This is a genomic window from Acinetobacter sp. YH01025, from assembly GCF_013420185.1.
Taxonomy (GTDB): domain Bacteria; phylum Pseudomonadota; class Gammaproteobacteria; order Pseudomonadales; family Moraxellaceae; genus Acinetobacter; species Acinetobacter indicus.
In genome coordinates this window covers 230686-343925 of record NZ_VOYR01000002.1, presented here as the reverse complement: position 1 = coordinate 343925, position 113240 = coordinate 230686, and the positions used below count along the sequence as shown (strand labels likewise).

105 protein-coding genes, 1 rRNA gene, 1 other RNA gene and 3 pseudogenes (1 of these 110 running past the window's edge) are annotated in these 113240 nt (G+C 47.1%); 75 read left to right on the top strand and 35 right to left on the bottom strand.

All coding sequences use genetic code 11. The features are described from left to right. Positions 1-231: 231 nt before the first annotated feature. The 9 genes from rrf to hisC all read left to right on the top strand — a co-directional run bounded on the left by rrf (position 232) and on the right by hisC (position 8954). A 5S ribosomal RNA gene (gene rrf, locus FTT89_RS04100) occupies positions 232-346 on the top strand. A 226-nt stretch (positions 347-572) separates the two neighbouring features. Continuing rightward, positions 573-1823: an esterase-like activity of phytase family protein gene (locus FTT89_RS04095; protein ID WP_257229683.1), complete on the top strand. Its 1251-nt coding sequence runs from the start codon at positions 573-575 to the stop codon at positions 1821-1823. 145 nt (positions 1824-1968) lie between these two features. Beyond that, the gene (locus FTT89_RS04090; RefSeq protein WP_160241019.1) at positions 1969-3420 is read left to right on the top strand and encodes an RNA polymerase factor sigma-54; all 1452 of its coding nucleotides are present in this window, start codon (positions 1969-1971) and stop codon (positions 3418-3420) included. A gap of 174 nt (positions 3421-3594) precedes the next feature. Then, positions 3595-3927 (top strand): ribosome hibernation-promoting factor, HPF/YfiA family, encoded by a 333-nt coding sequence (gene hpf / locus FTT89_RS04085; protein WP_005179935.1) that lies wholly within the window; start codon positions 3595-3597, stop codon positions 3925-3927. A 136-nt stretch (positions 3928-4063) separates the two neighbouring features. Next, a complete protein-coding gene (gene ibaG / locus FTT89_RS04080; RefSeq protein ID WP_005179933.1) occupies positions 4064-4315 on the top strand; it encodes a BolA family iron metabolism protein IbaG in 252 nt (83 codons plus the stop codon). A 7-nt stretch (positions 4316-4322) separates the two neighbouring features. Then, positions 4323-5579: a UDP-N-acetylglucosamine 1-carboxyvinyltransferase gene (gene murA, locus FTT89_RS04075; protein ID WP_005179929.1), complete on the top strand. Its 1257-nt coding sequence runs from the start codon at positions 4323-4325 to the stop codon at positions 5577-5579. After that, positions 5579-6280, top strand: coding sequence for an ATP phosphoribosyltransferase (gene hisG / locus FTT89_RS04070; RefSeq protein ID WP_005179926.1), 702 nt, complete (start codon positions 5579-5581; stop codon positions 6278-6280). The genes murA and hisG overlap by 1 nt, the downstream gene beginning before the upstream one ends. Positions 6281-6464: 184 nt before the next feature. Continuing rightward, a complete protein-coding gene (gene hisD / locus FTT89_RS04065; protein ID WP_163170368.1) occupies positions 6465-7766 on the top strand; it encodes a histidinol dehydrogenase in 1302 nt (433 codons plus the stop codon). Positions 7767-7865: 99 nt separating this feature from the next. Next, positions 7866-8954 (top strand): histidinol-phosphate transaminase, encoded by a 1089-nt coding sequence (gene hisC / locus FTT89_RS04060; RefSeq protein ID WP_180061802.1) that lies wholly within the window; start codon positions 7866-7868, stop codon positions 8952-8954. A 122-nt stretch (positions 8955-9076) separates the two neighbouring features. Here hisC and FTT89_RS04055 read toward each other — a convergent pair whose 3' ends face one another. Continuing rightward, positions 9077-10414 (bottom strand): anthranilate synthase component I family protein, encoded by a 1338-nt coding sequence (locus FTT89_RS04055; protein ID WP_180172710.1) that lies wholly within the window; start codon positions 10412-10414, stop codon positions 9077-9079. Positions 10415-10663: 249 nt separating this feature from the next. Between FTT89_RS04055 and FTT89_RS04050 the strand changes: the two genes are divergently transcribed. The 6 genes from FTT89_RS04050 to FTT89_RS04025 all read left to right on the top strand — a co-directional run bounded on the left by FTT89_RS04050 (position 10664) and on the right by FTT89_RS04025 (position 18744). Continuing rightward, on the top strand, positions 10664-11632 hold the full coding sequence (locus FTT89_RS04050; RefSeq protein ID WP_168383804.1) for a DUF6160 family protein: 969 nt from the start codon (positions 10664-10666) through the stop codon (positions 11630-11632). Between the two features lie 195 nt (positions 11633-11827). Continuing rightward, the gene (locus FTT89_RS04045; protein WP_045795549.1) at positions 11828-12661 is read left to right on the top strand and encodes a C39 family peptidase; all 834 of its coding nucleotides are present in this window, start codon (positions 11828-11830) and stop codon (positions 12659-12661) included. A gap of 48 nt (positions 12662-12709) precedes the next feature. Continuing rightward, positions 12710-13879, top strand: a complete 1170-nt coding sequence (locus tag FTT89_RS04040; RefSeq protein WP_168383803.1) for a hypothetical protein — start codon at positions 12710-12712, stop codon at positions 13877-13879. Between the two features lie 12 nt (positions 13880-13891). Beyond that, a complete protein-coding gene (locus FTT89_RS04035) occupies positions 13892-15556 on the top strand; it encodes an OmpP1/FadL family transporter (protein WP_180172709.1) in 1665 nt (554 codons plus the stop codon). Next, positions 15550-16797, top strand: a complete 1248-nt coding sequence (filE, locus tag FTT89_RS04030) for a putative pilus assembly protein FilE (protein WP_180172708.1) — start codon at positions 15550-15552, stop codon at positions 16795-16797. The genes FTT89_RS04035 and filE overlap by 7 nt, the downstream gene beginning before the upstream one ends. Before the next feature lie 18 nt (positions 16798-16815). Further along, entirely contained in the window at positions 16816-18744 is a 1929-nt protein-coding gene (locus FTT89_RS04025; protein ID WP_180061801.1) for a flagellar protein FilF, read from the top strand. Between the two features lie 70 nt (positions 18745-18814). On the opposite strand, the gene FTT89_RS04020 is transcribed toward FTT89_RS04025, so the two are convergent. Next, positions 18815-19363, bottom strand: coding sequence for an NUDIX hydrolase (locus FTT89_RS04020; RefSeq protein WP_180061800.1), 549 nt, complete (start codon positions 19361-19363; stop codon positions 18815-18817). Positions 19364-19485: 122 nt separating this feature from the next. Here FTT89_RS04020 and FTT89_RS04015 point away from each other — a divergent pair, with 122 nt between their 5' ends. The 9 genes from FTT89_RS04015 to FTT89_RS03975 all read left to right on the top strand — a co-directional run bounded on the left by FTT89_RS04015 (position 19486) and on the right by FTT89_RS03975 (position 27725). Then, positions 19486-20094, top strand: coding sequence for a CoA pyrophosphatase (locus FTT89_RS04015; protein ID WP_005179902.1), 609 nt, complete (start codon positions 19486-19488; stop codon positions 20092-20094). Between the two features lie 12 nt (positions 20095-20106). Beyond that, positions 20107-20634, top strand: a complete 528-nt coding sequence (locus FTT89_RS04010; protein WP_168370235.1) for a gamma carbonic anhydrase family protein — start codon at positions 20107-20109, stop codon at positions 20632-20634. Positions 20635-20758: 124 nt separating this feature from the next. Then, positions 20759-21424 carry a tRNA (adenosine(37)-N6)-threonylcarbamoyltransferase complex dimerization subunit type 1 TsaB gene (gene tsaB / locus FTT89_RS04005; protein ID WP_005179899.1) on the top strand — a complete coding sequence of 222 codons (666 nt, stop codon included), beginning with the start codon at positions 20759-20761 and terminating at the stop codon, positions 21422-21424. Between the two features lie 12 nt (positions 21425-21436). Continuing rightward, a complete protein-coding gene (locus tag FTT89_RS04000) occupies positions 21437-22261 on the top strand; it encodes an undecaprenyl-diphosphate phosphatase (RefSeq protein ID WP_016659491.1) in 825 nt (274 codons plus the stop codon). After that, positions 22255-23082, top strand: a complete 828-nt coding sequence (locus tag FTT89_RS03995) for a class I SAM-dependent methyltransferase (RefSeq protein WP_005179895.1) — start codon at positions 22255-22257, stop codon at positions 23080-23082. Before FTT89_RS04000 ends, FTT89_RS03995 begins: the two co-directional genes overlap by 7 nt. A gap of 113 nt (positions 23083-23195) precedes the next feature. Then, positions 23196-24602 (top strand): C13 family peptidase, encoded by a 1407-nt coding sequence (locus FTT89_RS03990; RefSeq protein WP_180006995.1) that lies wholly within the window; start codon positions 23196-23198, stop codon positions 24600-24602. Between the two features lie 14 nt (positions 24603-24616). After that, complete coding sequence (gene fghA / locus FTT89_RS03985; protein WP_005179891.1) at positions 24617-25453, top strand: S-formylglutathione hydrolase; 837 nt, start codon at positions 24617-24619, stop codon at positions 25451-25453. A gap of 119 nt (positions 25454-25572) precedes the next feature. Further along, entirely contained in the window at positions 25573-26676 is a 1104-nt protein-coding gene (locus FTT89_RS03980) for a YjgN family protein (protein ID WP_168396036.1), read from the top strand. 11 nt (positions 26677-26687) lie between these two features. Continuing rightward, on the top strand, positions 26688-27725 hold the full coding sequence (locus FTT89_RS03975) for a M48 family metallopeptidase (protein ID WP_180172707.1): 1038 nt from the start codon (positions 26688-26690) through the stop codon (positions 27723-27725). A 16-nt stretch (positions 27726-27741) separates the two neighbouring features. On the opposite strand, the gene FTT89_RS03970 is transcribed toward FTT89_RS03975, so the two are convergent. After that, positions 27742-28026: a DUF2218 domain-containing protein gene (locus tag FTT89_RS03970; RefSeq protein WP_104472524.1), complete on the bottom strand. Its 285-nt coding sequence runs from the start codon at positions 28024-28026 to the stop codon at positions 27742-27744. Between the two features lie 178 nt (positions 28027-28204). Between FTT89_RS03970 and rpe the strand changes: the two genes are divergently transcribed. The 8 genes and pseudogenes from rpe (at position 28205) to FTT89_RS03930 (ending at position 35840) form a co-directional block, all read left to right on the top strand. Next, positions 28205-28891 carry a ribulose-phosphate 3-epimerase gene (gene rpe, locus FTT89_RS03965; protein ID WP_075175405.1) on the top strand — a complete coding sequence of 229 codons (687 nt, stop codon included), beginning with the start codon at positions 28205-28207 and terminating at the stop codon, positions 28889-28891. Positions 28892-29298: 407 nt separating this feature from the next. Next, positions 29299-29766 (top strand): hypothetical protein, encoded by a 468-nt coding sequence (locus FTT89_RS03960; RefSeq protein ID WP_180056333.1) that lies wholly within the window; start codon positions 29299-29301, stop codon positions 29764-29766. A 41-nt stretch (positions 29767-29807) separates the two neighbouring features. Further along, positions 29808-31622 (top strand): copper resistance system multicopper oxidase, encoded by a 1815-nt coding sequence (locus FTT89_RS03955; protein WP_180172706.1) that lies wholly within the window; start codon positions 29808-29810, stop codon positions 31620-31622. Positions 31623-31851: 229 nt separating this feature from the next. Beyond that, entirely contained in the window at positions 31852-32553 is a 702-nt protein-coding gene (locus FTT89_RS03950) for a copper resistance protein B (protein WP_286420608.1), read from the top strand. A 311-nt stretch (positions 32554-32864) separates the two neighbouring features. Next, positions 32865-33182 (top strand): quaternary ammonium compound efflux SMR transporter SugE, encoded by a 318-nt coding sequence (gene sugE, locus FTT89_RS03945; RefSeq protein ID WP_180172704.1) that lies wholly within the window; start codon positions 32865-32867, stop codon positions 33180-33182. A gap of 33 nt (positions 33183-33215) precedes the next feature. After that, on the top strand, positions 33216-33701 hold the full coding sequence (locus tag FTT89_RS03940) for a methylated-DNA--[protein]-cysteine S-methyltransferase (protein ID WP_180172703.1): 486 nt from the start codon (positions 33216-33218) through the stop codon (positions 33699-33701). A gap of 234 nt (positions 33702-33935) precedes the next feature. Then, positions 33936-34592 (top strand): annotated as a pseudogene (locus tag FTT89_RS03935) (nuclease-related domain-containing protein). Between the two features lie 153 nt (positions 34593-34745). Continuing rightward, positions 34746-35840, top strand: coding sequence for a catalase family protein (locus FTT89_RS03930; protein ID WP_104989065.1), 1095 nt, complete (start codon positions 34746-34748; stop codon positions 35838-35840). A 78-nt stretch (positions 35841-35918) separates the two neighbouring features. Here the strand turns inward: FTT89_RS03930 and FTT89_RS03925 are convergent, their stop codons facing one another. Beyond that, positions 35919-36686 (bottom strand): hydroxymethylpyrimidine/phosphomethylpyrimidine kinase, encoded by a 768-nt coding sequence (locus FTT89_RS03925; protein ID WP_016659477.1) that lies wholly within the window; start codon positions 36684-36686, stop codon positions 35919-35921. A gap of 92 nt (positions 36687-36778) precedes the next feature. Here FTT89_RS03925 and FTT89_RS03920 point away from each other — a divergent pair, with 92 nt between their 5' ends. Further along, positions 36779-37459, top strand: coding sequence for an HAD-IA family hydrolase (locus FTT89_RS03920; RefSeq protein WP_104511542.1), 681 nt, complete (start codon positions 36779-36781; stop codon positions 37457-37459). Between the two features lie 98 nt (positions 37460-37557). Here the strand turns inward: FTT89_RS03920 and FTT89_RS03915 are convergent, their stop codons facing one another. Next, the gene (locus FTT89_RS03915; protein WP_005179867.1) at positions 37558-38025 is read right to left on the bottom strand and encodes an Lrp/AsnC ligand binding domain-containing protein; all 468 of its coding nucleotides are present in this window, start codon (positions 38023-38025) and stop codon (positions 37558-37560) included. 139 nt (positions 38026-38164) lie between these two features. Here FTT89_RS03915 and FTT89_RS03910 point away from each other — a divergent pair, with 139 nt between their 5' ends. The 4 genes from FTT89_RS03910 to FTT89_RS03895 all read left to right on the top strand — a co-directional run bounded on the left by FTT89_RS03910 (position 38165) and on the right by FTT89_RS03895 (position 42552). Beyond that, entirely contained in the window at positions 38165-39418 is a 1254-nt protein-coding gene (locus tag FTT89_RS03910; protein ID WP_075167990.1) for a D-amino acid dehydrogenase, read from the top strand. Positions 39419-39440: 22 nt separating this feature from the next. Next, positions 39441-40553 (top strand): alanine racemase, encoded by a 1113-nt coding sequence (gene alr / locus FTT89_RS03905; RefSeq protein WP_180007006.1) that lies wholly within the window; start codon positions 39441-39443, stop codon positions 40551-40553. A gap of 24 nt (positions 40554-40577) precedes the next feature. Then, positions 40578-40940 carry a RidA family protein gene (locus tag FTT89_RS03900; protein WP_180172702.1) on the top strand — a complete coding sequence of 121 codons (363 nt, stop codon included), beginning with the start codon at positions 40578-40580 and terminating at the stop codon, positions 40938-40940. Positions 40941-41088: 148 nt separating this feature from the next. Further along, a complete protein-coding gene (locus FTT89_RS03895) occupies positions 41089-42552 on the top strand; it encodes an amino acid permease (protein WP_180172701.1) in 1464 nt (487 codons plus the stop codon). A 55-nt stretch (positions 42553-42607) separates the two neighbouring features. On the opposite strand, the gene FTT89_RS03890 is transcribed toward FTT89_RS03895, so the two are convergent. Together FTT89_RS03890 and FTT89_RS03885 are read right to left on the bottom strand one after the other, a co-directional pair. Further along, the gene (locus FTT89_RS03890; protein WP_005179856.1) at positions 42608-43060 is read right to left on the bottom strand and encodes a CopD family protein; all 453 of its coding nucleotides are present in this window, start codon (positions 43058-43060) and stop codon (positions 42608-42610) included. A 19-nt stretch (positions 43061-43079) separates the two neighbouring features. Continuing rightward, positions 43080-44309 (bottom strand): beta-ketoacyl synthase N-terminal-like domain-containing protein, encoded by a 1230-nt coding sequence (locus tag FTT89_RS03885; protein WP_005179853.1) that lies wholly within the window; start codon positions 44307-44309, stop codon positions 43080-43082. A gap of 276 nt (positions 44310-44585) precedes the next feature. On the opposite strand from FTT89_RS03885, the gene FTT89_RS03880 reads away from it, so the two are divergent. The 7 genes from FTT89_RS03880 to rimI all read left to right on the top strand — a co-directional run bounded on the left by FTT89_RS03880 (position 44586) and on the right by rimI (position 52438). Next, positions 44586-46034, top strand: coding sequence for an EcsC family protein (locus FTT89_RS03880; RefSeq protein WP_180172700.1), 1449 nt, complete (start codon positions 44586-44588; stop codon positions 46032-46034). A 163-nt stretch (positions 46035-46197) separates the two neighbouring features. After that, on the top strand, positions 46198-46572 hold the full coding sequence (gene rpsL / locus FTT89_RS03875) for a 30S ribosomal protein S12 (RefSeq protein ID WP_002050319.1): 375 nt from the start codon (positions 46198-46200) through the stop codon (positions 46570-46572). Between the two features lie 179 nt (positions 46573-46751). Beyond that, positions 46752-47222, top strand: a complete 471-nt coding sequence (rpsG, locus tag FTT89_RS03870; protein WP_005179845.1) for a 30S ribosomal protein S7 — start codon at positions 46752-46754, stop codon at positions 47220-47222. A 132-nt stretch (positions 47223-47354) separates the two neighbouring features. Beyond that, positions 47355-49490, top strand: coding sequence for an elongation factor G (gene fusA / locus FTT89_RS03865; RefSeq protein ID WP_180172699.1), 2136 nt, complete (start codon positions 47355-47357; stop codon positions 49488-49490). 95 nt (positions 49491-49585) lie between these two features. Next, complete coding sequence (tuf, locus tag FTT89_RS03860) at positions 49586-50776, top strand: elongation factor Tu (protein WP_163145479.1); 1191 nt, start codon at positions 49586-49588, stop codon at positions 50774-50776. A 212-nt stretch (positions 50777-50988) separates the two neighbouring features. Next, positions 50989-51870 (top strand): metal-dependent hydrolase, encoded by an 882-nt coding sequence (locus FTT89_RS03855; RefSeq protein ID WP_005179837.1) that lies wholly within the window; start codon positions 50989-50991, stop codon positions 51868-51870. A 103-nt stretch (positions 51871-51973) separates the two neighbouring features. After that, a complete protein-coding gene (rimI, locus tag FTT89_RS03850) occupies positions 51974-52438 on the top strand; it encodes a ribosomal protein S18-alanine N-acetyltransferase (RefSeq protein WP_180172698.1) in 465 nt (154 codons plus the stop codon). A gap of 19 nt (positions 52439-52457) precedes the next feature. Here rimI and FTT89_RS03845 read toward each other — a convergent pair whose 3' ends face one another. The 3 genes from FTT89_RS03845 to trxB all read right to left on the bottom strand — a co-directional run bounded on the left by FTT89_RS03845 (position 52458) and on the right by trxB (position 55058). Then, positions 52458-53273 (bottom strand): arginyltransferase, encoded by an 816-nt coding sequence (locus tag FTT89_RS03845; protein WP_005179833.1) that lies wholly within the window; start codon positions 53271-53273, stop codon positions 52458-52460. A gap of 16 nt (positions 53274-53289) precedes the next feature. Further along, the gene (aat, locus tag FTT89_RS03840) at positions 53290-54021 is read right to left on the bottom strand and encodes a leucyl/phenylalanyl-tRNA--protein transferase (RefSeq protein WP_005179830.1); all 732 of its coding nucleotides are present in this window, start codon (positions 54019-54021) and stop codon (positions 53290-53292) included. 80 nt (positions 54022-54101) lie between these two features. Then, positions 54102-55058, bottom strand: a complete 957-nt coding sequence (gene trxB, locus FTT89_RS03835) for a thioredoxin-disulfide reductase (RefSeq protein ID WP_016659465.1) — start codon at positions 55056-55058, stop codon at positions 54102-54104. Between the two features lie 247 nt (positions 55059-55305). Here trxB and FTT89_RS03830 point away from each other — a divergent pair, with 247 nt between their 5' ends. Beyond that, positions 55306-58365, top strand: coding sequence for a DNA translocase FtsK (locus tag FTT89_RS03830; protein WP_180172697.1), 3060 nt, complete (start codon positions 55306-55308; stop codon positions 58363-58365). Between the two features lie 62 nt (positions 58366-58427). On the opposite strand, the gene FTT89_RS03825 is transcribed toward FTT89_RS03830, so the two are convergent. The 6 genes from FTT89_RS03825 to FTT89_RS03800 all read right to left on the bottom strand — a co-directional run bounded on the left by FTT89_RS03825 (position 58428) and on the right by FTT89_RS03800 (position 62912). Next, positions 58428-58715 (bottom strand): PA4642 family protein, encoded by a 288-nt coding sequence (locus FTT89_RS03825; RefSeq protein WP_005179823.1) that lies wholly within the window; start codon positions 58713-58715, stop codon positions 58428-58430. 202 nt (positions 58716-58917) lie between these two features. Continuing rightward, positions 58918-59190 (bottom strand): cell division topological specificity factor MinE, encoded by a 273-nt coding sequence (gene minE / locus FTT89_RS03820; RefSeq protein ID WP_005179812.1) that lies wholly within the window; start codon positions 59188-59190, stop codon positions 58918-58920. Between the two features lie 2 nt (positions 59191-59192). Next, complete coding sequence (minD, locus tag FTT89_RS03815) at positions 59193-60005, bottom strand: septum site-determining protein MinD (protein ID WP_005179808.1); 813 nt, start codon at positions 60003-60005, stop codon at positions 59193-59195. Positions 60006-60073: 68 nt separating this feature from the next. Next, complete coding sequence (gene minC / locus FTT89_RS03810; RefSeq protein WP_005179806.1) at positions 60074-60796, bottom strand: septum site-determining protein MinC; 723 nt, start codon at positions 60794-60796, stop codon at positions 60074-60076. A 121-nt stretch (positions 60797-60917) separates the two neighbouring features. Beyond that, positions 60918-61973: a preprotein translocase subunit SecA gene (locus FTT89_RS03805; protein WP_180006904.1), complete on the bottom strand. Its 1056-nt coding sequence runs from the start codon at positions 61971-61973 to the stop codon at positions 60918-60920. An 18-nt stretch (positions 61974-61991) separates the two neighbouring features. Beyond that, the gene (locus FTT89_RS03800; protein ID WP_005179793.1) at positions 61992-62912 is read right to left on the bottom strand and encodes an acyltransferase; all 921 of its coding nucleotides are present in this window, start codon (positions 62910-62912) and stop codon (positions 61992-61994) included. 242 nt (positions 62913-63154) lie between these two features. On the opposite strand from FTT89_RS03800, the gene FTT89_RS03795 reads away from it, so the two are divergent. The 10 genes from FTT89_RS03795 (at position 63155) to FTT89_RS03750 (ending at position 73122) form a co-directional block, all read left to right on the top strand. After that, positions 63155-63805, top strand: a complete 651-nt coding sequence (locus FTT89_RS03795; RefSeq protein WP_005179792.1) for an OmpA family protein — start codon at positions 63155-63157, stop codon at positions 63803-63805. A gap of 127 nt (positions 63806-63932) precedes the next feature. Beyond that, entirely contained in the window at positions 63933-65972 is a 2040-nt protein-coding gene (locus tag FTT89_RS03790) for a UvrD-helicase domain-containing protein (RefSeq protein WP_005179787.1), read from the top strand. 30 nt (positions 65973-66002) lie between these two features. Next, positions 66003-66455, top strand: a complete 453-nt coding sequence (dut, locus tag FTT89_RS03785; RefSeq protein WP_104473366.1) for a dUTP diphosphatase — start codon at positions 66003-66005, stop codon at positions 66453-66455. A gap of 183 nt (positions 66456-66638) precedes the next feature. Beyond that, a complete protein-coding gene (locus FTT89_RS03780; RefSeq protein WP_127801487.1) occupies positions 66639-68063 on the top strand; it encodes a phosphomannomutase/phosphoglucomutase in 1425 nt (474 codons plus the stop codon). A 10-nt stretch (positions 68064-68073) separates the two neighbouring features. Then, positions 68074-68976 (top strand): acetylglutamate kinase, encoded by a 903-nt coding sequence (gene argB / locus FTT89_RS03775; protein ID WP_016659457.1) that lies wholly within the window; start codon positions 68074-68076, stop codon positions 68974-68976. Between the two features lie 114 nt (positions 68977-69090). Next, positions 69091-69903 (top strand): GNAT family N-acetyltransferase, encoded by an 813-nt coding sequence (locus FTT89_RS03770; RefSeq protein ID WP_005179781.1) that lies wholly within the window; start codon positions 69091-69093, stop codon positions 69901-69903. 86 nt (positions 69904-69989) lie between these two features. After that, positions 69990-70838: a class II glutamine amidotransferase gene (locus tag FTT89_RS03765; protein WP_075168090.1), complete on the top strand. Its 849-nt coding sequence runs from the start codon at positions 69990-69992 to the stop codon at positions 70836-70838. A 256-nt stretch (positions 70839-71094) separates the two neighbouring features. Continuing rightward, positions 71095-71550, top strand: coding sequence for a bacteriohemerythrin (locus FTT89_RS03760; RefSeq protein WP_005179777.1), 456 nt, complete (start codon positions 71095-71097; stop codon positions 71548-71550). A gap of 166 nt (positions 71551-71716) precedes the next feature. Further along, entirely contained in the window at positions 71717-72799 is a 1083-nt protein-coding gene (locus FTT89_RS03755; RefSeq protein WP_180172696.1) for a hypothetical protein, read from the top strand. Further along, positions 72799-73122 (top strand): RnfH family protein, encoded by a 324-nt coding sequence (locus tag FTT89_RS03750; RefSeq protein ID WP_005179774.1) that lies wholly within the window; start codon positions 72799-72801, stop codon positions 73120-73122. Before FTT89_RS03755 ends, FTT89_RS03750 begins: the two co-directional genes overlap by 1 nt. Positions 73123-73164: 42 nt before the next feature. Here the strand turns inward: FTT89_RS03750 and FTT89_RS03745 are convergent, their stop codons facing one another. Further along, positions 73165-73563 (bottom strand): outer membrane protein assembly factor BamE, encoded by a 399-nt coding sequence (locus FTT89_RS03745; RefSeq protein ID WP_005179773.1) that lies wholly within the window; start codon positions 73561-73563, stop codon positions 73165-73167. 112 nt (positions 73564-73675) lie between these two features. Here FTT89_RS03745 and fur point away from each other — a divergent pair, with 112 nt between their 5' ends. Further along, positions 73676-74113: a ferric iron uptake transcriptional regulator gene (gene fur, locus FTT89_RS03740; protein WP_005179771.1), complete on the top strand. Its 438-nt coding sequence runs from the start codon at positions 73676-73678 to the stop codon at positions 74111-74113. 72 nt (positions 74114-74185) lie between these two features. Here fur and FTT89_RS03735 read toward each other — a convergent pair whose 3' ends face one another. Both FTT89_RS03735 and FTT89_RS03730 read right to left on the bottom strand, forming a co-directional pair. After that, positions 74186-75304, bottom strand: a complete 1119-nt coding sequence (locus FTT89_RS03735; protein ID WP_005179770.1) for a PilT/PilU family type 4a pilus ATPase — start codon at positions 75302-75304, stop codon at positions 74186-74188. A gap of 27 nt (positions 75305-75331) precedes the next feature. Then, positions 75332-76369, bottom strand: a complete 1038-nt coding sequence (locus FTT89_RS03730; protein ID WP_160241046.1) for a type IV pilus twitching motility protein PilT — start codon at positions 76367-76369, stop codon at positions 75332-75334. A 123-nt stretch (positions 76370-76492) separates the two neighbouring features. On the opposite strand from FTT89_RS03730, the gene FTT89_RS03725 reads away from it, so the two are divergent. Next, positions 76493-77179: a YggS family pyridoxal phosphate-dependent enzyme gene (locus FTT89_RS03725; protein WP_163143431.1), complete on the top strand. Its 687-nt coding sequence runs from the start codon at positions 76493-76495 to the stop codon at positions 77177-77179. A gap of 45 nt (positions 77180-77224) precedes the next feature. Here FTT89_RS03725 and FTT89_RS03720 read toward each other — a convergent pair whose 3' ends face one another. Genes FTT89_RS03720 through FTT89_RS03710 form a run of 3 tightly spaced genes read right to left on the bottom strand, consistent with a single transcriptional unit; the run spans position 77225 to position 83191 of the window. Further along, positions 77225-78322, bottom strand: coding sequence for an acyltransferase (locus FTT89_RS03720; protein WP_104489467.1), 1098 nt, complete (start codon positions 78320-78322; stop codon positions 77225-77227). Positions 78323-78325: 3 nt separating this feature from the next. Then, positions 78326-81931 carry an AAA family ATPase gene (locus FTT89_RS03715; protein ID WP_180172695.1) on the bottom strand — a complete coding sequence of 1202 codons (3606 nt, stop codon included), beginning with the start codon at positions 81929-81931 and terminating at the stop codon, positions 78326-78328. Between the two features lie 9 nt (positions 81932-81940). Next, complete coding sequence (locus FTT89_RS03710; protein WP_180172694.1) at positions 81941-83191, bottom strand: exonuclease SbcCD subunit D C-terminal domain-containing protein; 1251 nt, start codon at positions 83189-83191, stop codon at positions 81941-81943. Between the two features lie 407 nt (positions 83192-83598). Here FTT89_RS03710 and FTT89_RS03705 point away from each other — a divergent pair, with 407 nt between their 5' ends. Continuing rightward, complete coding sequence (locus tag FTT89_RS03705) at positions 83599-84060, top strand: ABZJ_00895 family protein (RefSeq protein ID WP_035363315.1); 462 nt, start codon at positions 83599-83601, stop codon at positions 84058-84060. Between the two features lie 54 nt (positions 84061-84114). On the opposite strand, the gene thiO is transcribed toward FTT89_RS03705, so the two are convergent. Beyond that, a complete protein-coding gene (thiO, locus tag FTT89_RS03700) occupies positions 84115-85239 on the bottom strand; it encodes a glycine oxidase ThiO (protein ID WP_180172693.1) in 1125 nt (374 codons plus the stop codon). A gap of 16 nt (positions 85240-85255) precedes the next feature. Next, a complete protein-coding gene (gene hemB / locus FTT89_RS03695) occupies positions 85256-86269 on the bottom strand; it encodes a porphobilinogen synthase (RefSeq protein WP_005179750.1) in 1014 nt (337 codons plus the stop codon). 108 nt (positions 86270-86377) lie between these two features. Between hemB and FTT89_RS03690 the strand changes: the two genes are divergently transcribed. After that, positions 86378-86875 carry a thioesterase family protein gene (locus FTT89_RS03690; RefSeq protein ID WP_034597877.1) on the top strand — a complete coding sequence of 166 codons (498 nt, stop codon included), beginning with the start codon at positions 86378-86380 and terminating at the stop codon, positions 86873-86875. Between the two features lie 120 nt (positions 86876-86995). Here FTT89_RS03690 and glpK read toward each other — a convergent pair whose 3' ends face one another. Then, complete coding sequence (glpK, locus tag FTT89_RS03685; RefSeq protein ID WP_104470625.1) at positions 86996-88480, bottom strand: glycerol kinase GlpK; 1485 nt, start codon at positions 88478-88480, stop codon at positions 86996-86998. A gap of 132 nt (positions 88481-88612) precedes the next feature. Here glpK and ssrA point away from each other — a divergent pair. Continuing rightward, positions 88613-88972: a transfer-messenger RNA gene (ssrA, locus tag FTT89_RS03680) on the top strand. A 348-nt stretch (positions 88973-89320) separates the two neighbouring features. After that, positions 89321-89425 (top strand): annotated as a pseudogene (locus FTT89_RS14520) (hypothetical protein); the annotation flags it as partial. Positions 89426-89661: 236 nt separating this feature from the next. On the opposite strand, the pseudogene FTT89_RS03675 reads toward FTT89_RS14520, so the two are convergent. Then, a pseudogene (locus tag FTT89_RS03675) lies at positions 89662-90900 on the bottom strand (IS256 family transposase). Between the two features lie 189 nt (positions 90901-91089). Here FTT89_RS03675 and FTT89_RS03670 point away from each other — a divergent pair. Continuing rightward, positions 91090-91200 (top strand): hypothetical protein, encoded by a 111-nt coding sequence (locus FTT89_RS03670; RefSeq protein WP_005179737.1) that lies wholly within the window; start codon positions 91090-91092, stop codon positions 91198-91200. 139 nt (positions 91201-91339) lie between these two features. Here FTT89_RS03670 and tehB read toward each other — a convergent pair whose 3' ends face one another. Then, the gene (gene tehB, locus FTT89_RS03665; protein WP_180172692.1) at positions 91340-92206 is read right to left on the bottom strand and encodes an SAM-dependent methyltransferase TehB; all 867 of its coding nucleotides are present in this window, start codon (positions 92204-92206) and stop codon (positions 91340-91342) included. Positions 92207-92782: 576 nt separating this feature from the next. Here tehB and pgaB point away from each other — a divergent pair. The 3 genes from pgaB to pgaD are packed head-to-tail and all read left to right on the top strand — an operon-like array spanning position 92783 to position 96453. Further along, entirely contained in the window at positions 92783-94705 is a 1923-nt protein-coding gene (gene pgaB / locus FTT89_RS03660) for a poly-beta-1,6-N-acetyl-D-glucosamine N-deacetylase PgaB (RefSeq protein ID WP_257229682.1), read from the top strand. An 18-nt stretch (positions 94706-94723) separates the two neighbouring features. Beyond that, positions 94724-95983 carry a poly-beta-1,6-N-acetyl-D-glucosamine synthase gene (pgaC, locus tag FTT89_RS03655; RefSeq protein ID WP_005179732.1) on the top strand — a complete coding sequence of 420 codons (1260 nt, stop codon included), beginning with the start codon at positions 94724-94726 and terminating at the stop codon, positions 95981-95983. Positions 95984-96015: 32 nt separating this feature from the next. Next, positions 96016-96453 carry a poly-beta-1,6-N-acetyl-D-glucosamine biosynthesis protein PgaD gene (pgaD, locus tag FTT89_RS03650; RefSeq protein ID WP_180172690.1) on the top strand — a complete coding sequence of 146 codons (438 nt, stop codon included), beginning with the start codon at positions 96016-96018 and terminating at the stop codon, positions 96451-96453. Positions 96454-96554: 101 nt separating this feature from the next. On the opposite strand, the gene FTT89_RS03645 is transcribed toward pgaD, so the two are convergent. Next, a complete protein-coding gene (locus tag FTT89_RS03645; protein ID WP_016659392.1) occupies positions 96555-96752 on the bottom strand; it encodes a hypothetical protein in 198 nt (65 codons plus the stop codon). A gap of 375 nt (positions 96753-97127) precedes the next feature. On the opposite strand from FTT89_RS03645, the gene sbmA reads away from it, so the two are divergent. The 3 genes from sbmA to FTT89_RS03630 all read left to right on the top strand — a co-directional run bounded on the left by sbmA (position 97128) and on the right by FTT89_RS03630 (position 100156). Beyond that, positions 97128-98324: a peptide antibiotic transporter SbmA gene (gene sbmA / locus FTT89_RS03640; protein ID WP_168399897.1), complete on the top strand. Its 1197-nt coding sequence runs from the start codon at positions 97128-97130 to the stop codon at positions 98322-98324. A 230-nt stretch (positions 98325-98554) separates the two neighbouring features. Beyond that, positions 98555-99520, top strand: a complete 966-nt coding sequence (locus tag FTT89_RS03635; RefSeq protein ID WP_104499288.1) for a hypothetical protein — start codon at positions 98555-98557, stop codon at positions 99518-99520. Positions 99521-99655: 135 nt separating this feature from the next. Continuing rightward, a complete protein-coding gene (locus FTT89_RS03630) occupies positions 99656-100156 on the top strand; it encodes a hypothetical protein (RefSeq protein ID WP_180172689.1) in 501 nt (166 codons plus the stop codon). A 289-nt stretch (positions 100157-100445) separates the two neighbouring features. On the opposite strand, the gene FTT89_RS03625 is transcribed toward FTT89_RS03630, so the two are convergent. The 4 genes from FTT89_RS03625 to gatC form a co-directional block, all read right to left on the bottom strand. Beyond that, positions 100446-101423: a hypothetical protein gene (locus FTT89_RS03625; RefSeq protein WP_180172688.1), complete on the bottom strand. Its 978-nt coding sequence runs from the start codon at positions 101421-101423 to the stop codon at positions 100446-100448. A gap of 61 nt (positions 101424-101484) precedes the next feature. Then, the gene (gene gatB / locus FTT89_RS03620) at positions 101485-102960 is read right to left on the bottom strand and encodes an Asp-tRNA(Asn)/Glu-tRNA(Gln) amidotransferase subunit GatB (protein ID WP_180172687.1); all 1476 of its coding nucleotides are present in this window, start codon (positions 102958-102960) and stop codon (positions 101485-101487) included. Beyond that, complete coding sequence (gatA, locus tag FTT89_RS03615) at positions 102960-104438, bottom strand: Asp-tRNA(Asn)/Glu-tRNA(Gln) amidotransferase subunit GatA (protein WP_180172686.1); 1479 nt, start codon at positions 104436-104438, stop codon at positions 102960-102962. The genes gatB and gatA overlap by 1 nt, the downstream gene beginning before the upstream one ends. Positions 104439-104487: 49 nt before the next feature. Beyond that, the gene (gene gatC, locus FTT89_RS03610) at positions 104488-104802 is read right to left on the bottom strand and encodes an Asp-tRNA(Asn)/Glu-tRNA(Gln) amidotransferase subunit GatC (RefSeq protein WP_045796270.1); all 315 of its coding nucleotides are present in this window, start codon (positions 104800-104802) and stop codon (positions 104488-104490) included. A gap of 132 nt (positions 104803-104934) precedes the next feature. Here gatC and FTT89_RS03605 point away from each other — a divergent pair, with 132 nt between their 5' ends. The 6 genes from FTT89_RS03605 (at position 104935) to FTT89_RS03580 (ending at position 109691) form a co-directional block, all read left to right on the top strand. Further along, positions 104935-105981 carry a rod shape-determining protein gene (locus FTT89_RS03605; protein WP_005179708.1) on the top strand — a complete coding sequence of 349 codons (1047 nt, stop codon included), beginning with the start codon at positions 104935-104937 and terminating at the stop codon, positions 105979-105981. A gap of 16 nt (positions 105982-105997) precedes the next feature. Continuing rightward, positions 105998-106855 (top strand): rod shape-determining protein MreC, encoded by an 858-nt coding sequence (gene mreC / locus FTT89_RS03600; RefSeq protein ID WP_005179707.1) that lies wholly within the window; start codon positions 105998-106000, stop codon positions 106853-106855. Continuing rightward, entirely contained in the window at positions 106842-107336 is a 495-nt protein-coding gene (gene mreD, locus FTT89_RS03595) for a rod shape-determining protein MreD (protein ID WP_045796272.1), read from the top strand. Before mreC ends, mreD begins: the two co-directional genes overlap by 14 nt. Then, entirely contained in the window at positions 107321-107890 is a 570-nt protein-coding gene (locus FTT89_RS03590) for a Maf family nucleotide pyrophosphatase (RefSeq protein WP_180172685.1), read from the top strand. The genes mreD and FTT89_RS03590 overlap by 16 nt, the downstream gene beginning before the upstream one ends. A 40-nt stretch (positions 107891-107930) precedes the next feature. Further along, positions 107931-109385: a ribonuclease G gene (rng, locus tag FTT89_RS03585; RefSeq protein ID WP_075168139.1), complete on the top strand. Its 1455-nt coding sequence runs from the start codon at positions 107931-107933 to the stop codon at positions 109383-109385. Between the two features lie 132 nt (positions 109386-109517). Further along, positions 109518-109691 (top strand): PA1571 family protein, encoded by a 174-nt coding sequence (locus FTT89_RS03580; protein ID WP_005179698.1) that lies wholly within the window; start codon positions 109518-109520, stop codon positions 109689-109691. A gap of 108 nt (positions 109692-109799) precedes the next feature. On the opposite strand, the gene FTT89_RS03575 is transcribed toward FTT89_RS03580, so the two are convergent. After that, a complete protein-coding gene (locus tag FTT89_RS03575; protein WP_005179696.1) occupies positions 109800-111191 on the bottom strand; it encodes a wax ester/triacylglycerol synthase family O-acyltransferase in 1392 nt (463 codons plus the stop codon). A 163-nt stretch (positions 111192-111354) separates the two neighbouring features. Next, positions 111355-112089: a phosphoadenylyl-sulfate reductase gene (locus FTT89_RS03570; protein WP_160241077.1), complete on the bottom strand. Its 735-nt coding sequence runs from the start codon at positions 112087-112089 to the stop codon at positions 111355-111357. Between the two features lie 202 nt (positions 112090-112291). Here FTT89_RS03570 and thrH point away from each other — a divergent pair, with 202 nt between their 5' ends. Beyond that, the gene (thrH, locus tag FTT89_RS03565) at positions 112292-112909 is read left to right on the top strand and encodes a bifunctional phosphoserine phosphatase/homoserine phosphotransferase ThrH (RefSeq protein ID WP_075168141.1); all 618 of its coding nucleotides are present in this window, start codon (positions 112292-112294) and stop codon (positions 112907-112909) included. A 127-nt stretch (positions 112910-113036) separates the two neighbouring features. Here thrH and FTT89_RS03560 read toward each other — a convergent pair whose 3' ends face one another. After that, positions 113037-113240, bottom strand: partial view of an OmpP1/FadL family transporter gene (locus tag FTT89_RS03560; RefSeq protein WP_180172684.1) — the end only. The gene runs 948 nt beyond the window's last position; the window shows 204 of its 1152 coding nt (coding positions 949-1152); its start codon lies off the right edge, out of view — the gene reads right to left on this strand; its stop codon occupies positions 113037-113039.

The following is a 113240-nucleotide window of genomic DNA, read 5'->3' as shown; positions in this document are numbered from 1 at the left end:
TGAAGCTGACCAATACTAATTGCTCGTGAGGCTTGACTATACAACACCCAAACAGTTGTTGTATCAAGCTGAATTCTAAACTAATCCTTGATTTAGTTAATGCGACACAATAAAATTTTGACCCAATAGCCAATCCGTTAATAACTCATTTGGAACAAAGTAAGGCATTACATGCAAAAGCATCAAGCTTAAGCAAAGTAACTAAGACCCGAACAAGTCCATAACAGTTGTGCTGGCGACAATAGCAAGAGTGAACCACCTGATCCCTTCCCGAACTCAGAAGTGAAACCTCTTAGCGCTGATGGTAGTGTGGGGTTACCCATGTGAGAGTAAGTCATCGCCAGCTCATTAATTCAAAATCCCCCGAGCTTAAATAGCAGGGGGATTTTTTTATGCTTTTAATAAAGCTAAAGAATTATAAGTCCCAGAAAAGTATCTAAGCATCATGATCAAATAAATAGAAAGACAAGTATTCGGTCGCAAAAACCGGTCTTTAAATTGTCACTGAATCATCCCAACACTGTCATTTTTTCTTGTTTGAATGGTTTCCCCAATTGCTATTTTTAAACTTTATGAAAAAAAGATCTATTGGCCTTTTTATGGCCGTTGTGTTGGGCTTGAACGGATGTAATGATTCTGATGAAAAGACGCAGGTGACGCCTACACCCTTGATCAATGAGCCAACTTTGGTGGCTTTTGCAAAACTGGATGTGGCCACCTATGCAGAAGGACCAGATTCCGGTGCATATGTGACCGGTGCAAACGGAATTTTGCCGCCATTTTCTGGGCAGCCTGTGCAAGGTTTTTCGGCTGCTTTAAAAAATAATGATGGGACTTATCTGATGATGTCTGACAATGGTTTTGGCACGCAAGATAACTCGGCTGACTATCTGCTGCGTTTGCATGTGATTCAACCGACCTTTAGAACAAAAATAGCAACTAACACTGAAGTAAAGCATTTAAGTTATGTGCAGCTGCGTGATCCAAATAAACTGATTCCCTTTTCTATTGTCCATCAAGACACGGCCGAACGTTTATTAACTGGTGCAGATTTTGATCCGGAATCGATACAACGCGCACCGAATGGCGAGATCTGGATTGGAGATGAGTTTGGACCCTATTTACTCCATTTTTCTGCTGAGGGTATATTGCTGAGCCCGCCAATTCCATTACCGAATCCACTGAATCCGGCGCAAGAGCTGCGTTCACCTCAGAATCAGTTCAATAAAGAACAGCTGAATTTTGTTGAACCACTGGTACAGCGTAGCGGTGGTTTTGAAGGCATGGCGATCTCTCAAGATGGAAAATATCTGTATCCGCTGTTGGAAAAGCCATTACTGAACGATAGTTCTAATCGTTTAATCGTGTCTGAATTTGATTTGGCAAAAAAAGCCTATACAGGCAAATATTATTATTTTCCATTGCATACTAGCGCCACCGCGATTGGTGATTTTCAGCTGTATAGCCCGACTGAAGGAATTATTATTGAACGGGATGATAGTGAAAACGATCTGCTGGGCTATAAAAAGCTGATTAAAGTCACGCTCAGCACCGCTGGTCAGAATATGCAGAGAGAAGATCTGGTCAATTTGATGGATATTGCCAATCCGGATTTACTTTATGGCACTGCGCGAGCGGGCGATATTGCGACCGGTGAGCGTTTTGGTTTTCCGTTTCAGACCATTGAAGATATTGTCATTGAAGGTCCAGACCTGATTACTGTGCTGAATGATAATAACTTTCCTGGTTCAAGCGGGCGAAATGCCAATCTGGCCGATGATAATGAAATTATTCAGATCCGTTTGCCAAAAGCATTGTTCTAAATTTATCAGCAATTACAGAAGGTCACCTCGGGTGGCCTTTCTTTATGAAAATTTTTTTGTATATTTTTTAACAAAAGCATGCTATAAAAATCAAAACAGGCATAAAAATTGCTTATAAAACGCGGTATTAAAAAAGGTGGGTAGTATGAAGTTATCAGTGGGATTAAAAGTTGCCAACTCCCTGTCATTGACACCCCAGTTGCAACAGGCCATTCGTTTACTTCAATTATCAAGTTTAGAACTTGAGCAAGAAATTCAATTACAGCTCGATAGTAATCCATTATTAGAGAAAGTTGAAGAACAGGCCGATGTTGAGAGTCTGTCAGCGGCAGATACAGATCGTGATCAAAAAGATTTAACCAATGAATTAAATGCCGATCATCTGCCAGATGATTTACCGGTCGATACCGACTGGGATGATGTTTATACCCATCAGCCGACTAGTTTAGGTACGCCAGAATATGAAGAGCGTGAAGATAACCGTCAGGGTGTGCTGGGTTTAAAAGAGCATATGCTGGAGCAGATTAACCTGCTGCATTTTTCTAAAATTGACCAGCTGATTGCTTACTGCATTATTGATTCTCTGGATGATAAGGGCTTTCTGGAAAGCGATATCAGCGAGATTACTGCTTCGGTCCAGCATCTGCTCGATTCGATGGAGTATGAAGACAGCATCGAAGACGATGAAGTGCTGGTGGTGTTGAAACATATTCAACGGCTGGAGCCGGTGGGGGTTGGTTCGCGTCATCTGGCGGAATGTCTGTTGATCCAGCTGGAAAGTCTGCCGACAAATACCCCATGTCGTCAGGATGCTATGCAGTTGATGACCCATTATGAGTTATTAATCAGCAATGAAATTCCAAAACTACTCAAGCAGACCGGTTTAAACACCGATCAGCTGAAATGTGCGGTCGAGTTGCTGAAAACCTTGAAACCGCATCCGGGTATGGAGTTTGAAGATAAAGAGTCGGATTATCAGATTCCAGATGTGGTGGTGATGAAGAAAAATGACAGCTGGCAGGTACAGCTGAATCCGGATGTCATGCCAAAGCTCCGGGTTAACTCGTTTTATGCCAATATGATTCGTCGTGCCGATCAGAGTGATGACAATCAGTATTTGCGTAACCAGATGCTGGAAGCCAAAAACTTTATCAAGAGTATTGATGAGCGGCATAAAACCTTACTCAAAGTGGCAACCTGTATTGTTGAGCATCAGCGTACTTTTCTGGAAATTGGCGCAGAAGGCATGAAACCTTTGGTGCTACGCGATATTGCCGAAGAGGTCGAGCTGCATGAATCTACGGTATCCCGCGTGACCACCAATAAATATATGCTGACCCCGCGTGGCCTGTTTGAGTTGAAATATTTCTTTTCAAGTCATGTTGGCACTACATCGGGCGGTGAAGCATCGTCAACTGCGATTCGTGCCAAGATCAAAAAACTGATTGCTGAAGAGAACCTGCGTAAGCCTTTGTCTGATAACGCAATTGCCAATATTTTAAAAGAAGAGGGAATTGATGTGGCGCGACGTACGGTTGCAAAATATCGCGAATCTTTACATATTCCATCTTCTTCTGAAAGAAAAGTCTTGATCTAGTTTTGAAAATCTGCCTATTCTAGAGATTCATTATGACAACATAATGAATCTTTTTTCTATGAGGATGAGTCAAAATGATTGCATGAAGGTATCACTGAGCAGCAGTTCTGGTCCTGTACGTGAATCATTTTGATGATGACTCGTCTAATCCTAACGAAGGTGAGGGATAGAATTATGCAAATAACAATTCGTGGCCATCATTTATCAATTACACCTGCAATTGAAGAAAATATAAAAGCAAAGTTCGCGCAAATGACCAAACATCTGGATCAGGTCAATAGTATGCAGGTGAAGCTCAGTAAAGATCATCAGATCGATAAGCATTCTAAAAAAGGCAGTGCCAACCATATCGCAGAAGCGATTATCCGTTTACCTGGAACGGAGCTGTTTGCCCAGGCCTGTGCTGATGATATGTATACATCGATTAAGAAAATGTCAGAAAAATTAAAACGCCAATTAGACAAGCATCGCAAAATGCAGCTGGTTTATCAGCCTGTCGCGATTTAGCTGAAACAATCGGCAAAAAGAGGTTTTTAAAAAACCTCTTTTTTTATATATATAATGTATGTGACTAATGAATTATTTTTTTCATTTATAGTAAAATGACCGGTTTTACACCGTTGGTCCTATAAGAGGTCTTGTGATGAATAATGAACAGCTCGCTGAAATTTTAAAAGCTGCTTTTCCAGAGGCAGATGTAGTCGTTAGTGGGCAGGGTGGTAAATTTGATCTTCGTATTGTCGATGATCAGTTTGAAGGCAAACGTCTTGTTGCACGCCAACAGGCAGTGTATGCGCCGATTAATGCCTTGATCGCCAGCGGTGAAGTTCATGCGGTAACAATTAAAGCAATGACCAAAGAAGAATGGCGTAAAGCAAGCTTATTCGGAGCTTAATAAATTAATGGATAAATTTTTAATTCAGGGCGGTATTAAGCTCGAAGGTGAAGTGCGCATTTCTGGTGCAAAGAATGCAGCATTGCCATTACTGGCTGCCATGATTCTGGCCGACTCACCTATTACCCTGACCAATGTGCCTAATCTGAAAGATGTAAACACACTGGTTAAACTCATTGCGGGCCTCGGTATCACCATGTCTTATGAAGGCGATACTGTGGTGGCCGATACCTCGACCCTGAACAACCAGTTTGCACCGTATGAGCTCGTTAAAACCATGCGTGCGTCTATTTTGGTGCTTGGACCGCTATTGGCGCGCTATGGCAGTGCACAAGTATCACTCCCGGGCGGCTGTGCGATTGGTTCGCGTCCGGTCGATCAGCATTTAAAAGCTTTAGAAGCTTTAGGTGCAGAAATCCAGGTCGAAAATGGCTATGTACATGCCAAAGTCGATGGCCGCTTAAAAGGCGGCGAAGTGGTTTTTGATATGGTAACCGTAGGCGGCACTGAAAATATCTTGATGGCTGCCGTGCTGGCGGATGGTGTCACCACCATCCGGAATGCTGCGCGTGAACCGGAAATCACCGATCTGGCACAAATGCTGATTAAGATGGGTGCCAAAATCGAAGGCCTGGATACCGATACTTTGGTGGTAACTGGTGTAGAAAGTCTGCACGGCTGTGAATATGCGGTAGTGGCGGACCGGATTGAAACCGGTTCCTATCTGGCGGCGGCAGCCATTACTGGTGGCAAGATTAAAACCACGCATACCGATCCGGCCCTGCTGGAATCGGTGCTAGACAAATTTGAAGAGATGGGCGCAGAAGTCACCCGTGGGGATGACTGGATTGAACTGGATATGATGGGTAAACGTCCGAAAGCGGTCAGCTTCCGTACTTTGCCACATCCAGATTTCCCGACCGATATGCAGGCCCAGTTGATGGCAGTGAATGCCGTTGGTCGTGGTTTTGCCACCATCTCTGAAACGATTTTTGAAAACCGTTTTATGCATGTTCCTGAATTGGCACGTATGGGCGCCAATATTCAGGTTGAAGGCAATGATGCTGTGGTAACCGGTGTAGAAAAATTATCTGCAGCACCTGTCATGGCTACAGATTTACGTGCTTCGTTCTCTTTAGTGTTAGCAGCTCTGGCGGCTGAAGGGGAAACACTGATTGACCGTATTTATCATATTGATCGCGGTTATGAAAATGTCGAAGCGAAGTTACAAGGTTTAGGTGCCCAAATTAAGCGAGTAAGTTAATGAGCGATATGAGAAACGATGATCCAAACTTTGACGTAATGGGCAATTTTGATCATGGTTTAACTTTAGCATTAAGTAAGGGACGTATTTTAAAAGAGACACTGCCGCTGCTGGAAACAGCGGGCATTAACTTGCTGGAAGATCCTGAAAAATCCCGTAAGTTAATTTTTCCAACCACCCATAAACAGGTGCGTATTCTGATTTTACGTGCTTCTGATGTGCCGACCTATGTGGAAAATGGCGCAGCAGATTTAGGTGTGGCAGGTAAAGATGTCTTGATGGAACATGGCGCACAAAATGTCTATGAACCATTAGATTTAAAAATTGCCAACTGTAAACTGATGACAGCGGGTAAAGTCGGTATGGTTCGTCCAAAAGGCCGCTTAAAAATTGCGACCAAATATGTGAACCTGACCCGTCAATACTATGCCAGCCTGGGTGAACAGGTTGATGTGATCAAGCTTTACGGTTCGATGGAACTGGCACCGCTGGTCGGCCTGGGTGATTACATTGTCGATGTGGTCGATACCGGAAATACGTTACGTGCCAATGGTTTAGAACCACTGGAAGAAATCTGTAAAGTATCTTCCCGTTTAATCGTCAACAAAGCCAGTTTTAAACGTAAACAGGCGTTGTTAAATCCGATTATTGCCCAGCTAGAACAGGCTGTGGCTGATCGTGAACAGGCCAAACAGGCGTAAGTTGTTCAAATAAAAGACCGCTCTTGAGAGCGGTTTTTTATGGCGGTCTATGAGAACAGTCCTGTTAATACTTTTCTTCAATTTGAGCAAAAGTAATTTTCCATAAAAGTCCGTGGCCCAATGCGCGATTGATACCCACAAAAGCCTTGAAAACAGGTAAACTAATCTTTTCCATATCAACCTTGTGGGTAAATTGATGCGACGTTTATCGACTCAAGATCAGAACTTCAAGCAGGTGTTTGCTGACTTGTTGGCTTTTGAAACAGTGAGTGATCCAGAACTGTTAAAAACCGTAGACCAAATCATTGCTGATGTCCGTCAGCATGGTGATGCTCATGTTCTTAAATTAACTCAGCAGTTCGATCGACATCCCGCGCATCAATTTTCAGATCTAGAACTGACCCAGGAACAGCTTAAAGCCGCTTTTGATGGATTGAATCGTGAGGTGCGTGAGGCACTGGAGCTGGCTGCAGCACGTATCCGTGAATTCCACCAGGCGCAAAAGCAGGATGGCTGGACCTATGTTGATGCCTTGGGCAATACCTTGGGTCAGAAAGTCACGCCACTGGACCGCGTGGGCATTTACGTGCCGGGTGGTCTGGCGTCTTATCCATCTTCAGTACTCATGAATGCTGTTCCTGCGCATGTCGCGGGTGTGCCTGAAATTATCATGGTGGTTCCGGCGCCGAATGGTGAGTTGAATCCACTGGTGCTGGCGGCGGCCTATTTAGCGGGCGTGACACGTCTGTTTACCATTGGTGGTGCACAAGCGGTCGCGGCGCTGGCCTATGGAACAGAAACCATTCCATCGGTCGACAAAATTACCGGCCCGGGTAACCGTTTTGTCGCAGCAGCAAAACGTGCGGTATTTGGTCAAGTCGGTATTGATATGATCGCCGGACCTTCGGAAATTTTAGTTTATGCCGAAGGCGAGAATAATGCAGAGTGGTTGGCGATGGATTTATTGTCACAAGCCGAGCACGATACCGTCGCACAAGCAGTATTCATTACACCGGATGAGGAATTATTGAATGCTGTTGATGGCTGGATTGAAAAGCACCTAGAAGCATTGCCAAAAGCTGAGATCGCCCGTACCTCGATTGAAAACCGTGGTGCATTGGTATTGGTGAAGGATCGTCAGGAAGCGATTGAGTTAATTAATCAGGTGGCACCTGAACACCTGGAATTATGCATGGATGATCCGCAAGTGATGGCAGAAGATATTCGTCATGCCGGGGCAATCTTTATGGGACGTTATACCCCTGAAGCGATTGGGGATTACTGTGCTGGTCCAAACCACGTGCTGCCAACCTCAGGTACTGCGCGTTTCTCCTCACCGCTGGGTGTGTATGATTTCCAGAAACGTTCTAGCCTGATCATGTGTTCGCAAGAAGGGGTGAAAACTCTGGCCAAAACTGCGGATGTATTGGCGCAGCAAGAGAACCTGGATGCACATGCGAGATCAGCACGTTATCGTTATCAGTAATTAAAGAAATAGAAAACCTCTCCCTAGCCCTCACTTGCGCTTCATTTTAAAGCTGTGCTTTAAAACTTGCTCAGGAGAGGGAACTTTGAGAATTTAAAAATGAATATCACCACCGAACAAATGCGTTTCTGGAGTCCGGCAGTACGTGAATTAGAACCGTACGTACCGGGCGAACAACCGAAAATCCAGAATTTACTTAAACTGAATACCAATGAAAACCCGTATCCGCCATCGCCAAAAGTGGTGGAAGCAGTGCAGAAGGTACTGGCAAACTCGGCGGATGCGTTACGTTTGTATCCAGATCCGGATGCCTCCGAGTTAAAACAGGCCATTGCCAAACAGCAGCAGGTGCCGGTTGAGCAGGTTTTTGTCGGCAATGGTTCTGATGAAGTGCTGGCGCATATTTTTAAAGCCTTCTTTGTTCAGGATCTGCCGCTGTTGTATCCGGATATTACCTATAGTTTCTACCCGGTCTATAGCCAGTTTTTTGGGGTCAATACCCAGGTCATCCCTCTAAATGACAATTTTGAAATTGTGGTGGATGATTATAAGCAGCCAAATGGCGGCATTATTATTACCAATCCGAATGCACCAACCAGTATTGATATGGGCCTGGCTGCCATTGAGGAAGTGCTTCAAGCCAATCCAAACTCAGTTGTGGTGATTGATGAGGCCTATGTAGACTTTGGTGCCGAATCTGCGGTCAGCCTGGTGGAAAAATACGAGAATTTAGTGGTATGTCAAACCACATCTAAATCGCGTTCTTTGGCTGGTTTACGGGTCGGTTTTGCGATTGCCCAGCCACATTTAATTGCTGCGCTGGAAGCGGTGAAAAACAGCTTTAACTCTTATCCAATGGATCGTTTCGCGATTGCAGCAGCTGTCGCATCGTTTGAAGATCAGGAATACTTTGAAGCGCAGAACCAGAAAGTGATTGCGAGTCGCGAAACACTGGTAGCTCAGCTGGCTGAGCTGGGTTTTAAGGTATTGCCATCGAGTGCCAACTTTATTTTTGCTTCACTGCTAAGTAAAGACGCGGGTGAATTGGCAGCTGAATTGCGTGAACGTGGCATCATTGTGCGTTATTTTAACAAGCCACGGATTAACCAATTCCTTCGGATCACCATCGGTACCGATGAACAAAACCAGCGTTTAGTGGATACTTTGAAAAACGAGATTTTGGCTTAAGTGAATCCACCCTAACCCTCCTTTGATAAAGGAGGGAACTCTTCCCTCTAGAAAAGGTGAGAAACAATGGTTCTCAAGGGGAGGGATTCATAAAAAAGCGACTCAATTGAGTCGCTTTTTATTTATTCAGGTGTGTACCAGGTATTGAGTAAATCCAGCATCGCCGAAACCTTATCAAAACATTCCTGATATTCTGCATCACAATCAGAGGCAATGGTAATACCACCACCGGCCCATAACGAAACTTCGTGTTGATATTTTTGAATTGAGCGAATCAGAATATTCCAGGAACCGGTACCATCAAAATTAAAATAACCCATTGATCCGCAATAGGCCCCGCGTGGTTTGCCTTCCAGCTCTTCAATAATCTGCATGGCGCGAATTTTAGGGGCGCCAGTAATCGAGCCGCCCGGAAGTGCAGACAGCAATACATCTAGTGGATTGATCTCTGCTTTTAACGTCGCGGTGATTTCACTCACCATATGATGTACTTGTTTAAATGATTCAATATTGAATAACTTCGGCGTTTTTACTGAACCGGTTTCGGCATAGACACTCAGATCATTACGCAGTAAATCGACGATCATCACATTTTCAGCTTGATCTTTTTCAGAATTTTTTAAGGTCTGTTTAGATTGCTCATCTAATCGTGGATCTGTATAGCGTGGCATGGTGCCTTTAATCGGTTTGGTGAGGAGTTGCCGATGAGGCAGAAAATCAATAAATAATTCAGGTGAACAGCTAAGTAATTCAAAGTCATTTATTTTTAAATAACCAGCATAAGGAGCATGGGTTAGCGCCCAAAAATCAGCAGCGGTATTTAATAATAATCCTTCCGCAGAACCTTTAAATTCCTGGGTTAAATTAATCTGATAACAATCACCTGCAACAATATAATCCTGGACTTGATTAAAGGCCTGTTGATATTCAGTTTTATTCCAGCGTGCGGTACAGGCCTGAGTTAATTTAAATGAATTCTCCTGTTTTTGAGCCAACAAATTTTGAATATAAGTCAATAAAAATTCGGCTTGCTGCTCATCGCTGGTGAAATACCAGTGCCCATTTTCCAGAGTTAGAAAACTGTGAAATTGTCCTAGAAATAAACACGGTTGAGCTTTGCTTTGAGTATGAATGTGCTGTTGGGCGGCATAATCGTAGCTGATAAAACCGATCAGTCCACCTTTAAAATAACTGTCGCCAATACAACCAGTTGGCTGCAAAAAGTCATCTAAAGAAGGCGCTGCTGTTTCTTCAAGATAATGATTAAAACTGTGTTGCTTAAAATACTGCCATTTATTTTGTTGAATAAGGTAGTAATGTTTTGCCGATAAGCCAATAATCGGTTGGCCATTATTTTCTAAATAAACAAGATGTGAGAGTGAACCCAGCGCCTTTAAAATTTCTGCTGGGGTATAGGAGGATTCACAAAGTACTTGTTTGTAGAAAGATGAGGTGGCCATAAATTTGGAGAAAATCAACAATAAATATCTATTTTACCTGATTCTGCGCCAAGAAAATGCTTATGACCGTTTATCGGCAAGCTGAAAAATATGATCAATAGCAGTTGAACAAAATTTGACAGGGGGATAACTTTGTTAGTGCTATCCAGCCGCTCAAGGAAATACGTAGCAGGTTGCTAAAAACAAATAATCAACCCGCTGCACAAGAGTGGTAACAATCAAAAAAATAATACTCTTGGGAGAGTAAATATGAAAACATTTACTAAACTAGCTTTAGTATCTTCAATGGCATTAAGTGCAAATGCATTTGCAATGCAGGCAATGGATGATTCAGCACTTAGCGCAACCACAGGTCAAGATGGTTTATCGATTGGTATCGGTATTTCAAAAATTGAAATTGAAAAGCTCTTTATCCATGATAATGATGGTTTAAATGGTACCATTGATAATGCTGGTGCGATTGTTATTCAAGGGAATGGCATTGCTGGTGATGCGAATGAAAACTTTGGTATCGTCGTTGGTGCTAACTATGATGATGCAGGTGCTTATCTACTTGAATCTCGTAACTTGGCAGATTTAAAAATTGACTCTGATGCCGGTGCAGGTAGTGGTAACACAGCCTTTATTAACATCGCAGCTGATGTGTCTGGTCTGGATATTAAAATTGGTGAAATTGGTGTAACTGCTTCGGGTGTGCAAGGCAGCGCAAGCACAACCTCGACACTTCGCCGTGGTGGTGTAGATTCGAATTATAATGCCATTATTTCAGGCTTATCGCTTAAGACAGGCCCAATGTCAGCCAATATCCAGTTAGGTGCTGCGCCACAAGGGGCGATGATTAAACTGAATACTACGATGATTGGTGGTCTTGAAATTAATAATTTGGGTATTCTGGATAACTCAACGGCAAGTGCTGAGCGTGCAGCAGGTGAGATCTTTATTGAAAGTATTAAAATTGCCGATGCAGATGCTAATAACTTAACCATTACACAAGATGTGCGTGTTATGGGGGCAAGTGTCAGCAACCCGGATGACAAAGGTTATATCCAGATGATTAGCCATGGTGGTGCTAAAGATCACTATGTACAAGGTGTTCATTTAGGTAGCCGAGATGCTGCATCTATCGGTGATGTTGAAATTCAAGGTATGCAAACCTATTTCAGCCCAGCGGCTGGTCAATATCTTCCGGGGGCGGTTATCACTATTCGTGGTCACTAAGTCTTCTATTGAAAAAGCGCGTGTTTTCACGCGCTTTTTTTTACACAAAAACTGTAAAAGTTGGCAAAAATATAAAAAAATACTGTTTTTTTTCTAAAAAAAAGGTATCTTGCTAAATACATGGAAGTAGAGTTCTTACTCTAAAAATAAAAAATGAACTGGCAGAGCTGCCTGGAACTTGAAAAGTAAAAAATTATGTTAGAGATCGCATTAGGCTCGGCATTGATGTATTACGCTGCCACACAAGCCTTCGACTTAAAGGAACAACATCCGGAAACCGTACGCTATACGGAGACACTGGATTCCCGCAATTCTTCTTTTACCCGTATGCATCGTGAGCCTGTACGTATTCAACCTGCTTTACAAGATCAATTCCGGGGCATTGTACGTCAGGCTTATGACTATAGCTGTGGATCGGCCGCTTTAACCACGCTGTTAAATGGTTATGTCGGAACCCGATTGACAGAGCAGCAGACCATGAGTGGTTTGCTACGTTATGGGGAATATGAGCGCATTATTGAACGGCGTAGTTTCTCTTTGCTGGATATGAAACGTTTTGTTGCTGCATTGGGCATGGAAAGTGGCGGCTATCGTGGGGAATTTTCAGATCTGGTCAAGCAGGGCCAGCCCGCAATTGTGCCGATTTCCTATGCCGGTTTTAAGCATTTTGTGGTGTATAAGGCCTATAAGGATGGCCGGGTCTATGTGGCCGACCCGGCACTGGGGAATATCAGTTTTGATGAGCAGCGTTTTAAAGAGGTGTGGGAAAACAATACCTTGTTCCTGATTAATGTGGCGCCTGAATATCGTAAAGACTTCTTGGCTTTACAGGATAGTGATATGCGCCATGTTGAAGATGCCACTGTTAACCATCATGCCTTTGTCAATATTCAATATCCACAATTCTATATGGACAAAATTGCCGATAAAGCCTCGACCATTCGTTTAGAACGAAACATGAATCCTGAGTCAGAGAATTTCGGCGAACATCAGTACAACTTTTTAAGACTCTATTATAAAAGTAAGTAAATATTTACTTTAAAAACGAAAAAAAATTAAAAATTGGAAGGGAAGAAGATGAAATCTAAATGGATGAATAAAACCGTATTGGCCATCAGTATCCAAATGGTCTGGGGCGCAGCTGCTTATGCTGCAGAAGAGCCACAATTAGGACAAGATGAAACAGTAGAAGAGCAGCAGCTTGCGTCAGAAGCCACAGCTCCAGCAGAAAACTCAAGCCCTGAAGAAGTTAGCACTGAAGCAGTTGCTGAGGCCAATATTGAAACAGCAACAGCGACTGCACCGAGTGCTGAGCAGGCTGCATCAACTGCGTTACAGCAGCAGGAAGGGGATGCTACCAAAGAAGCCAATCTGGAAGAAGTCTTTACCTCCAATGAACGCCAATATTCCTTAATCAAAAAAGGCAATATCTCATCTTATTACGATATTGATTATACCTATTATCGTGATACGCAAATTGATATGGAAATGGCGCAAGGCCAAATCTATCAGTTGCGTGTTCAGGAAAATGCATCGCATGCATTGACCAACACCTTCACCGTTCAATATGGATTATTGGATAACCTGACCTTAACCGCCTCTTTACCTTTGGTGGCCAAGACCGATCAATTAAAAGATGCGAATACCGCGGGTCTGGGAGATATTTCTTTAGGCGCACGCTGGGAACCTTTCCCTTTAAAAGCCGGCCGTTTGCCACTAATTTTATTCGGAAATCTTTCGACCAAAACCGGTGATAGCCCGTATGAAATTAATAGCACTACCGAACTTGCGACCGGTAAGGGCTATTATTCTGCAGGGATTGGAGCCAGTACGCGTAAATATATCGACCCAGTGGTGTTATTCGCTTCGGTCTCCGCCAATTATGGTTTTAAAGAGTCGGGCTTAAACCAAGTTCGTGGCCCACGTATTATTGAGGAATTTGAGCCGGGCATTAGTGGTGGTTTCGCCTTTGGTTTTGCCTATTCCTTTAACTACGATGTTTCAATGACCATGTCGTATCAGCAGAGTTTTAATACTGGCGCTGAATTCCTCTATCACACCGGCGAAAGCTATTCTCCGGCCGATCAGACCAGTTCTACCCTAGCCATTTCTTTAGGGGTGCGCGTTTCTCCTGAAACGATTGTCAATGGTACTGTTGGTATTGGTTTGACAGAAGATGCACCGGATGTGTCTTTAGGTCTGTCTTTCCCACTCGATATTCTGGGCTTTGGTAAGAAACTTCGCTAAGAGGCTGGTCGTATGAAAATAATTCGACTTCGCCCGTTAGTGTCTGCGCTGATCTTATCGGGCTGTTCGAGTGCTGCTTTTGCACAATTGGGACAAAACCTGTCTGTCGATATCCGTTCCCTGACCATGGGCAACGCGGTCACGGCAGATCCACCGGGCATTAGTGCCATTCATTTTAACCCGGCAGCCTTAACTAAAATTGAAGGCTTGCAAACCGATGTACAAGGGGTGCTGGCGCACTTTGATGTACAGCGTGAGTTTTCTGCGCCAGCCGACTATAACGTATTTGGTTATTCCGATGATCCACTGGTCTGTCATGATGGACCGGAAATTCTGGCTGACTTTTGTACCGACTTTAAAGGTGAAGTATCGGGTGATGTGGAATATGCATCGCTGTATGTGCCGGTACTGAAAAAGTTTGTTGATCTGGGTGAAGGCATGCCACTGGCCGCACCAACAGCAGGGATTGCCTACAATCCGCCGGGGTCTAAAATCACCTTTGCTACTGCGATGTATGCGCCGTTAATTGCCGGTTTTGGTGCTGAAGATGGCAACCCAGGTAACTTCATGGGGCAGCAGGTGGCACTGGAACGGATTACCTATCTGTCACCGTCAATTGCCTATCAGGTCAATGATGAGCTATCAGTCGGGGCATCGGTGGGAATGTCCTACCAGGCCATTGCCATGAATACCGACTTGCGTTTCCCGAATGACCTGATCGGGATGCTGCGGATGATTGATGAAGTCGTCTGTACCCCGTTTAAAGAAAACTCCGATATTATTACCGATATTCTGTTGCTGGGGATTTGTAACGCACAGGAAGGCATGAATCCGTTTGGTCGTTTTGGACAAATGGATCTGGCCGTCGAGCAAAGTCTGAGCCCAAGCTATAACCTCGGGGTGTTATGGGAGCCACGTGAAGATTTCAGCTTTGGTATGGTCTATCAAAGCTCCGCCAAAATGCGGCTCAAAGGTAAATATCATATTGATAATGCCAAGGCGCCGAGTGAGCTGATTAAAGGCTTGATGTCTTCCCCAACCGGGCAAATTCTGGCGGCAATTTTAGGCTTCCCGAACTATATTCCGGCCAGTGAGTCAGGGCTGGTGGCGATGGATTTTGAATATCCAGCGCATTTCCAGGCCGGGATTAAATACAAGGTAATGCCAGATTTACAGGTGAACTTTGATGTCGGCTGGACCGATTATGCTGCTTGGGACAAGTTCAAGTTTGAATTTGACCGCCAGATTTCTGCCCTGAAAATTGCCAAATTATTGTCTGAACATGTCTCTGACAGCTCACTGGCCTTGCCGATGGGCTTCCAGTCACCATGGAGCTGGGGTATCGGGATTGAATATTCTGCTACCGACCGTTTAAAGCTGCGTGCCGGTTATGAACCACGAACCAGTGCGATTCCAGATGACAAGCGTAATACCATGGTACCCATTAATAATGCACGTCTGTTTGGTTTAGGTGTGGGCTATCGTTTTGATGCCGATACTGACCTGGATTTATCGATCGGCTTTCTGCAAAGCCGGGACAAAATTCCAGCCAATACCAGTAGCCTAGCCAACAAAGAAGGGGTGAATAACTTATTACTCAACCCGTATGCGGGACTGAATGTCAAAACCGCTAGCAACATTACAATTTTAGGTCTGAGCTATAGAACACGATGGTAAAAGTGACAAAGCGTTTATCTGGCTTGATTTGCCTGTCTTCACTCTGGGCGCTGTCTTTGGGCTCGGCCAGTGTAAGTTATGCCAATGAGTTTTATACCATTATTGGCCCGGATGGCCGGCCGATGGTGGTACAGCGTAAGGCCGAAACCCGGCCGGCCGCGAAAAAAGAAGCTGTGCCGGTAAACAAAACGCAGGCACAAAGTAGAGCATCCTCTGCTTTGAATCCGGCGCAGCCGCAAGCGCAAATTCCCGTTTCTGAACCTGTCAGAGCTCCTGCTGTTGCAATCGTACCCACAGTTAGTACTGTACCGACTCAACCAGTCACTACGGTAAAACTCACAGAAAGTATCCCACAAAAAACACCAGATACAGCAGTTGTGGAACAGCCTGTCGTCACACCAGTTGTATCGGCAACCACAAAACCGGTATCAGCTTCATCATCTCCAACGATTACATCTGTCATCCCGCAAACTGAATCTCAGAAAGTATTGAAGACTGTGCAAGCTGATCAACCAGACCGTACTTCATCTTCCGGTTTTACCGAAATGGAAGGGGAGCAGTACGTCAATAATGAATACCTGGAACACAGTGAATTTAACCTGGAGGGGAAAAAGCGTTTTTATATGATGCCGGAAGGCGTAGTTGACAGTAAATTGGGCGGTGGTGCGACCCGGGTGCAGGTGGTAGAACGTGAAAAAGGAGTCGGACAATCGGTGCTGGATCGCCTGTTCAAGAAACGCCAGCCAGAAAGTGTCAAGCCAATGGTGCTGTCATCGACTTATTATCGTATTGCACAGGCCGATGCCATCAGCAGTTTAGGCCAGTCCTGTTTTAACAATAAAAAAATTAAACATGCCAAGACCCTGGCCGTACAGAAAGACGTCAATCTCTGGCCACGTGCACCATTAACAGATGAATTTGATTATGAGGTGGTGAAGCTGGAGGGAGATTTACGCCATCTTCAGGTGAATTCATACGCTTCTAAAACCCGGCAACCTACATTTTACTGGCCTTTTGCCGTTTTTCTGGATGCGCAAGGCTGTGTGATTGAAGGTGCAGGCGGCTACAAGAGCCAGGATACTCAATCCACCTTATTGCAACATGAGCAGGTGGAAGGGGTGATTCAATTGCCGGCTCAAACCCGTTATCTTCTTTTAACCCCGCTGGCATCGGCAATCGATATGGAAAACCGCCAGTTAAGTAATCAGGGCCAATTGAAAATTATTGCCTTAGATCAATAAAAAACATGAGACATCAGGATGAAGAAATCAAATATTTTAGCCTTGAGCAGTACCGCCTTGATGATGGCACTCAGTGGCTGTGGTGGTGAAAGTGCCAATGTCATTCCAGAGCCGAATATTGTGTCGGAAATTAATGGCAGTTGTGTTAGCGGGCAAAACTGTGTGGAGTTTGCCCTGGATTATCCGGTGGATGGCCTGAATTTCACCTGTAGCAGTGATCCAAGCAAAACCTATATTACCCTGATTGCGCCAACCACCAATGCCGCCACCGGTAAATGTAGTGCCGGTGATAAAGTCCATTTCTTTATTCAGGAAAAAACAGAAAAATCAATTAATCTGGGGACAGTAAGCCTAGCTGATATTGGTCTGGCCAATTCGGTCAGTGCCAGCTTGCCGCGTTTAACCCTGCTGGATATTGCCCGTGGCTTAACCGGACAGGCCGCAACCGAACTGACCCCATCGGATTCAACTGTTCAAGTGGCACAGGCAATTACACGTATTTTACAGGCTTTATCAATTGAAAGTTCCAAGAACCAAGAACGGCCGACCATTGCCGGTGATGTGCAGCCACTTTATATTTCTGCGCTAAAAAAAGAACAGCTGGATGATATTTTGGGTTCGGTGACGCTGGAGGATTACCGTTCCGGTGCCTATGTCAGCAAGTTAAGTCCTTGGGTTGACTTGAGCACCGTCAGTGATGCGCAGGCCTCTGACGCGCTGAAAACCCTGGTTTATATGACCAACTCTGCCTCTTATCAGGCCAACTATCCGGTACTGGCTGTGGAGGGTTCGACCTTACCACAAGGTTTATATGGCTGTAATCAGGATGATTGTAAACAGAACTCGAATACCTTAAGACACCTGATTGGCCAGTTCCAGTTGATGACCGATCGCTCGGGTTATACTTTCGGTTATGGCATGCAGTGGCGTGGAACCATGTCGACCAGTAATGAAAACCCGTTATTGACCATTACGGCCGATTTCTTGAAACGTGTCCGTCCGGAACTGATGACCGCAGCGGCACAAAATAACTGGATTAATCCACTGAATGAAACGATCCAGGGGCCTTATCGTTTTAGCATCAACAGTAACCGGACTGAAGATTTTACCGTGACCCAGGGGAAACTGTATAACGATTATATGATTGCCGGCACCGAAGGCATTTATAAAACCCTGACCAAGTTCCCGACAGGAAAGCCGGAAGAATATGGCCGCTGGACCCAGACTATTGGCACGGATCAGTTTAAGGGCTCACTGGATATCTATAAATATTTTCAGGTGAATTTCCTGGATAACCGGATTTTTACTTCGGCGAAAAATGTGGCCTTGGGTGAGCGTTATATTTTCCCGTTATATGCCACTCTGAATTTCAATTTTGCTAATAATGCCGCGCCAGCAATTAAGCTCGGGATTGTGCTGGATGAGCAGGGCAATATCCGTACCGATATTGGCCCAAATCCGACCGCAACCGATCTGTCGGGGACCTGCGCAGTCGCTACAGATAGCAGCACGCCAGAGATTGTGGATAGTAATAATGTCACGCAATATCGTGTTGGTGTACTGGGAGCAACCGATCTGAGCAATCAGGCGATTACCCTGCGGATGATTCTGGCCAATCCGGTCTTTAACCAGCTGAATGGTGCCGTAATTGGTCTGAATACCCGGGTTGACAATACCCAGGGCGAGCAGGCCATGGTGGTGGGTGGTGCGCGGCTGAATATGGGTAATCTGGTCAATCATACCTCGACCCGGATTAGCCTGAGTGACTTCTCCGGCAACAATACCGTGTCATGGAGTAACCTGTATACCTTGCAGCTCAAGACTTTTACCAATCAGGATAGCAACAATGCTACGGATGCCGATAAAGAACTGGCTAAACTCACCGGTGGAACCGTGAGCATCGAAGTGGCGGACTGTTATAACCCGGAACAGGTGCGTATCCAGTAACAGCAATATATTCATTAAAATACAAAAGCCCATCTACGGATGGGCTTTTTCTTGGCGGGGATATTTATTGTTAACCAGTATGATCCAAACGCGTACCCAAGGTTTCCAGATGAGTCGGGAAATGCTGGTTTTTGCGGTCTTCAAAATAATGTCTTAAGGTATGTTCCACGCTTGGGAAGGCTAGTTCTGCCCATGGAATTTCATCTTCGCTAAACAGACGCGATTCAATAGTTTCTTCACCCGCCCCAAATTGACCTTCAATCAGCTGCGCTTTAAACAGCACATAAATCTGGCCAATCCGTGGAATGTTGTACATGCAGTACAGCTGCTCAATCTCGATTTCCGCTTCTGCTTCTTCACGGGTTTCACGTGCCGCGCCTTGTTCCATGGTTTCAAACAGTTCCATATAACCGGCAGGTAGGGTCCAGAGTCCATAACGCGGTTCAATGGCACGGCGGCATAATAACACCTGATCTTCCCACAGCACCAAAGCACCGCAAATCACTTTCGGATTCACATAATGAATACTGCCACAATGGCTGCAAACACGGCGTAACTGATGATCGCCTAAAGGAATTTTTTCCGCTGTTTTATGTCCACACGTTCCGCAAAAGTTCATATTCAGCATCAACGATAAAGTTGCTGATCAGCATAACTGAAAAAATGAACTTTGGCATCATTTCTATCCTTTTGCCCAGAATTTCAGCTATGATGAAAGTCAGGCAATCAGGATAATAAAAGATGGTAGAGCATTCATTGACACAGGAATTGCAACAGCGCTTACGCTTCTCGCGAAGTATGCGTGAGGCGCATGCGGCCGTGTTGATTGCGATTACCGATGAAGCTCAGCCGAAAGTCCTGCTGACCCGCCGTTCGGCCTATTTAAACAGCCATGCTGGCGAGGTGTCTTTTCCGGGTGGCAAGCGCGATCCGCAGGATACCAGTAATATTGTGGTGGCACTGCGTGAAGCACAGGAAGAAACCGCGCTGAATCCTTTTGATGTGGAACTGATTGGCGATTTGCCAATGCAAAAATCGCGTAATGGCATGCTGGTCAAACCCATTGTCGGCCTGATTCCACCCGAGGTGCAGCTGTCAGCGCAACCGACCGAAATTGACCGTATTTTTTTCGCCTCTTTAAAAAATCTGATGGAAGCGCCGCCAGTGCCGTATGAGGTGCGCTATGCCCATCAGTCTTTATATTTTCCCAGCATGCGTGTTGAAAATGAGATTGTCTGGGGATTAACTGCACGGATGCTGGTGGCTTTATTTCAGTATGGGCTGGATTATCAAAAAGAATGGCCATTTTTACTGAATTCACCGACGTTTCGATTTAAATCATCTAAATAGGGAATTTTAATGTTGTATAAATTTCAGGGCATTGCCCCAAAAGCATTACATCAACCATGGGATGGTTGGGTCGCCGAAACCGCAACGGTCATTGGTCAGGTCGAGCTGGGTCGGCAGGTGAGTATCTGGTTTGGCGCGGTGGTGCGTGGCGATAACAGCCTGATTCGTCTTGGAGATTTTAGTAATGTCCAGGAAAATGCGGTGCTGCATACCGATGCGGGTATTGAGATGCAGATTGGTAACTATGTCACTATCGGTCATCAGGCCATGTTGCATGGCTGTACCATCGGCGATAACAGCCTGATTGGTATTAACGCGGTGGTGCTGAATCATGCCGTGATTGGGAAAAACTGTATTATTGGCGCCAATGCGCTGATTCCGGAAGGCAAAGTCATCCCGGATAATTCGGTGGTGATGGGTTCTCCCGGCAAGATTGTAAAAACCCTGGATGAAGCAGGGGCGGCCCGCCTGAAACTGAGCGCCTTACATTATGCCGAGCACTTTCAGCATTTCCAGCAGCTGGAAAAAGTCGAACTTTAAGATACCTAAAGGCCAGTTTGAAACTGGCTTTTTTTCTGTGTGAAAGCCGGTGAAGTTCTCGCCTAGTGTCTAGGAGTGGAGTATGATAGCGGCCAGTTTTTAAAATTTAATTTTAAGGTTGTGCATGAAGTTACTGGCATTGGAAACTGCCAATGAGCAGTGTTCCGTTTCGATTGTAAATGACACGCAGGAACTGTTTTTTCAGTTGGATGAGCGCGCCAAGGCACAAACCCAAACCATTCTCCCGATGATTGAGCAAGGTTTTGCTCAGACCGAAACGGCCACTGCCGATTTAACCGCAGTGGCCTTTAGCCGTGGCCCGGGCTCGTTCAGTGGCGTGCGGATTAATGCCGCGGTGGCACAGGCACTGGCCTGGTCACATGATCTGCCGGTCATTCCAGTCTCGACCTTGCAGGCGCTGGCGCAAGCGGCTTATCGGCTAGCAGGTTTAAGCGCGGTAACAGCAGTGCTGGATGCGCGGATGAATGAAGTCTATATCGCCAGTTTCCAGTTAGATGCAGAAGGCATTATGCAGCCGGTGAGCGAAGAACAGTTATTGGGCTATAGTGATGCGGCGGCCGTAGCGCAGTCCCCATTAGTAGGCTCAGGTTCAACCTTATTGCAACAAGAACAAACACAATACAAAGACTTAAGTGCAACGGCGCAAGATATTGCTACCATTGCACGCGTATTGGCTCAACGTGAAGCATGGGTCAGTGCGGAATACGCATTACCGGTGTATTTGCGGGATAATGCTTGGAAAAAAATTCCAGAACAAGGCAAATCATAACTAGGATTTTCTATGGATTTTTTACTGCTGCTGAAAGCGGCAATTATGGGAATTGTTGAAGGAATCACAGAATTCTTACCAATTTCCAGTACCGGCCATTTAATTTTGGCTTCAGAACTGATGAACTTCTGGACCAAAGAAAAAAGTGATGTTTTTGTAATTGCCATTCAAATGGGGGCAATTGCAGCAGTGATTTATGAATACTGGACCCGGCTTTGGGGCGCAGCCACCGGCATGTTCACCGGCGAAGAAACCGGACGCCGTCTGGGCTTTGGCCTGATTCTGGCCTCGCTGCCGATTATTCTGATTGGTTTGACTTTCGGGCAAACCGTGAAAGCGATGTTGTTTAATGATATCGCCGTGGCTATTGGCCTGATTATTGGTGGTCTGATCATTATCTGGATTGAGAAGCATCCACCTCAAGTACGGGCGCAGGAAGTTGAAGACCTGACCTATAAAGATGCGATCTGGATTGGTCTGATTCAGGTACTGTCTTTAATTCCGGGCACTTCACGTTCGGGCGCGACCATTATTGGGGCGATGTTCCTGGGCGTATCACGTAAAGCGGCGACAGAATTCTCGTTCTTTCTGGGAATTCCGGTGATTATTGGCGCAGGCTTGCTGGATTTATATCAAAGTTATGATGTCTTCCAGACCACGCAGGACTGGACCGTACTGAGCGTCGGAATTATTGTTTCCTTTATCTCCGCATTAATCTTAATTCGCGCGCTGGTGGCGTATGTGGCCAAACGCGACTTTATGATTTTTGCCTGGTATCGTATTGTGTCAGGCCTTCTGATTTTACTCTTTGCATATACAGGCTGGACCTTATGGTAAGCGAACTTCGCTGCTATACCGAACCCGCATTTTTTGAGAAAGCACAGCACTATCAGGCTGTGCTTTCTTCACGTGGGGTTACCCTTCAAATTGATGTCATCGACAAACTGAATGCACGTTTTTTAAGACTGCATCCAGACATGGCGCTGTGCGTTGATGCCGATGGCCTGTGGCTATGTGCGCTGGGCATGAAAATGCAGCCAGACTGGCAGGCTGAAATTCCGCGTTTAAAACGCGCGTCATTAAAGTCAGAAATGCTGGCCCGTGCCTGTAACCTGGCGGAAAAACCGCAGCTGATTGATGCAACTGCAGGTCTGGGCCATGACAGTTTGCTGATGGCGCATTTGGGGGCTGAAGTAACGCTGGTAGAACGGCATCCGATTCTGTTTAGTTTATTGGAAGACAGCTACCAGCGCGCCCTACAGGACCCGTTTTTAAGCAAGGTTGCCGCACGCATCCACTTGGTCTTTTCTGATTCGGCTGATTACTTAAAAGCGCAGGCAGAAGCAGGGCAGGCTGTTGATGTGGTGTATCTGGATCCGATGTTTCCACAGCGTGACCAGAACCAGCAGGCGGTAAAAAAACAGGCACAAGTCAAAAAGCAGATGCAGCTGCTGCATTTGTTATTGCCGGAACATGGTGAAATGGATTTGGGCGATGCCTTGCTACCGCTGGCGCAAAAAATCGCCAAACGTGTGGTGGTTAAGCGACCACGTCTGGCGGTATATCTGGCCGGGCAAACACCGGATCATCAATGGACGGGAGATGCCTGCCGCTTCGATGCTTACTTCCAGCAGGACGCGACCAAAGTAAACGGGTAATCGCTTCAAAACTGGGCAAAGATTTGTTATATAGTTAAAAAAGAGCATTGATAATTATGACATCAGGCATAAACTAAGTCTGCACAAAGCGAGCCACTGCTAACGACAATCTTATGATCGACTTTAAACCCTCCATCAATTTTTGGCATGATTTTAAAAGCAACCAAACAGCGGGGATGTGGTTATTTTTTGGCTCGCGCCGATCTTTACAGATTGTCCGTCCTTCCATTTTGCAACTGATTTTCTGGGGCATTTTAGGCGGTCTGGCCAACACTTTATTTAGCTGGCTCAGCGCCGGTGAAACCGGTGATTTTAACCCGCAAGGTCTGGTCAGTTATGCCTTATGGCCGTTTATTGCCTTAATTGTCGGGATTTTCCTGTCCCAGCGCGTTAATAATCCACGCCTTATGCTGGTACCGGCTTTACTGTGGCTGGTGTTAGACACCCACATCGCCTTATTGCAAAGCCTGATCCAATATCTGGGCATGATTGATGTGTTGCCTTATGTGTTCTATGACTATCTGCCACTGATTTTCATGGTGCTGTTTGTCTGGCAGAGTCTGGCGGTGGTCTGGGTATTTTCCCGTGAGCTGAAATGGCCGTGGTGGGAACGTGCCCTGATTGTTCTGGCCACGCTGTTTACCCTGGTGGTGTGGCAGATGTCGGTCAAGAGCCAGCCAATCTGGAAAGTGGAAGAGGTCCCGCCGACGTTTAGTGAAGAAGCCTTTTATGCACAAAGCAAGGTACTGAATCAGGCGCTGGAGAAGATTCAGTATGGCGAATTTGCGCAATCACACTGGTATTTTCTGGGGGTGGCCGGAGCCAGTTATCAGGATGTGTTTATGTCCGAAGTCGAGCGGATTCGGGAACAGTTCGATACCCGCTTTGGCACTTTTGGCCGCTCGATGATTCTGGTAAATAACCCGATGACGCGTAATGTCACCCCGATTGCCTCACGCACCAGTATGGAACTGGCACTGCGCCGTATAGGTAAGCAGATGAATCCGGAAAGCGATGTGCTGTTTTTATACATGACCTCGCATGGCTTGCCGAACCAGTTTGAAATGGAAAATGCGCCGCTGGAACTGCAACAGGTTGATCCAAAATGGCTGCGCGATGCGCTGGATAAATCTGGCATCCGCTGGCGCGTAATTGTGATCTCGGCCTGTTATTCGGGCAGTTTTGTTTCGGCCCTGCAAAATGACAATACTTTGGTAATTACCGCATCGGCCGCAGACCGCGCTTCATTCGGCTGTTCCAACGAAGCCGATTATACCTATTTTGGCCGAGCCTTCTTTGATCAGGCCATGCGTGAAAATAACAGCTTTGCCGAGGCTTTTGCACAGGCCAAGCTGACCGTGGCAAAATGGGAGCAGGCACAAGGTTTTGAACCGTCTGAACCGCAATGGTCGATGGGTAAGAATATGCAGCTGATGTTGCCGCAACTGGAGCAGCGTTTATTCCCACAAGCCGTGGTCGCGCAGCCAAATGAAATGCCTTTAACTTTAGACAGCCCTTAAAACAGGATAAGACGATGGAATTAATACAGAACAATCGATGCTTTGATGGCGAACAGCGAATTTACCGTTTTAATTCCAGCAGCTTAAACGGGGAAAGCCGTTTTGGTATTTTTCTGCCGGCACAAGCCTTGGCCGGTCAGGACTGTCCGGCGCTTTTTTACCTGGCGGGTTTAACCTGTACCGAAGAAACTTTTGCAATTAAAGCGCATGCCCAGCGTCTGGCGGCACAGTTGGGCTTTATTCTGATTAGCCCGGACACTTCACCTCGCGGTGAGCAGGTGGCGCAGGGCGATCACTGGGATATTGGGCAGGGTGCAGGTTTTTATATTAATGCAACCCAGGCACCCTGGGCAGCGCATTACCAGATGGAACAGTTTGTTGCAGAAGAGCTGTATAAGCTGGTGTGTGAACAGTTTGCGGTGCAAACCGACAGTATTGGTATTTTCGGCCACAGTATGGGCGGCCATGGTGCGTTAACGCTAGCTTTTAAATATCCGGAAAAATTTAAATCAGTTTCTGCCTTTGCGCCGATTTGTGCGCCAAGCCAGTGCCCGTGGGGAGAGAAAGCCTTTAGTGCCTATTTAGGTGAGGATCGTCAAGGCTGGCAAGCGCATGATGCCACTGCACTGGTCCAGCAAAAAGGCAAGCAATTTGCCGATATTTTAATTGATCAGGGCCTACAGGATCAGTTCTATAGCCAGTTGAATCCGGCGCTGTTCCAGGCCGCCTGTGCCCAGGCCGGACAGCCGCTGAGCTTACGTGAACATGCCGGCTATGATCATGGTTATTACTTTATTCAAAGTTTTATTGATGACCATCTGCAATTTCATGCAGTCCAATTACAATCCTAATATAACCCATCACGCAGAACACCGCTTTCGACCTGTTGCAGGGTGAAGGCGGTCTGTGATTTTTTGTTTTTTAATTTTTAACCGTGTCTTTATTTTAAAAAATAATTATAAGGCCTGATATGCAAAACCAAGATATACATCCGACTTTTACCGCAGAGGAACAGACCCAGCTGCCGCCAGCGCTTGTCGTTGATTCACCTGAACCGCAGCTGCTTGGACAGCGCCACCCTTTTCATTTTTATGGCACTGCCATGGAATATTTCGGCATCTGGATTGTCAATATTCTGTTGATTATTGTCACGCTGGGACTCTATGCGCCGTGGGCCAAAGTACGCCGCTTGCGCTATTTTTATGGCAATACCGAATTTATCCAGCGCCGTTTCGACTTTACCGGTGTGCCGAGCAAGATCTTAATTGGCCGGCTGATTGCAATTGGCCTGTATCTGGCTATTTCGCTGTTATCCAACTACTCGGTACGCGCCACCCTGATTGGGGTACTAATCCTGTATCTGGCGGTACCCTGGCTGATTCGGGCCACCATCCGCTTTAATGCACGTAACAGTAAATTTGGTAACAGCCGCTTTTTCTTTTCCGGCACTAGCAAGAAAGCCTATATCGAATTTCTAAAAGGGATTCTGGTGTATATCTTGACCCTGGGCGTATTTTTCCCGGTGCTGATCTGGCTGTATAAGCGTTATTGCCTCGATCATCTCTATGCGGGGCAATTACAGTTTAAATTGCAGGCCGACTGGCCAGCCTATATGCGCGCCATGTATGTGCCGCTGTTTCTGTTTATCGGCTTGCTGGGAGCGGCAGCGCTGGTACTGGCCTTGCTGGCCGATTTTTCCAGTCTGAGTGCGGTGCAGTATGTCTGGATTTTTATGGGCATCTATCTGCTGGCGGCTTTATTCATCTGGCCGTTAATGCTGGCGCGGATTTTTATGACCAGCTGGAACAATACCACCCTCAGTCGTAGCCAGTTTCAGACCAGTTGCAACCAGTGGCGCTATGCCTGGATTGTGCTCAGCAACTGGATGGTGAAAATTTTAACCCTCGGCCTTATGACGCCGTGGGCGGCAATCCGTTTATATCGCTATCAGGTGGAGTCTTTAAGCCTGCATTTAAACAATGATCCGGACCTGCTGATGAACCAGTTACAGGGTGATCCAAGCGCGATTGCGGAAGAAATTAGCGATATCTTTGATATTGATGTGTCTTTATAAGGAAAGCACTGATGCAACAGATGACGGTTGAAGCCGTGTTTTATGATGGTCAGAGTGCCAAGCCTTATACTGCTCAGGTGTTGGCATCCGATGCGGACAGTATCTGGGTTCAGTATGGTGAAAACTTTGCCTTGCAGCGCCGTTATCGTTATCAGGACATGCTGCTGATAGGCGCATTGGGCCGTATCCAGCCGGTAATTGAACTCCAGGATGATGCACGTCTGGAGTTTCAGCAGCCTTTACCGGACTGGTTTCAGCTGCAGCAAAAGAATATCTATCAGTCGATCTGGAAGCTGGAGCGTACCCCCAGCCTGATTCTGTTTAGCACCATTTTTATTGTGGCGCTGGCCTTTGCCACGGTGAAGTGGGGCATTCCGTGGGCCTCGCATGTGGTGGCCAATCAGTTACCGGAAACCACCCTGAACAGTGTCGGCAATGAAGCAGAACACTATGTGCTGGAGATGACGGGTCCAAGCCGTTTAAGTGCGGCGCGCCAGCAGGCAATTTTACAGCAGTATCAGGCATTGGTGGCAGAAGACCGGCCGGCGAAACTGCTGTTTCGAGAAGGGAATCGGTTGGGTGCCAATGCGGTGGCGATTCCCAACAATACTATTATTCTGACCGATGAACTGGTTGAGCTGGCACAGGATGACCGGGAAATTCTGGGGGTGCTGGCACATGAGCAGGGTCATCTGGTCGAGCGGCATAGTCTGCAACAGGCGCTGGCCAGTTTAGGTTTTGGGGTCATCCTGATTGCGATTACCGGTGATGGCTCCGATTTAATGACCAGCCTGCCTCTGGCTTTGGTGGGTGCCAGTTATTCGCGTAATTTTGAAGCCGAAGCCGATCATTATGCCTTAACCACCATGCAGCACAAGCAGGTGCCAACCATCCATTATGCCAACCTGTTACAACGGCTGGCAGATGAAAGCGGCGAAAGCGAGCAGGGTAAGTCGGTCTGGGATTTTCTGCAAAGCCATCCGGCCACGCAGGAGCGTATTGAAGCAGTCAAGGCCTTTGAAGCCAAGCAATCTGCCGAAGTAAAATGAGCAGATCTAAGTAGGTTTAATCGGCCTGCTGCCAGTCAGCACTTAACTGTTCCTGTCCCATGCGTTGCAGATGATCCAGCACCACCTGTTCCAGCCGGTTCAGGTCGGTGTGTTCATCTAAAGCAATAATTTCGGTATAGAGCGCATCAGATTGTGGCTGTAACACAATGGTCGCGCTTGGCATCAAAATACGCAGTTCCTGTGCTGTTTCCTGTACTTCAAATTTGTGTTTCCAGTGGTTACCCAGGCGTTTGGCCAGACGGGCCGCTTGTGTGGTGGCAATATGACTATAACGTTTCATGAAAAATCCTGTTCAGTAAGCCTTAAGGCTAAGAGAAAAGAGCGCCCAGACAAAGCCGCGTGTTGCAACACAGCGTTGTAGATTTGCAATCTTGCCGCAGGTGGCCATCTGCCGCCCCAGAGCCGGGGACAATTTGTTATAATGGCGCAGTCACTCAAATACTTAGCCAGGGTCTCCCATGTCCAAGCCATATTTAATTGCGCCTTCTATTCTTTCTGCAGACTTTGCCCGTTTAGGGGAAGAGGTAGAAAAAGTGCTTGAAGCCGGTGCTGATGTTGTCCACTTTGATGTCATGGACAATCACTATGTACCCAACCTCACCTTTGGTGCTGGCGTATGTAAGGCCCTGAAAAATTATGGGATTCAGGCGCCAATTGATGTGCATTTAATGGTCTCTCCGGTGGATCGCATGATTGGCGACTTCTTGGAAGCCGGTGCCGATATTATTACCTTCCACCCGGAAGCTTCGGACCATATTGACCGTTCGCTGCAACTGATCAAATCGGGCGGTGCCAAGGCGGGTCTGGTTTTTAACCCGGCAACGCCGCTGCATTATCTGGATTATGTGCTGGATAAAGTCGACCAGATTTTATTGATGAGTGTGAACCCGGGCTTTGGTGGCCAGAAATTTATTCCTATGACCCTGGAAAAATTACGTCAGGCGCGTCAGATCATTGATGCCTCAGGCCGTGATATTCGCCTTGAGGTTGATGGTGGTGTTGGCCCGGCCAATATCCGTGAAATTGCCGAAGCCGGTGCCGATATGTTTGTGGCTGGTTCAGCGATTTTTGGCAAACCGGATTATAAAGCTGTGATTGATGAGATGCGTGCCGAACTGGCCAAAGTCGGTGCCGTGAACACCTAATAAAACTGGATAAGTTATCGGCACCCTGTGGATAACTTTGTGATTAACTCTATGGATATCTATGTTGATAACAGTATGGATAACCGGATTAATTTATAAACAGTTGTGCATCAATCGTTTGCCAATTAGACGTAAAATGTATAAAAAGGACTCAAATGAGTCCTTTTGATTTGAGTAAAAGCCCTAAAATTCCTGCTTTTTTATTCAGCTCTGCTTAAGAGTTATACTGCACAATAAATAACTTTATTATTTTATTGATATGCAAAACAATCTTCCCGGCAGCAGCGATTTAAAATTTAAAGCATTGTGTATAACTGTGAATTTCTCTATGCTGGTTTGCACAGGCGTTTAGCTGTTTTAAGCAGCTTCAACGCTGGGGTTTGGTCTTATGGGGTGAGGAAATCCTGTTGTATACACAGCGCAGACAACCGGTGTGGTTCAGCTATCTGATGGCATTTGTCATGGGATGGAGTAGTCTTGTGCTGGCGGTTGTACAACCAGCGCATGCGGCCATGCAACTGTCCAACTCTGCCGCGATCACCAGTGCGAAATCATCCCTTTCATCACCTACACCTTGTCATGCTGAAAAGGCAGATTCTCCTGTAGAACAACATCACCCAAGCCATCATAGCACCAGTCCATCTGCACAGTTACCCGACTGCGAGCAGGTACATCATCCAGAGCAGCATTTAAACTGTCAGGATTGTCCACCCCTACATTGCCAGCCGGGTCTGAGCTATCTCAAGATTGCGCTCCCTGTGCTGGAACAGGCAAGCCCGACCTTTGAGTCTGAGCCGCACTTTCATCTCTATCATGCCCAGCATTTACCCGGCTACTGGCAGGAAATCCTGCGTCCACCGAAAACCTTATCCTGACTTTAAAAACTTTTCTTTTTTTATTGTTTTAAGGATAAATCATGTCAATTCAATTGCGTCAGGCCATCGTGCTTGGCTTATGTCTGTGCGCATCGTCCTGGGGGATGGCCGCAGTCCGGGAATATCATCTGTATATTGATGAGCAGCCGGTCAAGCTGACCGGAAAAACTGTCAAAAAAATAAGTGTGAATGGCCAATTCACAGCCCCCTTGCTTGAATTTGAGGAAGGTGATGAAGCGGTGATTCATGTGCATAACCAGCTTCAAAATCGCGATTCTTCCATTCACTGGCATGGTCTGTTATTGCCGGGTGTAATGGATGGCGTGCCGGGCTTTAACGGCTTTCAGGGCATTGCGCCGAAGGGACATTTTACTTATCGCTTTCAGCTACGGCAGCAGGGCACCTACTGGTATCACGCCCATTCCAAAGGTCAGGAGCAGGATGGGCTATATGGCCCGCTAGTCATTTATCCCAAAGGCAAACAGCCTGTGGCTGCGCATGAGCAGGCCGAGCGGGATTATGTGGTGATGCTGTCCGACTTTCACGCATCTTCCAGCGACACGATTTTAAATAATCTGAAAAAGTCGGCCGAGTATTATCAGAACCAGCGTGAAACCCTGGCCGATGTGTTGCAGCAGGTGAAACAGCAGGGCCTGAAACAGACCTGGCAGCAACGTTCCATGTGGAACCAGATGCGTATGCTTAGAACCGATTTGTCGGATGTCACCGGTTATCAGTTTTTAATCAATGGCAAAACACCGGAACAGGCCTGGACCGGGCTGTTCCGACCGAATGAAAAAGTGCGTTTACGTTTTATTAATGCCTCGGCCATGTCGTTTTTTGATGTACGCATTCCGCAGCTCAAAATGACCGTCATCAGCGCTGATGGCCAGCCGGTCCAGCCGGTGCCTGTAGATGAGTTCCGGATTGGGACAGCAGAAACCTATGATGTACTGGTGGAACCAAAAGCCGGCCATTACCAGATTGAAGCAGAATCAATTGACCGTTCAGGCTTTGCCATTGGTAGTTTATTGCAACAGGGCATGCAACCACCGCCACTGCACATGCCAACCGCACGACCACGTGCGGTATTGACCATGGAAGATATGGGACATGCTGCTCATGGTGCAGAAAGTACTGCGCCACATGCGGTACATAGTGCGTCATCCACATCTTCGACCCTGCAGCATCCATCGATGACGCATGCTGCCATTAAAGAGACTGAATCTTTAACGGTAGCCGAAGATCATCCTGCAGTGCATTCATCGCATGCAACGCAGGCGCAGTCAAAATCTTCGGCCAGTTCGGTCCCTCAAGGTTGGGCCAATGCCTCAACACCCGCCGGACATAAAGCACTTCGCTATGCGGACTTAAAAGCCTTAAAGCCGCAGCCGGATACGCGCGCGCCGGTGCAAGAGCTGGTGATTCGTTTGGGCGGTACGATGGAACGTTATATCTGGACCATCAATGGCAAGAAATTTAGCGAGGCTGAACCGTTGCAGGTGGCCTATGGCGAACGGATTCGGCTGAAATTTATCAATGACAGCATGATGGCGCATCCGATGCATTTGCATGGCATGTTTATGCAGCTGGAAAATGGCCAGGCCGCTGCCGACCTGCCAAATAAACATACCCTGATTGTACCGCCTGGAAAAACCGTGAGCGCGTTATTGACCGCCGATGAGCTGGGGGAATGGGCAATCCATTGTCATCTGCTGTATCACATGAGTTCGGGCATGATGAATAAGTTAGTGGTGGCACAGGTGATGCCAGAGCAGACGGCTTCATTACCCGCAGCTCCATCTGCGCTGCCAGCTGCTGTTCAGTCTTCGGGAGATGCACATGCACATCACTAATTTTGCCCGTTTCAATCTGCTGGGAGCCATGCTGTTTGCGACACCGATGTTATCGGCGCAGACACAGCACCCATCTTCTCACGCTGCAGAACATGAAGTTGTACCGCAGACGTCAGTAAAATCTGTCGATAAACATGCACAACACAAGCAGATGATGCAGGCTGAACATCAGCAACATCAGCAACATCAGCAACATCAGCAACATCAGCAATATCAGCAATATCAGCTCATGAGCATGCCTCATCTGGTGGAGAAGGCTGCAACGGCAACAACGCATGATCACCGACAGGAGCATGGCGGGCAGTGGTATCAGTCCAGTATGCTGGAATCAAAATGGATGCAGCATGCGGGTGGACGCGGAGTGTGGCAGTCCGAGCTGGAAAGCCGGGTCGGAACGGATGAACACAAGCTGTTTTTCAAACTGCATACCCAGCAGGCCGAGTCGCAACAAGCTGAATATGAGGCACAGGTTTTATATAGCCGGATGATTTCTGATTTTTGGGATATCCAGGCTGGTGTGGCCTATCAGGAGGATCAGACTTCGGCACAGCAATGGCGTGGTGTGGTTGGCCTGCATGGGCTGGCGCCGTATTTCTTTGAATCTGAGGCCTATTTGTCGCTTGCCGAAGATCAGCAGGTGCTGCTGAGTCTGGACACTGAGCGAGATCTTTTGCTGACCCAGAAACTGATTCTGGCACCTTATTTGCAGGCCAAACTGGTACTTTCAGATGAATCGGTGCAAGCGCAGAAAACTGGTTTAAACCAGCTGCAGACCGGGCTACAGATGCGTTATGAAATCAGCAAAAAAGTCATGCCGTTTGTAGATGTGGCCTATGGCTATCATAAAGGGCTGGCCCAGACAGCTGAGCAGGATGCGACAGAATCGGAACAGGGCTGGCAATATGGCGCCGGGTTACGGTTGAAGTTTTAATCCGATCCAGCGTTTATCCATACACCGGATGGGCTTTGGTTCATCCTTTTGTTTGCTGGAGAAACGACCTATGCTCCAGCAAGCAATTTATTCACTTAAGTGAAAAAGTTTGAATCGCCTTATCTGGGTTGTGATTTTCAGTCCCTCTTGAGCTGAAGGTCATTCCCCTCCAACGGTGTTCTACTGGCAGGCGGTGGATTTTTGCTATACTGATACCGTAATTCTGGAGGAACGACCTCCCTTAAAGGTGCTGTCTTTAAGAAAAATCGTCAGGACGGCCTGACTCTATCTGAATAATGGAGGAGGGCGTGATGGCCTGGATCGTATTAATTTTTGCCGGTATTTTTGAAATTGTCTGGGCTTATTTTATGAAGCTTTCAGACGGTTTTACCAAGCTTACCCCAAGCGTTCTGACCATTTTCTTTATGGTGCTCAGTTTTGGCCTGCTGGCCTATGCCATGCGTAGTTTGCCGCTGGGCACGGCCTATACCATCTGGACCGGAATTGGTGCGGTCGGTTCTTTTCTGGTGGGTATTTTTGTACTGGGCGAGCCGGCATCGGCCATGCGTATGCTGGCGGCAGTGTTAATTATTTCCGGTCTTGTGCTGATGAAACTTTCATCGGCATAATCAAGCTAGACTAAAACTGAACAGGAGAAGGAGATGAAACTTGCATTTATGTATATGCCTTCTCCGGTCGGGCGTTTAAAACTGGTGGCCACAGACAGCGCGCTGGTCGCCGTGATCTGGGACAATGAAAATCCCAAACGGGTCCGGCAGGCCGAGCTGGTAGAGCAGCTGGATCATCCGATTTTGCTCGATGCGCAACAACAGCTGAATGAATATTTTCAGGGCCAGCGTCAGACTTTTGAACTGCCTTTAGATTTTGAAGGCACAGAATTTCAGAAAAAAGTTTGGCAGGCACTGCTGAATATTCCTTTTGGCGAAACCCGCAGTTATCGGCAAATTGCTGAGCAGGTCGGCAGTCCCAAAGCGGTACGGGCTGTCGGTGCGGCCAATGGCCAAAATCCAATTTCAATTATTGCACCCTGTCATCGGGTGATTGGCAGCGGCGGTAAACTGGTTGGCTTTGCCGGCGGATTAGACAATAAAGAGATTCTGTTAAAACAGGAACAACAACAAAAATAAATATAGATATTTTATGGTGTTGCATCGCTTAGTGCAGGCCAATAAACAGCTTAAATCAGTAAGCATCCGTTGATTAAAAAAATAGATCACTATCCAGATTGAGTGCCCTCAAGCAGATGGAATCTTTCTGTATCCACCTGATAACGAAAATTAAACCAGCATTATCATTCCTGAATGAAACACCGTTTTATGCTAGAGTCGGGTCAAGATCATCACCATTAAAATAAAACCGAAATGCATGATGTAAATATTTTGCGTATGTTGATTTCACAGCTGTGGTGGCTGTTGCTGGTTCTGCTGGGCTTGAGCCTGCTGCGGGTGTTCCTGCCGGACTTAAAAGGCAAAATCGGGGAGTGGGCTGTTCAGCGACAGGCCAAGCAACATCTGGATGAGCGTTATATTTTACTTAATGATTTGACCTTGCCCGATCAGGATGGTGGCACTACACAAATTGATCATGTGCTCTTAAGTCCTTTTAGCATCTTTGTGATAGAAAGCAAAAACTATAAGGGCTGGATTTTTGGCAGTGCGCGGCAAAAAATGTGGACCCAGAAAATTTATAAAAAGAGTGATTAATTTCAGAATCCCTTGCATCAAAATTACAAACATACTCAGGTGTTGAGTCATCTGCTGGCTGATCTGCTGGAGCCGGAACATTTACATTCAATAGTGGTATTTATGCCGGGCTGCGAATTTAAAACAGAGATGCCAAAGCAGGTATTTCAAGGGACAGGCTGGGTAAATTACGTACAGGAGTTCCAGACCGAAGTCATCTCCGCCATGCGCTTAAAACGTTTGCAATTACGACTGGAAAAAGAAGTACTGGACCCGTCCTGGCAAACCCGGCGCGCGCATGTGGCGCAGCTTAAATCCAGACATCATCAAGACTGAACCTAAGTGTCGTGTTGAGCTGAGTTGTCTACGCTTACCAAACTCTCCTGAACTGTTGAATAAGCACTATATTTTTCTGGCTCTGAGCTTGCTAGATTGGTGGATATTAGCCAATTTTTGCCAGATGTTCAGGCCGGAACAGGAGCGTTCACGATGTCAGAGCCGTATCTACTGTATACCCCGCAGGTTGAACAGGAACAGCCGAATGAAAGCCGCTTGATTGAAGATATTATCGAGCATATGGCCCAAGCCCGACAACAGGTGTTTGACAAGCATCGCCATGCAGTCCGCGATGCGCATGCCAAATCACATGCATTTCTGAAAGGTATTTTGACCGTGCCGGTGTTGCCGCCGCATTTGGCGCAGGGAATTTTTGCCGAGCCAGGACATTATGATGTGATGGTGCGTTTATCGGCTGCGCCGGGAGATTTACGCAGTGACCAGGTGCCAGTACCGCATGGCTTTGCCTTAAAAATCCTGAATGTGCCGGGCGCACGCTTACTGGCCGATGATCCGAGTGATGGTAAAAACCAGGATATTCTGATGGTGAATATTCCGGTGCTGGCCTTTGGCACGCTGCGTAAATACCAGCAGATGCTGCCCCTGGTGACACGCGCGGAACAGGCGCCCGATCCGATGTTAAAAGGCATGCGCAGTATGGCGCGCAGTTTAAATACACTGGTGGATAAAGCCGGTTTAGAAGTACCGGTAACTTTAAAAGGCTGGGCGCGCAGTCAGAACCATATTCTCGGTGAAACCTATCACACCATGGCTGCACTGCGTTATGGCGACTATATGGCAAAAATCAGTGTGGCGCCGGAATCGACCTCGGTACGTCAGCTGACCAATATTCCAATGCAGATTAGCCATGACTCCAGCATCCGGGATCTGGTCCGGGATTTCTTTAAGCACCATAGCGCCGATTATGTATTGCGTGCGCAATTATGTACCAGTCTGGAACGGATGCCCATTGAAGATGCCTCGGTATTATGGCCGGAAGAAGAATCTGCGCATCAGACCATTGGCACTTTGCATTTTCCCAAACAGGACAGCTATAGTCCGGAGCGGCGGGTTTATGCCGATGATGTGTTGTCGTTTAACCCGTGGCATGGCGTGCAGGCGCATCAACCTTTGGGTTCAATTATGCGGGTACGTAAACAGGCTTATGAACGTTCCGCCTCGTTCCGGCACCGGATGAATACCCAGCCGCGAGCCGAACCGCAGCAGCTGGATGATATGCCGGATTAAAGGGCTTCAGATTCAGGTCGAAAAAATACCTGCCATGGGGCAGGTATTTTTTATAGCAGGTATTTTTTATATTAAGGATTAAAAGCGTTTTGGAATCTTCTGACCATTCGGTACCGGACTTTCTGCCTGTTTTAGTACCCCAAACAGCCAGGTTTCAGCATAATTCACAGCGGCTTGCAGTTCATCACCTAGTGCTAAACGGCCGGCAATAAAGCTGGCCAGCGAGCAGCCCGAACCGTGGTATTCGCCTTCTAAACGCGGGCAACGGGTTTCTGAAATCAGTTCACCATCTATATATAAAGCATTGCGGATGTGATCCGGGGTATCTTCATGGCCGCCTTTAACCAAAACCGCCTTGGCACCCATCGCAAACAGTTTCTGGGTGGCCAGTTCCAGATCATCTTCACCGGTCAGGGCACGCAGTTCTACCGTATTCGGGGTCAGTAAGGTTGCCAGTGGAATCAGCTCGACAAAGGCCTTGACCAAAGTCGCCTGATCACCCAGAGAGCCACCGCTGTTGGCGACCAGAACCGGGTCCAGCACATAGTAATAGTCCGGATGTTCTCTCAAGAAATCTGCCAGCGCTGCAATATTGTCGGTGGTGCCGAGCATTCCCGATTTAACACAGCGAATTGGCAGATCGTTCACCACGGCATTGGCCTGGGCCAGTAGCAATGCTTTGGAAGTGGCTTCAAAGCCAAACACCTGCTGCGAGTTTTGCACCGTGAGGGCGGTACAGGCAATGGCCGCATGTGCGCCACTTTGACCAATCGCTTCAATATCAGCCTGTAAGCCCGCGCCCCCAGAGGGATCTAAACCAGAAAAGCAAAGTACCGTTGGACGCACATCCATATCCTTCAATCATGAATTTACGTTAGTATAGGCAACTTTGAATCAAGTCTCGAGTGTATTTCACGGTCGAAGGGGGAGAAAAATTCATGATTAAACATCTGCTGATTGATTTGGATGGCACCCTGACCGATCCAAAAGTGGGTATTACCACCTCGGCGCGTTATGGACTGGCAAAAATTGGTCATCCACTACCAGAATCTGAAAATATTGACTGGATTATTGGTCCGCCACTGAAAGCTTCACTGGCAAAAATTTTACAGGTCGAACCGAATGATGTGCTGGCGGAACAGGCACTGATGGGTTATCGCGAGCGTTTTGCCGTGACCGGTTTATATGAAAATAAGGTTTATCCGACTGTGGCGGAAACCTTGCAAACCTTGAAACTCCAGGGCTATCAGCTGTTTTTAGCCACGGCCAAGCCGACCATTTATGCACGGCAGATTCTGGAGCATTTTGAGCTGGAACAGTATTTTACCGGTATTTATGGCAGCGAGCTGAATGGTGATCGGACCCATAAAGATGAATTAATTGCCTATATTCTGGAGCAGGAACAGCTGCAGGCCAGCCAATGTCTTATGGTCGGCGACCGGGAATATGATGTGCTGGGGGCGCGACATAACGGGATTGAAGCGGTCGCGGTCGAATATGGTTATGGCACGCTGCAAGAGCTGGATCATGCTGCACCAAAAGCCCGTATTCAGCAGTTTTCCCAGTTGCCGAATGTGGTGGCTGACTTAAATAGTGCATTGGCATCCTGTCAGGCTTAATATAAAAAATCCATTCGGCTGATGCTGTATTCATCAGCCGGTGGCTGGATTTTCCATGCGCCTAATCACATCGACGGATCTATCGACTCTCTGAAACATCAGCCTTCAATATTTAAATACAGACTTTCTTTAACTTCTTCCATTACCACATAACTGTGTGAAGAGGCTGAGGCCGGCAATTTTTTCAGTAAATCGCCAAGTAAACGCCGGTAGGCGCTCATTTCTTTGAGCCGTGCTTTAACCAGATAATCAAACTCGCCGGAAATCAGATGACACTCGAGCACTTCCGGAATATCCACCAGATCTCGCGCCACCTGATCAAACACATCGCCCGATTTGGCCGACAGTTTAATCTCCAGAAATACCAGCAGTTTCTTGTCCACCAGTTCAGGATTCAGGCGGGCATAATAGCCCATAATAATGCCATCGCGTTCCAGCCGTTTAACCCGTTCCGAGCAGGGCGTGGTGGATAAATTGACCTTGGCCGCCAGCTCACTAATCGCAATCCGGCCATTGTTTTGCAGGATGTCCAAAATCATGCGATCAATCCGGTCTAATTTACGCATCTAAAAATTCCTTTATTCCAAAAAATATCCTGAAAAAATGGGCGGATTATCTGAAAATACCCACTAAAAATAGCAAAATTCACTATTGATCCGAAAATATACTAGTTAAATAAACTGGAATGTATTTGAGGTCAAGTCTATGCGTGTAATTGTGTTGGGAAGCGGTGTCATTGGGGTGACCAGCGCATATTATCTGGCGCAGCAGGGTGCAAGTGTGACGGTGCTGGATCGTCAAACCGGGCCGGCGGAAGAAACCAGCTTCGGGAATGCCGGACAGGTTTCACCGGGCTATTCAACGCCGTGGGCAGCGCCGGGGATTCCATTTAAAGCCGTGAAGTGGATGTTCCAGCATCATGCACCTTTGGCCGTGAATTTGGATGGCAGTATGTGGCAGTTACAGTGGATGGCGCAAATGCTGAAAAACTGTAATGCGCAGCACTATGCTATTAATAAAGAGCGGATGGTGCGGGTAGCCGAATATAGCCGCGATTGCCTGAGACAGTTACGCCAAGACACCGGAATCAGCTATGAAAACCGCTCTAAAGGCACGCTGCAGCTGTTCCGTAAAGATGCCCAGCTCGATGCCGTACAGCGTGACATTGAAGTATTAAAAGAAAGCGGTGTGGAATATGAGCTGTTAGACCGTGATGGTCTGGCCCGGGTTGAACCGGCTTTGGCTGCGGCCAAAGATAAACTGGTTGGTGGCTTGCACTTGCCTAATGATGAAACCGGTGATTGCTATCTGTTTACCAATGCGCTGGCCAAACTGGCACAGGAGATGGGTGTCGATTTCCAGTTTAACCAGAATGTAGAAAAACTGCTGGTTGAAGGCGACGAGATTAAAGGCGTGCTGGTCAATGGCAAAGTGCTGACCGCAGACCGTTATGTGCTGGCCTTTGGCAGTTATTCACGTGAATTCCTGAAACCGCTGCATCTGGACCTGCCGGTCTATCCGGTGAAAGGTTATTCGCTGACTGTGCCAATTGTCGATCCGGCCATGGCGCCACAATCAACAGTTCTGGATGAAACTTACAAGATTGCGATTACCCGTTTTGACCAGCGGATTCGTGTCGGTGGTATGGCTGAATTAAGCGGCTTTAACCTCGGTCTGAATCAGGATCGTCGTGCCACGCTGGAAATGGTCACCAAAGATTTATTCCCGGGTGGTGATTTACCGCAGGCCAGCTTCTGGACCGGTTTACGTCCAATGACGCCAGACAGCACCCCGATTATTGGCGGCACCCGCTATAAAAACCTGTTCCTGAATACCGGCCACGGGACTTTAGGCTGGACCATGGCCTGTGGCTCGGGCAAGTTAATCAGTGATCTGGTGATGCAGCAGCAACCGGAAATTAGCACTGAAGGCTTGTCGTTACAGCGTTACGCCGCTTAAGGTATTGATTCAAGGAAGAACGATGTCTAGACCAATTCAGGCAGTGGTGCATCTCGATGCACTGCGCCATAACCTGCAGATTGCCCGGCAGTATGCCGGGGATAGCCAAGTTTATGCCGTGGTCAAGGCCAATGCCTATGGTCATGGCATCGAGCGGGTCTATCCGGCTTTTCAGTCCGCCGATGGTTTTGCTTTGCTAGATCTGGCCGAGGCATTGAGATTACGCCAGCTGGGCTGGCAGGGTGATATTCTGTTGCTGGAAGGCATTTTCTGTCTGGAAGATTTATCAGTCTGTCAGCAACATCACTTAAGTTTTAGCATTCACAGTGCCCATCAAATTGACTGGTTACAGCAGTTCCAGCGCCAGCATCCGGAAGCACGTTTTCATGTCTATCTGAAAATGAACAGTGGCATGAACCGTCTGGGTTTTGCACCCGCCGCTTACCGGGGCGCCTTTGCCCAGTTACAGGCACTGGAAATTGTAAGCTCTATTACCCACATGATGCATTTCTCCGATGCCGATGGCGAACGTTTTGGTGCGCCGGGCATCGACTATCAGCAGCAGTGTTTTGAACAGACCATTGCCGGCCTGCCTGGCCAGCGTTCACTCTGTAATAGCGCGGCGCTGCTACGTCATGCGCCGGCCCTGCACAGCGATGTGATGCGTAGCGGCATCATGCTGTACGGCAGTTCCCCCGATTTTCCACAGCACACAATTCAGGACTGGAACCTGAAACCGAGCATGAGCCTGCGCAGTGAAATTATTGCTGTCCAGCAGCTGAAGGCTGGAGAAAGTATTGGCTATGGCTCCAGCTTTGTTGCTGAACAAGCCATGCGGATTGGCGTAGTGGCCTGTGGCTATGCCGATGGCTATCAGCGAATTTCTCCAAGCGGTACACCGGTACTGGTCAATTCGCAGCGCAGCCAGACGCTGGGTCGGGTCAGTATGGATATGCTGGCGGTCGATCTCAGCCATCTTCCTGACGCCGATATTGGCGCTGAAGTGGTGCTGTGGGGCTATTCCAGCAGTGGTGCCATCTTGCCGGTCGATGAGGTCAGTCAGGCAGCCGGTACCGTTGGCTATGAGCTGATGTGCGCCATCACCGCCCGGGTGCCGTTTGTGGTGCAGGCATAAAATTTTATTCAACAGGATCACAACATGAGTTTTCAAGATATTCAACGTATTCACAGCACTGAAGTGATGAGTGCGGCAACGGTATTTAATCAGGTGGTCTATCTGTCGGGTCAGATTCCGAAAACCACTGCCGGGCAGGACATCACTGCGCAAACGCAAGAAGTGCTGCAGACCATTGATACGCTGCTGGCCGAAACCAATAGCGATAAAAGCCGGATTTTATCTGCGCAACTCTTTTTAAAGAATCTGTCCGATTTCCAGACCGTGAATGCGCTCTGGATTGAATGGTTGCAGGGCCATGCCACACCGGCACGCGCCACCATTCAGGCGGAACTGGTCAACCCGGACTGGCTGATTGAAATTGCAGTGACCGCTGCACAGAAATAAGCCGTCTGGTTTGGTTTTCTCTCCCAGCCACTGACGCTGCGTACAGCCCAAGATAGGATTTGTTGGGATGTACAGGACCATCATTGCAGGATGACGTATGCACAGCCTGCGCTGATGGCAGGGTCAGGGCACAATAAGGATATTGAACATGACTTCCTCTCGTCACGATGACGTTCATTCGTCGCCACATGAATTACAACGCAAACTCTCCAACCGGCATCTGCAGTTAATTGCCATTGGCGGCGCTATTGGCACCGGACTGTTTATGGGCTCCGGCAAAACCATTGCCTTGGCTGGCCCGTCCATCCTGTTTATTTATATGATTATTGGCCTGATGTTTTTCTTCCTGATGCGCGCATTGGGTGAAATCCTGCTGTCCAATCTGCACTATAAATCCTTTATTGATATGGCGCATGAGCTGATCGGGCCGGGTGCGGGCTACTATATTGGCTGGTCCTACTGGCTGGGCTGGATTCTGGTCGGAATTGCCGATCTGGCAGCCATCATCAATTATCTCGGTTTCTGGCTGCCACCAGATACCACGTTTACTCCCATGGGGCAGGCGCTGATCAGTGTTGGTTGTGTGCTGTTTGTACTGGGACTGAATTTACTGACGGTCAAGCTGTTTGGTGAAATCGAGTTCTGGTTTGCCCTGATCAAGATTCTGGCCATCTTAGGCCTGATTGGTATTGGTGGCTATATGGTCTTTAACCAGTTTGCCGCGCCAGATGGCACCACTGCCAGTTTTCAGCATGTCTGGTCACATGGTGGTATGTTTCCACAAGGCGGTAACGGTTTTCTGGCCGGTTTCCAGATTGCGCTGTTTGCCTTTGTCGGGGTGGAGCTGCTGGGCACCATGGCGGCTGAAACCAAAGATCCGGAAAAGAATTTACCCAAAGCAGTCAATGCAATTCCGACCCGGATTATCCTGTTTTATGTGCTGTCTTTATTTGTGGTGATGTCGGTGACGCCGTGGAACCAGATTCCGGCAGACCGTAGTCCGTTTGTGTCGTTGTTTTTACATGCCGGTATTCCCACCTCTGCGATTATTATGAATCTGGTGGTGTTATCTTCGGTGATGTCTTCCATGAACAGCGGTGTGTTTTCGACCAGCCGCATGCTGTTTGGCCTAGCGCGTGGCCGGCAGGCGCCACAGGCGTTGGCGACCTTGTCAAAACAGGCAGTACCGGCCAAAGGTCTGCTGTTCTCCTGTCTGTTTATTATGGCCGGTGCAGCCTTGCAGTATTTTGTGCCGAATACCGTTGAAGCCTTTACCTTGGCCAGCTCGCTGTGCGTGATTCTGTTTATTAGCATCTGGGGCATTATTATGGTGTGTTACCTGCGCTATCGTAAACTGCAGCCGCAGTTACATGCTGCTTCACGCTTTAAAATGCCGGGCGGGGTGCTGATGAGCTATGTGGTGTTGGCCTTCCTGCTGTTTGCACTGGTGATTCTCAGTCTGGAGCCGGATACGCTGAAAGCACTGCTGGTCAGTCCGTTGTGGCTGGTGATTTTAACCGTGACTTACTATGGTCTATATAAACCGCGGCTGCGTAAATACCAGCAATATGCCCAGACCGAGCAATATGCCAAGTCAGAAACCCTTCGCTAGCCCACAAAAAAGCCTCGTATCAAACGAGGCTTTTTTTATCTGTTCTTCGATGGAGCTAGAACACAGGTTTCACCACCACCAGAATCACAATTGCAAATAACAGCACTGTCGGCATTTCATTGAAAAAGCGCCAGAACTTGTGTGACTTGTAATGGGCATTGCCAATCAGTTTCAGACGGTAATAACCGCAAACCAGATGGTAAATCACCAATAATCCGACCAGTGCCACTTTCAGGTAAAACCACAAGGCATCGTGGTAGTTCCGGGTGGCATCACCCCAATCTACCAGAAAGTGGGCGGTAATTAGGGTGGCAATCATGGAAGGCCACATAATTCCGCGGTACAACTTGCGTTCCATGACTTCAAAACGCTGATGACTGACCGCATCTTCACTCATGGCATGGTAAACATATAACCGTGGCAGATAGAACAGTGCAGCGAACCAGCACACCACGGCAATAATATGTAATGCTTTTACCCATAAAAAAGCATCAGAAGGTGCATCCATCGAAAATCCTATTTAGGGATTATGCATCCCATTTCTTGAAAATCAGACAAGCGTTTACGCCGCCAAAACCAAAACTGTTACTCATCACAGTATTCAATTTTGCGTCACGTTTTTCAAGTACGATATCAAAGCCTTTCGCGCCTTCATCCAGCTCGGTCACGTTGATGTTTGGCGCAATAAAGTCGTTTTGCATCATCAGGACAGAGTAGATCGCTTCCTGTACACCGGCAGCACCCAGGCTGTGACCGGTCATAGATTTGGTCGAGCTCAGGGCTGGTACCTGGCCTTCACCAAAGGCACGTTCCATGGCTTTCAGTTCAGTCACGTCACCTGCAGGGGTAGATGTACCGTGTGTGTTCACATAGTCAATCGATTCAACACCATGCTGTTTGGCTTCATCCAGCGCCATCAGGATACAGCGTGTTGCACCTTCACCGCTTGGCGCAACCATGTCAGCACCATCCGAGTTGGCTGCATACGCGACCACTTCTGCCAGAATGTTGGCACCACGTGCTTGTGCATGTTCCAGCGATTCCAGTACCAGGAAGCCACCGCCGCCGGCAATCACGAAACCATCACGGTCTGCTGAATATGGACGAGAAGCAGTTTCTGGGGTGTCATTGTATTTGGCACACAGCGCACCCATCGCATCAAACAGCAGGCTTTGTGACCAGTGATCTTCTTCACCACCGCCAGCCAGCATAAGATCCTGTTTACCCAGTTGAATCAGGTTGTAGGCATAACCAATCGCATCGGCAGAAGTTGCACATGCGCTGGTAATCGAGTGCGCAACGCCTTGCAGTTTAAAGGCAACGCCCAGGTTGGCCGTAATGGTGTTTGACATGTTACGTGGTACAAAGAATGGGCCAATTTTACGCGCGCCTTTTTCTTCCAGTAATTCCACCATTTCAACCACAGATGCAGTCGAGTTGCCGCCTGAACCACCGGCAATACCGTAACGCGGGTTACCAGCTAAATCTTCAACTTTCAGGCCGGCATGTTCAATGGCTGCTGCCGCTGCGTTATAGGCATACATTGCACACACGCCCATGAAGCGTTTTAAACGACGGTCGATATTGTCAAAATTCTGTTCTGCAGCTGCACTGACATGGCTCTTAAAATTCAGTTCAGCATAAGTCTGGTTAAAACGTGTGCCTGAAATACCATTTTGCAAAGAGTGGGTTACATCTTCTAATGTATTACCAATGCACGAATTAATGCCCATGCCAGTGATTACAACACGTTTCATCTACAGTTCCCTTATGGTGATATTATCGGGTCCAACCCTGGAGACTGTCGGCGCAAATGCCGGTGTCCAGTGCATTTCCCAAGTTTTTCAATTGGATTCATAATAACAGAAAGAATTTTGAATTCTTATGGCAAATCCTATGCCTCTTTGGGAATGACCAGATTTGGGGAGCAGACTACGTGAACATAACCAAAAGAAACACAATAAGGTTGAGATAAACGCAGACTATACCTAGTATTTAGCAATAAATCTTAAGAAAGAAAATGAGGAGCAAGAATGACAGATTCTAATAATAAGCAATCAGGCGGATTCCTCTCGAGTGCGTTTGGAGTGGCTAAAAAGCTCAGTCATACCGGCATTGACCTGGTTCAGCATGTGGCGCCCGGTTCGACCAGTAAAGAAGAGGCGGGTAGCAGTCAGGGGCGGGTGGTGGAAGGCAGTGCCAGCCCGGTATTCGGCCGCCATTCATCGCGTTATGACAATCCGCAGCAGGTACTGAAGGCACATTTGCCGCAGGTCTCACGTCAATTGCTAGGTCGTCATTATAATAAGGTCAATAATCTTGCCCATTTTGTGGCGCCTGAGTTTTCCGATAAGGTGTCGGATTACTTCTTTCACCAGCTAAATACCTTTACCTCCAATATCAGTTCGGTCGATGCAGTTTTAGATGAAGCCGGAGTACGTGACTTAGAGGAACTGACCCAGGATGTGAACCGTTCCAAGCGCATCAGCCAGGCGCTGGCAGAGCAGAATAAATGGCTGGCCTCGATTCAGGGCGCGATCACCGGGGCTACCGGCGTGATTGGAACCGCGGTAGATGTGCCGGTTTCGATGATCATGTCGTTACGTACCATCTATCAGGTTGGGCGTTCGTATGGCTTTGAGCTGAATAAAGAAGAAGGCCAGGCCATTGTGCAATATATTTTCAAACAGGTTGATCTGGGCCTGATTGCCGAAAAGCAGGCGGTCTTGCTGGGTATTAAAAGCGTGCTGAACATGCTGCAAACCCATGATGTGCATCAGTTACAGCAGCTGGTCGGTTCCAGTAATGATATGGAAGCGCTACGCAAATATCTGGTCAATGAGCAGGGCGAAATGAAATGGCAATGGATGAACTCAATGCCGAAGTTCTCGCTGTTAAGCAAATTAACCCCGGTGGCGACAGCCTCGGTCAGTGCCGCCTATAGCTGGAAGCTGGTCGAACATGTGCACCAGAAAGCGCAGGAAGTGTTCTCGCATGCCCGTGAATATCTCATTCAGCATAAAGGCAGTCAGCTGTCCCCGGTCGATGCCTATGAAAAAGCCGCAGCCTTACTGGCACAGGCCGCACCAAAATTACTGGAACAGCCAGCTGCGGCTACACCGGCCGTCGATGAGCTGAAGCTGGATCAGGATATTGAGCTGCAGCAAAACAGCACCATCTCCAAGGTGAAAATCCAGAAAAAATCGGCAGAGGAAAAACCGGAGCCGGAACAGGTCGATCAGGATATCCAGCAGGGCCTAGAGCAGCTGGCCGATAAAATGGTTGAACCGAATGCTGCAGTCGAGCCACAAAAACCGGCAATTCCACCGGAATCGATTGAGCCGGAACCTGAAGATGATGACGAGTTTGACGACACGCCACCGGCAGTGGAAGAGCCACCTGAAACGGAGGCTGAACCGCAAAAAGCAGACGCTGAGAAACCGGTAGCGAAGAAGGTTACAAAAAAGCAAAAAGCGCAATAAGGTGCTAATACCTTAAAAAGCAGTAAAATTAGCCTTTAATGCGGGAATGGTCAATATTTGCCGGTCTGTCGAATATTGACCATTTTAGTATCTTGACTTACAATTGCATGCCCTCAAAAAGTAGTATGTTTTTGGGGCTTTTTATTAACGGGAGAATTGCCACATGGCAACAACAAATCAGTTGATCCGTAAGGGTCGTACGACTTTAGTTGAAAAATCTAAAGTTCCTGCGTTGAAGGCTTGTCCACAACGTCGTGGTGTTTGTACACGTGTTTACACAACTACACCTAAAAAACCTAACTCAGCAATGCGTAAAGTTTGCCGTGTTCGCTTAACTTCAGGTTTCGAAGTTTCTAGCTATATCGGTGGTGAAGGCCATAACCTGCAAGAGCACAGTGTTGTTCTGATCCGTGGTGGTCGTGTTAAAGACTTACCAGGTGTACGTTACCATACCGTTCGTGGTTCTTTAGACTGTGCTGGCGTGAAAGATCGTAACCAGTCACGTTCTAAATACGGTACTAAACGTCCTAAGAAATAATCTTTCGAGATTAAGCTCTTAGTTCGTTAGAACTGCAATCCTTTATCGTCTCGCTTGTCTGATTTCTGCATTTATTTTGTGAATATTCAAGCGACGTATAGTAAGGCCAGCGAATGCATACGACACTTTATGCTACTGCTGGATTAACCTGAAGTGTCATATTTATAGGTAGTTTTAAAATGCCAAGACGTCGCGTAGTCGCTGCTCGTGAAATCCTTCCGGATCCTAAGTTCAGCAGCCAAACAATCGCTAAATTCATGAACCACGTAATGCAAGATGGTAAAAAATCTATTGCTGAAAGTATCGTTTACGGTGCTTTAGACCGCGTTCAAGAAAAAAACAAAGTAGACCCAGTTGAATTTTTTGAAGCTACGCTTGAAAAAGTTCGTCCTATGGTTGAAGTAAAAGCACGCCGTGTTGGTGGTGCTACTTATCAAGTTCCTATGGAAGTACGCCCATCCCGTCGTACTGCTCTAGCGATGCGTTGGTTAGTAGATGCTGCTGCTAAGCGTTCTGAAAAAACTATGGCTTTACGTCTTGCTGGTGAGTTGCTTGATGCAGCTGAAGGTAAAGGCGCAGCGGTTAAAAAACGTGAAGATGTGCACCGTATGGCTGAAGCCAACAAAGCCTTCTCTCACTACCGTTTCTAAGCGGATAAAACAGGACCTAATCAGGAGGGTGATGAATTTAGTTGTCACTAGTTTGTCATCAAAGCGCTTTAAGTTGCTATGCAGCTTAAAGCGTCCTGTTTTAAACAACAAAATTTAGGAATGCTAGAAATCATGGCACGTCAAACCCCAATTTCTCGTTACCGTAACATTGGTATCTCTGCGCACATTGACGCAGGTAAAACAACCACTTCTGAACGTATTTTGTTCTACACAGGTGAGAGCCACAAACTAGGTGAAACTCACGAAGGTTCAGCAACAACTGACTGGATGGAACAAGAGCAGGAACGTGGTATTACCATTACTTCAGCAGCTGTAACATGCTTCTGGAAAGGTATGGCTAACCAGTTCGACCAACACCGTATTAACGTAATTGACACCCCGGGACACGTTGACTTCACAATCGAAGTTGAGCGTTCTATGCGTGTTCTTGACGGTGCGTGTATGGTTTACTGTGCTGTAGGTGGTGTACAACCTCAGTCTGAAACTGTATGGCGTCAAGCAAACAAATATAAAGTACCTCGTTTAGCGTTCGTTAACAAAATGGACCGTACTGGTGCAAACTTCTTCCGCGTAGTTGAACAAATGAAGACACGTTTGGGTGCTAACCCAGTGCCTATCGTTGTTCCAGTGGGCGCAGAAGACACATTCACAGGTGTTGTTGACTTAATCGAAATGAAGTCAATCATCTGGGATGAAGCTTCTCAAGGTATGAAGTTTGAATACGGCGACATTCCTGCTGATCTGCAAGATACAGCTGAAGAATGGCGTACAAACATGGTTGAAGCTGCTGCTGAAGCATCAGAAGAACTCATGGACAAATACCTGGAAGAAGGCGACCTTTCTAAAGAAGAAATCGTAGCTGGTCTTCGTCAACGTACATTAGCGGGTGAAATTCAACCTGCAATGTGTGGTTCTGCATTCAAAAACAAAGGTGTTCAACGTATGTTGGACGCAGTGATTGAATTCCTTCCAGCGCCTACAGACGTAGAAGCGATCAAAGGTATCCTAGACGACAAAGACGAAACCGAAGGTTCTCGTGAAGCGTCTGACGATGCTCCGTTCTCTGCGCTTGCGTTCAAAATCATGAACGACAAATTCGTAGGTAACTTAACGTTCGTACGTGTTTACTCAGGTGTTCTGAAAGCAGGTAGCCCTGTTTACAACCCAGTGAAAATGAAACGTGAACGTATTGGCCGTATCGTACAGATGCACGCAAACGACCGTCACGACATCGAAGAAATTCGTGCGGGTGATATCGCAGCGTGTGTAGGTCTTAAAGATACAACGACTGGTGATACATTGTGTGACGAAAACGCAGTGATTACACTAGAGCGTATGGAATTCCCAGAGCCAGTAATTGCATTGGCTGTTGAACCTAAGACTAAAGCTGACCAAGAAAAAATGTCAGTAGCTTTAGGTCGCTTGGCGAAAGAAGACCCTTCATTCCGCGTACGTACAGACGAAGAATCTGGCCAAACGATTATTGCGGGTATGGGTGAGCTTCACCTTGACATCATCGTTGACCGTATGAAGCGTGAATTCAACGTTGAAGCGAACATTGGTAAACCAATGGTTGCTTACCGTGAAACGATCAAAAAGTCTATCGAACAAGAAGGTAAGTTCGTTCGTCAAACTGGTGGTAAAGGTAAATTCGGTCACGTATTCGTACGTTTAGAGCCGCTTGATCCTGAAGCTGGTAAAGACTACGAGTTCGCTGAAGAAGTTGTAGGTGGTGTAGTACCTAAAGAATTCTTCGGTGCTGTAGACAAAGGTATTCAAGAACGTATGAAGAATGGTGTCTTGGCTGGTTACCCAGTTGTAGGCATTAAAGCGACATTATTCGACGGTTCTTACCACGATGTCGACTCTGACGAATTATCGTTCAAAATGGCGGGTTCTTACGCATTCCGTGACGGTTTCATGAAAGCAGATCCTGTTCTTCTTGAGCCAATCATGAAAGTTGAAGTAGAAACTCCAGAAGACTACATGGGCGATATCATGGGTGACTTAAACCGTCGTCGTGGTATGGTTCAAGGTATGGACGACTTACCTGGTGGTACTAAAGCAATTCGTGCAGAAGTTCCACTGGCTGAGATGTTCGGTTACGCAACACACATGCGTTCTATGTCTCAAGGTCGTGCGACTTACTCTATGGAATTTGCTAAATATGCTGAAACTCCACGTAACGTGGCGGAAGGCATCATTGCTAAATTCCAGTCTGGTGGTAAAAAAGGTGACGACGAGTAATCTTTCGATTACTATAAGCGCAAACTAATTCATAGTTAAAAAACCTAATGCTCATGGAGTGATCCTCCATGAGTTGTTTTAAAAAGGAAGATCTCATGGCTAAGGCTAAGTTCGAACGTAATAAGCCACACGTTAACGTGGGCACAATCGGTCACGTTGACCATGGTAAAACAACTTTAACAGCTGCGATTGCTACAGTATGTGCACGTAAGTTTGGTGGTGAAGCGAAAGATTACGCTGCTATCGACTCTGCACCAGAAGAAAAAGCACGTGGTATTACAATTAATACTTCTCACGTAGAATACGATTCTCCAACTCGTCACTACGCGCACGTAGACTGCCCAGGCCACGCCGACTATGTTAAAAACATGATCACTGGTGCTGCTCAGATGGATGGTGCGATTCTTGTTTGTTCAGCGACTGATGGTCCAATGCCACAAACTCGTGAACACATCCTTCTTTCTCGTCAGGTAGGTGTACCTTATATCGTTGTATTCTTAAACAAATGCGATATCGTAGATGACGAAGAGTTAATCGAATTAGTTGAAATGGAAGTTCGTGAACTTCTTTCTACTTACGACTTCCCAGGCGACGACACTCCAGTAATCCGTGGTTCTGCTCTTGCAGCACTTAACGGTGAATCAGGTCAATATGGCGAAGACGCTGTTGTAGCTCTTGTTGAAGCGCTTGACACTTACATTCCAGAGCCAGTACGTGCAATCGACCAAGCATTCTTAATGCCAATCGAAGACGTATTCTCAATTTCTGGTCGTGGTACAGTTGTAACTGGCCGTGTTGAAACTGGTATCGTTAGAGTTGGTGAAGAAGTTGAAATCGTTGGTATCAAAGATACAGCGAAAACAACGGTTACTGGCGTTGAAATGTTCCGTAAGCTTCTTGACGAAGGTCGTGCTGGCGAGAACTGTGGTGTTCTTCTACGTGGTACTAAGCGTGAAGAAGTTCAACGTGGTCAAGTACTTGCTAAACCAGGTTCAATCAAGCCGCACACTAAATTCGACGCAGAAGTATACGTACTTTCTAAAGACGAAGGTGGCCGTCACACTCCATTCTTAAATGGTTACCGTCCACAGTTCTACTTCCGTACTACGGACGTAACTGGTGCGATCCAGCTGAAAGAAGGCGTTGAAATGGTTATGCCAGGTGACAACGTTGAAATGTCAGTAGAATTAATCCACCCAATCGCAATGGACGCTGGCTTACGCTTCGCGATCCGTGAAGGTGGTCGTACTGTAGGTGCTGGTGTAGTTTCTAAAGTAACTGCATAATCACTTCTATAGTGTGAAAAAAGCGTCCCAAAGGGACGCTTTTTTTATCTTTGCAGATTAAATTGTCTGACAATTTAACTGCAAGCTGTCCTAAACTGATATTCGCCTGACCTTAACTGCACTTATCTCCATATCAGAACCACGTAAGATAAAGCTGAAGAAAATAAATAAAAGTTTCAGGTGAGACGCTTCACTTGAAAGGAGTTGAGGTCATGAATGCTAAAGTAAATATTACCAACCGCGCAGGTGCCAGTTTCCCGGTACGTCGTATGGCGTTTGAGTTTGATCAGGTTCCAGAATACTGGATGCGAGATTCGGCAGGCCTGACACATTTTATGACCGCTTTATCCGCCCTGTTTCCAGCCGGTGAAAAATTCTTTATTGATAGTGTACGTGCAGTGCGTTACCACCCGGCAATTAAAGATAATCAGGAGCTGCAAAAAGAAATTTCAGCCTTTATTGGCCAGGAAGCCATGCATACCCAGGAGCATGTTGGCTTTAATGCCTCGGCACAAAAATATGGCCATGATGTAGAACGTTTAGATCGTTATACCGATAAAGTGATTCAAGGCGCGCGTAAGGTATTTGCCGGTGTTGGTAAACCCTTTGGCATTACCCAGGAAATGGTTGATTTGACTGCAACCACCGCACTGGAACATTTTACCGCGACCATTGCCACCCAGTTGCTACGTAATTCGCATATTCAGGAACTGATGAGCGATGACACCATGAAAACCATGTGGCTGTGGCATGCGATTGAAGAAAACGAGCATAAAGCCGTGGCCTATGATGTGTTTGAGGGTGTATTCGGTCAGGGCACCAAAGCCTATTTACTGCGCACCAGCTCACTGGTTGCCGCGATGCTGACCTTATTTGTAGTGCAAAACTATTTCCTGTTCCGTCTGTTAAAAGAAGACAAACAGCTGAATCTGGAAGCATTCAAGGCCATTTATACCTATGCCTATAGTCCGTCTAAGGGCATTATTACCGGTATGGGCCGTGAGATGCTGGCATATTTCCGCCCGGGCTTTCATCCGAACGATTTAGATACCTTCAGTCTGCTGGACACATGGAAAGCCAAATTGGGCTTCTAACGGTGTTGACTCTTGGGGCAATGAAAATTGCCCTTTTTTTTGCTCGATTTTTTATCCAGAGCTCTTATAATGCGAACTTTGTTTTGACCGATGATGAACGAAGATGATTCGTTTAATGCAACACGCTGATATTCATAGTGTATTTAACATTGAGCAACAGGTACAAAGCCATCCCTGGAGCTTGAAACAGTTTGCTGAAGCGGTAGACAGTTATCAATGTACTGTAATCGAGCAGCAAGGCCAGCTGGTCGGGTTCTGTATTTTGCAACCGGTGCTGGATGAAGCTAACCTGTTGCTGATGGCGGTTGTGCCTGACCTGCAGGGGAAGGGGCTGGGTTATCAGCTGCTGGAGCATTCGATTGCGCAGTTGCCGAATCAGCCGGTACAAATTTTTCTGGAAGTGCGTGAAAGCAATACCGCGGCTATCCGTCTGTATGAAAAAGCTGGCTTTCATCAGATTGATGTGCGCAAAAATTATTATCCAAATCCGGATGGCACACGTGAACATGCGGTTATTATGGTTAAAGCCTGTAGTGATGATTTTGCCGCGCTCTTCTCATCACCTTAATTTTTAAAATTATTGGGTTTTATTTGATAATCGAATTATTCCAACCACTGGGCAGGGTGGTCATGAGAGAGTTTCCCAATTGCCGGATTTCTTCGCTGCTTAAGCTGCGGTTAAGCCGGCGCCATTGGCCATCAATCAGTAATTCTAGCGGTACATACTGCGATTTATAATTCATTTTATTGGAATGCGGCACCCAATAGCCTAAATAAACATAAGGCAGTCCGAGTTTCTGGGTGTGTTCAATCTGCTTTAAGATCGCAAATACGCCCAAGGAGCGGCGGTTTTCATCCGGATCAAAGAAGGTATACACCGCAGACAGGCCATCATCGAGCAGGTCGCAGGTCGAGACCGCAATTAGCCGGTCTTGGTGCCAAAGCTCTAAAAAGAAACTGTCGGTGCAGCTGTGCACCAGAAATTTTTCAAACTGATCCTGACTTGGCGGATACATATCGCCATCGGCATGGCGTTCATTAATATAACGCTCATACAGCGCATAATGCTGTTCATTGGCTTCTTGGGTAGAGCGGATGGTGACGTGCAGGTCCTGATTGCGTTTCCAGGCTTTTTTCTGGGTGCTGTTCATTTGAAATTCGTGTACCGGCACGCGCGAAGACAGACATTGACGGCATAAATGGCATTCCGGCCGATAGACAAAGTCACCGCTACGACGAAAGCCCATGCGTGACAGTTCAGACAGGGTCACCACATCAATCCGGTGCGCCGGATCTAAAAACACCATGCGAGCAGATTTATCATCCAGATAACTGCAGTTATGCGGCGGCGTAATATAATATTGTAATTCGTTGAGCAGGGATTTCGGTTGATATGAATTCATGGCAATCCCTCTTTATTTATTCATCCAGTGAGTCGTTTTGCGCTATTGTTTTACTTGAAAATACACCCTCCTGGTATTTTTTCCAATCTATCGCCGGCTGTTTTACAACATCTTGTAACGATTTTAAGTATGCTTGGCGAGTTATTGTACAGGCGCCCAGACTTAATAGATGGTCATTGACCAGCTGGCAGTCAATCCAGGGCAGGGCGTTGTCGCGGCCAATCAGCATTAAGGTATAAAACGCCATTTTAGAGACATCTGTGCGCTGGCTAAACATTGACTCGCCAAAGCAGCCGCGGCCAATGGTGACGCCATACAAACCACCGACCAGCGCATCCTGCTCCCAGACTTCGACACTATAGCCATAACCGGCCTCAAACAGGTCAATATAGCCCTGAATGATGTCTTCGGAAATCCAGGTGTCATTGGCGTAGGCGCGTGGCAGCGAACAACAGCGAATCACCCGTTCAAAGGCCTGATTGATGCTAATCCGGTAATCACCTTTTTTCATGTTGCGCAGCAGTGATTTGCTTGGATGATAATCCTGAGGGCGGATAATGCAGCGCGGTTCGGGACTCCACCAGCAAATCGGATCACCGTCGGAAAACCACGGAAACAGGCCGTGGGTATAAGCTTCAAACAGGGTTGAGGGGGACAGGTCTGCACCAATACAAATCAGTCCTTCACCCTGTGGATCAGCTTCATCAGGATGGGGGAAAATAAATTGTGAGGGTGCAAGTGCGGTCATACAGCTACTCTGAATCGAAACAGATCTCTATCATACATAAAAAAGCCGCCCGGATTGGGCGGCTCGTGCTTTAGGCAAAATTATTCACCTAGGGCATCCAGATATTTTTCAGCATCTAGGGCTGCCATACAGCCTGAACCGGCGGATGTAATCGCTTGACGATAGACGCTGTCTGCCACGTCACCGGCTGCGAATACGCCCGGTACAGAGGTTTGGGTTGCGTTACCGGCAGTACCACTTTGAACCTGAATATAACCATCACGCAGGTTTAACTGGCCTTCGAACATGCCCGTATTTGGCTTGTGACCAATCGCCACGAACATACCAGATACATCTACATTCTGGGTTGAACCATCGACAGTAGATTTCAAACGTACGGCAGTCACACCAGATTGCGCATCACCCAGGACTTCATCAACCTGGTTGTTCCAGAGAATGCTGATTTTGCCTTCTTTTTCTTTGGCAAAAATATGATCTTGCAGAATTTTCTCTGAACGCAGGCTGTCACGGCGGTGCACCAGGGTCACGTGAGAGGCGATATTGGAAAGATACAGCGCTTCTTCAACTGCGGTATTACCACCACCGACTACCATCACGTTCTGGTTTTTGTAGAAGAAACCATCACAGGTGGCACAGGCACTAACACCTTGGCCCATGAATTTGGCTTCAGACTCCAGACCGAGGTATTGAGCCGTAGCACCGGTGGCAATAATTAAGGCATCACAGGTGAACTCTTCCATATCGCCTTTGAGCACGAATGGACGCACACTTAAATCGACTTCATTGATATGGTCATAGACAATTTCGGTCCCGAAACGTTCTGCATGGGCCTGCATACGTTCCATGAGCGCTGGTCCTGTCAGACCTTCCGGATCGCCCGGCCAGTTATCTACTTCTGTTGTCGTCGTAAGTTGACCACCGAGTTGTAAACCTGCAATTAAGGTTGGTTTTAAATTGGCACGTGCAGCATAAACAGCAGCACTATAACCTGCAGGTCCTGAACCTAAAATAATCAAACGTGAATGACGAGCACCCATCTGTAGCATCCTTTTATTATTGAGCAATTTATGGAATTATACGTGAAACTGTATAACAGTTGTGTGAGATTCAGTGGATATTATTGATCATAGAAATCGATTTAAGCTATATAGAAAAAGTTAACAACTGACTTCAATAATCTTGCATCTTTTTTGCTGCAACAGGTGCATAATATCTATTTTATGGCCATGCCAAACTGGCGGGTTGCACAAGAACATTTATGAAAAATTGGTTACAGGACAGTATATGACTGCGGTGTCGGGTGCTTATGCACAGCGCTTAATAATGACATTATTTTTGGTTTCATTCGGGATTTATCTGTTCCTTGCGACAGTCACCTATACCCCTTTTGATCCGGGCTGGATGCATTTGTCTAGTGATACCCAGCAGGTGTCCAATGCCAGCGGGGTCGCCGGCGCATGGATTGCCGACCTGTTGTTCGGCTTTTTGGGCTGGGCCAGTCTGCTGATTCCGCTGTACCTGTTTATTGAAGCCATTCAGGTGTGGTGGCCGCGTAGTTTCCTGAACCGTCCTTTCCGTTATGCGGCGCAGTTCTTTATTTTGCTGGCCACTGCCAGTCTATTGTATTTGTTCTGGCAAGTGCCGGCCGATACACTGGAAAATGCTTCTGGCGGGATTATTGGGTATGAACTGGGGCAGAGCCTGTCGCAGCTGCTCACTATTTATGGTGCAGCTTTTTTCCTGCTGGTGTTCTGGGGTGTCCTGTTTACACTGGCCTTTGGGATTAAATGGAACCGGACCTGGGTGACTTTAAAAGCCACGCCAGCTTATTTACAAGACCTGTTTTACCGTGATGTGCCTAAAGCTGATCAACCGGCACCGGTCGTTAAAAAAACAGTGGTGGCCGCTGCACCGGCTGCAGCCGAAGTGGTTACGCCGGCACCAGAACATCGTGAAGTCGAAGAAGCTCCGGTGGCACCAGCGGTGTCCCGTCATGAACAAGTGGCCGAGCGTCTGTTTGATGATATGGTCGAGCGTGAACAGCAGCGTTCTGCAGAGCAGGATCTGCTGGATGAAGAAGAGCAGGTCTTTGAGCAGACGGTCGAAAAAGCCCATCGCCTGACCCAGGACAGTCAGCGTGTGGTGGCAACCGGTGAAGTCTGGCGTGCGCTGAATGATGATGCTGACCAGAAGCACAGTCAGGATATTCATGAGCTGTTACGTGCTTCTCAGGATCAGATTCTGCACGCACCGAAAGATCATTTTAATGCAGTGGTCCAGCCCGTGCATGATGCACCGCCTGCATCGAATACGCCGCAGTCTAATATTGACTGGGATGATGACGAAATCTTTGATGAATTGCTGGCTGCTGTACCGAATGGGAAAGCTGCTCAGGATCTGCATAGTCCATTTAATAGTCAGTCGCAGCCTGAACCTGCACCGCACATCCAGCCGGTGCCAGACGTACAAGCGGTTGAAATGCCATCGGCTGCCACAGCGCAGTATGCAAGCCCGAAAAACCGTCTGAGTGATGAAGAATTTGAAGGGCTGGATGATCTGCTGGTTGATGATCTGAAGCCAGAAGCACCTGCCCCAAGAACTACCAGCAGTTATGCGCAGTCTTCGGCTTTTGTACAGGCGCCTATTCAGCATCAGGCTGCGGTAAGTGCCACAGCGGCTGCACCAGTGGTCAATGACGCGGTGAAAGAAGCCCTATCGAAAGAAGAATTCATTGAGGCGTGGCATGAAACTGCCGGCAAACCGCAAGAAGAAGATGAATTTGACTTTGATGCGCCATTAACCGATGCCATGGGCCGTCCAATGTCGCGTGCCATGCAGGTCGCAGAGAAACGTCGTGATTTATCACCATTGCCGGGTCTGGAGCTACTGGATAAGGTCGATCCAAATAAAAAGGTCAACTTCACCGCAGAGCAGCTGGAGCGTTTATCTGAACTGCTGGAAATCAAGCTGCAGGAATTTAATGTCAAAGCCAAAGTGGTGGAAGCGCAGCCGGGACCGGTAGTTACACGTTTTGAGCTGGATCTGGCGCCGGGGGTAAAAGCCTCGAAAGTCACCAATATTTCCCGTGACCTGGCCCGTTCCATGTCGATGGCCTCGGTACGTGTGGTCGAGGTGATTCCGGGTAAACCGTATATCGGTATTGAGGTGCCAAACAGTACCCGTGAAATGGTGCGTCTGATTGAGCTGGTGCAAACCCCGAAATTTGAAGATCAGGATGGCATCCTGTCGATGGCGATGGGTAAAGATATTTCTGGTAATCCGGTGATTACCGAACTGGGCAAAGCGCCGCATATGCTGGTTGCGGGGACCACCGGTTCGGGTAAATCGGTGGCGGTGAACTCGATGATTCTGTCGATGTTGCTTAAATACAAGCCGGATCAACTGCGTTTAATTCTGATTGACCCGAAACAGCTGGAACTGGCCAACTATAACGATATTCCGCATTTGTTAACGCCGGTAGTGACGGATATGAAAGATGCCGTCAGCGCCCTGAACTGGTGTGTCAATGAAATGGAACGCCGTTATAAGCTGATGTCATTCCTGAAAATCCGTAAACTCAGCGACTATAATCGCAAGGTTGAAGAAGCACTGGCTAATGGCGAGGACCTGATTGATCCGACCTGGAAACCGGGCGATTCAGCAACCCAGGAACGTGCACCGCGCTTGACGCCGTTACCATCAATTGTGATTGTGGCGGATGAGTTTGCCGACATGATTATGCAGGTCGGTAAAAAAGCCGAAGAAATGATTACCCGTCTGGCGCAAAAATCACGTGCAGCTGGGATTCACTTATTGCTGGCTACCCAGCGTCCATCGGTGGATGTCATTACCGGTCTGATCAAGGCCAACATCCCGACTCGCGTGGCCTTGCGCGTGAACTCAAAAATTGACTCACGGACTATTCTGGATGCTGGCGGGGCAGAAGACCTGCTCGGTCATGGTGACATGCTGTTCCTTGGACCAGGTAAAATTGAACCGGAACGTGTGCATGGTGCCTTTATTTCCGATGATGAAGTCAACCGGATTTGTGATGCCTGGCGTGAACGGGGTTCACCGGATTATGTCGATGAAATTCTGACTCCATTTGATGAAGAACCAGCGTCACGTGGTTTTGAAGATGGTGGTGATGGCGGCTCAGACCGTGATGCGCTGTATGACCAGTGTGTGGCCTTTGTGCTGGAAACCCGTAAAGTATCGGTATCGTCTTTACAGCGTAAGTTTAGCCTCGGTTATAACCGTGCGGCGCGTATTGTCGATCAGATGCAGGAGCAGGGTATTGTCAGTGAACAGGGTCCGAACGGCAAGCGTGAAATTCTGGTTTAAGCTGTTCTCGATCTTTATAAACAAAGCCCACCAATAGGTGGGCTTTTTATCGGCAGTGCGACTTAAGCAAATTTTGCCAGTACTGCCAAGAATTCTGCGCTTTGGCGCGGGAATTCTGCAATCACGTCATGAATGCGCTGTCCTTCAGGATTGGTGGCATTTACATCACGGCCATCGGCAACAAACTGGGTCAGTAAGCGCTCATAGTCTGTTGGGCGCATATGTTTAAATGCATGGTAAAGCACATGGAAATCAGCATTCACACCATGAGGAGGAAGCTGATTCAGGTAGGCAAATACACGCTCATCTGACCATTCTTCATTGAATGTTGCTGGTTGAGACAATGCCATCGCAATCTCCTGGAATAGTTTTTCGAAATGAAAAAAAGGCAAAATATGAGTTCGCAAGAGGCAAAGTGTCTTTGTGCACTTTATCTTGAAGCACAGCTTCTCGTCTTGCGGCTGGGCAAATCCTTAAAGCAATGCTTTAAGTTTGCTATTTCCGCCTCATATTCTGCCTTGATTCAATTTGCTTGACTAATCAAAAATCAGATTATCGCTCTTCAGGCAAATTGATATTCATTTCAAGCATTTCAATGTTGGCTTCAGAACGTACCGACATTTGAATGTGCTGTTCATCGACACCGCGGACATAGCGGTTCACGACCTGCATGATTTCTTTTTTCATCTGGTCAATTTTGTCCTGGCTCAGGCGGCGGCCTAAACCATTTTCAGAAGCAACAATGACTTTTAAACGATCCTTGGCGGTTTGAGCACTTGATGCTTTTTCTTCGCTGCTAAATAATTTACTCCAGAATCCTGCCATAATTACGCTCCAAATAATCGTGCTAACCAGCCTTTAGGTTTAGCAGTAATGTGACGGTATGGACGCTCTTCACCCAAGAAACGTGCCACCAGGTCATCATACGCCTGACCCGCTTCAGTTTCGCTATACAGAATGACTGGCTTACCTTCGTTAGATGCTTGCAGAACGCTTTTACATTCTGGAATTACACCTAAAGTTGGTACACGTAAAATATCTTTTGAAATATCGTCAATGGTGAGCATTTCCTGTTTATCGGCACGTTCCGGATTGAAACGTGTGATACATAAATGCTTACGGATACGTCCTTCGTTTTGTTCTACTTTTTTGGTTTTGCTGTCGAGCATGCCAATAATACGATCCGAGTCACGTACTGAAGAAATTTCAGGGTTGGTCACAATAATCGCTTCATCGGCATGGTACATGGCTAAAATGGCGCCACGCTCAATCCCTGCTGGTGAGTCACAGATAATGTAATCAAACTCTTGAGCAAGCTCATCCATGACACGTGCCACACCTTCATCGGTCAGGGCATCTTTATCACGAGTTTGAGAAGCAGGTAAAATATAAAGGTTTTCAATATCTTTATCGCGAATTAATGCTTGTTGTAAACGCGCTTCATTATTTAAAACATTCACAAAATCATAAACAACGCGACGTTCACAACCCATGATCAAGTCCAGGTTACGCAAACCCACGTCAAAATCGATAACAACAGTTTTGTGGCCACGTAGGGCTAAACCTGTTGCAAAAGATGCACTCGTTGTAGTTTTACCTACGCCACCTTTGCCTGATGTTACGACAACAATTTTCGCCACCGAATCCACTCCTGTTATGGTTTAAATCCCCCTTTTGTGTATGGGGTTTTTTGGTGTTTATTTATACATTAAAATTCCAGAGCTTCAAATACAAGCTCTTGGTTGTCATTTAGGTAAATATGTACCGGTTTTTTCGTTACGTGCGGGGGAATATCGTCCGCCACACAGTAAGTGCCTGCAATAGATACCAATTCTGCTTCTAGGGAATGACAGAAAATTCGTGCTGAACTGTTCCCACCTGCGCCGGCAATGACTCTACCACGAACGCTACCATAAATATGTATATTTCCTGAAGCAATCACTTCCGAACCGCTGTTAATACCAGCTTTCAAGATAATATCGCCCTGGTTCTGGACCAGACATTGACCGGTACGCAGAATTTCATCGTGATAAGAGGTCACATGCGAAATTCGTGCCGCTGCAGCTTCTACCACCGCGGCTTCTGCGGCAGGCGCTTCAGGTTCTGCCGGAGTTTCAATGACCTGTTCTTGGGTGGCTTTGATCTGTTGTAACTGACGATCTTGCGGAATTACCGGGAACTGGATGGCACGCGCCTGTTCCGACAGAATGCCTTCTACCACGGCCAGTGGCTGTACATTCAGATCAATCAGCAGTTGAATCAGGGCAATTAATTCCTGATCTACCGAACTTTCAATCACCGCCGGAATTTGGGGTGGAAACCCTTTTTGTAACATTGGGCTCAATTGCTGGCGGATCGCATCATGATCATCTGTATCTAAGCTAATGCGAATCGCATTGACCATTCTGCCTTTTATCCGTATGTCAGCCATAATGATTCCTTAAGACTTCTGACCTGTTCATTGTTGTCGAAGTAAATGTTGTAAATAGAGCAAATCCTAGAACAATTCGGCCGAATACTCTAGCCGAAGGTTTAAATATTTTTATTGCTGGCTATTCTTTGTCAGTTTCCTGCTCATTCAGGATCTGTTGCCACTTTTTCACTTTCACCTGTTTGCGAATGGCTTCCAGGGTTTCAAATACCGCAGATTCTACCAACGCATCAATATGCGGATTATGTTCAATCTCGATCTGGCTGACTTTGTCAGCAATATGCGCATAGGCCACATTATCTGGCAGGGTGTCATGATGGGCAAAAGGTTGAATCAGCCCTTGGGTAATATTTTCGCCCAAACGTTGGCCAATGCTTTGAATCTGCCGTTCCATACGTCCGCCGACAATTGGCAGCAGGCGCAGTAACTGGGTCAGCTCCGGGGTATCTTCAATGGCCTGACTCACCACCTGACCGACATTTTCGGCAATGCTCTGACGCTGGCTCTGCAATTCTTTACCCAAAGATTGCTGCAAGATGTCGGCCAGTGCTGCGGCCAGCAGTTTGCGGTGCTGCTCGACCAGATCATCAATAAACTGGCGATGACCAGTGCTGCTGCTCAGTTCACGTTGCAGGTTATTGACAATGGTCAGCACAATCCGGCTCGAGAGTTCTTCCATCACCAGGTTGTAATAAAAGTTGGCGCGTCGGAAGATGCTGTCCGGAATAACCTTGTAGCCATGAATATACAGGTTGTAGCCAATCGCCACGGCGCGTAATAAACGCAGAAAACGCAGCTGTGGCAGAATCGACAGCACTTCATACCAGTGCACGAAAGGGAAGAACCACCAGCGGGCATGATGCCGGAAAATAATCGCCAGGCCCCAACGTACCAGCAATTCGATAATCAGGAAGGTGGTAAACCAGCCTTCGGTAATAATGACCCAGGGACGCAGTTCTGTGCGATAAAATTGCAGTACCTCCGGCAACTGAATAAAGTTGAAAAGCCAGTCACCAAAATCACTCATCAAAATGGCATTGGCACTCAGGCAGAACAGGTTGATGAGAATTAACGCCATCATAAAGATGTCGTATACCAGCACTACTTTCCAGCTCCATGAGTCCTTTCTGACAAAGTGAAAGGAAGATTTGATCACCGGCTCTTCGCGTTTCTTCATAATGCTTTTGGTACTCGCTTACTGCTCAGCAAATTTCTGTTTCATTTCATGAATGAGCTGATCTTTCTCTGTCCAGAGTTGATGCACCCAGTCCTGAAAACGTTCCCGATATGCGGCATCTTCTTCATAATCGCCACCCAGCACCCAGTCTGGAATGTCAATTTTTCGCAGATTGACCGCAATACGCGGTACTTCGCCCAGCCAGAATTCGCCATAGCCCGGTGCGCCGTCCGGATACACAATGGTCATATCTACCAGCGCATCAATTTCATTGCCGAGAATATTCAGCGCCAAGGCCAGACCGCCAGCTTTGGGTTTCAGCAGATGCTGATATGGTGATTGTTGCTGATCATGTTTTTCCTGGGTAAAGCGCGTGCCTTCCAGATAGTTGAGCAGGGTAAACGGCTGGCTGAGCAGCTGTTCGCAGGATTTACGCGCTTCCAGCATATCGCGGTCTTTTAGCGCCGGATTTTTGGCAATCTGTTCTTTGGTATGCCGCTTCATCATCGGGAAGCCCAGAATTTTAAAGGCCTGTCCGACAAAAGGAATAAAGATCAGCTCCCATTTGGTAAAGAAACGGGTCAGCGGCATGCGGGTTAAACCGAAATACTGGTTGACGGTGGTATCGACCCAGCTCTGGTGATTACAGGTCATTAAATAACGGCCCTGCATGCTCAGTTCCAGACCATCTTCAATACTGATGTCCCAGTGGGTATTCGGTAATACATGGTCAATCAGCCAGTTGTTGACACTGAGCCAGCTGTTGGTAATCTGGATATTGGTCTGGTCGACCTTGGCCGATTTCTTGAACAATTTGGTCAGGCCCAAAGCCAGTACCGGCGGTCCATGTAAAAAAGTGCTGCCGGTAATCACTGAGCTGACCGTAAGCCCTTTTGTGATTTTTTTTAAGAGCGGTTGCTTATTGGTTTTAGATGACATAAACAGTCCTGAATATAAAAACAACTTATACGAAGTTCTGCCCAATATAATTGTTGTTTTTAAAATAAAAAAGTGTTGAAGTGAAACTGTGTAGGAATTATGGTGAACTTATGCGTAGAACAACATGAGATTATTGCAAATTGTAAATAAAAGTTTATTTATTAACAAAAAATCAATGGTCTAAGCACTTTATTTCATCCAAACTTTCCCATATACGAAAAACACAAGTAAGGAGGCATGCGATGCGTGCACTAGCAATTTCAGCAGTAGTCGGGGCAATGGTATTAACAGGTTGTCAAACCACTGGTAATAACCTGGGCGGCGTAGAATATGACAAAACCGCATTAGGAACCATTATTGGTGCGGCAGCAGGTTATGGTGTTTCTAAAGGGAATGCCAATACCAGCGCACAAAACAACCGTGCAGCAGCAATTGGTGCGGTACTCGGTGGGGCTGCAGGTATCTACTTGGACAATAAAGAGAAAAAATTACGTCAACAAATGGCTGGTACCGGTGTAGATGTTAACCGTAACCCAGATGGTTCTGTTGGCCTGATCATGCCAGGTAACATTACTTTTGATACCAACAAGTCAAACATCAAGCCAAACTTCTATGCAACTCTAGATAAAGTGGCGCAAGTCCTGACAGAAGATAACAAGAGCGGTATCTTGGTGACAGGTTATACTGACAGCACCGGTAATGACTCTATCAACATCCCGTTATCTCAGGCGCGTGCACAATCTGTAGCGAGCTACCTGGCATCTCGTGGTGTATCAACTGCACGTATTAATGCCCAAGGTCACGGTTCATCAAACCCGATCGCATCTAACGCAACTGCAGAAGGCCGTGAACAAAACCGTCGTGTTGAGATCAGCATTTACGCGATCCAGTAATTCGGTCCAGAATTCAAAAAACCACCTTCGGGTGGTTTTTTTTATGACCAGAAAAGCAGCATTTTAGATTAGGCAACTGTGGTGGAGATGACTATAATCGAGCTCGAACCGAAATAGAGGAAACACTATGTCACTGGCAAGTCAACTCAATGACAAGCAACTTGAAGCCATGAAATATACTCAAGGACCCTTGTTAGTGCTTGCAGGTGCAGGTTCAGGTAAAACCTCGGTGATTACCCGGAAAATTGCCTATCTGGTGCAGCAATGCCGTATTCCGGCGCACCGGATTACCGCCATGACCTTTACCAACAAGGCTGCGCGTGAAATGAAAGAGCGGGTTGGTAAGTTGCTGTCGCGTGAAGAAGCCAAAGGTCTTTCGGTCTCGACCTTCCATACGTTCGGTTTAAATTTACTGCGTTTAGAGCTGAAACATACCCCGCTTAAAGCCAACTTTTCGATTCTGGATGCCGACGACTGCAAACGCATTCTGATGGATCTGATGCATCGCGACAATTTATCGGGTGCAGAAAGCAAAGAGCTGATTGCGCGGGCCATGAAAATGATTTCGGACTGGAAAAATGACCTGATTCCACCGGAGCAGGCACATACCACCTGTGAAACGCCAGAAGATATCCAGATGGCGCATTTATATCAGCTGTATGAGCGTAATTTACGTGCCTATAACGCAGTCGATTTTGATGACCTGATTGTGATGCCAACCCGGTTATTGCAGGAAAATGCTGAAGTCCGCGATAAATGGCAAAACCGGGTGCGTTATTTGCTCGTCGATGAGTATCAGGACACCAACACCGCGCAGTATATTCTGGTCAAACTTCTGGTCGGGGTAATGGGACAGTTCACCGCCGTAGGGGATGATGACCAGTCCATTTACGCCTGGCGCGGCGCCAAACCGGAAAATATGGCGCTCTTAAAAGAAGATTTCCCAAATTTAAAAGTGATCAAGCTGGAGCAGAACTACCGCTCCACCAGCCGGATTCTAAAAGCGGCCAATACTGTAATTGGCAATAACCCGCATATTTTTGACAAAAAACTCTGGTCGGACAAAGGCCATGGTGAAGTCATCCGGGTGATTACCTGCCGCAATGATGATGATGAAGCAGAGCGCGTGGTCAAAGACCTGATCACGCATAAACTGATGAACGGTAAAAACTGGAAAGATTATGCGATTTTGTATCGCGGTAACTTCCAGGCGCGTATTCTGGAAACCCAGCTGCGCCAGATGCAGATTCCGTACAAGCTGTCAGGAGGTCAGTCTTTCTTCGCCCGGGCAGAAATTAAAGATGTGATGAGCTATTTACGGCTGATTATTAACCCGGAAGATGACAGTGCTTTCCTGCGCATTATCAACACGCCAAAACGTGCCATCGGCCCGGTGACCTTGGAAAAACTGGGCTTATTTGCACAGGAAAACCATCTGTCCTTGCTGGCGGCAGCAGGTGATCAGCGTTTGACCATGGCCATTCCGAAAAAAGCCACGACTCAGCTGGCCGAGTTTGCCGACTTTATCCAGAACTTTACCCGTGAATTGCTGGAAGATGATGAACCGGTGCCAATCATCCGCCAGATGATGAACGAAGCTGGTTATATCGACTACGTCAAAGAAAGCGCCGCCACGCCTGCGCAGGAAAAAACCAAGCTGGACAATATTGAAGTGCTGTACAGCAGTATTCAAAGCCTGATTAACCGCGCTGAAGATGTGGACGAAAAAAATATTGAAAGCGTGATCCGTAAAATGGTGCTGCTGGATATGCTGGAGCAGCAACAGGAGGAAGAAGACACTGACAAGGTCAACTTATTAACCTTGCATGCCTCCAAAGGTCTGGAATTTCCGTATGTCTATTTAATTGGACTGGAAGAGGAAATTCTGCCGCATAAAAACTCGATTGTGGCTGAGACGGTCGAAGAAGAACGCCGTTTGATGTACGTGGGCATTACCCGTGCGCGTCAAGGCCTCACCATTACCCTGGCCGAGCAGCGTAAGGCTGGCGGGCAGATGAAACAGATGACCCCAAGCCGCTTCCTGGATGAAATGCCACAAGATGAGCTGGAATGGCTGGGTCGCAAGAAAAAGCTGGCTGGCGATATCGATCCGAAACTGCAGGCCCAGCATTATCTGGAAAATTTACGTGCGTTAATTAAACGCTAAACCATTCATTGATATAAACAGGAATAACTGATGAAAGTTCAGGTAAAAGTGCTTGATGCACGTTTGGGCCAAGAATGGCCAATGCCAACCTATGCCACCTCTGGTTCGGCAGGTTTGGATTTGCGTGCCTGCGTGCATGAGACCACTGTCATTGAGCCGGGTCAAACCGTATTGGTGAAAACCGGTCTGGCGATTTATATTGAAGATCCGCATTTTGCCGGTTTAATTCTGCCGCGTTCGGGTCTGGGCCATAAACACGGTATTGTGCTCGGCAACCTGGTTGGCCTGATTGATTCTGACTATCAGGGTGAGCTGATGGTGTCGGTATGGAACCGTGGTCAGACTGCATTTAGCCTGGAACCAGGTGAGCGTCTGGCGCAATATGTGCTGGTGCCGGTGGTACAAGCCCAGTTTGATCTGGTCGATGAATTTGAAGCCACCGAACGTGGTGCTGGCGGTTTTGGCCATACCGGTAAAGCTTAAAATCTGCTTGAATGATAAAGCCTAAACATTAGGCTTTATCACAACACGCTAGAAAGTAACGCAACAAACACTTAAAATTACATTTTGTAGCGTGAATTCTGTTTTCGGCCGCATAGAATCAGTTCTTATATTAAAAAGCCTAAAACAATCATTCTCCCTATTCATATATAAAGTAGTTCTGCCATGGATATTCAACAGTCCAGTTTCCCTTTTCAGGTTTTCCGTGCTTACGACATTCGTGGCAAGGTGACTTTGCTGACGCCTGAACTGGTGCAAGCGGTGGCGTTGGGTTTGGCCGTACAAATTAAAAACACGGGCAGCACACGTGTGGTGATTGGTTATGATGCCCGTCTCAGCAGTCCGGCCTATGCCGATCTGATCATGCAGGTGCTCCAGCAGCAGGGCTTAAGCCCGACCTTAATGGGCTGCTGTTCCAGTCCGATGCTGTATTACATCGCCCGCCAGTTTGATGGCAATGGCATTATGGTCACGGCCAGTCACAATGCCAAATCTGACAATGGTATTAAATGGATTCTGGGTGGAGAACCACCGACGCCAGACAAAATCCAGCAGGTGGCGGCCCATGCCAGCAACTATTTTCTGGCGCATCGCCAGCAGCCTGTGGCTGAACAGCCGCATCAGATTTATTCGGAATTTTGCCTGCAATATCAGCAGGCGCTACTCGATGATATTCAATTACAGCGCCGTTTTAAGGTGGTGCTCGATGGTCTGCATGGTTCAGCGGGTCGCTGCGCTGCGCTGGTCTTGCAAAAACTGGGCTGCGAGCTGATCACAATCCGCTGTGAGGCCAATGGGCATTTCCCCGATCATGCCCCAGATCCCTCTCAGGAAAAACATTTAAGCAAGCTGAAACAGGCGGTACAGCAGCATCAGGCAGATTTAGGCATTGCACTGGATGGCGATGGCGACCGTCTGGTTCTGGTCGATGAACAGGCCAAAGTGATTGGTGCAGACCGTTTGCTGGCATTGTTTGCCGAAATGTGTTTACAGCAACATCCACAGCATGAAGTGGTGTTTGATGTGAAGTGTTCGACCATGGTGCGTAACACGGTACGCGCGCTGGGTGGTCATCCGGTGATGATTCGTACCGGCAGCACCTTCCTGCGTCAGTATCTGGCGCAATCAAAGGGAAACGCGGTGTTTGGCGGTGAATATGCCGGGCACTATGTCTTTAATGACGGGCGCGGCTTTGGCTATGATGATGGCCTGTATGCCGCGCTGCGGGTGATGGAATATTTAAGCCAGCGCCCGGAGCGAAGCCTGTCTGAACTGCTGGCCAAATATCCTGAACGCTGTTGTACTGAAGATACTTATATCAGCACTCACAACATTGCTTCAGCGCATGTTTTACATGAGCTTGAAACCTTAAGTCAGCCATTGGCCGCACAATTAAGTAAAATTGATGGCGTTCGACTTGATTTTGAAGATGGTTTTGGCATTATTCGAGCATCGAATACGGGCGAATATTTTACAGTACGTTTTGATGCCGATAATCCGGCACGATTAGCGGATATTCGTCATACCTTTGTTTCCATGCTGAGCAACCGTTATCCGCAGATTGCTCAAGACATTTTAGATGCTCAATAAGGAGAGGCGCATGCCACAGCAACAGACTGGCATCGACAAAGCACAGATTCTGACAGAAGCTTTGCCGTATATTCAACGTTTTATGGGTAAAACGCTGGTCGTGAAATATGGTGGCAATGCCATGACCGATCCTGAGCTGGAAAGTTCATTTGCACGTGACATTGTGCTGCTTAAAACGGTCGGTTTAAACCCGATTGTGGTGCATGGCGGTGGTCCACAGGTCGATTCCTTCCTGAAACAGCTGGGCCGCGAATCTGACCGTATTGATGGCATGCGCGTGACTGATCCGGCGACCATGGAAGTGGTAGAAATGGTGCTTGGCGGTAGCGTGAATAAATCTATCGTCAATTTAATTAACCAGCATGGCGGCCGTGCCATTGGTTTGACCGGTAAAGATGGCAACCTGATTCGGGCCAAAAAACTGCTGATGGAAAAAACCGCAGAAGATGGTTCAGTACAGAAAATTGACTTAGGCTTGGTCGGCGAAGTGGTCGGCGTGAAAACCGACGTACTGGAAATGTTTACCCAAAGCGATTTTATTCCGGTGATTGCGCCGTTAGGCGTCGACGAAGACGGTAATACCTATAATATTAATGCCGATCTGGTCGCTGGTAAGGTGGCTGAAGCTTTGGGCGCAGAAAAACTGATTCTGTTGACCAACATTACGGGTGTACTGGATGCCAACAAGAACCTGCTGACCGGTTTAACCACTCAGGAAGTCGATCAGTTAATTGAAACTGGCGTAATTTATGGCGGTATGATTCCGAAAGTAGGCTGTGCGCTGGATGCTGTCAAAAATGGCGTGGTCAGTGCGCATATTGTCGATGGCCGTGTGCCACATGCCTCTTTGCTGGAAGTCTTTACTGACCATGGAGTGGGCACTTTAATTACCAACCGTGCCGCCAAACACTAAGAGTTAAAACAACTCAAGGTCTCTAAGGAGGCCTTTTTTTATGGCTGATTTTTGGTCATTGAATTGTCATCTGCATCGCCTAGTGTATAGGCAGAACATTAGGAGTGCTGATCGATGTTAGCCAAACTCAATCAATATCGACAAAATTTGAGTTTTCCTTTAAGCAAAAAAAATCATACCAAATATGATTTTAAAACCACAACAAAAACAGAATACAGCTTTGAATGGGTTGAAAATTTAAAACAGTTAAAAGAAGTACAGCAATTTCGTGCCGAGCAGTTTGCCAACCAGTTCGGTTTGCAGTTTGAGCATGGACTGGATCAGGATGTTTACGATTTTGGCTGCGAACATGCCGTATTAAGGGATAAGGCCAGTGGGGAAATTGTGGCCTATACCCGATTAAAACTGTTTCAAGGGCATGAGCTGGCGCAAAGTTATAGTGCCAGCGAATTTGCCATTGAAGAGCAATTAAAGCATCTCAACAATATTGTGGAAATTGGCCGTACCTGCGTGCATCCACGGCATCGGGCCGGTAAAGCTCTATCCATTTTATGGCTGAATCTGGTGCCCAAAGTACTGTGGAGCATGAAAGCCCGCTATTTGATTGGCTGTGTTAGTGTGCGTTTAGAAGGCAATGAAGCGCGTGCCTATCATACCCATCAGTATATCCAGCAGTTAAGCGAACAGCAGCGCTGTAGCATTGCCTCGAAACAGGCGTATATTCCGCAGGCCTCTGAAATGACTTCGCTGAAACAGGGCCGGATTCCCAAGCTGTTTGATATTTACCTGAAAATGCAGGGCAAGCTGTCCACCGAAGCCTATTATGATCAGGAGTTTAACTGTCTGGATTATTTTGTCTTTGTCGAAATGAACCAGGTGCTAAAAAAGATGGTACTCAAGAAAAATACCCGCCACATTGTGGAATAAATAAAACTTTGCAGCGATTGTGATTTGCATGGCCTGACAGAGTCATGCACAATAAATGCAGTTTTAATCAGATGTTGAAGTCTTGTATGTGCCAGTTACTCGGAATGAATTGTGCAACACCTACTGATATTACCTTTTCATTTCGTGGTTTTTCACAACGTGCTGGCATAACTTCCGACCATAGTGATGGCTTTGGCATCGCCTTTTTTGAAGACAAGGCCTGCCGCTTATTTGTCGATAACCAGTCGGCAGTGGAATCACCGATTGCCGAGCTGGTACGCAACTATCCAATTAAATCACGCAATGTGATTGCGCATATTCGCAAAGCCACGCAAGGCAAAATTACCCTGGAAAATTCCCATCCCTTTATTCGGGAGCTGTGGGGACGCCACTGGATTTTTGCCCATAATGGCGATTTACACCATTTTGATCCAGCCTTAAGCGGTCATTTTACCCCGGTGGGCAATACCGATAGCGAGCGGGCATTCTGTTATTTGCTCGATCAGATGGTACTGAAATTCGGTTTTGTGGAACCGTCTTTAGAGCAGCTCTTTGAACTGCTGACCGAAATTTCCCCGAAAATTGCCGAGCATGGCACCTTTAACTTCTGTCTGTCTAATGGTCAGGCGCTGTTTAGCTATGCCACCACCAAACTGCACTGGCTGGTGCGTGAATACCCGTTTAAACCGGCACAATTAATTGATATTGATGTCGAGGTCGATTTTAGCCAGGTTACCACACCGGAAGATCGGGTGGCGGTGATTACCACTGAACCGTTGACTCAAAATGAAACCTGGCAGGCTTTTAGCCCCGGCGAAATGATTTTATTCCAGCAGGGACAGCCGATCAGAAAACAGCTGACTTATATTGAACGTTTGGAAAAAGAACGTCTGAATCCGGAATTAAAACGGATTACCCGCGCCGATCAATATTAATCTACTGTTGTATATTTTATTTTAAATAGTGCCGTATTTTATTTAAGTCTAAAAATACGGCAGAAAATAATAAAACGGTTAAATAATAACTGACTCTTTTGCTCAGGTTAAAATAATATAAACATTATAAAACAAGGATTTGTGTGAATTTGTTGGCAGAAACAGGAATCCCAAGTAAATCACTTCATTTTTATTTTAAATTAAATATGGCTACTATGCTCAAAGCTTATAAATCATTTGAATCAGGGGTGGTCGTATGAAAATGAAGTGGATTCCAGAATATAATACTGGCATCGATGTGATTGATGACCAACATAAACGTATTCTTGATTATATTAACGAAATTGTCGAGATTGGTGAAAATACCGATCGTGCCCGTATTAAACAGATTCTCGATAATATTATTGACTATACCCAGTCTCATTTTACCTTTGAAGAATCTTTACAAGAAGAAGCCGGTTATAAATACCGCGTACCACATAAACGCGTACATGACTTATTTATTAAAAAAATCGAGTCGTATCGTGAACGCTTTGAAATGGGGCATTCCATTGAAGGAGAACTGCACGAAGTGTTGTCAAAATGGTTAATTAACCATATTCAGCATGATGATGCAGATTATGTTGGCGCTGTAAAAGAAAATATGATGGGTATTATTCAGGAAAAAGAAAAGAAAAAAGGTAAAAACTGGTTTGCCCGTTTCTTCTCATAAACAGAATAAATTACTGCACAATTAATAAAACCAGAGAACAACAATATTGGACTAAAAACTAGCGCAGCAAACCATTGATGGCAATGGTTTGCTTTTTCTTTTTTAGTTTTTGATTTTCCCGGGTGACAAGGGCAAAATAGCGATAGATTTTTATTAGGAAAGCATCATGCAGGACAATGCTATGTCACGATGGTTATCGCCGCTGATGGCATTTTGTTTATCATTTATTCTGATTGCCACACTGGCACCGGTCACTGGCATTCAGCTGGAACGTCAACTGGACTTCTGGCTGCTGTGGTTGGGTACCATGCTGGTGCTGGCCTTGCCATTGACCTATATGGAAATTGCGCTGGCCAAGCGCTCAAAAACTACAGCCTTGCAGGCTCTATCCAGTTTGACCCGTGATGCCGATGCCTCTGCACAGTGGCGTCTGGTGGGCTGGCTGGCCGCGGTGTTTATTCCATTTTTAGCAGGCGCGATGCTGTTTAATGTCAGCCAAATGCTGACCCAGCTGGCACTGCCAACGATTCTACCGTTGTGGATTTTTATTGGCTTGGCACTGGTTGCCATGGCATTGTCTTTTATTTCGCGTCTGGTGCTGCTTGGCCTGACTGCGGTCGGTGTGATTGCTGCCTTTATTCTGGCGCAAGTGATGGGTGCTCCGGTTGCTGAATGGCAAATGACCGCGCTTGAGTTTGGCGAGTGGGGCAATGCCACAGTACTGGCGTTGGTGGCCAGTGGCCTAGGTCTGGGTCTGTACTGGCAAACCAGTTTGCCGGCGGTACAACAGCAACAGGTGGCGACCAAAACCGTGTTCCCGATCTGGCTGGCGCAATTACTGGCCGTGATTGCCTTTGCTTTCTTTGCCGCGACTGCTCAGCTACCCGCTTTTGCGCTGGCTTTTGCTGTGGTGATGGCTGCTGCGCTCATCCTGCAACTGGCACGTGAACAGTTGGCACAGCGTCAGATTGCAGAGGCAATTCAATGGATCATTCTGCTGGCAGCCACGTTGATCTGGGCCATTCCAGGTCTGGCCAGTGTGTTAAATCCGCTGCTGATGATCTGGGGCCTGGTGATTTGTCTGATTTATGCGATTTTCGCCGGTTGGATCATGAAAATCAGTCATTTGCGTAAATCCATGAACTTCAGCAGTGAAGCCTTTTATAACCTGTGGCGTATTGCCATCCGTATTGTCTTGCCACTGGCAATTATTGCTGCGCTGCTGGCCGTGATTGGACAAATGTTCTGATGACTGCGCAGTATGTCTGGGTGGCTTTTGCCTCAGCCGAACAGCAGTTTCATCTGGCAGTGCCGTATCAAAATGGCATGACTGCGCTGGATGCGATTCAGCAGAGCGGGATTAGCGAACAGGTCAGTTTGCCTGAACCGCTGCAACTGGGAATTTTTGGTAGCCGTTTAACCGATGCGCAGCAGCCACTGCAACCGGGTGACCGGGTCGAGATTTACCGGCCGCTGACCATTAATCCGAAAGATATCCGCCGCAAACGAGCAGCGAAAAACCCGGTGGGCCGCTATGCCAAAGGCAATCGCTTTAAGCAATTGAGTTCATAAGAAAAACCCCTCACTGAGGGGTTTCTTTTTATCTGAAAGGGGCTATAGTGGGGGCGCGGTTAAAATTGCTTCTTTTGAACCCGGTAAGCCTGGTTGCTGTTCAGGAATGGTTTCTAAACCTTCAATTTTCTGCACAATACCGGTTTGATCGAAGTAGATTTTTAAGTGTTGACCTTGTGCAGCGGGAATCTTGGCTTTTTTAGCATAGGTTCCTGGGATATAATGGTAAATATAGTCCCAACGTAAAGGATTCATTGGATCTGAAATGGTTGGGCTACCCAGCAAAAAGCGGACCTGTTGGTGGCTCATGCCGACCTGAATTTTTGCAGCTTGTGCTTGGGTTAAGGGGGTGCCTTGAGGAATATCTACTTTATAAACGCCCAAGGTCGAACAACCCATGAGCAATGAAGTGACGAATAACGTCAACATGACTTTTTGCATTTTGCTACACTATCCCAATTAATTATTGATGCATTCGATCCAAGCATAGATCATACTGCATCTTAACTTTGTTGCATATTCCAACTTTAATTTTGTTGAGAGACCTTTTTTCATGCCTATTTCAAATCAAGATCTACGCAAAGCTGGCCTTAAAGTTACACTTCCACGAATTAAAATATTGGAATTATTAGAAAATTCAAGACAACATCACTTAAGCGCGGAAGATATTTACAAGACTTTACTCGAACAGGGTGAAGATGTGGGTTTAGCAACTGTGTATCGCGTGTTAACACAGTTTGAAGCCGCGGGGATTATCGAGCGTCATAATTTTGAAAATAATCATTCGGTTTTTGAAATTATGCAGGAAGATCACCACGACCACCTGGTATGCCAGAACTGTAATAAAGTGGTGGAATTTACCAACGACGTGATTGAACACGAACAGCATGAAGTGGCGAAAAAGTTTGGTTTTGAACTGACCGGTCACTCACTGAATTTATATGGCTACTGCGATGCGCCGGAATGCCGCGAAGCGTTCCGTAAAAAATAAGCGCAAAACTGCCCATCAATAAATCAACCCATAAAAACAGGCTGAAGATCAGCCTGTTTTTTTTGCCTAAAATTATTGCCCGTCGAAGGTAATATTCGAAGTGGCATGCATTAAACGCTCGCCGCCTTCTTCCGACAGCTTGATTTGCAGACGCAAATCGTTTGGCGAGTCGGCATGTTTCAGGGCATCTTTGTAGCTGATCTGCTTGGCTTTATACAGGTCATACAGGGCCTGGTCAAAGGTTTGCATACCCAACTCACGTGAACGCTTCATCAGGTCTTTAATTTCGTGCACATCGCCTTTACGGATTAAATCGGACACCAGTGGCGAGTTAATCAGCAGTTCAATCGCGGCACGACGTGAGTTGCCATCAATAGTAGGAATCAGCTGCTGTGCCACAATGGCTTTCAGGTTCAGTGATAAATCCATAAACAGCTGGCCATGACGGTCAGCCTCAAAGAAGTGGATAATCCGGTCAATGGCTTGGTTGGCGTTGTTGGCGTGCAGGGTGGCAAATACCAGGTGACCGGTTTCGGCAAAGGCAATTGCATAATCCATGGTTTCACGTGAACGGATCTCACCAATCAGGATCACATCTGGGGCCTGACGCAAGGTGTTTTTCAGTGCCACTTCAAACGAATCGGTATCAATGCCTACTTCACGCTGGGTAATAATACAGCCGGCGTGTTCGTGCACAAATTCAATCGGGTCTTCAATGGTGATGATATGACCTTTGGAATTCTGGTTACGATAACCAATAATCGACGCCAAAGAGGTCGATTTACCGGTACCGGTTGCCCCGACAAAGATGATGATGCCACGTTTGGTCATGGCCAGATCTTTTAAAATCGGTGGCAGTTTCAGTTCTTCCATGGTCGGAATTTTGGTTTCAATCCGACGCAGCACCATGCCCGGTTCATCACGCTGCTGAAAAGCGCTGACACGGAAACGTGCGCTTTTATCACGGTTGGTGATGGCAAAGTTACATTCACGGGTATCGGCAAATTCCTTGCGCTGCTTGTCGGTCATAATCGAGTTGAGCAGCTGGCCGACAATTTCCCCGGTCAGTTTGGATTTGGCCACTGGCACAATCTGGCCGTTAATTTTCATGGAAGGCTCAACATCGGCCGTAATAAACAGGTCCGATGCTTTTTGCTGAATCATTAAATTCAATAAATCATTAAAGTCCATAGCGCTGTCCTGGCTTCCTGCACACGATTAGAGGAACGATTCTGGCTGTTTCGCCACAGTACGCGCGGTCTGTGGACTGATCACGCCACGGCTGACCAGGGCTTTCAGGCTCTGGTCCAGCGTACTCATACCGTAGTTGGCACCGGTTTGAATGGCCGAGTACATCTGTGCAACCTTGTTTTCACGAATCAGGTTACGGACGGCCGGAATCCCGATCATGATTTCATGCGCCGCCACACGGCCACCGCCATTTTTCTTGAGCAGGGTTTGTGAAATGACCGCCTGTAAAGATTCAGACAGCATGGCACGCACCATATCTTTTTCTTCGGCCGGAAAGACGTCAATCACACGGTCAATGGTTTTTGCCGCCGAGGTGGTATGCAGGGTACCAAAGACCAGGTGACCGGTTTCTGCCGCGGTAAGTGCCAAACGGATGGTTTCCAGGTCACGCATCTCACCGACCAGAATAATATCCGGGTCTTCACGCAGCGCAGAACGTAGTGCTTCATTAAAGCCGTGGGTATCACGATGCACTTCACGCTGGTTGACCAGACATTTTTTAGACTGATGCACAAATTCAATCGGGTCTTCCACGGTCAAAATGTGGTCATAGCGGTTGTCATTGATATAGTCAATCATCGCCGCCAGGGTGGTGGATTTACCCGAACCCGTCGGCCCCGTGACCAGCACTAGACCACGTGGATAGTCACAGATATCTCTAAAGATTTGACCCATTCCCAAATCTTCAATGGTCAGCACTTTAGAGGGAATGGTACGAAACACCGCGCCTGCACCGCGGTTCTGGTTAAATGCGTTAACACGGAAACGCGCCACGCCCGGGACTTCAAACGAGAAGTCGGTTTCCAGGTTATCTTCATAATCACGGCGCTGTTTGTCGTTCATGATGTCATAGACCAGCTTGTGGACTTCTTTATGTTCCAAGGCGGGCAAATTGATGCGGCGTACTTCACCATCCACACGAATCAGTGGCGGCATGCCTGCCGACAGGTGTAAATCCGATGCCCCATTTTTTGCCGAAAAGGCCAATAGTTCTGTAATATCCATAAGTTCCCCGAGATCATATAAATCTTAATTATTTTGTTAGAATAATACGGCTTTCCCTCAGCTTAACCAACACCTAGCACGAGGGCAAAGTAAAAAAGATGAATGAAAATGAGAACCGCATCAATGAATAGCCTGCAAAAATCGCGTCAACATGTGTTAGAACAAATTCAGCATGCCTGTCAGCAGGCGCAGCGTGACCCGGCAGAGGTCCAGCTGCTGGCGGTTTCCAAAACCCATCCGAGTGCTGTGTTGCAGGAAATGTACCAGACCGGACAGCGAGCCTTTGGCGAAAACTATTTGCAGGAAGCGCTGGAAAAAATTGAGGCGCTGCAGGATTTAGAGATTGAGTGGCATTTTATTGGCCATGTGCAGCGCAACAAAACCAAACATCTGGCTGAAAAATTTGCCTGGGTGCATGGGGTAGACCGGCTGATTATTGCTGAGCGCTTGTCCAATCAGCGCAGCGATCAGCAGGCGCCACTGAATATCTGCCTGCAGGTCAATATTGATGGACAGGATAGCAAAGATGGCTGTAGCCCTGCCGAAGTACCGGCGCTGGTCGAGCAGATCAGTCGGTTGCCGAATTTACGTTTACGTGGCCTGATGGTGATTCCGGCACCAAATAACACTGCCGCCTTTCAGGATGCCAAACAACTGTTTGATACGGTCAAGGCGCAACATGCACAGCCTGCAGATTGGGATACGTTAAGTATGGGCATGTCCGGTGATTTAAATGCAGCAATTGCCGCAGGTTCGACCATGGTGCGGATTGGTACGGCATTATTTGGTGCACGCGATTATTCGAAATAACGCTGCATCACAATATTCAGCTTATTGTTTGACATCACAGTCCGCTTAGGACAAGTGTCGTTCAATCCGGCGAGGTGGTTCCAGTTTTTGCGCCACCAGCCAGGCAAAACCAATCAGCACCGCCATCGTGATAATCAGGCTGAGCAGAGCCACTCCTAAACCGTGCTGCAGCGTAAACGGGAAACAGCCCAGGATAAAAATCAGCAACGGGAAATGGGTGATATACAGGGTATAGGAAAACTGCGCGGAAGCCGGCCAGATCACCTGAATCTGCCGTTCACCACGCGCCAGTTGTAGCAGCCAGCAGGCCGCTGCAATCCCGATACACAGGTTAAACAGCCTGAAATTTTCGCCAGTATAGTACTGCGCCAGATAAATGGAGTGAAACTGGTAGGCATCAAACAGGGCAATCAGCACCGCCAAGAGCAGAAAACCGGATTTAAAATAGTGCAGTTGGGCGGCTGGAATCTGTTTGCTCCATGCCGGACTGGCAAAAGCAAAAGCCAGCAGCCAGACCAGAAAATAAATCAGGAACTGGATATTGAGCAGGCTTAAGCCAAGCAGCAGGGTTAAAAACAGCAGGATGCTCCCAGGTCTGAATGTCACCAGACAACCGGCCAGAACATAAAACCAGACTTCATAACTCAGGCTCCAGAGGGCAGCATTGGCCGATACGGTCGGCGTTACAAAACCATTGACGAAAAACAGTGAACCGAGAAAATCGGCTGCACTAATGTCATAGCTGTGCCGGATCATAAAGCTTTGGCTCGCCTCAATGTTATGGGAGCCGGATGCAAAGAAATAGGGCGCCAGTGCATACAATAACAAGGTCAGCAACATGGCAAATAAAAATGGTCCCAGAATACGCTGGCAGCGTTGCCGGCTATAGGCCAAGCCTGAAAACTGTCGATGGCGATGGATATTGTGACGGATGGAATGTCCAATCAGATAGCCGCTTAGAACAAAGAACATCATCACTGCGGCTTGTCCGAGCAGACGCACACCCGAATAGAGGGTTTGATCCAGCGGACCAATAAAGGCCTGAAAACAGTGGCTGAACAGCACCAGAATGGCACTCCATCCGCGCAGGCTTTCCAGCTGCAGGCTGAGCTGCGGCGAGAGCGGACGATAGTGCCAGAACATGGTCTAGCCTACAATTTGCAGGGTACTGGCCCCAGCACCAATTGGTTTGACCTGAATTTGGACCGGAATCCGTTCGTGAATTTCCTGAATATGGGAAATCAGCACCACTTTACGGCCCTGGCTTTGCAGCCGGTCGAGCGCATTCATGACCATATGTAGCGAGGCCGGATCGAGCGTCCCAAAGCCTTCATCAATAAACAGCGATTCCAGTTTCATGGAGCCGGAGGCCATATTGGCAATGGCCAGTGCCAGCGCCAGTGATACCAGGAAGGTTTCACCCCCCGATAAAGACAGTACCGGCCGGATTTCGCCATTCATGTCATGATCCAGAATCGCGAGGCCCAGACTGTTGGGAATACGTTGTAGCTGATAACGCGGCGCCAGTGGCTGCAGTTGCTGGTTGGCATGTTCCACCAGAATATCCAGATGATGTTCCTGGGCAATTTTCTGGAATTTGGTGCCTTCCTTGCTGCCAATTAAATCGGCAATCCGGCCCCAGCGATATTCTTCAGCCTGAATTTTTTCAATCTGGCTCTGGAATTTGGACAGTTGTGCCTGCGCCTGTTGCTGCATGCGTAACTGGGTTTCCAGCTGGTTAAACTGCTCCTGCAAGCTGTTTTTTTCTTGTTCCAGCTGTTCCAGTTGGGTGGTCACCTCATCATAGCTGGCAGTTGGTTGCTGGGCCTGATGCTGCTGGAATTGCTCCTGCAATACATCCAGCGCACTTTGTGCACTGAGCATGGCTTGCTGCTGTTGCTGGATGGCCTGACGCATGGCCTGCCAGCTGGCCAGATCAATACCCAGACACTGCTCAATCTTCTCGGCAGTGAACTGTGGATGCTGGCTTTGCCACTGCTGAATGTTGTGCTGTAGCTGCTGTACACTTTCCAGAAGCTGCTGCTGGCGTGTATGCAGGTCTTGCTGTTTCAGCTGCGCCTGCTGGAATTGCTGTTCCAGCTGACGGCAGTGCAGGTGTTGCTGTTCTACCTGCTGCTGGAGTTGTTGCTGCTGCTCTCGTAACAGCTGCTGCCAGGCTTTGCCGGTATCCAGCACCTGTCCAGCATGTTGCTGGCTGAGATCACGTACCTGCTGGCGCAACTGGCTGCCTTGAGTTTGTGCATGGGTAAGGTCATTGCTCAGCTGTTGCTGTTGCTGCTGATAGAACTGTAGTTGCTGTTCGCCGTCTTTGATCTGGCGCTGTAATTCCTGCTGCTGTTGCAGGCATTGCTCGCGCTGTTGCAGGTATTGAGTCCGGCTGCTCAGCAGGGCAATAAGAGTCTGACACATCTCGGCCTGGTTCGCCCATTGCGCTTGCTGGGCCGGCTCCAGTGCCTGGGTAACCGGTTCAATCAGTTGTTCCAGCTGCTGGCATTGCTGACAGAGTAACTGCAGGGACTGAATCTGTTGCTGCAAATGTTGCAGCTGCTGGGTCTGGCTTTTCAGCTGTTGCTGGCGAGTTTTTAGCTGCTGTAACTGCTGTTGCTGCTGATTTAGCTTGTGTTGCAGTGTGGTCTGCAAGGCGGTCAGATCGTGTGCTGTATCATCCAGCTGTGTGCTTGGGCTGAGCTTTTGAACCTGCTGCAGTTTCTGTTGCACACTGTCTTGAAGCTGGCTAGAGCGTAGCTGTTTCTGTTCCAGCAGGGTTTGCTGTTTGGAATGTTGCAATTGTAATTGCTGGAGCTGCTGCTGGCACTGCTGTTCCTGCTGCTGGGCCTGTTGTAACTGGGTGTCTTGCACCGACTGCAGTGCAGATTCCAGCAAATCCTGATGACTGACAAATGGATGCTCAGTGCTACCGCAGACCATACACGGCTGTTCTGCTTGCAGCTGCTGACGCAACTCCTGCACACTTTGTGCCTGCAATAAACGCTGCTGGGCAAAAATCTGTTCCAGCTGTTCACGTGCCGTCTGGGCATTCTGGTAGTGCTGCTGTGCTTCAGTTTGCGCCTGTTGCAAGCTGCTTAGCTCGGCCTGAAGCTGGGTCATGTGCTGCTGTAATTGCTGCTGTTCCTGCTGCTCATTCAGCATGTGTTGTAACAGGAACAGGGCTTGTTCCAGCTGCTGGCTGTGTTGCTGGTGCTGTACCTGCTGCTGTTCCAGTTCTGTTGCTTGCTGTTCCAGTTCAGCCATTGAGCCGGCCTGCTGGAGCGCATCGGCCTGTTGCTGTTTTACATCATCTAGCTGCTGTTGCAACTGGGCCAGTGAACTGTGCGCATGTGCCGGTGCCTGCTGCTGTAGCTGTTGTTGCAGTTTCTGGAATTGCTGCAAGCGTTGCAAAATACTGTGCGGCTCACGGTCAAATACTGCCAGAAAGGCATGCTGGACCGATTGCTGTTCCAGATGTTCTAAATGCGTATGCAACTGCTGTAAGTGCTGTTGCTGGCCGTGCTGCTGGGTGGTTAGTGGCGTAATTTTTTCATGTTGAATCTGTTTCAGCTGGGCATCGGCTTCTTTATAGCGCTGAATCAGATGCTCAATCTGGCCATCCAGCTGTAGTGCCTGTTCTAACACGGGTTGTAACTGTAGCTGTTCTTTCTGCTGTTGTTGCGCGCTGTGCTGCAATTGTTCCAGCTGCTGCTGTGCCTGCTGATGCTGCTGTTCACAGTGTTGAAATTCCGGCTGGAATTGCTCAAGTTGCTGCGCCAGCTGTTGCTGTTGCAACTGTTGCTGGCGCTGCTGCAGATACTGTTCACGGATTTCCTGAAACTGGTCCAGCTGCGCCAGCAGGTCACGCTGCGGCTGCATTTTCTGGTTGGCATCGACCTGCACCAGATAAAATTCTTTTTTGGCCTGAATTTCACTGTGCAGACGATGTTGCTGCTTGTACCAGCTTAAATCATTCAACAGCAGTTTTTCGCTTTGCAGTTTTTCATGCAGACTCAGTTTGCTCTGGGCATGCTGCTGTTGCAGGGCTTGTAGCTGCTCATCACTAAGCAACTCAATATGCCCCATCAGTTGTTGTAACTGTTCTTTTTCGCTGCGAATCTGGCGGATTTTTTCAAAGGCTTTCTGACTGACCAGACTGAAAATATGGGAATTGGTCAGATATTCCAGCAAGTCGGCGCGGTCTTGATCTTTGGCCTTTAAAAACGCACCCACTTCAGACTGGGCCAGCAAGACGGCGCGGGTAAACTGCTCAAAACTCAGCCCAATCAGCTTTTCAACAGTCGGGGTGCATTCCGAAATTTTCTGGGTCAGCACGCGCTGATCTTCCACAGCGGTAATCGCGCGTTCGACTTTTAAATTGCCATCGACCTTGTTACGGGCGCGGCGCACTTCCCAGCGTGCCAGATAACGCTTTTGATCCAGCGCAATAAATTCCAGTTCGGCAAAGCCTTGGGTACAGCCGCGGCGCAGAATATTTTTAGAATCTTTAATCGAGATGCCCTGACCGCTGGCATCTTTAAGCGCCCCGGCAGCGCCGTTTAAGCGCGGAATCTGGTCATACAGCGCCAGACACATGGCATCGAGCAGGGTCGATTTACCGGCCCCGGTTTTTCCGGTAATCGCAATCAGGCCGGCATGTGCCAAAGGTGCGCTTTCAAAGTTGATGTCCTGGGTGCCGGCAATAGAAGCCAGATTATTCAGACTTAAACGTAAAATTTTCATGTCTGATCCTTATGGCTGTTCTTGTTCAAGGCTATGCTGCGCTTCAATCAGCAGCTGCATAAAATCTCGCTCGACCGAGGCATCCGGCTGATAGCCCATTTTGCTCCACAACTGTTTGAATAAGCTGTCCGGTGTGGGCGGGGCCAGATCAATTTTGGACTGATCTGCGGCCTGATCTTCCTGTGGGGTGTAGACCCGGCAAATGCGTAACAGGCGATAGCGCTGTTCCGGTAAGGTCTGTTCAATCTGCTGGCGTAAATCGACCGGTGGTGGTACATCGGTGCTGTATTCAATTTCCAGATAATCACGCTGGCAGATGCGTTCCACCGTACCTTGCGGGAGGGCTTTCAGTTGCTGAAACACTTCATCCAGACTGCCGCGAATACGGTGCAGCTGTACACTGCGCGGAATCAGCAGTGAGCTCAGTTGCAGGCGCTGTTCGGGCGCAGCCTGCGGGTCAATCTTGACCTCGAGCACCTGATGCTTGTACTGGATTTCACTAAAAGACAGCGGAATTGGAGAGCCGCTATAGCGGATATGTGGATGCTGGACTTTTTGCGGTTTATGCAGATGCCCCAGCGCGACATAGTCAATCACATCATCAAATAGGGCAGTGGAAAGTGCTTCTTCATGACCAATAATGATCGGCCGTTCTGAATCTGAGGTTTCGCCACCTTGCATATGCGCATGTGACATCAGGATTAGTGCCTGATCTTCCGTTTTACGGCGTTTGGCTTCGGCAATCAACTGCTGATGTAAATAGGCAATCGCATTCTGGGCGTTCTGGGTCTGCTCATTCAGTCCGGTAATTTCCGCAGTGCGCAAAAACGGCAGGGTCAGACACCAGGCAATAACTTTGTTTTCGGCATCATAAATTGGCACCAGTAAACGGTCGAGATCCAGCTGGTTGTCGGTATTGCGCTGAATCACCCCAACCGCCTTGGCCTTAAACTTGGCCAGCAACGGTTCCACCTGTTCAATGCGGTAGCCGGAGTCATGGTTACCGGCAATCATCAGGGTTTGCATGTGCGGTGCAATGGCATGAGCATCGGCCAGAAACTGGTACAGCTGGCGCTGCGCGCTGGAGGCCGGGTTAATCACATCAAAAATATCCCCGGCAATAAACAGGGCATTCGGCTGTTTTTCCTGGATTTGTTCTAATAACCAGTCTAAAAACTGTGCATGTTCATATTCACGATCGTGGTTATGGAAAAATTGCCCCAAATGCCAATCTGACGTATGAAAAAAATGCACTGCCATGTCATCAACCTGTTTTGCTTTAGGCAAGCATACTATAGCTGAGGGCGAAATTTAAAATTCTGTACCGGTATAAAACGCTAAGGTTTAATCTTTATTGTTCTGAAGATGAATGCTGCTCACCAGCAAAGGCCAGACAAATAAAAGCCGACGATTCGAGTGATGATAAATCGTCGGCCAAATAAAAAGTGCGATGAACAAAGCATTTGGCTGCTATACAAAAACTTGATTCACATTCGCTTATTGCTTTAGCAAAGCTTCCCGAAAAATTTGTGGATGCCGTTACAAATTCGCCGGAGATGAAGCTTGTGCCCTATATAACGCCTGTTCGGGCACAACGGTTGACAGGATCATGCAAAAAAAATTAATTTTTTTTATACTAGTTGCTTATGGCTCAGGTAGACAGTTTAATGATTTCTCTAACACGTTATTTTCTCTGGTTTTTATTTTTCTGTCTGATCTTTACCTGTATCTGCGGGGTACTGGCTGCATTGTTACCGGCAGGTGTGGGCGGCATTTTAACCGCAGTGCCTTACTTGGTTGCCATGATCTGGGTGCTGTTTAAATTTTTAAAACAGCAGCAGCGCGCACCGTCTCAGGCCGAGCGTAAAAAGCTGACCTTAGGTTTTAGCCTGATTTTCTGGGGCTATAATCTGGCCTTTTTATTACTCGGCATCTGGATTTTTTCCCGTCAGAATCCAACCATCTGGCAGGATTTTCTGCTGTATTTACAGCAGCCGCAATTTTTAAGCGTGGTGGTGATTATGTGGTTATTAATTGCCATTCCGCTGTATCTGCTGACGTACTGGTTTTATGGTAAACAGGCGCAGCGGATGGCGGCCAAAATGTTTGGTTCACAGCATCAGGGCTAAATCATCTGGTGTATTTCCCTTCGCCTCATCTCGGGTAGGGGAATCGATCCGATCTTAACTGGCCAGGGCAGCGCGCTGTAAACGGGCCGGACTATAAGCCTCCGGAGATACATCCGGGGTCTGGCCCAATAGCAGTTGACGCAGCAAACGCGCAGAGGCTGGTGCCATACATAAGCCATTGCGGAAATGGCCAAAATTGGCCCACAGATTGTCAAACTCTGGCATCAAGCCAATATAGGGAATACCGCCGTCTGGTGAGCCCGGGCGTAAACCGGCCCATTGCTTGACGATGGGCAGGTCTTTTAAGGCTGGCACCATGGCATAGCTGGCCTCCAGAATATTGGCCGTGGTATCGGCATTCAAACAGGTATCAAAGCCCTGTTCTGCCATACTGGAACCACAGACAATATGGCCGTCCTGACGCGGAATCAGATACATGACTTGATTCATGCACATGGTGGGCAGCCAGTTTTCAGGAGTTTTAAACAGTACCATCTGTCCATGCACCGGACGTACCGGAATCTGTACATCAAGCTGCTCGGCCCAGCGCGCTGACCAGGCGCCGGTGGTCAAGACATAGTCATCGGCCTGATAACGCTGTCCGGTCTGATCAACAATGGCGCGTACTTGCTGACCGTGCAGTTCTAGGCGTTCAATCGGGCAGTGTTCAAACAGCTGCACCCGTGGATGCTGCTTTAAATAGCACAGAATTGACTGTAATAAACGCGGATTACGCACATTGGCCAGCTGCGGGAAATAGATGGCCTGCTGGAACTGGGCGGAAATATGCGGATTCAGCTGATGCAGTTCGGTACTGTGCAGATGCTCTGCCTGCTGCATCGGTTGCTGAAACAGCTCGGCGAAATTCAGGCCAATGTCAAAATCGCTTTCATCAAAAATCAGCATACCGGTTTCATGGATCTGAAAATCAATGCCGGTGTCAGGCTGAAGTTTGGCATTCCAGCGCAGATATTCAGTTTTGGCCGATTGCGCCAGCACATTTACCGCTGCCGGATAACGCCACGGATACATTGGAGAGAGAATACCACCACCGGCCCAGGAAGCGGCCTGACCGGATTGCTGCTGATCAAAAATACTGACCGAGCAGCCCTGTTCCAAGAGCTCCAGCGCCGACATCAGTCCACTAATGCCGGCGCCAATCATGGCAATGTGCTTCATTGCAGTGGCAATATCCTTATTTCATGTCTTTGAGTTTGAGTGCGGCTTCTTCTGCAAAGTAGGTCCAGATGCCATCGGCACCGGCACGGCGGCAGCTCATCAGCGATTCAATGATCACGCTGTCGGATAACCAGCCATTTTGAATGGCAGCAGCCAGCATCGCGTATTCGCCACTGACCTGATAAACAAAGGTTGGCACAGCAAAGGTATCTTTGACTTCACGGACAATATCCAGATACGGCATACCCGGTTTGACAATCACCATGTCGGCGCCCTCCTGAATATCCAGCGCGATTTCATGCAGCGCTTCTGCACGGTTGCCAATATCCATCTGGTAATTGTATTTATTGCCGCCTTTTAAATTGCTGGCCGAACCGACGGCATCCCGGAACGGGCCATAAAAGCTGGAAGCATATTTGGCCGAGTAAGCCATGATGTTGGTATAGATATGACCTTGTGCTTCCAGTGCCTGACGGATAGCACCAATACGGCCATCCATCATGTCACTTGGTGCCACCACATCGGCACCGGCTTCGGCATGGCTTAAGCATTGCTTGATTAAGGCTGCTACGGTTTCATCATTCAGCACATAACCGCTGTCATCAATAATGCCGTCCTGACCATGAGTGGTGTACGGATCGAGGGCGCCGTCGGTAATCAGCACCATCTCCGGGAGTTCTTTTTTCAGTAAACGGACCGTGCTTTGTACCAGGCCATCTTCGCGCCAGGCGGCTTCGGCGGTCAGGCTTTTATCTTCTTGTGGGGTGACCGGAAACAGCGCCAGTTTAGACACGCCCAGTTCCAGCAGGCGTTCGGCTTTTTTCAGCAGCAGATCGGCCGACAGGCGCTGAATGTTGGGCATGCTTGGAATATCTTGGGTCTGGTTTTGACCGGGTAAAACAAATACTGGATAAATGAGATGATCAACCGTGAGCTGGGTTTCTCGCACCATGGCACGTAGCTGGTCATTTTTACGGATACGACGCATACGAGTGGCAGGAAATGCGGGACGATTGAACGTATAAGTCATAACAATCTCACTGATCAGTATTAAACTAGGCAATATTGTAGACCCATAAACAGGATTGTGGGGCAAAATACATGCGTTTTTTCTCAATTTAAGGTAATTGGCCAATTTATGAGCGATATGGCAAAAAAGTGGACCGGAGGCATTCATTTGGGTTCGAAAGTAGATATTGATGTCGTCTTACAGCAATTGTGTCAGGCCTTTAACAGTTCACCATTTTTTAAGCATAACGGTATGCAGATGCGCGTGGTGGATCAGCAGATTGAAGCCTATATCGAGATGCAGCCGCAGCTGATTGGCAATGTGGCTTTCCAGATTTTACATGGCGGGGTTGCTGCGACAATTCTGGACAGTGTGGGCGGGATTGTGGCGATGGGCGAGCTGTATAAGCGCACCGAGCCGGAGCAGTTACCTGATACCATCAAGAAAGTGACCCGATTGGCCACGGTGGATATGCGGGTGGATTATCTGGCGCCGGGGCGAGGCAAATATTTTACGGCCCGTGCTGAAACCCTGCGTTTGGGCCGTAAAGGCTGTACCATGCGCATGACTCTGGTCAATGATGAACATAAAGCCATTGCCACCGCAATTGCGTCTTATGCTTATTAATCCAAATGGATTGATTGGCAGATAAAAAAACAGGCTCAATCGGGCCTGTTTTTTATTTGGATCAGTCGCGGTGAATAGCGTAAAAATCAAGCTTGAGCGATTTCGCGGGGCGTGTGCCGTTTAAAGATCGGAACGGGCACGTTTTAGCGCCTGTTGCCATTTTTGCAAATGTGCCTGACGCTGATCTTCTCCCATGCCGGGTTCAAACGCGCGTTCCAGCTGCCAGTTATCAGCAATATCATTCAGGCTGTTAAACACCCCGGATTTAAGCCCGGCCATTGCCGCTGCGCCCCAGGCGGTGGATTCTCGCATTTGCGGCCTTAACACTGGCACATTGAGCAGATCGGCCTGAAACTGCATTAGCATATCATTACAGCTGGCGCCGCCATCGACCCGTAATTCTTTGAGCGGTTGCTGAATATCTGACTGCATCGCGCTGAGAACATCGGCCACCTGAAAGGCAATTGCTTCAAGCGCTGCCCGGGCGATATGGGCTTTGTGAGTGCCACGCGACATACCGCAGAGCAGGGCACGTGCATCACTGTCCCAATGCGGCGCACCTAGACCGGTAAAAGCCGGCACCAGCACCACGCCATCGGTATCGCGGACCTGACTGGCCAGCTGTTCGACCTCGGCACTCTGTTGAATGATGCCCAAACCATCGCGTAGCCATTGCACAATCGCACCAGCCATAAACACACTGCCTTCAAGCGCATAATGGGTCTGGTTCTGGCATTGCCAGGCCAGGGTGCTGAGCAGTTTATTCTGGCTGTATTGCAGTGTCGAACCGGTATTAAACAGCATAAAGCAGCCGGTACCATAGGTGTTTTTGGCCATGCCCGGCTCAAAGCAGGACTGGCCGAACAGGGCCGATTGCTGATCGCCCAGAATGCCGCTGATTGGAATTCGGGCGCCGAGTAAGCCGGCAGCGGTATCGGCCACATAATGGTCGGAACTGATAATTTTCGGTAAGACCGAAGCGGGAATCTGAAAAAGTTGCAGCAGTTCTTCATCCCAGCTTTGGGTTTGTAAATTCATGAGCATGGTGCGTGAGGCATTGCTGACTTCAATTACATGCTCGGCGCCTTGGGTCAGGTTCCAGATTAGCCAGCTATCGACGGTACCAAAGGCAACATGACCTTGCGCTGCCAGTTCGGCCAGACCGGGAATATGCTTAAGCAACCAGACCAGCTTGCCGGCACTAAAATAAGGGTCAATTAATAATCCGGTGGTCTGCTGTATTTTTTGTTGCAGTCCCTGTTGCAGCAGCTGATTACACCAGTCGGCTGCGCGCCGGTCTTGCCAGATGATGGCCGGCGCCAAGGGCTGACCATTGCGTTTGTCCCAGACGATAGTGGTTTCCCGCTGGTTGGTGAGGCCAATGGCCTGAATATCTTTGGCCAGAATCCGTGCGGACGCCAGCGCCTGTTGCACCACAGCCATCTGGCTGCTCCAGATTTCCTGGGCATCCTGTTCCACCCAGCCGGATTGCGGGGTGTTGATTTGGGTTTCGCGTTGCGCGCTGGCCTGAACCTGCCCATGTTCATTAAAAATAATCGCGCGACTTGAGGTCGTGCCCTGATCCAGGGCGAGTAAATAAGTCATAATTTATACTGTTATCTGACTTGAAATTTAAAATATTAGCGCAATTATGTTATTAAGCGCAGATCTTGCGGTGAATAGTTGTGAAATGATCTCGTAATTTTCAACTTTTATGCTATGATGGCGCTGTAGTCTGGGGGTGTTATTGGCTTCGACGCTGATGATGAAACTCATAGATGCATGCCGAGAGCGCATTTTCTCTCGTAAATCAAATTTGCATTTAAATAGTCGCAAACGACGAAACTTACGCTCTAGCTGCCTAAGGGCCGCTTGTCCGCTTCACTGAATACTTGTGGTCAGTGAACCCGACCGAAGCGAACGCACACAAGTCCGTATAGAGCCAAGCCTCGGGGCTTTATACCAAACTTAGAGGATCGCACTTTGAACCCTGTTCGTCGGGTCTTAAAGTGTTAAAACAATAGACGATATCTAAGCATGTAGTATTCTCGAGCGTAGTGTTGGCGGACGCGGGTTCAACTCCCGCCACCTCCACCAGAATTTATTTTATAAATCAGCCACTTATGTAAGTGGCTTTTTTATTTGCCACATTTTTATTTCAACAAGTAGAAATATCAGTGGCCTTATGCTGTGTGTGCCACGCTTAATTTTGCAATTTCTTGCTTGTTCTTATCCCCATGCAGCGGCTACTGGTATACATTTGCCAAAGAAAATTCACGTCAATATTTTAAACAGGGAGATATCTTTCCTGATTTTAAAAGTGATTGGGGGATTGTATTCTGGCAGTTTGATGGTGAAGAATAATAGAATGTACGACCGCTCTTTTAAGAGGAGATTTTTATTTCTTATTAATTTGATTTAAAAAAAAACAATAAATTAGACCGTCATGAAAAATGTAAAGGACTAGATAAACCAAAGTGTACACGGACAGTGACTGCATACGATATTAAGTTAGAGTTTGTTTTACCTAATGAGGTGTTGGAGCGATAAGATAATGTTCATATCGGTGAATGATCAATAAATAGATTGGCAAAAATGATTGAGCTTGGACATAAAAGATACAAGTTTGTTTAGAGATAAAAAGCATAATAGAAGATTACAATCGACATATAAGCCCTATAAATTGAATCCGCGTACCATGCTTTTATAAAGCAGAATAAAAATTGCAACTCTATTTTAGAGTGATGGAGCCTGTAAATAATTTTGTGTAATTGCTTTTCATCAATTTAAAGGTGATTGCTTAAGCGGTCACCGAATTCAATAATAAAGCGGCTCATGGCTAAACGCCAGTCGCGAATCGCGCATATTCCACTTTTTAGATGCTGCATCAATTGCCAGGCAAATCACTTTACGTACAGAATCATCCGTTGGAAAGACTTTACGTTTTTTGATCGCTTGGCGTATTACGCTGTTTAATGACTCGATTGCGTTGGTAGTGTAGATGGCTTTGCGTATCTCGGCTGGATAAGCAAAGAAGGTATTCAGATTCTCCCAGTGTGTACGCCAGCTTTTGCTGATCTGTGGGTACTTGTCATCCCATGTTTGGGCAAATTGATCCAGGGCCATCAAGGCTGCCTCTTCAGTGGGTGATTGATAAACGGCTTTTAAATCCTGAGTGACCGCCTTGTAATCTTTCCATGACACGTATTTCAAGCTGTTGCGCAGCATGTGGATAATGCACAGCTGGATATGGGTTTGCGGGTATACGCTGTTAATGGCATCAGGAAAGCCTTTTAGTCCTGAGAAGCACTGCTTCGCAAGGCAGGCGATCAGAATATCCTGCAACCCTCGGTTTTTAAGCTCAGTCAGGACATTCAGCCAGAACTTGGCACCTTCATTCTCAGTCATCCACATGCCGAGCAGTTCTTTGTGTCCATCAAGATTAATGCCTAAGGCAAGGAATACAGCCTTGTTGATGACACTGCCATTATGACGGACTTTAACCACAATACAGTCCATATAAACGATGGGATAGATCACATCCAGCGGACGGTTTTGCCATTCAGCAACCTGCTCATTGGCGGCATCCTCACAGCAGTGCTGTTCGCCTTGGAAATGAGCGTTGGAGATGCATCGGCATCGTACATTTCCTTGAAGGTAGCAACGATTTCACGGGTGGTCATGCCTTTGGCATAAAGGGATAGAATCTGGCTATCCATTTGCGTGATACGGGTCTGATTTTTCTTAATCAACTGAGGTTCGAAAGTGCCATCACGATCACGTGGTGTGGTGATCTCAATCTCCCCATCATCGCTAAGTACAGTCTTACTAGAATAACCATTGCGTGAATTTGAGCCAGATTTACGGGCATTTTTTTCATGTCCCAGATGTTCGGTAAGTTCGGCATTAAGAGCCGTTTCAACAGTGAGTTTGGTCAACAATCGGGTGAATTGGTTGAGGTCGTCTTCTGTTTTGATTCCTTTAGCAAATTCTGCTGCAAGGTCTTTTAGTTGTTGTTCGTTCATCATATTGCCTGACTCCGTTGTGAATATGAACATAGCAAATTCAGGCAATTACACAATTTAATTTACAGTCTCGAGTGATGAGTAATTGCACTTCTGGATTTTTTAGTCAGCACGATAAACTCCAATTTCTCTTTAAAAATCCTCAAATTGGGGTAAGATGTGACAACAGATTTTACCGTTGAGATCACAATGAGCTTTTTAAAAAAGAAAAATAGCGCGAGTTTTGTCTTCTTTATTATTACGCTGTACTCATTGATTGGTTTTGGTCTAGGCTATGTGATCTGGGAATATCTGCTGTAACGTTTTCTTAGTCGCTTTATCCAATAATTATTGAATCATCAGCAAGTTATTAAACTTGCTGACTATCACTGTTTTGTATTCTTCCTCTAAAGCCGACCCTCATCCAGACGATCAGCTTTTATATGTAAGGATAAATTTTTTACGCTGTTTTCTGTGCCAATAATGTCGCAAAGCGCTGTTGAATACGCTTGCCCTGTTCATCGACACGGTGCAGTTCACCCACATTTTCATTGTATTTCAGCAAAGTCCAGCCTTCATAATAAGCTTTTAACTCACCGGCTTTAAAGCTAAAAGGGAAGTCCGGTTGAATCGGATAATCTTCACTATCCATCGCGCAAACAATCAGGTTAAGGCCACCAGCTTTGGTGGCCTGCTGCATCTGCTGAATCAAAGTCGGGATGGTGTCGGGTTGTAAAAACATCATCACCACCGTGCAATACACAAAATCGTATTGACCCTGAATCTGTGGATTAATATTTAAATCCCGTAGCGTGGTATGAATGCTCTGAATCTGTTCCTGCTGAATAATCTCGTTCAGGCGCTCCAGACTTTGGGCATTGACATCCCAGGCATCGACCTGAAAACCGTGCTGACTTAAAAACAGCGCATTACGACCACTGCCACAGCCAACATCCAGCGCCGTGTTGCCCTGTAAAGATGGCTGTGCGGCCAGAATTTCTGAATGGGTCGGGGTCAGTTTATATTTTTTGGCAAAGTAGTCATTGGCTGTGCAATAAAAGCTGAGCTGACATTCGACATCGGCACTGGCCGAAACAATCTTGTGCCACACTTGCGGCTCAAGCATGGGCGGTTGCTGTTCCGGGCTAAACAGATGTTCAGACAACAGCGTGCCTGCTTCATCGAGCAAGGCAAAATGCAATTCACCTTTTAAAACCTTCAGTTGGGCCCAAGTGCCGGCTTTGGTATTGTGCTGGCGTAAAAAGCCGGGCGGGATAGTGTCTTGTGTCCAGATCGGTAGCTGTTTATAGCATACGAGCGTTTGCATCTTTTCTCCATGTGCACTTGGGGTAAATGTCATTAAACCCTAAGCCTGCACAATATGCCAGAGAAGGAAGGGGAAAGGGCATGATTTCATCGGCCCACTTCCAATTATCTAGATGACTCAATCCATACTATTTTAGCGGTGAATCTTCAGCTCAAAATGATCTCCACATTTCCATTTTTGCAGATGTATTAGCGTTTTGAAAAATACTTCAGTATCAAATGGTGAGAATTTAAAATTGAAAACCAGATCACATTTTGGGCTTATAAAAGCGTCTACCCTTTAGAAAATTATCAACTGACCCGTTGGTGGGTGGCTAAAAAATAAGTAAAACTAAGTGAATGATATAAAATCATAAATATTTTATTGCTTTATTTTGAAAGCAAGGGCAAAAAGCAAAAAAACGGGATTAATTAACAAATGTATACACAAATAATAATAAAATAATGGTTGAATCTGCGCAATTGCTCGAATGTAGCATCGTATCTTCTTGTCTGTACCATGAATTCCGCGCGCCTTATGTCTCCTCTATTTCAGTTTATTAAAGCGGTCCAGATTTTTGTTTTCTTTCTTTGTAGTATGCTCATGGGTTGGGCACAGGCGGGAAATGAAATGAAAAACTTGACGATCCTTGCCTACCACGAAGTCACTTCTGAACCACAACCGTTAATGCCTGAATATGCGATTGAGCCTAAACAATTGCAGCAGCATCTGGACTGGCTGGTACAAAATGGCTTTCAGTTTATTGGCAGTCAGCAACTGTTAGAGGCACAGCAACACAACAAGGCGCTACCGGAAAAATCAGTCTTGCTCAGTTTTGATGATGGCTATCAAAGTTTTTATCAGCATGTCTATCCTGTTTTAAAACAGCGGAATATTCCGGCCGTGTTGTCGGTGGTTGGGCGCTGGTTAGAACCAGCAGAACAGCAACAGGTTAATTTTGGCGGGCAACTGGTGTCACGCCAGCATTTTTTAAGCTGGGCACAGTTAAAAGAATTACAGGCCAGCGGTCTGGTGGAAATTGCCAGCCACAGTTATGACCTGCATAAAGGCATTGTGGCCAATCCGCAGGGCAATGAATTGCCAGCCACCGTAGCACGTGCCTATTTTCCGCAGCAGCGTTATGAAGATAACAACGCTTATCAGAAACGTATTCAGCAGGACTTAAAAGCCAATCAGCGCCTATTGCAAAAACATGGCCTGAAAGCGCCAAAAATTATGGTCTGGCCCTATGGTCGCTATAACTTGCATACGGTAAAAATTGCTGAAAAACTGAAGATGCCAATCAGCCTGACGCTGGATGATGCCGAGAATCAACCTGTAAACAGTTTTTCCAGATTGCCGCGAATCCTGATTCAAAAACACATGGATGCAGCGCTACTGGCCAAAGAAATCCAGAAACATCAGCAGCAGCGCACGGACAATGATCGTCCGCAAAAGATCATGCATGTCGATATTGACTATATTTATGATCCGGACCCGCAGCAGCAGGAACGTAATTTAGGCTTATTGCTGGACCGGATTCAGCAGATTGGCGTCAATACCGTATATTTGCAGGCATTTTCTGATCCGGATGGCAATGGCTCGGCCGATCTGGTCTATTTCCCGAACCGTTATATTCCAATGCGTGCCGACCTGTTTAACCGTGTGGCCTGGCAAATCCAGACCCGGACTCAGGTACGTCGTGTCTATGCCTGGATGCCGGTATTTGCCTGGGAATTACCGGTCTCGAATCCGGTGGCCCAAGATCTGGTGCAAACCGAGCAGCCGCATAGCGGTAAGCATCTGAACATGGGCTATCACCGTTTAAGTCCATTTTCGCCGCGCGCCCGCAACACCATTAAAGGCATTTATGAAGATCTGGCCAAATCGGCGCAGTTCAACGGCATTATTTTCCATGATGATGCCACCTTGTCCGATTATGAAGATGCCAGCAGCTGGGCCAAAAAGGCCTATCAGCAGCAGGGCTTAGCGACTGATCTGGTACAACTGCGTGCTGATGATACTGCCTTGCAGAAATGGACAGCTTATAAAGTCAAAGTGATTGATGATTTTGCCATGGAGCTGGCCGAGACCGTGCGGCAGTATCAGCCTTATTTGCAGACCTCGCGTAACCTGTATGCGCAGGTGGCGCTGTCGGCCTATTCAGAAAACTGGTATGCCCAGTCGCTGGAACAGTCGCTAAACCGTTATGACTTCACCGCGATTATGGCCATGCCATATATGGAACAGGTCGATGATCCGGCGCAGTTTTATCAGCAGCTATTGAGTCGGGTGCAGCAGTATCCGCAAGGGCTGCGTAAAACGGTGTTTGAATTGCAGGCCGTCGACTGGCGTAATGGCAATAAAATTCCATCTGCGGAAATTGCGGAAACAATTCAGAAACTCTATCAGGCCGGTGTGAAGCACATTGCCTACTATCCGGATGATCCGATCCAGAATCATCCTGATCCGGCTGTGCTGCGTCAGGCCTTCCAGTCTCAGCCCGCATCCGCACCGTAACAGGCTAGAGGAACAACCATGTTGCAAGAACTCTGGCAATCGGTGCTGAACTTTGTGTTTTATTATCCGCTATTCATGTCCTATTTATGGATGATGGGCGCGCTGATTTTCTATGTCAAAGAACGCAAAGATCCGACCTTTACCCAGCCACCGGCTTTACAGGAATATCCTTTGGTGGCGGTGCTCATTCCGTGTTTTAACGAAGGCGATAATGCCGAGGAAACCATCACCCAGGCACTGGCATTAAAGTATCCCAACTTTGAAGTCATCGCGATTAATGATGGCAGCTCGGACAATACTGGCGAGGTACTGAACCGTCTGGCGGCCCAGCATCCACGGTTAAGGGTGGTGCATCTGGCGGAAAATCAGGGCAAGGCCATGGGCCTGCAAGCCGGCAGTCTGGTCACCGATGCTGAATATCTGCTTGGAATTGATGGCGATGCCTTGCTCGATCCACATGCGGCTAGCTGGATGTTACGCCATTTCCAGCGTGATCCGGCGGTGGCCGCCGTTACGGGCAATCCGCGAATTCGCAATCGCTCGACCTTATTGGGCCGGGTCCAGGTCGGAGAATTCTCCTCGATTATTGGCATGATTAAACGTGCCCAGCGCACCTATGGCCGTATTTTTACTGTTTCCGGCGCGATTACCGCCTTTCGTAAAAGCGCGGTACATCAGGTCGGTTACTGGTCGCACGATATGCTGACCGAAGATATTGATATTTCCTGGAAACTGCAGCGTGCCGGCTGGAAAATTGAATTTGAACCGAATGCACTGGTCTGGGTACTGATGCCGGAAACCCTGCAAGGCTTATGGAAACAGCGTTTGCGCTGGGCCATGGGTGGGGCGCAGGTGTTAAATAAAAATATTGATGTAATTTTTAAGCCCAAGCTGAACTATTTGTGGCCGCTGATTCTGGAAATGATGCTGACTCTGGTCTGGTCATATCTGCTGCTGTTGCTGTGTCTGCTCTGGATGTTAAGTTTCTGCCTGCCTATTTTACCGTTGCCGGAACTGCAATCGCCGTTTTTACCGCAAGGGGTGGGTATTGTGCTGGGCGCGACCTGTTTGTTCCAGTTTATGGTCAGCAAATGGATGGACAGCCGCTATGAAAAAAATCTGGCCAAAAACTATTTCTGGATGATCTGGTATCCGTTCATGTTCTGGCTGATTACCGTATCGGCCAGTATTGTGGCGTTTCCAAAAATGCTGCTGCGTGGGGAAGGGAAACGTGCACGCTGGATCAGTCCCGATCGTGGAATTAAACGTGACAGCTAACTGTCGCGATGTGATGTGTTGAGAGTAAAGTTGTGAAAGCCAATGCTTTAATTATTGATTATCGCTATGAATTGCCGTGGCAAAAGCGTTATGCCTCGAACGTGTGTACCGCCGGCTTATGGCTGACCTGGGGCCTGTTGTGGCAGCCGGTTTTAAGCAGTCTGGGTTTACTGGATTTGGAACGGGATGCACTGATTCAGCAAGTGGCCCAGCTAATGCTAAGTATTCTGCAAAACGGTTTTAGCGCGCTGGTGGCTTGTGGCTTGAGTTTATGGCTGTGGACCAACTATATTCCGGCGCACTCCATCCAGACCATGCAACCGGCACCGTTAAACCAGTTTGCCGAGCATTTTCAGCTGGAACCGGTCATGTTAACGCAATCTCGTCAGGCTAAAATTGTCACGGTCTATCATGATCAGGAGGGCAAGATTGTCGATTTACAGGCACATTCCCAGCACCCTGTATCTTAAAGGTCGGCTGGAATTCGGCTGCTCTGGTTTTATATCTGCAAAAAAACAGGCAGCCTGATAAGCTGCCTGAATGGAGATAAGAATCGCGCTTGGAATGAGGATTAAAGCTTGCGCCAGACCTTGTGTTCATCTTGAAATGAAATGGTGAAATTAAATTCAGTGTCGGCCGTGACCAGATACGCCGTTGGTGTGGTCATCAGGACTTTTAAAATAGTGCCTGTCTCAAAATGGATAGGTGGGCAGTTCTCTTTCTCAAGTACCAGAGGCTGAATAAGTTCAACAGCTTTCACTTCCATCATGATTTCCCTCAAAAATGTATTATGTATCACATATTTATCTTAGCATTGTCTGGTCGGGAATATGGGTTTTATTTGTCAGATTATAAATAAGTAATTGATATTTTAAAAAATAAAGTTAAATTTTTAGTCTAAAAATTGGTATTTTAAGCTCTTGATTTTTTATTGTTTTACTAAAAATAGTCAGGGGGAGTATCGGGGTTTTATATTGCTTTAAATACTGGTCAGCGGAAAAATCGGTACTGAAAAGTACATGCGCTGTCTGGGAAATCTTGTATATTGCTCATGTTGAAGTCATCGCGTGGCGCATTGCACGCTGCAATGTTGTAAACGCGGATTTTCAACATCTTGAAAAGAATAAAGGAAATAGAACACTGCATGTTTAAGTCATTTTTTCCACATCCGAAATGGTTTTTTAGTTCGCTGTTACTCTGGTTCATTCTTAATCTGGTGCTGTGGTATTCCGGTGGACAAGGCTGGGGCACCATCATCGGTTTGCCTGAAGGCTATCATGAAGCAGAACTCCCGATTGGGGTCAGCCGTTTCTGGTCACCGGCATTTCTCTGGTTCTATCTCTGGTATTTTCTGGCCACAGCCATTTTTGCAATTTTCTGGCGGATTCAATCGGATAATCCCTGGCAGCGCTGGTCGGTGTGGGGCTCATCCTTCATTCTGTTTAATATCTGGTTCTGGGTGCAGGTGAGCGTAGTCATTAACGCCTGGTACAGCCCGTTTTATGACCTGATCCAGCAAATGCTGAGCAATGGCGGCGGTGATGTGAATAACCTCTATGCCGAGATCATGACCTTTTTGTATGTGGCAATTGTGGCGGTGACGGTTTCGGTATTTAACCTGTTCTTTGTCAGCCACTATGTGTTCCGCTGGCGGACGGCAATGAACAATTATTACACCGCCTACTGGGACCGCTTACGTCATATTGAAGGGGCATCGCAGCGTATTCAGGAAGATACCATGCGCTTTGCCCGTACCACCGAAGGTCTGGGGGTGAGCCTGATTGAAGCGCTCATTACCCTGATTGCCTTTTTACCGGTTTTGGTGACGCTATCGAGCCATGTGAAAACCCTGCCAATTCTGGGGGAAATTCCTTATGCGCTGGTATGGGCGGCAATTGGTTGGGCGGTGTTTGGTACCGTACTGCTGATGGTGGTCGGTTATAAACTGCCAGGACTGGAGTTTAACAACCAGAAGGTGGAAGCGGCTTATCGTAAAGAACTAGTCTATGGGGAAGATCATGCCGAGCGTGCCGATCCGCTGACTTTGAAAGAGCTGTTTAGCAAGGTTCGTCTGAACTATTTCCGCCTGTATTTCCATTATGCCTATTTCAACCTGGTACGAATCTGGTACATGCAGCTGGACAATATTTACGGTCTGTTTGTGCTGTTCCCGAGTATTGCTGCGGGAGCGATTACCCTTGGCCTGATGATGCAGATTGGTAACGTGTTCGGTAAGGTACGTGAATCGTTCCAGTATTTAATTGCCTCCTGGCCCACCATTATTGAACTGCTGTCGATTTATAAACGTTTAAAAGCCTTTGAATCGACCCTGGATGATTAAGTCATTCCCAACTGACCCGCTGTTAAGGCGGGTTTTTTAATGATCGGATGAAAGTGTTAAGGCGTTCAGGTTTCGTTGTTAAAACTCTGGATATTTTGCATTTATCAGATGATAGTGCGGGGCAGTAGTAATAAATAAACGAGAAATATCAAGTAAAATCAATTGGCTAGATTTGTTATTTGCGCCTATTTGAGCTATGTTTTGAGTGGGGAAAAATAGAGAATAAAGACGTGAATGTCAAAACCTTCATGATGTTGGCTGGGGTCGGTGTCGTCTTTTCGGGCTGTGTCAGTGTAGAGAGTTTTAGTCCAGATGCCTTGAAGCACTTTGCTTCGCCACAAGAGCTGATTGCGAAAAAAAATCTGAATCAGGCCAATGGTTCAGCCAAAGCCTATGTATATGACTGGGGACCACAGCGTAAAGAGCTGGCGGCAGAATCGCTGATTCCGCGCAAATATATGGGCAGCTATTGTCAGTCGCAGCAAGGACATTTAAAACTGGCCTATAAAAGCACGATGTCGATGCTGAAAAATAGCTGGTCCAAAAAACTGTTGGCGACTTATCGTGATGTTAATCAGGGCATTGGTGCCTATCGCTGTGTCAGAAAAAATGGCCCGGACTGGATTGTTTCAATTGAGCCGGTCAGCGAGCGTAAACGCGATGGCCAGGGTGAAGTCCGCATTGTGCATTTACTTACTCAAGTCATGACGGAAGATGAAGCACGGCGTTTTTATCGTTCGGCATCTTCCAGCAGCAAGAAGGCTAATACGAATACCAATCGGAATAATAAAAACACTAAAGCTGTTGCCAAAGAGCCGGAACCCAAAGAAACACCGGAACTTCCAGCCGAGAAAACCCCAGCACCCGTAAAAGCAGCACCTGTGGTGGCTGCAACCCCACAACAGCAGCAGATGAAATATTATGTCGCTGCCCGCCGTGATTTAAACAGCGGCCGCAATGAGTTAAATGCCTGTAACAGCGCACAGCGGGCCTATAATTATGGCCGGTTGCAGGGCACCAATGCCCGGAATGTCTATGCTGAATCGGGGATTTTACTGGCGCGTTGCTTAAGCGCTGTGCCGAGTTTTAGTAACCGTTTTTCCCAGCCCAAAGCCCGGGCCAAACGGATTTTGCAGGAGCTGGCCAACCAGCATAATCATGCCGGTGCCAAGCGTATGCTCAGGCAAATGAAATAGTCAGTATAAGTCACAAGGAGAAGCACATCACTTCTCCTTTTTTATACGCGTTACACAGTCATAACAGGTGAGATTGCTGCTTGCATGCTACAAATAGGCTATTTCTGGTATGAGCCGATATTAGTGAGGTATAGCATGATGCAGTTGAGTCTAAAGCAGCTACGAGGATGGGGCCTGGCGTTTGCGCTCTTGGGTTGCTCACAAGTGAGTACGGCTGGTCCGGCCGTTGATCAGCTGAGTGACTGTCTGGTGAAGTCGACCACGGCAACCGATAAAACTGCGGTATTACAGTGGACCTTTGTAGCGCTATCTGCACATCCGGATTTAAAACATTTGAGTCAGGTGACGCCAGAACAAAAACAGGCTTTAGATCAAAAGCTGGCAACCGTTTTGCAGCGGATACTGGTAGAGCAATGTTCCGCGCAGGCCAAAGCAGTGATTCAGTCTGAAGGCATCCAAGCGGTCGGTAGTAGTTTTCAGGAACTGGGACAAATTACCGGGGAAGAACTTTTAAAGACGCCTGAAATTAAAAGTCAGTTGAATGGTGTACTGCGTTATCTGGATTTAAACAAGTTGATGATGACCTTTTTGACGCCAGATGTGTGGAATAAGTTGGGGGTGATTCGGGGGCAGTGATGCGGGTTTTGTCTTCTCGCTTATACTTCGTTTTAAAATTTACCTCTCCCTAACCCTCACTAGTGTGTTAAAACTTGCTCAGGAGAGGGAAGCTTTTAATAATCCTCTCCCTAACCCTCTCCTTTTTAAAGGAGAGGGAACACCGCGTATCCAATTAATCACATGACAAAGTCTCCCTTTTTTAAAGGGAGATTTAGAGGGATTCTGAAATCACGCATACAAAATGACTTTGACAGTTGAATGCGTCCTAAGTCTTCAAGTTTGGTAATAGAGGATACTTTTTTTATAGTCATAATGAATTGGGCTTAGGATTTGACTCATGATCATTAGTTGTATTGAGATTAAGTCTTTCTGACTTTAATAAACTCGTAGTCATTTTTAGGACTTCAGTTGATGATTTGATTTGATCTTGTATTAGACTTTCCGTGGATGAATAATGTGTTTCATCTAATGGTTGTCCAAAATATTTTAAAGCGAGTTCTTTTCTTACTTCATTTTGAGCTTGGTCACTAATTGTAGATAAGAAACTAGGGATTGCTTCTAATTCTAAATGTCGTTGTTCTGCAATATCTGCTAACTTTCTATAATGTGTAGCTTGTTTAAAATAATAAGTTATTAAAAATATCGCAACTAGCAAAATTGTTACTTTTAAAGCAATCAAAGATGATAATAAGTTTTTGTGAAAGCTGTAAATTATTAAAAAAATAACAGTGCTAATTATACTTAAGCCTATTGTGCAATAACCCTGAAATTCTAATTTTTTATACCTTTTTTCATATCTTGTGTTTGCACCTTCATAAACTTTTTCAGTTGCAACCCCTTGTAATTTATTTGTTAACTGATCGATTTTTTTTAACTTTTGTTCTGCAACTTCGATTTTTTGATTAATAGCAACTTCAATAACTTGATTTACGAAATGATAGTTATGTCTAAAATTATCAATTAAATCTAATGCTGTAGTAACGTGATCAATTTGAGTTTTCATGTGTAGGTTAGAAAAGTTATTTGAGTTACTAGCTTTAATGTTATCAAACAATATTTTTATATTTCCTAATACATCTGATAACACTTTCTTTAAATTAGTAAAAGTATCTAATTCATTTCTGTAATTTGTAATTTTAGTTTCTAGTGATCCTAATTGAACTATAAGTTGTTTTAATTCTGAATCAAGTGTGGAATGTTTGGTAATCGCTGGGTCTTGAAGCTTATGACTAAAAGCGTTTGCATCATCTAAATTATTTTTGAGTATATTAAGTATTTCATTCATAGAAAAAACCCCGCATTAAGCGAGGTTTTTATAACATAAAATCAATTGATTAGCGAATAAATCAACCAATCAATTTTTTCATCAATTCATTGACTTGAGCAGGGTTTGCTTTACCTTTAGACGCTTTCATGACTTGACCAACTAGACCGTTGAAAGCTTTCTCTTTACCAGATTTATACTCTTCAACCATCTTCTCGTTGGCAGCCAGCACTTCCTTAATAATTGCTTCAATTGCGCCTGTATCAGTTTCCTGTTTCAAGCCTTTTTCCGCAATAATCTCGTCCGCAGTTTTGCCTTCTTCCCACATAAAGCCGAACACCTGTTTCGCAATCTTACCGCTAATAGTGTTATCAACAATACGTGCAATCATGCCACCCAGTTTCTCAGCAGAAACAGGAGAGTCAGCAAGGTCTAGGCCAGCTTTGTTAAGCGCTCCTGAGAATTCACCCATCACCCAGTTTGCCGCAATCTTACCTTGTGCAGCGCCACCAGCAGCTTTCACCACATCTTCGTAGAACTCTGACATTTCACGCGTCAGCGTAAGCACGTGCGCATCGTATTCAGTTACACCAAAGTCAGCTACAAAACGCGCACGGCGTGCAGCAGGCAGCTCAGGCATGGTCGCTTTAATCGCTTCGATCTGTTCGTTAGGAATGACTACAGGCAATAAGTCCGGGTCTGGGAAGTAGCGATAATCGTTCGCTTCTTCTTTAGAACGCATTGAACGGGTTTCCATCTTCACAGGGTCGAACAAACGGGTTTCCTGGTCGATGGTACCATCCCATTCCAGAATTTCCATTTGACGTTCAATTTCAACATTAATCGCCTGTTCAATGAAACGGAATGAGTTGAGGTTTTTCAATTCACAACGTGTACCGAATGGTTGACCCGGACGACGTAAAGATACGTTACAATCCGCACGGAATGAACCTTCGGCCATGTTACCGTCAGAAATGCCTAACCAGCGTACCAGCGTGTGAATCGCCTTGATGTAGGCAACAGCTTCTTCAACAGAACGCATATCGGGTTCAGATACGATTTCAAGTAGTGGTGTACCAGCACGGTTCAAGTCGATACCTGACATGCCTTCAAACTGGTCATGGATGGATTTACCTGCATCTTCTTCAAGATGCGCACGCGTCACGCCAATACGCTTAGTCGTACCATCTTCAAGCTGGATGTCGATATGACCCAAGCCCACAATCGGGTTATCCATCTGGCTGATCTGATAGCCTTTTGGAGAATCCGGATAGAAGTAGTTTTTACGCGCAAATACTGAAGCCTGGTCGATATACGCATCGATACCCAGACCAAAGCGAATCGCAAGATCAACCACTTCTTTGTTCAGTACAGGCAGTACACCTGGCATGGCTAAATCAACAAGGCTGGCTTGCGTATTTGGGTCTTGACCAAATTCGGTAGAAGAACCAGAGAAGATTTTAGATTTAGTCGCAAGCTGGGTGTGAATCTCGATCCCAATGACAACTTCCCAGCCATCAATCAGGTTAGATTTTGGTTTCGCGTTATTCTTCGCCATTATGCGTTCTCCTCAGCAATTGCCGCACGTTGTGTATGCCAATTGGTGGCTTGTTGGTACTGGTGCACCACAGACAACAATTGAGATTCTGACCAGTAATTACCAATCAGCTGTAAGCCAACTGGCAGGTTGTTCTGGTCAAAACCAACAGGGGCATTAATGGCAGGCAGACCGGCCAGGTTCACCGCAAGGGTGTAAATATCACCCAGATACATTTCTACCGGGGTCAGGTCAGCACCTACTTTATAGGCGGTAGTCGGTGCAGATGGCGCAGCAATCACATCGACCTGTTCAAAGGCTTTCAGGAAGTCTTGCTGAATTAAGCGGCGAACTTTCTGCGCTTTTACATAGTAGGCATCGTAATAACCGGCAGACAGGGCATAGGTACCAATCAGGATACGGCGCTGTACCTCGGCACCAAAACCTTCTGAACGGGAGCGTTTGTACAGGTCCAGAATATCTTTTGGATCTTCACAGCGATAGCCATAACGTACGCCGTCATAACGTGACAGGTTTGAAGATGCTTCCGCTGGCGCAATCAGGTAATAGGTTGGTACATAGGCTTCAGTCATGTTGAGATCAACCTCAACCAGAATGGCACCCATCTCTTCTAATTTTTTTAGCGATTCTTCAACGCGCGCTTTTACATCTGCGGCCAGACCGGCAACATTAAAGTACTGTTTTGGAATACCAATACGTAAACCTTTTAACGATGTACCGTTTAGATTTGCCACGTAGTCATCGACATCTTTCTCGACCGACGTTGAGTCTTTGGTATCATGACCCGCCATCACGTTCATCAGATATGCACAGTCTTCCGCAGAGCGTGCCATTGGACCGCCTTGATCCAGTGATGATGCATAGGCAATCATACCGAAACGCGATACACGGCCATAAGTCGGTTTCAGACCGGTCAAGCCACAGAAAGAGGCAGGTTGACGAATCGAACCACCGGTATCGGTACCGGTCGCAAATGGCGCCAGATCAGCCGCGACCACTGCAGCCGAACCGCCTGAAGAACCACCCGGTACACGATCCAGTGCCCACGGGTTTTTGGTTGCGCCAAAGTATGAGCTTTCCGAGGTCGAACCCATTGCGAATTCGTCCATGTTCACTTTACCTAAAGTGACTAAGCCAGCAGTTTTACCTTTGGCAACCACCGTAGCATCGTAAGGTGAAATAAAATTATCCAGCATTTTAGAACCAGCGGTGGTTTTAATGCCTTGGGTACAGAAAATATCTTTATGCGCAATAGGCACACCGGTCAGCACACCAGCGCCGCCAGCTTGACGCAACGCATCGGCAGCATCGGCTTGGGCCAGCGCCTGTTCCGCAGTTACGGTGACATAGGCATTGACCTGGGCATCAATTTTTTCGATGCGTTTTAAATAATGTTCGGTCAATTCGCGAGCAGAGAATTTTGCATTGGCTAAACCCTCAGTCAGTTCACGAATGGATAAGCGATGTAAATCTGTCATGAGAAATATTCTTTACCTGAATTCAACAAAAAGATGAGCGCTGAAAAAATTATTCAATTACGCGTGGTACCAGATACAAACCGTCCTGCACGGCAGGTGCAACAGCCTGATATTCCTCACGATGGTTATCTTCAGACACCACATCTTCACGTAGCGGTTGAGGGTGGTCAAATGGGCTTTTCAGTGGCTCAACGCCATCGGTATTGATGCCTTTTAAGGTTTCCATCATGCCTAAAATTTTATTTAGACTTTGAGCATATTCAGCAGATTGCGTATCATTGAGCGACAACCGAGCAAGATTGGCGATTGCTGAAACTGTTTGTGCATTTAAATCTGCAGAATGCTGTGCATCCGATGTAGACATAACATCACCTAATCAGTATTAAAAATTTTCAAAATATCGTGCGTTATAATAAGCGATTGACTTGTCCAAAGCATCACATTTAGTTAAAGTTGCCAACTTGCGTCCACATAAAGTTTAATCGAGAACGACTCCGTGATTCTAAAACGACTAATTGGCTTGTTTTCACCAGATCTAGCCATTGATTTAGGTACAGCAAATACACTTATTTATGCGCCAGGACGAGGCATTATATTAAATGAACCGACGGTTGTGGCAATTCGTCACAGCGGTTCACAGAAAATCGTTGCCGCAGTCGGTCTGGATGCTAAACAGATGCTGGGTCGTACACCTGCCAATATTTCTGCCATTCGTCCAATGAAAGACGGCGTCATTGCCGACTTTGAAGTGACTGAAACCATGCTGAACCAGTTCATCAGTAAAGTGCATGAAAAGCGCCTGTTTCCGCCTGCACCGCGCGTGGTGGTGTGTGTGCCATGCAAATCGACGCTGGTTGAACGTCGCGCCATTCGTGAGGCAGTGTTTAATGCCGGTGCGCGTGATGTCCGTTTAATTGAAGAACCGATGGCTGCAGCAATTGGTGCCGGTATGCCGGTTGAGCAGGCGTGTGGTTCGATGGTGGTCGATGTGGGCGGTGGTACAACTGAAATTGCGATTATTTCGCTACAAGGTTGTGTCTATGCAGATTCACTGCGTATTGGGGGCGATGTGTTTGATGAGCAGATCATCAACTATGTCCGTAAAGCGCATGGCTGTGTGATTGGTGAAACCACAGCAGAAACCATCAAGAAAGAAGTGGGCATGGCAGTTCCGGAAGAAGGTGCGAAGCCTCTGGAAATTGAAGTACGTGGCCGTAACCTGGCCGAAGGGGTGCCACGTGCCATTACCGTGACTTCTGATGAAATTACTCAGGCGATTTCTGATCCGCTACAAAATATTGTGTCGGCAGTAAAATCGGCGCTGGAACAAACACCACCAGAATTGTCTTCCGATATCGCCGAGCGCGGTATTGTCCTGACCGGCGGTGGTGCCTTGCTGCGTAATCTGGACAAGCTGCTGGCCAAAGAAACCGGCTTGCCAGTGGTTGTGGCTGAAGAACCTTTAACCTGTGTCACCCGTGGTGGTGGCAAGGTACTGGAATTCTTTGATAATCCAAACCATGACATGTTATTTGTAGGCTAATCAAAAGGACCCGGCGGTGCAATCACATCTGTTTTCCAGACAACCGCCATCTTTTCGCTCCTTTATTATTGCGGTCATTACATGCCTGGTGGTGCTGTTTTTTAACTGGCGCATGCCGCATGTAATTCAACCGGCAAGGGATCTCTTGTACGCGGCATATAATCCGATTTATGCGCTGGCAAGTTATCCGGTGTTGTCGCGAGAATGGCTAAGTCAACAAAGTAAATCTGAAGCCCAGCTGCGTCGTGAAAATACCGCGATGCAGGCTGAGCTGCTTCAGGCACAGGTACGCCTGCAAAAACTCTCCGAACTGTCTGCCGAAAATACCCGTTTACGTGGCCTGCTCGATACGCCATTGATCATTGACGGACGCATGGAAATTGCCGAAGTGATTGGGACCGATGCCGATCCGCTACGGCATATTATTGTGATTAACCGCGGTGCCAACCGTCAGCTCAAAGTCGGGCAAACCGTGCTGGATGATCGCGGTATTATGGGCCAGATTGTTGATGTCTATCCGCACAGTAGCCGGGTGATGCTGCTGTCCGATAAAGAACATTCGCTGTCGGTACGTCTGGAACATACCGGTATGCGCGCGATTGTTTCGGGCACGGGTGACTTAGGTCGTTTAAAAATGGAATATGTGCCGACCAGTGCCAATATCAAAGTCGGTGAAAAAGTCTATAGCTCCGGACTTGGTGAACATTTCCCGGCAGGTTATCTGGTCGGAACCATTTCCAAGGTTAGCCGGCATAACTCGGGCGAGTTTGCGCAAATTGATGTGATTCCTGCTGCACAGCTGGCCGGTGGACATCATGTGGTGGTGTTATTCTCTGAATCCTTATCACGGGAGCAGCCACATGCCAATCGCTAAACTGGGCCAGCGTAAACCTAAAGATCCTTTATTCCCGATTATCTTCTCGGTCATTATTGCCTCGGTGCTGCTGGTTTATCCCTTGTCTTATGGCTTATCGGGCTGGCGTCCGGTATTTATGATGATGGTGATGCTGTTCTGGGTCATGAGCCAGCCGACCTGGTGCGGCGTCTGGTTTGCCTTTGGCACCGGCCTGTTTGCAGACTTGCTGCTGGATGCCCCGCTGGGCATGAATGCCTTAAGTTTTGTATTAATTACTTTCGTGGCGCGATTCTTGACCCGTGAACGGCGGGTGATGACTTTTGCCAATTTATGGGTGATTGCCAGTATTGCCATTGTGGTCCATCTGGCGCTGATCTGGCTGTTACAGGTTATGGCTGGTATTGAATTTCCATTTGCCCGTCACTGGCAACCGGTGCTGTCCAGCATTCTGGTCTGGCCGGTGCTGTATTATCTGCTACGAAAATGGCGCAGCGTATAATTCTGGCCTCCAGCTCACCTCGACGCCGTGAGCTGCTTGCACAGTTGGGGCTGCAATTTGAGATTTACAGCCCGGACATCGACGAGTCTATCTTGCCAGATGAGCCAGTCGAGCAGTATGTTGAGCGGCTGGCCTGTGCCAAAGCCGATGCTGTGTTAGCACGTTTTCCAGAGGCGATTGTGATTGCTGCCGATACCAGTTTGGGCGTTGATGGGCAGATTTTAGGAAAACCAGAATCCAAGGCGCATGCCTTTGCCATGTGGCAGCAGATTTCTGGTCGAAAACATGATGTATTTTCAGGTGTTTGCGTACGCACAAAAGCAGAAAAATACAGTATAGTGGTACGTACCCAGGTTGAATTTCAAGCGCTGAGCCAAGCTGACATGGAGTGTTATTGGGCCAGTGGAGAGCCGCTGGGCAAGGCGGGAGCCTATGCCATACAGGGCATTGCAGCACGTTATATCCCGCGTATTGAAGGCAGTTATAGCAACGTGGTGGGATTGCCGCTGCATGAAACCGTACAGTTATTACAGACAGTTAAGGCACTAAATTAACTGCTGCTACAAGAATTTTTATAAGGCTTTGAGTTGTATTATGTCTGACGAGTTGTTGATTAACGTCACGCCTATGGAATGTCGTGTCGCGTTAATTCAAAACGGCACGGTCAATGAATTATTTGTTGAACGTACCGCCAAACGTGGTTTAGTAGGAAATATTTATAAAGGCAAAGTGGTACGGGTGCTGCCAGGCATGCAGGCCGCTTTCGTCGATATTGGGCTGTCACGTACCGCTTTTTTACATATCAATGACATGGTCTGGCCGCGTAGCCAGCCAACGCCAAATGTCTTCGAGCTGTTACAGCCGGGGCAAATCCTTACCGTGCAGGTCATGAAAGACATGCTCGGTACCAAAGGTGCGCGCCTGTCGACCGATCTGTCAATTCCTTCGCGTTATCTGGTCTTGATGCCATTTGGCAGTCATATTGGCGTATCACAGCGGATTGAATCGGATGAAGAGCGTGACCGTTTACGCTCGATGATTGAACGGATTCAGAAACAGCATAAACTGCCGGGCTCGGTGATTGTCCGTACCGCCGCAGAAGGGGTGGAAGAGGCCGCCATTGCCCAGGATATGGCCTATCTGGCCAAGCTGTGGGAGCATATTCAGCGTAAACAGAAAATTATTGCGGTGCCGTCTTTAATTTTTGAAGAGCTGCCTTTGCCGCAGCGCGTGATTCGTGATCTGGCCAATGAAGAAACTGCCAAAATCTATGTCGATTCACGTGAAATCTATGCCAAGCTGAAAGACTTTGTCGATGAGTTTGTGCCGAATATGCAAAACCGCTTGTTGCATTATCCGGGCGAACGGCCGCTGTTCGATTTATACAATGTCGAAGAAGATATCCAGAAGGCGCTTCAAACCCGCGTGGCGCTGAAATCGGGTGGCTATCTGATGATTGATCAGACCGAAGCCATGACCACCATTGATATCAATACCGGTTCTTATGTCGGCGGGCGTAGTCTGGAAGACACGGTCTTTAAAACCAATATGGAAGCCACACAGGTGATTGCACGTCAGTTGCGACTGCGTAATCTGGGCGGGATTATCATCATTGATTTTATTGACATGCAGGAAGCACAGCATCGTGAAGAAGTGATGGGCCAGTTCGAGAAAATGCTGGAACGCGATCATGCTAAAACCAAAATTACCCAGGTGTCTGAACTGGGTCTGGTGGAAATGACCCGTAAGCGTACCCGTGAATCTCTGGAACATTTGCTGTGTGAGTCTTGTCCAACCTGTCAGGGCCGCGGTTATGTGAAAACAGCCGAGTCAGTGTGTTACGAGATTTTTCGAGAAATTATGCGCTATGCACGTGCCTTCGAATCTCAGCGTGGCTTTACTGTCGTTGCCCATCCATCGGTGATTGACCGGCTGTTAACCGCAGAAGCACCAGCCGTCGCGGATCTGGAGCATTTCGTGAATCGTGTCATAAAATTCCAGGTTGAAAATTTATACACGCAAGAGCAATACGATATCATTTTAAGCTGAAATTGTAACAGGATATCGCTAAACAGTTGTTACATCTGAAATTTTACTTTTTTAGGTAGATTCACAATACTAAGCATACACCAAAGCCAAAGCCGTAATCTCCCTTACGGTTTCAGCAAAATGAGGTCTATCATGGGTATGAGCGAAGTCGTGATTAATAAAAGTCTTAAAGTTTTAGAACCAAAAACTGTACACAGTGCGGCGTATATCGTAGATGAGCAAGGTAAAGAAGTACAAATTACCACCGCCATGATTCGCACCGTCTGTCAGCAATTATTAAAACAATGTCGAACCATTAAAAGTTAAGGGGCCTTTTGAAAGCCCCTTAATTTTTTCTCTTATCATTACAATTTAAAAAAGAGATTCATACTTTTCGTCTGAATCTCGATGTTCTTCCGGCCTGGGCCGAGTCTTTTAACTGACTTTTTGTTCCACCTCGTCCAAGGTTACATCTACTGTTTCAATAATCCGTTCAAAACGCTGAATTTCATCTTCCAGATGCTGTAACAGGTTCTGCATTTTTGGCAGGGCATTGCGGCAGGCCGTTAAACCAACTTCCAGCTTGTCCTGATAACTGGTCATGGTGATATTCAGCGCTTGACCATCCAGCACAATTGAAGCCGGATACAGTGCTTCGAGTTTGGCACCATTCCAGTACAGCGCTTCACGCGGTCCTGGTACATTGGAAATGACCAGGTTAAAGGCCTGACGTTTTGGCATTAAACCAGACACAATATTTAGGCCGGCGGCGCTATAAACAAAGGCGCTATAGTTGAGAATCTGGTTGGCATTCATGCGTTTAAAGCGCTCTTTGGCATTCAGCACGCTGCGGCGAATAATGCTGAGACGTTCCAGCGGATTGTCCTTGTGCGTCGCCAGATTGGCCAGAATCATGGTAATCCGGTTGGATACATCGGAATCATCGCTACGGACTGAGGCGGGCACCATGGCAATTAGTGGTTTTCTTGGCAGGGCATTCTGGCTGAGTAAATATTCACGTAAGGCACCTGAACAGATGGCCAGCACAATGTCATTAATCGTCACGCCTAGGGCCTTGGCAATTTTATGCAGACGGGCAAACTCATAGGACTGTGCAGCAAAGCGGCGTGAAGAACTGACGCGCTGATTCAGAATTGAACTTGGCGCCTGGAAGCTGGATACATAATCCGGATTACGGCCCATATCTTTCATTACGGTTTGTGATAACTCGTACATGACTCGCGGTGTGGCTTCCAGCTGGCTTTTCAGGCCTGCTGCAATATTTTTAAAGCGGCTGGCTTTTGGCTCTTTCAGGCGTTTGGCGCGGCGGCCTTCTACACACCAAGGCGGTACAATACTTTTGGCATCCGGATCGTGTGAGAGCGATTTTTCCAGTAAGCGCATGCCGGCAATGCCATCGACCATGGCATGATGGATTTTGAAGTACATGGCAAAGCGGTTGCCTTCAATGCCTTCAATAATATGACAGGTCCACAGCGGTTTGGCGCGGTCAATCAGTGCGCTGTGTTCTTGAGAAATATAGGTCAGTAATTCACGGATTCGTCCCGGATGAGGCAGGGCGATATGACGGAAATGGTGGTCCAGATCAAATTCAGGATCTTCATCCCAGAATAGTCCATTTAATTTATTGTTAAATGGTGGAATCGGCATCGATTGAGAATTACGGATGTCTTCGACCAGATCTTGAATAAAGGTTTCAGGTGCGTTCTCTGGAATCTGAAATAGGAATAACCCCCCAACATGCATTGGTTGCTGGCGTTTTTCTAAAGACAGAAAGATAAAATCAATCGGATGTAATGGACGCATAGCGTTAATTGCCTCACTGCAATATGACCGACCCTCATTGGAACGGCTTTTTAGAATTATAGGTGAACTGACTTAGTATATAGTGTTTATCATATAAACGCGGAACTTTGTTTATTCTGTTGCGTAAAAAAATAAACCACTGCTGGGCAGTGGTCTAGCGCATTTATTTTTTCAGATTTCCGGCGTGAAGTCCACATTCTTTATGGGTTGCATCTTCCCACCACCAGCGGCCTTCGCGTTCATGCTGGTTTGGTAACACCGCACGGGTACACGGTTCACAGCCAATCGAAATAAAACCTTTTTCATGTAATGGATTATATGGAATTTCCATTAAACGGATGTAATTCCAGACATCACTGCTGGACCAGTTGGCCAGCGGATTGTACTTGATGAGCTGTTTGCCAGGACCAGAAAAACCCGGGTCAGCCTGAACCACTGGAATTTCATTGCGCGTGCCCGGACTCTGGTCTTTACGCTGACCGGTAATCCAGCCATCTAGCGTGGCCAGCTTTTTACGCAGCGGCTGAACTTTACGGATGCCGCAGCATTCCTGATGACCATTGGCGTAGAAACTGAACAGGCCTTTTTCATTAACCAGTTGCTGAATCGCTTCAGTTTCGGGGAAACAGATTTCAATTGGAATATTATAGTGCTTGCGAACGGTTTCAATAAATTGATAGGTTTCGCCATGCAAACGGCCGGTATCCAGGCTAAAGACACGAAAAGGCAGACCTAAATTGGCCGCCATATCAATCAGCACCACATCTTCAGCGCCTGAAAAGGAAATCGCAATTTCACCTGGCTGGCTGAGCGCCAGTTTTAGAATTTCACTTGGAGATTTATCTGCATATTCGGCGGCAAGCGCGTCAACGAGATCAATAGTGGGAATGGTAGTCATAATATTCCTGGCTATAGGCTTGGAGATGACAAAACCTATATTAATTTATTTCGGCTGTATTTTAATAGAAATGCCAAAACCGACTTATCACTAAAAAATCAATGCTTATGAAAAAAATAGATTTAAAAAAGAACAAGTCAAAAGCACGATCTTGGTCTATGATAGAGCAAATTTTTTTCAATGACAGATATGGGGAGCATTCATGGAAGTTGTATGTCTTGATCTTGAAGGTGTGTTGGTTCCAGAAATTTGGATTAACTTTGCAAAAAAAACTGGGATTAAAGAGCTAGAAGCGACAACCCGTGATATTCCTGACTATGATGTATTAATGACACAGCGTTTGAATATCTTAAAACAGCATGGTTTGGGTTTAAATGATATTCAGGAAGTGATTGCCGATATGGGCCCATTTCCGGGTGCCAAAGAATTTGTGGAATGGCTACGTACCCATTTCCAGCTAATTATTCTATCTGATACATTCTATGAATTTGCTCATCCGTTAATGAAGCAACTGGGCTGGCCAACCATTTTCTGCCATAAACTGGAAACTGATGAAAATGGCATGATCACCGCGTACAAGCTGCGTCAACCTGACCAGAAGCGTCAGGCCGTAAAAGCATTACATGGTTTGAATTTCCGTGTGATTGCCGCAGGCGATTCTTATAATGACACCACCATGCTTGGCGAAGCCGATGCCGGTTTCCTGTTTGATGCACCTGAAAATGTGATTGCAGAATTTCCACAGTTCCCGGCCATTCATGGCTATGAAGCGCTAAAAGAAGCGATCCGTAAAGCTTCTGTGCGTGATATTCCAGCTTAATGGATACCCGCTGAACTAAGGAAAGCCGCAAATTATGCGGCTTTTTTATTGAGATTTTCATTCATTAAAACAATAAAAAAGGGCGCCCGAAGGCGCCCCCAAACAAGCTTTGCATCAAGAGAGTGTTTTAGAAGCGGTAGCCGATTTTTAGACCATAACCCAAAGCATAGTTGTCTTCAAATTCACCAACGTCTGTTGTACCCGTACGTGCAGTGGCATCACCCAACCAGAAGTATTTTACGCCAGCTTGAATAAAATAATTTTCCGCAGGGCTATATTGACCACCTAAACCTACGCTCCAGAAGCCTTCAACAGGGCCTAAAGTAGTTAC

What these genes read in the sequence shown, in the direction of transcription:
- FTT89_RS04095 (WP_257229683.1), top strand. Translation starts at nt 573, where the DNA reads ATGAAAAAAAGATCTATTGGCCTTTTTATGGCCGTTGTGTTGGGCTTG.
- FTT89_RS04090 (WP_160241019.1), top strand. Translation starts at nt 1,969, where the DNA reads ATGAAGTTATCAGTGGGATTAAAAGTTGCCAACTCCCTGTCATTGACA.
- hpf (WP_005179935.1), top strand. Translation starts at nt 3,595, where the DNA reads ATGCAAATAACAATTCGTGGCCATCATTTATCAATTACACCTGCAATT.
- ibaG (WP_005179933.1), top strand. Translation starts at nt 4,064, where the DNA reads ATGAATAATGAACAGCTCGCTGAAATTTTAAAAGCTGCTTTTCCAGAG.
- murA (WP_005179929.1), top strand. Translation starts at nt 4,323, where the DNA reads ATGGATAAATTTTTAATTCAGGGCGGTATTAAGCTCGAAGGTGAAGTG.
- hisG (WP_005179926.1), top strand. Translation starts at nt 5,579, where the DNA reads ATGAGCGATATGAGAAACGATGATCCAAACTTTGACGTAATGGGCAAT.
- hisC (WP_180061802.1), top strand. Translation starts at nt 7,866, where the DNA reads ATGAATATCACCACCGAACAAATGCGTTTCTGGAGTCCGGCAGTACGT.
- FTT89_RS04055 (WP_180172710.1), bottom strand. Translation starts at nt 10,414, where the DNA reads ATGGCCACCTCATCTTTCTACAAACAAGTACTTTGTGAATCCTCCTAT.
- FTT89_RS04050 (WP_168383804.1), top strand. Translation starts at nt 10,664, where the DNA reads ATGAAAACATTTACTAAACTAGCTTTAGTATCTTCAATGGCATTAAGT.
- FTT89_RS04045 (WP_045795549.1), top strand. Translation starts at nt 11,828, where the DNA reads ATGTTAGAGATCGCATTAGGCTCGGCATTGATGTATTACGCTGCCACA.
- FTT89_RS04040 (WP_168383803.1), top strand. Translation starts at nt 12,710, where the DNA reads ATGAAATCTAAATGGATGAATAAAACCGTATTGGCCATCAGTATCCAA.
- FTT89_RS04035 (WP_180172709.1), top strand. Translation starts at nt 13,892, where the DNA reads ATGAAAATAATTCGACTTCGCCCGTTAGTGTCTGCGCTGATCTTATCG.
- filE (WP_180172708.1), top strand. Translation starts at nt 15,550, where the DNA reads ATGGTAAAAGTGACAAAGCGTTTATCTGGCTTGATTTGCCTGTCTTCA.
- FTT89_RS04025 (WP_180061801.1), top strand. Translation starts at nt 16,816, where the DNA reads ATGAAGAAATCAAATATTTTAGCCTTGAGCAGTACCGCCTTGATGATG.
- FTT89_RS04020 (WP_180061800.1), bottom strand. Translation starts at nt 19,363, where the DNA reads ATGAACTTTTGCGGAACGTGTGGACATAAAACAGCGGAAAAAATTCCT.
- FTT89_RS04015 (WP_005179902.1), top strand. Translation starts at nt 19,486, where the DNA reads ATGGTAGAGCATTCATTGACACAGGAATTGCAACAGCGCTTACGCTTC.
- tsaB (WP_005179899.1), top strand. Translation starts at nt 20,759, where the DNA reads ATGAAGTTACTGGCATTGGAAACTGCCAATGAGCAGTGTTCCGTTTCG.
- FTT89_RS04000 (WP_016659491.1), top strand. Translation starts at nt 21,437, where the DNA reads ATGGATTTTTTACTGCTGCTGAAAGCGGCAATTATGGGAATTGTTGAA.
- FTT89_RS03995 (WP_005179895.1), top strand. Translation starts at nt 22,255, where the DNA reads ATGGTAAGCGAACTTCGCTGCTATACCGAACCCGCATTTTTTGAGAAA.
- FTT89_RS03990 (WP_180006995.1), top strand. Translation starts at nt 23,196, where the DNA reads ATGATCGACTTTAAACCCTCCATCAATTTTTGGCATGATTTTAAAAGC.
- fghA (WP_005179891.1), top strand. Translation starts at nt 24,617, where the DNA reads ATGGAATTAATACAGAACAATCGATGCTTTGATGGCGAACAGCGAATT.
- FTT89_RS03980 (WP_168396036.1), top strand. Translation starts at nt 25,573, where the DNA reads ATGCAAAACCAAGATATACATCCGACTTTTACCGCAGAGGAACAGACC.
- FTT89_RS03975 (WP_180172707.1), top strand. Translation starts at nt 26,688, where the DNA reads ATGCAACAGATGACGGTTGAAGCCGTGTTTTATGATGGTCAGAGTGCC.
- FTT89_RS03970 (WP_104472524.1), bottom strand. Translation starts at nt 28,026, where the DNA reads ATGAAACGTTATAGTCATATTGCCACCACACAAGCGGCCCGTCTGGCC.
- rpe (WP_075175405.1), top strand. Translation starts at nt 28,205, where the DNA reads ATGTCCAAGCCATATTTAATTGCGCCTTCTATTCTTTCTGCAGACTTT.
- FTT89_RS03955 (WP_180172706.1), top strand. Translation starts at nt 29,808, where the DNA reads ATGTCAATTCAATTGCGTCAGGCCATCGTGCTTGGCTTATGTCTGTGC.
- FTT89_RS03950 (WP_286420608.1), top strand. Translation starts at nt 31,852, where the DNA reads ATGAGCATGCCTCATCTGGTGGAGAAGGCTGCAACGGCAACAACGCAT.
- sugE (WP_180172704.1), top strand. Translation starts at nt 32,865, where the DNA reads ATGGCCTGGATCGTATTAATTTTTGCCGGTATTTTTGAAATTGTCTGG.
- FTT89_RS03940 (WP_180172703.1), top strand. Translation starts at nt 33,216, where the DNA reads ATGAAACTTGCATTTATGTATATGCCTTCTCCGGTCGGGCGTTTAAAA.
- FTT89_RS03930 (WP_104989065.1), top strand. Translation starts at nt 34,746, where the DNA reads ATGTCAGAGCCGTATCTACTGTATACCCCGCAGGTTGAACAGGAACAG.
- FTT89_RS03920 (WP_104511542.1), top strand. Translation starts at nt 36,779, where the DNA reads ATGATTAAACATCTGCTGATTGATTTGGATGGCACCCTGACCGATCCA.
- FTT89_RS03915 (WP_005179867.1), bottom strand. Translation starts at nt 38,025, where the DNA reads ATGCGTAAATTAGACCGGATTGATCGCATGATTTTGGACATCCTGCAA.
- FTT89_RS03910 (WP_075167990.1), top strand. Translation starts at nt 38,165, where the DNA reads ATGCGTGTAATTGTGTTGGGAAGCGGTGTCATTGGGGTGACCAGCGCA.
- alr (WP_180007006.1), top strand. Translation starts at nt 39,441, where the DNA reads ATGTCTAGACCAATTCAGGCAGTGGTGCATCTCGATGCACTGCGCCAT.
- FTT89_RS03900 (WP_180172702.1), top strand. Translation starts at nt 40,578, where the DNA reads ATGAGTTTTCAAGATATTCAACGTATTCACAGCACTGAAGTGATGAGT.
- FTT89_RS03895 (WP_180172701.1), top strand. Translation starts at nt 41,089, where the DNA reads ATGACTTCCTCTCGTCACGATGACGTTCATTCGTCGCCACATGAATTA.
- FTT89_RS03890 (WP_005179856.1), bottom strand. Translation starts at nt 43,060, where the DNA reads ATGGATGCACCTTCTGATGCTTTTTTATGGGTAAAAGCATTACATATT.
- FTT89_RS03885 (WP_005179853.1), bottom strand. Translation starts at nt 44,309, where the DNA reads ATGAAACGTGTTGTAATCACTGGCATGGGCATTAATTCGTGCATTGGT.
- FTT89_RS03880 (WP_180172700.1), top strand. Translation starts at nt 44,586, where the DNA reads ATGACAGATTCTAATAATAAGCAATCAGGCGGATTCCTCTCGAGTGCG.
- rpsL (WP_002050319.1), top strand. Translation starts at nt 46,198, where the DNA reads ATGGCAACAACAAATCAGTTGATCCGTAAGGGTCGTACGACTTTAGTT.
- rpsG (WP_005179845.1), top strand. Translation starts at nt 46,752, where the DNA reads ATGCCAAGACGTCGCGTAGTCGCTGCTCGTGAAATCCTTCCGGATCCT.
- fusA (WP_180172699.1), top strand. Translation starts at nt 47,355, where the DNA reads ATGGCACGTCAAACCCCAATTTCTCGTTACCGTAACATTGGTATCTCT.
- tuf (WP_163145479.1), top strand. Translation starts at nt 49,586, where the DNA reads ATGGCTAAGGCTAAGTTCGAACGTAATAAGCCACACGTTAACGTGGGC.
- FTT89_RS03855 (WP_005179837.1), top strand. Translation starts at nt 50,989, where the DNA reads ATGAATGCTAAAGTAAATATTACCAACCGCGCAGGTGCCAGTTTCCCG.
- rimI (WP_180172698.1), top strand. Translation starts at nt 51,974, where the DNA reads ATGATTCGTTTAATGCAACACGCTGATATTCATAGTGTATTTAACATT.
- FTT89_RS03845 (WP_005179833.1), bottom strand. Translation starts at nt 53,273, where the DNA reads ATGAATTCATATCAACCGAAATCCCTGCTCAACGAATTACAATATTAT.
- aat (WP_005179830.1), bottom strand. Translation starts at nt 54,021, where the DNA reads ATGACCGCACTTGCACCCTCACAATTTATTTTCCCCCATCCTGATGAA.
- trxB (WP_016659465.1), bottom strand. Translation starts at nt 55,058, where the DNA reads ATGGGTGCTCGTCATTCACGTTTGATTATTTTAGGTTCAGGACCTGCA.
- FTT89_RS03830 (WP_180172697.1), top strand. Translation starts at nt 55,306, where the DNA reads ATGACTGCGGTGTCGGGTGCTTATGCACAGCGCTTAATAATGACATTA.
- FTT89_RS03825 (WP_005179823.1), bottom strand. Translation starts at nt 58,715, where the DNA reads ATGGCATTGTCTCAACCAGCAACATTCAATGAAGAATGGTCAGATGAG.
- minE (WP_005179812.1), bottom strand. Translation starts at nt 59,190, where the DNA reads ATGGCAGGATTCTGGAGTAAATTATTTAGCAGCGAAGAAAAAGCATCA.
- minC (WP_005179806.1), bottom strand. Translation starts at nt 60,796, where the DNA reads ATGGCTGACATACGGATAAAAGGCAGAATGGTCAATGCGATTCGCATT.
- FTT89_RS03805 (WP_180006904.1), bottom strand. Translation starts at nt 61,973, where the DNA reads ATGAAGAAACGCGAAGAGCCGGTGATCAAATCTTCCTTTCACTTTGTC.
- FTT89_RS03800 (WP_005179793.1), bottom strand. Translation starts at nt 62,912, where the DNA reads ATGTCATCTAAAACCAATAAGCAACCGCTCTTAAAAAAAATCACAAAA.
- FTT89_RS03795 (WP_005179792.1), top strand. Translation starts at nt 63,155, where the DNA reads ATGCGTGCACTAGCAATTTCAGCAGTAGTCGGGGCAATGGTATTAACA.
- FTT89_RS03790 (WP_005179787.1), top strand. Translation starts at nt 63,933, where the DNA reads ATGTCACTGGCAAGTCAACTCAATGACAAGCAACTTGAAGCCATGAAA.
- dut (WP_104473366.1), top strand. Translation starts at nt 66,003, where the DNA reads ATGAAAGTTCAGGTAAAAGTGCTTGATGCACGTTTGGGCCAAGAATGG.
- FTT89_RS03780 (WP_127801487.1), top strand. Translation starts at nt 66,639, where the DNA reads ATGGATATTCAACAGTCCAGTTTCCCTTTTCAGGTTTTCCGTGCTTAC.
- argB (WP_016659457.1), top strand. Translation starts at nt 68,074, where the DNA reads ATGCCACAGCAACAGACTGGCATCGACAAAGCACAGATTCTGACAGAA.
- FTT89_RS03770 (WP_005179781.1), top strand. Translation starts at nt 69,091, where the DNA reads ATGTTAGCCAAACTCAATCAATATCGACAAAATTTGAGTTTTCCTTTA.
- FTT89_RS03765 (WP_075168090.1), top strand. Translation starts at nt 69,990, where the DNA reads ATGTGCCAGTTACTCGGAATGAATTGTGCAACACCTACTGATATTACC.
- FTT89_RS03760 (WP_005179777.1), top strand. Translation starts at nt 71,095, where the DNA reads ATGAAAATGAAGTGGATTCCAGAATATAATACTGGCATCGATGTGATT.
- FTT89_RS03755 (WP_180172696.1), top strand. Translation starts at nt 71,717, where the DNA reads ATGCAGGACAATGCTATGTCACGATGGTTATCGCCGCTGATGGCATTT.
- FTT89_RS03750 (WP_005179774.1), top strand. Translation starts at nt 72,799, where the DNA reads ATGACTGCGCAGTATGTCTGGGTGGCTTTTGCCTCAGCCGAACAGCAG.
- FTT89_RS03745 (WP_005179773.1), bottom strand. Translation starts at nt 73,563, where the DNA reads ATGCAAAAAGTCATGTTGACGTTATTCGTCACTTCATTGCTCATGGGT.
- fur (WP_005179771.1), top strand. Translation starts at nt 73,676, where the DNA reads ATGCCTATTTCAAATCAAGATCTACGCAAAGCTGGCCTTAAAGTTACA.
- FTT89_RS03735 (WP_005179770.1), bottom strand. Translation starts at nt 75,304, where the DNA reads ATGGACTTTAATGATTTATTGAATTTAATGATTCAGCAAAAAGCATCG.
- FTT89_RS03730 (WP_160241046.1), bottom strand. Translation starts at nt 76,369, where the DNA reads ATGGATATTACAGAACTATTGGCCTTTTCGGCAAAAAATGGGGCATCG.
- FTT89_RS03725 (WP_163143431.1), top strand. Translation starts at nt 76,493, where the DNA reads ATGAATAGCCTGCAAAAATCGCGTCAACATGTGTTAGAACAAATTCAG.
- FTT89_RS03720 (WP_104489467.1), bottom strand. Translation starts at nt 78,322, where the DNA reads ATGTTCTGGCACTATCGTCCGCTCTCGCCGCAGCTCAGCCTGCAGCTG.
- FTT89_RS03715 (WP_180172695.1), bottom strand. Translation starts at nt 81,931, where the DNA reads ATGAAAATTTTACGTTTAAGTCTGAATAATCTGGCTTCTATTGCCGGC.
- FTT89_RS03710 (WP_180172694.1), bottom strand. Translation starts at nt 83,191, where the DNA reads ATGGCAGTGCATTTTTTTCATACGTCAGATTGGCATTTGGGGCAATTT.
- FTT89_RS03705 (WP_035363315.1), top strand. Translation starts at nt 83,599, where the DNA reads ATGATTTCTCTAACACGTTATTTTCTCTGGTTTTTATTTTTCTGTCTG.
- thiO (WP_180172693.1), bottom strand. Translation starts at nt 85,239, where the DNA reads ATGAAGCACATTGCCATGATTGGCGCCGGCATTAGTGGACTGATGTCG.
- hemB (WP_005179750.1), bottom strand. Translation starts at nt 86,269, where the DNA reads ATGACTTATACGTTCAATCGTCCCGCATTTCCTGCCACTCGTATGCGT.
- FTT89_RS03690 (WP_034597877.1), top strand. Translation starts at nt 86,378, where the DNA reads ATGAGCGATATGGCAAAAAAGTGGACCGGAGGCATTCATTTGGGTTCG.
- glpK (WP_104470625.1), bottom strand. Translation starts at nt 88,480, where the DNA reads ATGACTTATTTACTCGCCCTGGATCAGGGCACGACCTCAAGTCGCGCG.
- FTT89_RS03670 (WP_005179737.1), top strand. Translation starts at nt 91,090, where the DNA reads ATGAGCTTTTTAAAAAAGAAAAATAGCGCGAGTTTTGTCTTCTTTATT.
- tehB (WP_180172692.1), bottom strand. Translation starts at nt 92,206, where the DNA reads ATGCAAACGCTCGTATGCTATAAACAGCTACCGATCTGGACACAAGAC.
- pgaB (WP_257229682.1), top strand. Translation starts at nt 92,783, where the DNA reads ATGCTCATGGGTTGGGCACAGGCGGGAAATGAAATGAAAAACTTGACG.
- pgaC (WP_005179732.1), top strand. Translation starts at nt 94,724, where the DNA reads ATGTTGCAAGAACTCTGGCAATCGGTGCTGAACTTTGTGTTTTATTAT.
- FTT89_RS03645 (WP_016659392.1), bottom strand. Translation starts at nt 96,752, where the DNA reads ATGATGGAAGTGAAAGCTGTTGAACTTATTCAGCCTCTGGTACTTGAG.
- sbmA (WP_168399897.1), top strand. Translation starts at nt 97,128, where the DNA reads ATGTTTAAGTCATTTTTTCCACATCCGAAATGGTTTTTTAGTTCGCTG.
- FTT89_RS03630 (WP_180172689.1), top strand. Translation starts at nt 99,656, where the DNA reads ATGATGCAGTTGAGTCTAAAGCAGCTACGAGGATGGGGCCTGGCGTTT.
- FTT89_RS03625 (WP_180172688.1), bottom strand. Translation starts at nt 101,423, where the DNA reads ATGAATGAAATACTTAATATACTCAAAAATAATTTAGATGATGCAAAC.
- gatB (WP_180172687.1), bottom strand. Translation starts at nt 102,960, where the DNA reads ATGGCGAAGAATAACGCGAAACCAAAATCTAACCTGATTGATGGCTGG.
- gatA (WP_180172686.1), bottom strand. Translation starts at nt 104,438, where the DNA reads ATGACAGATTTACATCGCTTATCCATTCGTGAACTGACTGAGGGTTTA.
- gatC (WP_045796270.1), bottom strand. Translation starts at nt 104,802, where the DNA reads ATGTCTACATCGGATGCACAGCATTCTGCAGATTTAAATGCACAAACA.
- mreD (WP_045796272.1), top strand. Translation starts at nt 106,842, where the DNA reads ATGCCAATCGCTAAACTGGGCCAGCGTAAACCTAAAGATCCTTTATTC.
- FTT89_RS03590 (WP_180172685.1), top strand. Translation starts at nt 107,321, where the DNA reads ATGGCGCAGCGTATAATTCTGGCCTCCAGCTCACCTCGACGCCGTGAG.
- rng (WP_075168139.1), top strand. Translation starts at nt 107,931, where the DNA reads ATGTCTGACGAGTTGTTGATTAACGTCACGCCTATGGAATGTCGTGTC.
- FTT89_RS03580 (WP_005179698.1), top strand. Translation starts at nt 109,518, where the DNA reads ATGGGTATGAGCGAAGTCGTGATTAATAAAAGTCTTAAAGTTTTAGAA.
- FTT89_RS03575 (WP_005179696.1), bottom strand. Translation starts at nt 111,191, where the DNA reads ATGCGTCCATTACATCCGATTGATTTTATCTTTCTGTCTTTAGAAAAA.
- FTT89_RS03570 (WP_160241077.1), bottom strand. Translation starts at nt 112,089, where the DNA reads ATGACTACCATTCCCACTATTGATCTCGTTGACGCGCTTGCCGCCGAA.
- thrH (WP_075168141.1), top strand. Translation starts at nt 112,292, where the DNA reads ATGGAAGTTGTATGTCTTGATCTTGAAGGTGTGTTGGTTCCAGAAATT.